Source organism: Streptomyces sp. NPDC110618 (genome assembly GCF_055657065.1).
The window spans coordinates 1-114,627 of sequence record NZ_JBVKBN010000001.1; the positions used below are offsets into that span (position 1 = coordinate 1).

General features: G+C 72.0%; 96 protein-coding genes and 1 pseudogene (1 of these 97 only partly in view). 42 read left to right on the forward strand and 55 right to left on the reverse strand.

Annotated elements, in window-relative coordinates:
* From ACZ7L7_RS00005 to ACZ7L7_RS00070, 14 genes are all read right to left on the reverse strand, one after another.
* A partial coding sequence (locus ACZ7L7_RS00005) for an ABC transporter permease (RefSeq protein WP_472074259.1) occupies nt 1–467 on the reverse strand: 467 nt, incomplete at its 3' end.
* Entirely contained in the window at nt 454–1,242 is a 789-nt protein-coding gene (locus tag ACZ7L7_RS00010; protein ID WP_093718744.1) for an ABC transporter ATP-binding protein, read from the reverse strand. The genes ACZ7L7_RS00005 and ACZ7L7_RS00010, both read right to left, overlap by 14 nt.
* 37 nt (nt 1,243–1,279) lie before the next feature.
* A complete protein-coding gene (locus ACZ7L7_RS00015; RefSeq protein ID WP_453602944.1) occupies nt 1,280–2,377 on the reverse strand; it encodes an aliphatic sulfonate ABC transporter substrate-binding protein in 1,098 nt (365 codons plus the stop codon).
* Nucleotides 2,378–2,575: 198 nt separating this feature from the next.
* Nucleotides 2,576–3,904 (reverse strand): sulfate adenylyltransferase subunit 1, encoded by a 1,329-nt coding sequence (locus tag ACZ7L7_RS00020; protein WP_453602935.1) that lies wholly within the window; start codon nt 3,902–3,904, stop codon nt 2,576–2,578.
* 2 nt (nt 3,905–3,906) lie between these two features.
* Nucleotides 3,907–4,842, reverse strand: coding sequence for a sulfate adenylyltransferase subunit CysD (gene cysD / locus ACZ7L7_RS00025; RefSeq protein WP_471592843.1), 936 nt, complete (start codon nt 4,840–4,842; stop codon nt 3,907–3,909).
* Nucleotides 4,839–5,414 carry an adenylyl-sulfate kinase gene (gene cysC / locus ACZ7L7_RS00030; protein ID WP_285513044.1) on the reverse strand — a complete coding sequence of 192 codons (576 nt, stop codon included), beginning with the start codon at nt 5,412–5,414 and terminating at the stop codon, nt 4,839–4,841. The genes cysD and cysC overlap by 4 nt, the downstream gene beginning before the upstream one ends.
* Nucleotides 5,411–6,121 (reverse strand): phosphoadenylyl-sulfate reductase, encoded by a 711-nt coding sequence (locus tag ACZ7L7_RS00035; protein ID WP_471430130.1) that lies wholly within the window; start codon nt 6,119–6,121, stop codon nt 5,411–5,413. The genes cysC and ACZ7L7_RS00035 overlap by 4 nt, the downstream gene beginning before the upstream one ends.
* Nucleotides 6,118–6,297, reverse strand: coding sequence for a hypothetical protein (locus ACZ7L7_RS00040; RefSeq protein WP_093718738.1), 180 nt, complete (start codon nt 6,295–6,297; stop codon nt 6,118–6,120). The genes ACZ7L7_RS00035 and ACZ7L7_RS00040 overlap by 4 nt, the downstream gene beginning before the upstream one ends.
* A complete protein-coding gene (locus ACZ7L7_RS00045; protein ID WP_285513042.1) occupies nt 6,294–7,991 on the reverse strand; it encodes a nitrite/sulfite reductase in 1,698 nt (565 codons plus the stop codon). Before ACZ7L7_RS00045 ends, ACZ7L7_RS00040 begins: the two co-directional genes overlap by 4 nt.
* A 130-nt stretch (nt 7,992–8,121) precedes the next feature.
* Nucleotides 8,122–8,205: a putative leader peptide gene (locus ACZ7L7_RS00050; RefSeq protein WP_310887545.1), complete on the reverse strand. Its 84-nt coding sequence runs from the start codon at nt 8,203–8,205 to the stop codon at nt 8,122–8,124.
* Between the two features lie 125 nt (nt 8,206–8,330).
* The gene (locus ACZ7L7_RS00055) at nt 8,331–8,903 is read right to left on the reverse strand and encodes a GNAT family N-acetyltransferase (protein WP_285513041.1); all 573 of its coding nucleotides are present in this window, start codon (nt 8,901–8,903) and stop codon (nt 8,331–8,333) included.
* 17 nt (nt 8,904–8,920) lie between these two features.
* On the reverse strand, nt 8,921–10,084 hold the full coding sequence (locus ACZ7L7_RS00060; RefSeq protein ID WP_471592845.1) for a hypothetical protein: 1,164 nt from the start codon (nt 10,082–10,084) through the stop codon (nt 8,921–8,923).
* Nucleotides 10,085–10,253: 169 nt separating this feature from the next.
* Nucleotides 10,254–11,549, reverse strand: coding sequence for a GAF domain-containing protein (locus tag ACZ7L7_RS00065; RefSeq protein WP_285513039.1), 1,296 nt, complete (start codon nt 11,547–11,549; stop codon nt 10,254–10,256).
* 440 nt (nt 11,550–11,989) lie between these two features.
* Entirely contained in the window at nt 11,990–13,630 is a 1,641-nt protein-coding gene (locus tag ACZ7L7_RS00070; RefSeq protein WP_472074260.1) for an acyl-CoA dehydrogenase family protein, read from the reverse strand.
* A gap of 99 nt (nt 13,631–13,729) precedes the next feature.
* On the opposite strand from ACZ7L7_RS00070, the gene ACZ7L7_RS00075 reads away from it, so the two are divergent.
* Nucleotides 13,730–14,875, forward strand: a complete 1,146-nt coding sequence (locus tag ACZ7L7_RS00075) for a YihY/virulence factor BrkB family protein (protein ID WP_285513037.1) — start codon at nt 13,730–13,732, stop codon at nt 14,873–14,875.
* Nucleotides 14,876–15,167: 292 nt separating this feature from the next.
* On the opposite strand, the gene ACZ7L7_RS00080 is transcribed toward ACZ7L7_RS00075, so the two are convergent.
* Nucleotides 15,168–16,004 (reverse strand): NmrA family NAD(P)-binding protein, encoded by an 837-nt coding sequence (locus tag ACZ7L7_RS00080; RefSeq protein WP_453602928.1) that lies wholly within the window; start codon nt 16,002–16,004, stop codon nt 15,168–15,170.
* Between the two features lie 80 nt (nt 16,005–16,084).
* Here ACZ7L7_RS00080 and ACZ7L7_RS00085 point away from each other — a divergent pair, with 80 nt between their 5' ends.
* Nucleotides 16,085–17,020 (forward strand): AraC family transcriptional regulator, encoded by a 936-nt coding sequence (locus tag ACZ7L7_RS00085; protein WP_471592848.1) that lies wholly within the window; start codon nt 16,085–16,087, stop codon nt 17,018–17,020.
* Nucleotides 17,021–17,024: 4 nt separating this feature from the next.
* Nucleotides 17,025–17,695, forward strand: a pseudogene (locus ACZ7L7_RS00090) (DUF6597 domain-containing transcriptional factor).
* Here the strand turns inward: ACZ7L7_RS00090 and ACZ7L7_RS00095 are convergent.
* Together ACZ7L7_RS00095 and ACZ7L7_RS00100 are read right to left on the reverse strand one after the other, a co-directional pair.
* Nucleotides 17,678–18,079, reverse strand: coding sequence for a VOC family protein (locus tag ACZ7L7_RS00095; protein WP_285513033.1), 402 nt, complete (start codon nt 18,077–18,079; stop codon nt 17,678–17,680). The pseudogene ACZ7L7_RS00090 and the gene ACZ7L7_RS00095 sit on opposite strands and share 18 nt — an antisense overlap.
* A gap of 158 nt (nt 18,080–18,237) precedes the next feature.
* The gene (locus ACZ7L7_RS00100) at nt 18,238–18,870 is read right to left on the reverse strand and encodes a VOC family protein (protein WP_472074261.1); all 633 of its coding nucleotides are present in this window, start codon (nt 18,868–18,870) and stop codon (nt 18,238–18,240) included.
* 61 nt (nt 18,871–18,931) lie between these two features.
* Between ACZ7L7_RS00100 and ACZ7L7_RS00105 the strand changes: the two genes are divergently transcribed.
* Nucleotides 18,932–19,534, forward strand: a complete 603-nt coding sequence (locus ACZ7L7_RS00105) for a hypothetical protein (RefSeq protein WP_472074262.1) — start codon at nt 18,932–18,934, stop codon at nt 19,532–19,534.
* 132 nt (nt 19,535–19,666) lie between these two features.
* Here the strand turns inward: ACZ7L7_RS00105 and ACZ7L7_RS00110 are convergent, their stop codons facing one another.
* Nucleotides 19,667–20,683 carry a DUF5954 family protein gene (locus ACZ7L7_RS00110; protein WP_453602921.1) on the reverse strand — a complete coding sequence of 339 codons (1,017 nt, stop codon included), beginning with the start codon at nt 20,681–20,683 and terminating at the stop codon, nt 19,667–19,669.
* Nucleotides 20,684–20,773: 90 nt separating this feature from the next.
* On the opposite strand from ACZ7L7_RS00110, the gene ACZ7L7_RS00115 reads away from it, so the two are divergent.
* Nucleotides 20,774–21,424: a ThuA domain-containing protein gene (locus ACZ7L7_RS00115; RefSeq protein WP_285513030.1), complete on the forward strand. Its 651-nt coding sequence runs from the start codon at nt 20,774–20,776 to the stop codon at nt 21,422–21,424.
* Here the strand turns inward: ACZ7L7_RS00115 and ACZ7L7_RS00120 are convergent.
* Complete coding sequence (locus tag ACZ7L7_RS00120; RefSeq protein ID WP_285513029.1) at nt 21,414–22,457, reverse strand: LacI family DNA-binding transcriptional regulator; 1,044 nt, start codon at nt 22,455–22,457, stop codon at nt 21,414–21,416. The two genes, ACZ7L7_RS00115 and ACZ7L7_RS00120, sit on opposite strands and share 11 nt — an antisense overlap.
* A 246-nt stretch (nt 22,458–22,703) precedes the next feature.
* Nucleotides 22,704–23,717, reverse strand: a complete 1,014-nt coding sequence (locus ACZ7L7_RS00125) for a hydroxyacid dehydrogenase (protein WP_285513028.1) — start codon at nt 23,715–23,717, stop codon at nt 22,704–22,706.
* Nucleotides 23,718–23,963: 246 nt separating this feature from the next.
* Between ACZ7L7_RS00125 and ACZ7L7_RS00130 the strand changes: the two genes are divergently transcribed.
* Nucleotides 23,964–25,544, forward strand: a complete 1,581-nt coding sequence (locus ACZ7L7_RS00130) for a carboxylesterase/lipase family protein (protein ID WP_472074263.1) — start codon at nt 23,964–23,966, stop codon at nt 25,542–25,544.
* 194 nt (nt 25,545–25,738) lie between these two features.
* A complete protein-coding gene (locus ACZ7L7_RS00135; protein ID WP_472074264.1) occupies nt 25,739–28,486 on the forward strand; it encodes a hypothetical protein in 2,748 nt (915 codons plus the stop codon).
* On the opposite strand, the gene mmuM is transcribed toward ACZ7L7_RS00135, so the two are convergent.
* Nucleotides 28,371–29,297 (reverse strand): homocysteine S-methyltransferase, encoded by a 927-nt coding sequence (gene mmuM / locus ACZ7L7_RS00140; RefSeq protein WP_472074265.1) that lies wholly within the window; start codon nt 29,295–29,297, stop codon nt 28,371–28,373. The two genes, ACZ7L7_RS00135 and mmuM, sit on opposite strands and share 116 nt — an antisense overlap.
* A 77-nt stretch (nt 29,298–29,374) precedes the next feature.
* Entirely contained in the window at nt 29,375–30,958 is a 1,584-nt protein-coding gene (locus ACZ7L7_RS00145) for an FAD-dependent monooxygenase (RefSeq protein ID WP_472074266.1), read from the reverse strand.
* 241 nt (nt 30,959–31,199) lie between these two features.
* Here ACZ7L7_RS00145 and ACZ7L7_RS00150 point away from each other — a divergent pair, with 241 nt between their 5' ends.
* A complete protein-coding gene (locus tag ACZ7L7_RS00150; protein ID WP_472074267.1) occupies nt 31,200–32,675 on the forward strand; it encodes an RICIN domain-containing protein in 1,476 nt (491 codons plus the stop codon).
* Between the two features lie 10 nt (nt 32,676–32,685).
* On the opposite strand, the gene ACZ7L7_RS00155 is transcribed toward ACZ7L7_RS00150, so the two are convergent.
* Complete coding sequence (locus ACZ7L7_RS00155) at nt 32,686–34,347, reverse strand: rhamnogalacturonan lyase B N-terminal domain-containing protein (protein WP_472074268.1); 1,662 nt, start codon at nt 34,345–34,347, stop codon at nt 32,686–32,688.
* A gap of 201 nt (nt 34,348–34,548) precedes the next feature.
* On the opposite strand from ACZ7L7_RS00155, the gene ACZ7L7_RS00160 reads away from it, so the two are divergent.
* The 3 genes from ACZ7L7_RS00160 (at nt 34,549) to ACZ7L7_RS00170 (ending at nt 38,165) form a co-directional block, all read left to right on the forward strand.
* Nucleotides 34,549–35,595, forward strand: a complete 1,047-nt coding sequence (locus tag ACZ7L7_RS00160; RefSeq protein ID WP_472074269.1) for a rhamnogalacturonan acetylesterase — start codon at nt 34,549–34,551, stop codon at nt 35,593–35,595.
* A 65-nt stretch (nt 35,596–35,660) separates the two neighbouring features.
* Nucleotides 35,661–37,352 carry a DUF2264 domain-containing protein gene (locus ACZ7L7_RS00165; RefSeq protein WP_472074270.1) on the forward strand — a complete coding sequence of 564 codons (1,692 nt, stop codon included), beginning with the start codon at nt 35,661–35,663 and terminating at the stop codon, nt 37,350–37,352.
* A gap of 51 nt (nt 37,353–37,403) precedes the next feature.
* Nucleotides 37,404–38,165, forward strand: a complete 762-nt coding sequence (locus tag ACZ7L7_RS00170; RefSeq protein ID WP_471592856.1) for an isocitrate lyase/PEP mutase family protein — start codon at nt 37,404–37,406, stop codon at nt 38,163–38,165.
* Here ACZ7L7_RS00170 and ACZ7L7_RS00175 read toward each other — a convergent pair.
* From ACZ7L7_RS00175 to ACZ7L7_RS00215, 9 genes are all read right to left on the reverse strand, one after another.
* Complete coding sequence (locus ACZ7L7_RS00175; protein ID WP_285513018.1) at nt 38,145–38,735, reverse strand: TetR/AcrR family transcriptional regulator; 591 nt, start codon at nt 38,733–38,735, stop codon at nt 38,145–38,147. The two genes, ACZ7L7_RS00170 and ACZ7L7_RS00175, sit on opposite strands and share 21 nt — an antisense overlap.
* A 139-nt stretch (nt 38,736–38,874) precedes the next feature.
* Nucleotides 38,875–40,188, reverse strand: coding sequence for a jacalin-like lectin (locus ACZ7L7_RS00180; RefSeq protein WP_472074551.1), 1,314 nt, complete (start codon nt 40,186–40,188; stop codon nt 38,875–38,877).
* A 94-nt stretch (nt 40,189–40,282) separates the two neighbouring features.
* Entirely contained in the window at nt 40,283–43,144 is a 2,862-nt protein-coding gene (locus ACZ7L7_RS00185; protein ID WP_472074271.1) for a glycoside hydrolase family 2 TIM barrel-domain containing protein, read from the reverse strand.
* 12 nt (nt 43,145–43,156) lie between these two features.
* On the reverse strand, nt 43,157–43,993 hold the full coding sequence (locus ACZ7L7_RS00190; RefSeq protein ID WP_093718708.1) for a carbohydrate ABC transporter permease: 837 nt from the start codon (nt 43,991–43,993) through the stop codon (nt 43,157–43,159).
* Nucleotides 43,990–44,955 carry a carbohydrate ABC transporter permease gene (locus ACZ7L7_RS00195; protein ID WP_093718707.1) on the reverse strand — a complete coding sequence of 322 codons (966 nt, stop codon included), beginning with the start codon at nt 44,953–44,955 and terminating at the stop codon, nt 43,990–43,992. Before ACZ7L7_RS00195 ends, ACZ7L7_RS00190 begins: the two co-directional genes overlap by 4 nt.
* A 24-nt stretch (nt 44,956–44,979) precedes the next feature.
* Complete coding sequence (locus tag ACZ7L7_RS00200) at nt 44,980–46,245, reverse strand: ABC transporter substrate-binding protein (RefSeq protein ID WP_472074272.1); 1,266 nt, start codon at nt 46,243–46,245, stop codon at nt 44,980–44,982.
* A 181-nt stretch (nt 46,246–46,426) separates the two neighbouring features.
* Entirely contained in the window at nt 46,427–48,256 is a 1,830-nt protein-coding gene (locus ACZ7L7_RS00205; protein ID WP_472074273.1) for a glycoside hydrolase, read from the reverse strand.
* Between the two features lie 11 nt (nt 48,257–48,267).
* Nucleotides 48,268–49,497, reverse strand: a complete 1,230-nt coding sequence (locus tag ACZ7L7_RS00210; protein WP_285513012.1) for an ROK family transcriptional regulator — start codon at nt 49,495–49,497, stop codon at nt 48,268–48,270.
* A gap of 93 nt (nt 49,498–49,590) precedes the next feature.
* The gene (locus tag ACZ7L7_RS00215; protein ID WP_453602891.1) at nt 49,591–50,841 is read right to left on the reverse strand and encodes a D-arabinono-1,4-lactone oxidase; all 1,251 of its coding nucleotides are present in this window, start codon (nt 50,839–50,841) and stop codon (nt 49,591–49,593) included.
* 140 nt (nt 50,842–50,981) lie between these two features.
* Between ACZ7L7_RS00215 and ACZ7L7_RS00220 the strand changes: the two genes are divergently transcribed.
* The 5 genes from ACZ7L7_RS00220 (at nt 50,982) to ACZ7L7_RS00240 (ending at nt 57,287) form a co-directional block, all read left to right on the forward strand.
* Nucleotides 50,982–52,301 (forward strand): radical SAM protein, encoded by a 1,320-nt coding sequence (locus tag ACZ7L7_RS00220; RefSeq protein WP_285513010.1) that lies wholly within the window; start codon nt 50,982–50,984, stop codon nt 52,299–52,301.
* Between the two features lie 216 nt (nt 52,302–52,517).
* Nucleotides 52,518–54,017, forward strand: a complete 1,500-nt coding sequence (locus tag ACZ7L7_RS00225; protein WP_285513009.1) for a cellulose-binding domain-containing protein — start codon at nt 52,518–52,520, stop codon at nt 54,015–54,017.
* 227 nt (nt 54,018–54,244) lie between these two features.
* Complete coding sequence (gene rsgA / locus ACZ7L7_RS00230) at nt 54,245–55,336, forward strand: ribosome small subunit-dependent GTPase A (protein ID WP_285513008.1); 1,092 nt, start codon at nt 54,245–54,247, stop codon at nt 55,334–55,336.
* Between the two features lie 74 nt (nt 55,337–55,410).
* Nucleotides 55,411–56,805 (forward strand): bifunctional transcriptional activator/DNA repair enzyme AdaA, encoded by a 1,395-nt coding sequence (locus ACZ7L7_RS00235; RefSeq protein WP_471592858.1) that lies wholly within the window; start codon nt 55,411–55,413, stop codon nt 56,803–56,805.
* The gene (locus tag ACZ7L7_RS00240; RefSeq protein ID WP_453602884.1) at nt 56,802–57,287 is read left to right on the forward strand and encodes a methylated-DNA--[protein]-cysteine S-methyltransferase; all 486 of its coding nucleotides are present in this window, start codon (nt 56,802–56,804) and stop codon (nt 57,285–57,287) included. Before ACZ7L7_RS00235 ends, ACZ7L7_RS00240 begins: the two co-directional genes overlap by 4 nt.
* On the opposite strand, the gene ACZ7L7_RS00245 is transcribed toward ACZ7L7_RS00240, so the two are convergent.
* The 3 genes from ACZ7L7_RS00245 to ACZ7L7_RS00255 form a co-directional block, all read right to left on the reverse strand.
* Nucleotides 57,284–57,652 (reverse strand): PPOX class F420-dependent oxidoreductase, encoded by a 369-nt coding sequence (locus ACZ7L7_RS00245; RefSeq protein ID WP_472074274.1) that lies wholly within the window; start codon nt 57,650–57,652, stop codon nt 57,284–57,286. The genes ACZ7L7_RS00240 and ACZ7L7_RS00245 overlap by 4 nt on opposite strands.
* 61 nt (nt 57,653–57,713) lie before the next feature.
* A complete protein-coding gene (locus ACZ7L7_RS00250; protein ID WP_285513004.1) occupies nt 57,714–58,196 on the reverse strand; it encodes a DUF456 domain-containing protein in 483 nt (160 codons plus the stop codon).
* A 36-nt stretch (nt 58,197–58,232) separates the two neighbouring features.
* Nucleotides 58,233–59,216 (reverse strand): helix-turn-helix domain-containing protein, encoded by a 984-nt coding sequence (locus ACZ7L7_RS00255; RefSeq protein WP_471430166.1) that lies wholly within the window; start codon nt 59,214–59,216, stop codon nt 58,233–58,235.
* A gap of 271 nt (nt 59,217–59,487) precedes the next feature.
* Here ACZ7L7_RS00255 and ACZ7L7_RS00260 point away from each other — a divergent pair, with 271 nt between their 5' ends.
* The 3 genes from ACZ7L7_RS00260 to ACZ7L7_RS00270 all read left to right on the forward strand — a co-directional run bounded on the left by ACZ7L7_RS00260 (nt 59,488) and on the right by ACZ7L7_RS00270 (nt 66,444).
* Nucleotides 59,488–63,180, forward strand: coding sequence for a S8 family peptidase (locus ACZ7L7_RS00260; RefSeq protein WP_472074275.1), 3,693 nt, complete (start codon nt 59,488–59,490; stop codon nt 63,178–63,180).
* Between the two features lie 151 nt (nt 63,181–63,331).
* Nucleotides 63,332–64,624 carry a protein phosphatase 2C domain-containing protein gene (locus ACZ7L7_RS00265; RefSeq protein ID WP_285513001.1) on the forward strand — a complete coding sequence of 431 codons (1,293 nt, stop codon included), beginning with the start codon at nt 63,332–63,334 and terminating at the stop codon, nt 64,622–64,624.
* Between the two features lie 77 nt (nt 64,625–64,701).
* A complete protein-coding gene (locus ACZ7L7_RS00270; RefSeq protein ID WP_472074276.1) occupies nt 64,702–66,444 on the forward strand; it encodes a pyruvate dehydrogenase in 1,743 nt (580 codons plus the stop codon).
* A gap of 3 nt (nt 66,445–66,447) precedes the next feature.
* Here ACZ7L7_RS00270 and ACZ7L7_RS00275 read toward each other — a convergent pair whose 3' ends face one another.
* On the reverse strand, nt 66,448–67,821 hold the full coding sequence (locus tag ACZ7L7_RS00275; protein WP_472074277.1) for a helix-turn-helix domain-containing protein: 1,374 nt from the start codon (nt 67,819–67,821) through the stop codon (nt 66,448–66,450).
* 222 nt (nt 67,822–68,043) lie between these two features.
* Here ACZ7L7_RS00275 and ACZ7L7_RS00280 point away from each other — a divergent pair, with 222 nt between their 5' ends.
* Both ACZ7L7_RS00280 and ACZ7L7_RS00285 read left to right on the forward strand, forming a co-directional pair.
* Complete coding sequence (locus tag ACZ7L7_RS00280) at nt 68,044–68,661, forward strand: hypothetical protein (protein WP_453602873.1); 618 nt, start codon at nt 68,044–68,046, stop codon at nt 68,659–68,661.
* A gap of 183 nt (nt 68,662–68,844) precedes the next feature.
* Nucleotides 68,845–69,324 (forward strand): ATP-binding protein, encoded by a 480-nt coding sequence (locus ACZ7L7_RS00285; RefSeq protein WP_285512997.1) that lies wholly within the window; start codon nt 68,845–68,847, stop codon nt 69,322–69,324.
* A 65-nt stretch (nt 69,325–69,389) separates the two neighbouring features.
* On the opposite strand, the gene ACZ7L7_RS00290 is transcribed toward ACZ7L7_RS00285, so the two are convergent.
* Together ACZ7L7_RS00290 and ACZ7L7_RS00295 are read right to left on the reverse strand one after the other, a co-directional pair.
* Nucleotides 69,390–70,436 (reverse strand): DUF2637 domain-containing protein, encoded by a 1,047-nt coding sequence (locus ACZ7L7_RS00290; protein ID WP_093718690.1) that lies wholly within the window; start codon nt 70,434–70,436, stop codon nt 69,390–69,392.
* 306 nt (nt 70,437–70,742) lie between these two features.
* Nucleotides 70,743–71,594 (reverse strand): (2Fe-2S)-binding protein, encoded by an 852-nt coding sequence (locus ACZ7L7_RS00295; RefSeq protein ID WP_285512996.1) that lies wholly within the window; start codon nt 71,592–71,594, stop codon nt 70,743–70,745.
* A gap of 155 nt (nt 71,595–71,749) precedes the next feature.
* On the opposite strand from ACZ7L7_RS00295, the gene ACZ7L7_RS00300 reads away from it, so the two are divergent.
* Nucleotides 71,750–72,541: a GntR family transcriptional regulator gene (locus ACZ7L7_RS00300; protein ID WP_285512995.1), complete on the forward strand. Its 792-nt coding sequence runs from the start codon at nt 71,750–71,752 to the stop codon at nt 72,539–72,541.
* Nucleotides 72,542–72,708: 167 nt separating this feature from the next.
* On the opposite strand, the gene ACZ7L7_RS00305 is transcribed toward ACZ7L7_RS00300, so the two are convergent.
* Entirely contained in the window at nt 72,709–73,485 is a 777-nt protein-coding gene (locus tag ACZ7L7_RS00305; protein WP_285512994.1) for a hypothetical protein, read from the reverse strand.
* A gap of 176 nt (nt 73,486–73,661) precedes the next feature.
* Complete coding sequence (locus ACZ7L7_RS00310) at nt 73,662–75,335, reverse strand: PucR family transcriptional regulator (RefSeq protein WP_453602868.1); 1,674 nt, start codon at nt 75,333–75,335, stop codon at nt 73,662–73,664.
* Nucleotides 75,336–75,710: 375 nt separating this feature from the next.
* Between ACZ7L7_RS00310 and ACZ7L7_RS00315 the strand changes: the two genes are divergently transcribed.
* From ACZ7L7_RS00315 to ACZ7L7_RS00335, 5 genes are all read left to right on the forward strand, one after another.
* Complete coding sequence (locus tag ACZ7L7_RS00315; RefSeq protein ID WP_472074278.1) at nt 75,711–76,601, forward strand: FAD binding domain-containing protein; 891 nt, start codon at nt 75,711–75,713, stop codon at nt 76,599–76,601.
* On the forward strand, nt 76,601–77,185 hold the full coding sequence (locus tag ACZ7L7_RS00320) for a (2Fe-2S)-binding protein (RefSeq protein ID WP_261719795.1): 585 nt from the start codon (nt 76,601–76,603) through the stop codon (nt 77,183–77,185). Before ACZ7L7_RS00315 ends, ACZ7L7_RS00320 begins: the two co-directional genes overlap by 1 nt.
* 5 nt (nt 77,186–77,190) lie before the next feature.
* Entirely contained in the window at nt 77,191–79,575 is a 2,385-nt protein-coding gene (locus ACZ7L7_RS00325) for a xanthine dehydrogenase family protein molybdopterin-binding subunit (RefSeq protein WP_285512991.1), read from the forward strand.
* A gap of 287 nt (nt 79,576–79,862) precedes the next feature.
* Complete coding sequence (locus ACZ7L7_RS00330; protein WP_285512990.1) at nt 79,863–81,320, forward strand: NCS2 family permease; 1,458 nt, start codon at nt 79,863–79,865, stop codon at nt 81,318–81,320.
* Between the two features lie 47 nt (nt 81,321–81,367).
* Nucleotides 81,368–82,522 (forward strand): XdhC family protein, encoded by a 1,155-nt coding sequence (locus ACZ7L7_RS00335; RefSeq protein WP_453602865.1) that lies wholly within the window; start codon nt 81,368–81,370, stop codon nt 82,520–82,522.
* Here the strand turns inward: ACZ7L7_RS00335 and ACZ7L7_RS00340 are convergent.
* From ACZ7L7_RS00340 to ACZ7L7_RS00350, 3 genes are all read right to left on the reverse strand, one after another.
* The gene (locus tag ACZ7L7_RS00340) at nt 82,474–83,775 is read right to left on the reverse strand and encodes a lanthionine synthetase LanC family protein (RefSeq protein WP_453602863.1); all 1,302 of its coding nucleotides are present in this window, start codon (nt 83,773–83,775) and stop codon (nt 82,474–82,476) included. The two genes, ACZ7L7_RS00335 and ACZ7L7_RS00340, sit on opposite strands and share 49 nt — an antisense overlap.
* 25 nt (nt 83,776–83,800) lie before the next feature.
* Nucleotides 83,801–84,241 carry an SRPBCC family protein gene (locus tag ACZ7L7_RS00345; RefSeq protein WP_472074279.1) on the reverse strand — a complete coding sequence of 147 codons (441 nt, stop codon included), beginning with the start codon at nt 84,239–84,241 and terminating at the stop codon, nt 83,801–83,803.
* 74 nt (nt 84,242–84,315) lie between these two features.
* Nucleotides 84,316–85,068, reverse strand: a complete 753-nt coding sequence (locus tag ACZ7L7_RS00350) for a polysaccharide deacetylase family protein (protein ID WP_453602939.1) — start codon at nt 85,066–85,068, stop codon at nt 84,316–84,318.
* Nucleotides 85,069–85,256: 188 nt separating this feature from the next.
* Here ACZ7L7_RS00350 and ACZ7L7_RS00355 point away from each other — a divergent pair, with 188 nt between their 5' ends.
* Entirely contained in the window at nt 85,257–85,412 is a 156-nt protein-coding gene (locus ACZ7L7_RS00355) for a hypothetical protein (protein ID WP_453602859.1), read from the forward strand.
* 82 nt (nt 85,413–85,494) lie between these two features.
* Here ACZ7L7_RS00355 and ACZ7L7_RS00360 read toward each other — a convergent pair whose 3' ends face one another.
* A complete protein-coding gene (locus tag ACZ7L7_RS00360) occupies nt 85,495–86,625 on the reverse strand; it encodes a magnesium and cobalt transport protein CorA (protein WP_472074280.1) in 1,131 nt (376 codons plus the stop codon).
* Nucleotides 86,626–86,923: 298 nt separating this feature from the next.
* On the opposite strand from ACZ7L7_RS00360, the gene ACZ7L7_RS00365 reads away from it, so the two are divergent.
* The gene (locus ACZ7L7_RS00365; protein WP_285512983.1) at nt 86,924–88,027 is read left to right on the forward strand and encodes a winged helix DNA-binding domain-containing protein; all 1,104 of its coding nucleotides are present in this window, start codon (nt 86,924–86,926) and stop codon (nt 88,025–88,027) included.
* Between the two features lie 95 nt (nt 88,028–88,122).
* On the opposite strand, the gene ACZ7L7_RS00370 is transcribed toward ACZ7L7_RS00365, so the two are convergent.
* The 3 genes from ACZ7L7_RS00370 to ACZ7L7_RS00380 form a co-directional block, all read right to left on the reverse strand.
* Nucleotides 88,123–88,917, reverse strand: a complete 795-nt coding sequence (locus tag ACZ7L7_RS00370) for a S1 family peptidase (protein WP_285512982.1) — start codon at nt 88,915–88,917, stop codon at nt 88,123–88,125.
* A gap of 301 nt (nt 88,918–89,218) precedes the next feature.
* The gene (locus ACZ7L7_RS00375; protein WP_285512981.1) at nt 89,219–92,029 is read right to left on the reverse strand and encodes an ATP-binding protein; all 2,811 of its coding nucleotides are present in this window, start codon (nt 92,027–92,029) and stop codon (nt 89,219–89,221) included.
* A 193-nt stretch (nt 92,030–92,222) separates the two neighbouring features.
* Nucleotides 92,223–93,053 carry a response regulator transcription factor gene (locus ACZ7L7_RS00380; RefSeq protein ID WP_472074281.1) on the reverse strand — a complete coding sequence of 277 codons (831 nt, stop codon included), beginning with the start codon at nt 93,051–93,053 and terminating at the stop codon, nt 92,223–92,225.
* A gap of 115 nt (nt 93,054–93,168) precedes the next feature.
* Here ACZ7L7_RS00380 and ACZ7L7_RS00385 point away from each other — a divergent pair, with 115 nt between their 5' ends.
* From ACZ7L7_RS00385 to ACZ7L7_RS00405, 5 genes are all read left to right on the forward strand, one after another.
* On the forward strand, nt 93,169–94,836 hold the full coding sequence (locus ACZ7L7_RS00385; RefSeq protein ID WP_471430186.1) for an AMP-binding protein: 1,668 nt from the start codon (nt 93,169–93,171) through the stop codon (nt 94,834–94,836).
* Entirely contained in the window at nt 94,833–96,422 is a 1,590-nt protein-coding gene (locus ACZ7L7_RS00390; RefSeq protein WP_285512977.1) for an AMP-binding protein, read from the forward strand. The genes ACZ7L7_RS00385 and ACZ7L7_RS00390 overlap by 4 nt, the downstream gene beginning before the upstream one ends.
* 75 nt (nt 96,423–96,497) lie before the next feature.
* Entirely contained in the window at nt 96,498–97,532 is a 1,035-nt protein-coding gene (locus tag ACZ7L7_RS00395) for a LacI family DNA-binding transcriptional regulator (protein ID WP_285512976.1), read from the forward strand.
* Nucleotides 97,533–97,799: 267 nt separating this feature from the next.
* Nucleotides 97,800–98,936 (forward strand): glycoside hydrolase family 12 protein, encoded by a 1,137-nt coding sequence (locus tag ACZ7L7_RS00400; RefSeq protein ID WP_285512975.1) that lies wholly within the window; start codon nt 97,800–97,802, stop codon nt 98,934–98,936.
* Between the two features lie 109 nt (nt 98,937–99,045).
* Nucleotides 99,046–100,125 (forward strand): lytic polysaccharide monooxygenase auxiliary activity family 9 protein, encoded by a 1,080-nt coding sequence (locus ACZ7L7_RS00405; RefSeq protein ID WP_453608892.1) that lies wholly within the window; start codon nt 99,046–99,048, stop codon nt 100,123–100,125.
* A gap of 78 nt (nt 100,126–100,203) precedes the next feature.
* Here ACZ7L7_RS00405 and ACZ7L7_RS00410 read toward each other — a convergent pair whose 3' ends face one another.
* The gene (locus ACZ7L7_RS00410) at nt 100,204–100,893 is read right to left on the reverse strand and encodes a hypothetical protein (RefSeq protein ID WP_453609352.1); all 690 of its coding nucleotides are present in this window, start codon (nt 100,891–100,893) and stop codon (nt 100,204–100,206) included.
* Between the two features lie 169 nt (nt 100,894–101,062).
* On the opposite strand from ACZ7L7_RS00410, the gene gcl reads away from it, so the two are divergent.
* Nucleotides 101,063–102,847, forward strand: coding sequence for a glyoxylate carboligase (gcl, locus tag ACZ7L7_RS00415; RefSeq protein WP_472074282.1), 1,785 nt, complete (start codon nt 101,063–101,065; stop codon nt 102,845–102,847).
* 342 nt (nt 102,848–103,189) lie between these two features.
* Here the strand turns inward: gcl and ACZ7L7_RS00420 are convergent, their stop codons facing one another.
* From ACZ7L7_RS00420 to ACZ7L7_RS00435, 4 genes are all read right to left on the reverse strand, one after another.
* Nucleotides 103,190–103,435 (reverse strand): hypothetical protein, encoded by a 246-nt coding sequence (locus ACZ7L7_RS00420; protein WP_285512971.1) that lies wholly within the window; start codon nt 103,433–103,435, stop codon nt 103,190–103,192.
* A gap of 284 nt (nt 103,436–103,719) precedes the next feature.
* Complete coding sequence (locus ACZ7L7_RS00425) at nt 103,720–105,177, reverse strand: catalase (protein ID WP_472074283.1); 1,458 nt, start codon at nt 105,175–105,177, stop codon at nt 103,720–103,722.
* Nucleotides 105,178–105,353: 176 nt separating this feature from the next.
* Nucleotides 105,354–106,247 (reverse strand): 2-hydroxy-3-oxopropionate reductase, encoded by an 894-nt coding sequence (locus ACZ7L7_RS00430; RefSeq protein WP_472074284.1) that lies wholly within the window; start codon nt 106,245–106,247, stop codon nt 105,354–105,356.
* A gap of 28 nt (nt 106,248–106,275) precedes the next feature.
* Nucleotides 106,276–107,097, reverse strand: a complete 822-nt coding sequence (locus tag ACZ7L7_RS00435) for a TIM barrel protein (RefSeq protein ID WP_261719802.1) — start codon at nt 107,095–107,097, stop codon at nt 106,276–106,278.
* Between the two features lie 133 nt (nt 107,098–107,230).
* On the opposite strand from ACZ7L7_RS00435, the gene ACZ7L7_RS00440 reads away from it, so the two are divergent.
* From ACZ7L7_RS00440 to ACZ7L7_RS00470, 7 genes are all read left to right on the forward strand, one after another.
* Complete coding sequence (locus ACZ7L7_RS00440; protein ID WP_285512967.1) at nt 107,231–107,482, forward strand: thiamine-binding protein; 252 nt, start codon at nt 107,231–107,233, stop codon at nt 107,480–107,482.
* Nucleotides 107,482–107,841: a helix-turn-helix domain-containing protein gene (locus ACZ7L7_RS00445; protein ID WP_285512966.1), complete on the forward strand. Its 360-nt coding sequence runs from the start codon at nt 107,482–107,484 to the stop codon at nt 107,839–107,841. Before ACZ7L7_RS00440 ends, ACZ7L7_RS00445 begins: the two co-directional genes overlap by 1 nt.
* Before the next feature lie 154 nt (nt 107,842–107,995).
* Entirely contained in the window at nt 107,996–108,505 is a 510-nt protein-coding gene (gene uraD, locus ACZ7L7_RS00450; protein WP_285512965.1) for a 2-oxo-4-hydroxy-4-carboxy-5-ureidoimidazoline decarboxylase, read from the forward strand.
* A 4-nt stretch (nt 108,506–108,509) separates the two neighbouring features.
* Complete coding sequence (gene uraH / locus ACZ7L7_RS00455; protein ID WP_250750869.1) at nt 108,510–108,905, forward strand: hydroxyisourate hydrolase; 396 nt, start codon at nt 108,510–108,512, stop codon at nt 108,903–108,905.
* A 4-nt stretch (nt 108,906–108,909) separates the two neighbouring features.
* Nucleotides 108,910–109,833, forward strand: coding sequence for a factor-independent urate hydroxylase (gene pucL / locus ACZ7L7_RS00460; RefSeq protein ID WP_285512964.1), 924 nt, complete (start codon nt 108,910–108,912; stop codon nt 109,831–109,833).
* Between the two features lie 120 nt (nt 109,834–109,953).
* Nucleotides 109,954–111,333, forward strand: a complete 1,380-nt coding sequence (locus ACZ7L7_RS00465; RefSeq protein ID WP_285512963.1) for an 8-oxoguanine deaminase — start codon at nt 109,954–109,956, stop codon at nt 111,331–111,333.
* Nucleotides 111,334–111,545: 212 nt separating this feature from the next.
* Nucleotides 111,546–112,916, forward strand: coding sequence for a nucleobase:cation symporter-2 family protein (locus ACZ7L7_RS00470; RefSeq protein WP_285512962.1), 1,371 nt, complete (start codon nt 111,546–111,548; stop codon nt 112,914–112,916).
* On the opposite strand, the gene ACZ7L7_RS00475 is transcribed toward ACZ7L7_RS00470, so the two are convergent.
* The 3 genes from ACZ7L7_RS00475 to ACZ7L7_RS00485 form a co-directional block, all read right to left on the reverse strand.
* On the reverse strand, nt 112,897–113,484 hold the full coding sequence (locus tag ACZ7L7_RS00475; protein WP_453603575.1) for a 3'-5' exonuclease: 588 nt from the start codon (nt 113,482–113,484) through the stop codon (nt 112,897–112,899). The two genes, ACZ7L7_RS00470 and ACZ7L7_RS00475, sit on opposite strands and share 20 nt — an antisense overlap.
* A gap of 86 nt (nt 113,485–113,570) precedes the next feature.
* The gene (locus tag ACZ7L7_RS00480; RefSeq protein WP_453603573.1) at nt 113,571–113,993 is read right to left on the reverse strand and encodes an acyl-CoA thioesterase; all 423 of its coding nucleotides are present in this window, start codon (nt 113,991–113,993) and stop codon (nt 113,571–113,573) included.
* Between the two features lie 63 nt (nt 113,994–114,056).
* Nucleotides 114,057–114,627, reverse strand: the 3' portion of a protein-coding gene (locus ACZ7L7_RS00485) for a hypothetical protein (protein WP_453603571.1). It continues 62 nt past the right edge of the window; 571 of the gene's 633 nt are visible here — the last part of the coding sequence; its start codon lies beyond the right edge, outside the window; the stop codon is at nt 114,057–114,059.

A 114,627-nucleotide genomic window follows, 5' to 3' on the forward strand; every position in this document is an offset into this window, starting at 1 on the left:
GAGTCGTTCAGGCCGAGCCAGATCACCGCCGGGGGCACCCAGGCGACGGAGGGCAGGGACTGCAGGCCGGACAGGATCGGGCCGATCGCGGCGCGCACGAACTTCACCCGGGCGACGACGAGGCCGAGGGGGGTGCCGATGGCGAGGGCGAAGAGGAAGCCGAGCAGGCCGCGCGAGACGCTGGTCCAGATGTAGTCGAGGAGGGTGCCCTGGAGCCAGGCGGTGCGGACCTCGTCCCAGACCGCGCCGGGGGAGGGGAGCTTGTAGGAGGGGGCGACCTCCAGCCACACCAGCAGCTGCCACACCGCCAGCACTAGCGCGACGGCGGTGATGGGGGGCAGGACCTTGCGCACCAGCGTTTCGCGCAGGGGGGTGCGGGTGGTGGTGACGGCGTCCAGGGCGTCCAGGCCGGCTTCGAGGCCGGCGAGGTCGGCGCCGTCCTTGGCGGTGGTGTCAGTGCTGGCCATGGCGGCGGATCTCCCCACGCAGTTCTTCGGTGATCTCGACGGACAGCTCGGCGACCGCGCTGTCCTCGATACGGCGCGGGTGGGCGATGCCCACCGTCCACTCCCGGGCGATGCGCCCGGGGCGGGAGGAGAGCAGGACCACGCGCTGGGCGAGGCGGACGGCCTCGCGCACGTTGTGGGTGACGAACAGCACCGACAACCCGGTCTCGCGCCAGATGCGGGTCAGCTCGTCGTGCAGCACATCCCGCGTGATCGCATCCAGAGCGGCGAACGGCTCGTCCATCAGCAGCAGCTTGCTGTCCTGCGCCAACGCCCGCGCCAGAGCCACCCGCTGACGCATACCGCCGGACAGCTCGTGCACCCGCTTGCCGTACGCGCCGTGCAGGCGCACCAGCTCCAGCAGCTCCTCGGCACGCCCCCGCCGCTCCGCCTTGGGCACGCCGCGCAGCTTCAGGGCGAGTTCGATGTTCTTGCCCGCGGTCAGCCACGGGAACAGGGCGTGCTCCTGGAACATCAGCGCCGGACGCCCGTCCGTGCTGATGCTCCCGGCGCTCGGCCGGTCCAGGCCCGCGACCAGGTTCAGCAGGGTGGACTTGCCGCAGCCCGAAGCACCGAGAAGGGTGACGAACTCGCCCGGCGCGACATCCAGCGAGATGTCGTCGAGGACGAGCTGCTGCCCCGCGGGGCCGGCGAAGGACTTCGAGACGTGCTCGATACGCGCGGCGTGCTCCACGGACGTGTCCGTGTCGACTGCCTTGGCGAGGGCGGTTGCCATGGTCGTCACCTCCTGGGAACTCATCTGGACTGGTGGCTCACTTGACGCCGAGGCCGGCGTCGGCGGCCCCGGGTTCGCCCTCGGCGCTGAGGACCCTGTTGAGTGCGGTCAGGTCGTAGATGCCGGTCAGGTCCGGCTTCTCCAGCAGGCCCGCCGCGACCGCGTGGTCGGCCTGCGCGTCGAGCGTGGCGGCCAGCGGATCGTCGGTGAACTCGATGGAGGGCCAGGCCCGGTCGATGACATCGGCGGGCAGCGGCTTGCCGGTGTCCGCCGCCAACTGGGCGTTGGCGGACGCCTTGGCCTTGTCGGGGTGGGCGTTGATCCACCGGTTGGCCTCGACGGAGGCCCGCAGGACGGCCTCCACGGCCTTCGGGTGCTCCTTGAGGAAGGACTGCGACACGATCACATTGGTGATCACGAACTTCTTGTCCGGCCACAGGTCCGCCTCGTCCAGCAGCACCTTCGCGCCCTCGGCGACCAGCTTCGAGGCGGTCGGCTCCGGCACCCACGCCCCGTCGATCGAGCCGGACTGGTACAGGTTCGGCGTGACCTTGTTGTCGGAGCGGACCACGGACACATCGCCCTTGCCGCTCTGCGCGTCGACCTTCCAGCCCTGCTCGGCGACCCAGTTGAGGAAGGCCACGTCCTGCGTGTTGCCGAGCTGCGGAGTGGCGATCCGCTTGCCCTTGACGTCCTTCAGGGACTTGATCTTCTTGGGGTTGACCACCAGCTTCACCCCGCCGGAGGCCGACCCGGAGACGATCCGCAGGTTGGTGCCGCCCGCCTTGGTGTAGCCGTTGATGGCCGGCGAAGGGCCGATCCACCCGATGTCGACGGACCCCGAGTTCAGCGCCTCGATCTCGGACGGACCGGCGTTGAACGTCGAGAACTTGGCCGTCGTCCCGCCGAGCGCCTTCTGGAAGATCCCCTCGTGCCGCCCCACCAGCGCGGTGGCGTGGGTGAGGTTCCCGAAGTAGCCGATGCGCACCGAGTCCAGGCCGTCGACCTTCGCCGCGCCCGGGATGGCCCCCTCGCTGTTCTCCACGGCCTGGGAGCCGTAGCCGCAGGCGGCCGCGAGCGCGAGCAGCGGCAGCAGGGCCACTGCCGCGAGGGCACGGCGCAGGGCGGCGGGGATGGCAGGCACGGGGGAGGGGTTCCTCTCGGTGGCCCGGCTCGCGCGCCCTATCGAGCGCGGCCGGGGATGCGGCGGTGGTGCGGGTGCGGGATCACAGCGGACATCGCGTCGTCCGGCACATCGGGATCGAGACCGACGTCATCGACGTCATCGGCGTCATCGGCGTCGTCATCATCGGCGTCGTCATCATCGTCATCGTCAGAAGTCCCACCCGTCGTCCTCGGACTCGTCCTTGACGGGTTCCGGGGAGGCGAAGGACTCGCCGACCATGCCGGCGGTGAGCGTGGTGCCGTCGCTGGGGTCGATCAGGATGAACGAACCCGTGCGGCGGGAGTCGGCGTAGGAGTCGACCGGGAGCGGCTCGGCGGTACGGATCTTCACCCGGCCGATGTCGTTGGCGACGAGCTGTCCCGGGTGCGGGTGCAGGGACAGGTCGTCCAGCGTGAGCCGGGAGGGGATGTCCTTCACGATCGCCTTGACCGTGCGGGTGCCGTGCTTGAGCAGGACCCGGTGACCGACGGTCAGCGGGGCGTCGGCGACGTGGCAGACGGTGGCCTCGATGTCCTGGGTGGTCGGCGGCGCGTCCTTGCTGGGCACGATCAGGTCGCCGCGCGAGATGTCGATGTCGTCCTCCAGCAGGAGGGTCACCGACTGGGTGGTCCAGGCGACGTCGACCGGCTCGCCGAGCAGGTCGATGCCGGAGATCCGGGTGGAGCGGCCCGAGGGCAGCACGGTGATCTGCTCGCCGACGTGGAAGGAGCCCGCCGCGATCTGACCGGCGTAGCCGCGGTAGTCGGGGTGCTCGGCGGTCTGCGGCCGGATCACGTACTGCACGGGCAGCCGGGCGTGGCAGTGGCTCAGGTCGTGCGAGACCGGCACCGTCTCCAGGTGCTCCAGCACCGTGGGACCGCCGTACCAGTCCATGTTCGCGGACGGCTCCACCACGTTGTCACCGGCGAGCGCCGAGATCGGGATCGCGGTGATCTCCGGGACGCCCAGTTCGGTCGCGTACGCCGTGAACTCCTCGGCGATGGCGGCGAACACGGACTCCTGGTAGTCGACCAGGTCCATCTTGTTCACGGCGAGGACCACGTGCGGGACGCGCAGTAGCGCGGCCAGGGCGGCGTGGCGGCGGGTCTGCTCGACGACGCCGTTGCGGGCGTCGATGAGGATCACCGTCAGCTCGGCGGTGGAGGCGCCGGTGACCATGTTGCGGGTGTACTGCACGTGGCCCGGGGTGTCGGCGAGGATGAACCGGCGGCGCGGGGTGGCGAAGTAGCGGTAGGCGACGTCGATGGTGATGCCCTGTTCCCGTTCGGCGCGCAGGCCGTCGGTGAGCAGGGCCAGGTCGGGGGTGTCCTGGCCGCGGTTGCGGGAGGCGTGCTCGACGGCCTCCAGTTGGTCGGCGAGCACCGACTTGGAGTCGTGGAGTAGCCGTCCGACGAGTGTGGACTTGCCGTCGTCGACCGAACCGGCCGTGGCGAACCGCAGAAGGGTCGTCTCGGTGAGTTCCGTGGTGGTGCTCATGCTTAGAAGTACCCCTCGCGCTTACGGTCTTCCATCGCGGCCTCGGACAGCTTGTCGTCCGCCCGCGTCGCGCCCCGCTCGGTGAGCCGGGAGGCCGCGATCTCGGCGATGACCGCCTCCAGGGTGGTCGCGTCCGAGTCGACGGCGCCGGTGCAGGACATGTCGCCGACCGTGCGGTAGCGGACGAGCCGCTTCTCGACGGTCTCGCCCTCCTTGGGGCCGCCCCACTCGCCGGCCGTCAGCCACATGCCGCTGCGCTTGAACACCTCGCGCTCGTGCGCGAAGTAGATCTCCGGCAGCTCGATGTCCTCGCGGGCGATGTACTGCCACACGTCCAGCTCGGTCCAGTTGGACAGCGGGAAGACCCGTACGTGCTCGCCGGGCGCGTGCCGGCCGTTGTACAGGTTCCACAGCTCGGGCCGCTGCCGGCGCGGGTCCCACTGGGAGAACTCGTCCCGCAGCGAGAACACCCGCTCCTTGGCGCGCGCCTTCTCCTCGTCGCGCCGCCCGCCGCCGAAGACGGCGTCGAACCTCTCGCTCTGGATCTTCTCCGTCAGCGGCAGCGTCTGCAGCGGGTTGCGGGTGCCGTCCGGGCGCTCCTTGAGCACGCCCCGGTCGATGTAGTCCTGCACGGAGGCGACGTGCAGCCGCAGCCCGTGCTTGGCGACGGCGCGGTCGCGGTACTCGATGACCTCGGGGAAGTTGTGCCCGGTGTCCACGTGCAGCAGCGAGAAGGGGATCGCCGCCGGGGCGAACGCCTTCAGCGCCAGGTGCAGCATGACGATGGAGTCCTTGCCGCCGGAGAACAGGATCACCGGCCGCTCGAACTCGCCCGCCACCTCACGGAAGATGTGCACCGCCTCGGACTCCAGCGCGTCCAGGTGGGAGAGGGTGTACGGGGTACGCGTGCCCTCCACGGTGGAGACGGTCGTCGTCATGCCAGGCCCCTTTCGGTGAGCAGGGCGTACACGGCCGCCGCGGACTCCTGCACGGTCTGGTTCTGGGACTCGATGCGAAGGTCGGGGGAGACCGGCTCCTCGTACGGGTCGTCGACCCCCGTCAGCCCGGACAGCTCGCCCGCCGCCTGCTTGGCGTACAGGCCCTTCACGTCACGCTCGCTGCACACGTGGACCGGGGTGGCCACATGGATCTCCAGGTACGGCGCACCGCTGGCCTGGTGGCGCTTGCGCACCGCCTCACGGCTGTCGGCGTACGGCGCGATCACCGGCACCAGCGCCTTGACGCCGTTACGGGCGAGCAGGTCGGCGAGGAAGCCGATGCGCTGGACGTTGGTGTGCCGGTCCTCGCGGCTGAAGCCGAGGCCCGCGGAGATGAACTCGCGGATCTCGTCGCCGTCGAGCACCTCGACACGGTGGCCCTCCTCGCGCAGCCGGCCGGCCAGCTCGTACGCGATGGTGGTCTTGCCGGCGGACGGCAGACCCGTGAGCCAGACGGTGGCTCCGGTCGTCACGTGGTTCTCCTGATTCTCCGGAAACGGGGTCGTGGTCACAGGTGCAGCCCGCACTCGGTCTTGGCGCGGCCCGCCCAGCGGCCGGCGCGCGCGTCCTCGCCCTCCAGCACCCGCCGGGTGCAGGGGGCGCAGCCGACGGAGGCGTAGCCGTCCATCAGCAGCGGGTTGGTCAGTACGCCGTGTTCGGTGACGTAGGCGTCCACGTCCTCCTGGGTCCACTTGGCGATGGGCGAGACCTTGACCTTCTGCCGCTTCTCGTCCCAGCCGACGACCGGGGTGTTCGCCCGGGTCGGGGACTCGTCGCGGCGCAGGCCCGTCGCCCACGCCCGGTAGCCGGTGAGGCCCTCCTCCAGCGGCTGGACCTTGCGGAGCCTGCAGCACAGGTCGGGGTCGCGGTCGTGCAGCTTCGGCCCGTACTCGGCGTCCTGTTCGGCGACCGTCTGGCGCGGGGTGAGGGTGATGACGTTGACGTCCATCACCGCCTCCACCGCGTCCCGGGTGCCGATGGTCTCGGGGAAGTGGTAGCCGGTGTCGAGGAAGACGACGTCGACGCCGGGCAGCACGCGCGAGGCGAGATGCGCGACGACCGCGTCCTCCATCGAGGAGGTGACGCAGAAGCGGGAACCGAAGGTGTCGGCGGCCCACTTCAGGATCTCCAGCGCGGAGGCGTCCTCCAGCTCACGGCCCGCCCGCTCGGCGAGCGCCTTGAGATCCTCGGCGGTGCGATCTTCCTGAGCGGTCGTCATATCCCGTCTCCCCCTGCGTCGTTCGCCTGAAGACCGCGGGCCAGCAGCCCGAGGAACTTCAACTGGAAGGCCCGGTTGCACGCCGCGCACTCCCACGCGCCGTGGCCCTGTTCGCCGGGACGGAGGTCCTCGTCACCGCAGTAGGGGCAGTAGAAGGGGGCGGCCCGCTCGCTCATGAGAGGGCCTCCTCCGAGGCGCGCGCCGCCCAGGTGGCGAACCGCTCGCCGTCCTCGCGCTCGGCCTGGAACCGCTTCAGGACCCGCTCGACGTAGTCGGGCAGTTCCTCGGCCGTCACCTTCAGACCGCGCACCTTGCGGCCGAACCCGGCCTCCAGGCCCAGCGCGCCGCCGAGGTGCACCTGGTAGCCCTCGACCTGCTCGCCCCGGTCGTTGAGGACCAGCTGCCCCTTGAGACCGATGTCCGCCACCTGGATACGGGCGCAGGCGTTCGGGCAGCCGTTGATGTTGATGGTGATCGGCTCGTCGAAGTCCGGGATGCGGCGCTCCAGTTCGTCGATCAGCGAGGCGCCGCGCGCCTTGGTCTCGACGATGGCGAGCTTGCAGAACTCGATGCCGGTGCAGGCCATGGTGCCGCGCCGGAACGGGGACGGCTTGGCGGTCAGGTCCAGCGCCTCCAGGGCCTCGACCAGCGACTCGACCTGGCCCTCCTCGACATCGAGGATGATCATCTTCTGCTCGACGGTGGTCCGCACCCGGCCCGAGCCGTGCGCCTCCGCCAGCTCGGCGATCTTCGTCAGGGTGGCGCCGTCCACGCGGCCCACGCGCGGGGCGAAACCGACGTAGAAGCGGCCGTCCTTCTGCCGGTGCACACCGACGTGGTCGCGCCAGCGGGCGACGGGCTCGGCGGGGGCGGGGCCGTCGATGAGCGGACGCTTCAGGTACTCGTCCTCCAGCACCTGCCGGAACCTCTCGGCGCCCCAGTCGGCGACCAGGAACTTCAGGCGGGCGCGGGTGCGCAGCCGCCGGTAGCCGTAGTCGCGGAAGATGCCGATGACTCCGGCCCACACGTCCGGGACCTCGTCCAGCGGCACCCAGGCGCCGAGCCGCACACCGATCTTGGGGTTGGTGGACAGTCCACCGCCGACCCACAGGTCGAAGCCGGGGCCGTGCTCGGGGTGGACGACACCGACGAACGCGATGTCGTTGATCTCGTGCGCCACGTCCAGCAGCGGCGAGCCGGAGATCGCCGTCTTGAACTTGCGCGGCAGGTTGGAGAACTCCTTGCTGCCGATGTAGCGGCTGTGGATCTCGTCGATGGCGGAGGTGCCGTCGATGATCTCGTCCGCGGCGATGCCCGCGACCGGCGAGCCGATGATCACACGGGGCGTGTCACCGCACGCCTCGGTGGTGGACAGGCCCACCGCCTCCAGGCGGTTCCAGATCTCGGGCACGTCCTCGATCCGGATCCAGTGGTACTGGACGTTCTGCCGGTCGGTGATGTCCGCGGTGCCGCGCGCGAACTCCTGCGAGATCTCACCGATGACGCGCAGCTGCTGCGTGGTCAGCCGTCCGCCGTCGATGCGCACGCGGAGCATGAAGTACTCGTCGTCCAGCTCCTCCGGCTCCAGCACGGCGGTCTTGCCGCCGTCGATGCCCTGGCGGCGCTGGGTGTACAGACCCCACCAGCGCATGCGTCCGCGCAGGTCGTTGGGGTCGATGGAGTGGAAGCCGCGCTTGGAGTAGATCGTCTCAATGCGTGTCCGCACATTGAGACCGTCGTCGTCCTTCTTGAACTGTTCGTTGCCGTTCAGCGGGGTGAAGTGCCCCGCGGCCCACTGGCCCTCGCCGCGGTGACGGCTCGCCTTGCGGCGCGGGGTCGCGGCGGCAGGGTTTGCAGGGGTGGCGGCCATGGTTGGTACGTCCTTCGGGACAGGCGGGAAAGCGGCTCTGACCTGCGCGGAAGCGCGCACGGGCAGTCGTGCGCCTCATTGCGCAGGAAAGCAGGCAAAAGGGGGAGATCCGGGCGGTGCTGGAGTACTCTCAGCGCGCCGGACAGATGGCGCTGGACATGCGGCCGAGGTCGACGTGCCGCCGACTCACCAAGGCAATTCCAGTTCCAGGCATGACGGAAGCGTGTCACGGCGATCTGGACACAGTCCAGCTTCGTCCATCATGCGGACACCCCTGTCCCGTAGAGTGAGACAGGGGTGTCCTTGGTCACATAGCGGGCCGGTGCCGCATCACGCAGGTCAGGCGGGGTAGGCCCCCGGCCAGGGTCCCGGAGTGGCCACCTCCGGCTGCTCCTCGACCTTGGTGTCGAACAGCTTGAAGCCCCGGCGCTGGTAGTTGGCCATCGCGTGCTCGCCGTCCAGGCTGCAGGTGTGCAGCCACACCCGCTTCGTCGGCGCCCGCCCCGGCCAGCGCTCGGCGAGGTCCCAGGCGCGGGCGGCGCCGTAGGAGAGCAGGTGGCCGCCGATGCGGCGGCCGCGGAAGGCCGGGAGCAGCCCGAAGTACTCGATCTCCACGACCCCGTCGTCCTGCGGGTTCAGCTCCACGTACCCGGCCGGCGTGCCCCGGTCGTAGGCGACCCAGGTCTCCACTCCGGGGCGCTCCAGATGCGCCAGCCACTGGGCGTGGCTCCAGCCGAGCCGGTCGATCCAGCGGATGTCACCGCCGACGGAGGCGTACAGGAAGCGGCTGAACTCGGGGGAGGGGACCTCGGAGCGGACGATCCGCACCTCGCCGTCGGGGGCGGGGGCGGGCAGCAGGTCGGCGGGGTCCGTCTGCTCCAGGGACCAGGTGGTCACGGGAATGTTGGGCATGCCGACCAGGGAATCATCTAGTCCAAGGATCTGTCGATCGCGCTCAGCGGCAGTGCGAACAGGGTCCGCCCCGACTGCGCCCAGACCTCGCCGGTCTCCTCCCAGTAGGACAGGGAGGACGTCGCCGCGCTCCAGCAGCGCCGCGTGGCGTCGTCCCCGCAGTGCGCCACCTTCGCGCCCTTCGCGGTCTGCCGCCACAGGGTGCCGTGCTCCTCGTCCGCCTGTGCCACATACCAGCGGGAGCGGTAGGACAGGACGGCGCCGGGGCCGCCGACCTCGGAGCGGTACGCCTCGGTGGCCCTGCCCGTGTCGAGCAGGCCGGTGCGCTCCGGGTCGGAGCTGAAGTCGTAGCGCCACAGCCGGTCGCCGGAGCGGGCCACCAGGCTGTCGGGCGCGGTCGTGCGGTCCAGGGAGATACGGGTGGGGTTCGGTCCGTCCGGGCGGTACACGCCGACCGCGGGCAGGGTGAACCGGGACCCGGTCGGGCCGCTCTCGCGCTGGACGCGGCGCACGTCGTAGACATAGAGCCCGTCACCCGTGCTGACCAGGAGCTTGTCCTGGTACCAGACCATTCCGGTGACGCGTCCGCGCAGCGCGGGCCGGGCGTCGTCCTCGGTGGCGGGGGCGGCCAGGCCCACCCAGGTGTAGCGCAGCTCCTCGGGGTCGGTGGCGTCGACGAAGGCGACCCGGGAGGCGGTGCCGTCGGACCAGGCCGACAGCACGACCCGCTGCTCGCCCCAGTGGCCGTCGTCGTCGGCGTCGCCGGAGGTGGTCAGCGGGCCCGGCCGCCAGCCGCGGGTGTCGGCGGCGTCCCAGCAGTAGGCGCGGGTGGGGGCGGGCGCCACCGGGAGCGCCGCGCGCTCGACGGCCGTGCAGTCGGCGGCGCCGCGCAGGGTGTGGTCGGCGTCGGCGAGCACCGCGCGCACCCCGACGGGGCGGCCCTGCTCGTCCGTGAGCCGGTCCAGGGTCCGCTCGGGCACCAGTTCCTCGGTCAGGCGCAGGGTGTTCAGCTCGGCGCGGGAGGTGAGCGGCTTGATCGCTCCGGGGTCGTCGTCGACCGTGGCCTGGGAGGCGCTGATCATGGTGGCGGCGGCGGTGAGCGCCAGCGCGGTACCGGCCAGTACTCCGCGCAGCGCGCGGCCCCGCTTGCGCCGACGGTGTCTGCCGCGTTGCTTCTTCATGCCGTCCTCCCGAGGGCGGGCCAACTGCGCCTGATGATCCGTGCGTTGACCAGGGAGCAGGTGGGGTGGCCCAGAGGGGATGCTACGACAGTGCGGGACGGTCGGGGACGAAGACCGAGCAAATACCCAGAAGATGCCTACCTGAGCGATTCAGGCGGTACGCGCCCGGCTACTGTTGGTGCGCGCCGTGTCGCGCCCGGTCCCTGGCCACCGCGGGCGCCGTCGACTGGGGCAGCAGGTCCCGGGGGTCGCGGGGGAGCAGCACCTCGACCTCCGCGTCATCGCAGAAACGATACGGCCGATGCTGCAGCAAGGCCCCCAGGTAGCGCCGCACCCGCGACATCTCCGCCCGCACCGTCACCGTGCGGCCCGCGTCGCCGAACACCTCCTCGGCCAGCCCCGCCGCGCTGCGGCCCTCCCGGTCCAGCGCGAGCAGATACAGCAACTCGGCATGCCGGGGACTCAGTTCATGACTCCAGGAACCCGCCGCCCCCGTCACCGTCAGCGCCCCGCCGCGCGGCTGCGACAGATCCAGCACGATCCGCGTGCCCTCGCCCGGCACCGGCTCGTCGGCCGGTCTGACCAGCCAGCCGCCCGCCAGCGGCTCCACCGCGCACAGCCCGATCCCCGGCAGCCACCGGCGGCCCGCCGCGAGCGGCCTGGGCAGCGCGATCCGGCCCGTGTACGGCATCCCCGTCACTCCCGCGCACCAGCCGTCCCGGTCCACCACCAGCGCCTGCCCCGACAACCGGGACAGCACCGGCGCCGCCACCGCCCGCAGCCGCTCCAGCGACGACATGTGCAGCTCCCGCAGCCGCGCCTCGGCGAGCTTGGCCACCGAGTCCACCCAGGCCAGGGTCGCCGGATGCATCGTCTCCAGCGGCCCGCTGACGTCCACCACGCCGATCAGCCGGCCGTCGCGCGGGTCCGTGATCGGGGCCCCGGCGCACGTCCAGCTCGCGTGCGTACGCACGAAGTGCTCGGCGGCGAACACCTGCACCGGCCGCCCCACCACCGCCGGGGTGCCCACGCCGTTGGTGCCGACGACGTCCTCCCGCCAGTCGGCGCCCAGCTCGAAGCCGAGGCTGTCCGCTTTGCGCAGCACCGGCGCGCTGCCCTCCCGCCACAGCACGCGCCCCTCCTCGTCGGCGACGACCATGATGTGGTGGGCGATGTCCGCGACCGACAGCAGACCCTCGCGCAGCACCGGCAGCACATGGCGCAGCGCGCTCGTCTGCCGCCGCCGCTGCACTTCCTCGTGGGAGAGCAGACCGGTGCGGAAGTCGTGGTCGGGGTCGACCCCGCTGCGCAGCATCCGGCCCCAGGACTCCTCGATCACCGGGCGGGGCGCGACCGGTGCGCGCTGCCCGGAGAGCGTGGCGTTGCGTACCTCGCTCAGCACTCGCGCCGCGCGCGCCGCGTCGACGGCGGCCAGCTGCGTCACGTCCATCGGTGACAGGGCCACGAGTCCTTCCCCCTCGGGGTGCGTCGATTACTGACCGGATGTCTCATCCTGCTCCTCTCGGGGTGCGGAAGGGTGCACTCCGGCCAGAGGGGACAGAAAGTTGCAACCCCTTGCAACCCTGGTGGTCGGCTTCGAGCTGATTGAAACTTGAGCGAACACCGTCCCGAGCGGTGTTCGCGGCCTCGAACGGGCCTGCGAGGGGGTGGTGCCGTGTCGGCGCAGCACCACCCCCTCCCTCCGGGGGTTCGCCGGATCGCCCACCGGGGTGGGGGGTGCCTTTGTGCTGGCGGGTGCGGGTGTGTGGGGGTTGTTCGCGCAGTTCCCCGCGCCCCTCGGGGGCTTGGCCTTCGGCCTTTGCCCGTTCGCCCACCGGGGTGGGGGTTTCTGGTTTTGTGGCGGGTGCGGCTGTGTGGGGGCTTGTCGCGCAGTTCCCCGCGCCCCTAAGGGTTGGTCTGCGGCCTCGCCCGTTGCAGGAGTTCGGGCAGGTTCAGTGTCGGCGGGAGGGTGCCGAAGGTCGCGCCCCCGTCTCTTCCCAGGCGGGCGGCGCAGAAGGCGTCCGCTACCTGCGGTGGGGCGAAGCGGACCAGGAGGGAGGCCTGGAGGACCAGGGCCAGGCGTTCGGTGAGTCTTCTCGCGCGGGCTTCCACGGACTCCAGGTCCGCCAGTTCCGTCAGGACGTCCTTGATGGCCGCGTCCAGGCGGTGGTCGGCGCCCCGGGCCCGGCCGATTTCCTGGAGGTAGGCGTTCAGGGACTCCGGTTCGCGGCGCAGGGCCCGTAGGACGTCCAGGCACTGGATGTTGCCCGCGCCCTCCCACACCGAGTTCAACGGGGACTCACGGACCAGACGGGGCATGCCCGACTCCTCGACGTAGCCGTTGCCGCCGAGGCACTCGGACGCCTCCACCGTGACCGGCGTACAGCGCTTGGTCACCCAGTACTTGGCGGCCGGCACCGCGATCCGCAGCAGCGCCCGCTCCTGCTCACCCCCGTCGTCGTACGCCGCCGCCAGCCGCAGCGCGAGCGTCGTCGCCGCCTCCGACTCCAGCGCCAGGTCGGCCAGGACCGCGCGCATCAGCGGCTTGTCGGAGAGCCGCCCGCCGAACGCCTCGCGGTGGTCGCAGTGGTGGATCGCCTGCGCCACCGCCTGCCGCATCAGCCCCGCCGACCCCAGCACGCAGTCCAGCCGGGTCGCCGCCACCATCCCGATGACGGTGCGCACCCCGCGCCCCTCCTCTCCGACCCGGCGCGCCCATGTCCCGGCGAACTCGACCTCCGACGAGGCGTTGGCCCGGTTGCCGAGCTTGTCCTTCAGCCGCTGGAGCAGGAAGACATTGCGGGTGCCGTCCTCCAGGACGCGCGGGACGAGGAAGCAGGTCAGGCCGCCCGGCGCCTGCGCGAGCACCAGGAAGCCGTCCGACATCGGCGCCGAGCAGAACCACTTGTGCCCGGTCAGCTCGTACGACACCCCGTCCCCGAGCGGACGCGCCACCGTGGTGTTGGCGCGGACGTCGCTGCCGCCCTGCTTCTCCGTCATCGCCATCCCGAACAGCACCCCGGCCTTGTGCCGCGCGGGCCGCAGCTCACGGTCGTACACCTCGGACGTCAGCCGCGGCTCCCACTCCGCGGCCAGCTCCGGCTCCTGGCGCAGCGCGGGCACCGCGGCATGGGTCATGGACAGCGGGCAGCAGGTGCCGGCCTCGACCTGCGTCCACACCAGGAACCCGGCCGCCCGCCGGACATGGCCGCCGGGCCGGTCCCAGGCCGCCGTCAGACCCGCCGCCACGCCCTTGCCGAGCAGCCGGTGCCACGCCGGATGGAAGTCGACCTCGTCGACGCGGTTGCCGTACCGGTCGTGGGTGCGCAGCCGGGGCGGGTACTCGTTCGCCTGCGCCGCCCACTGCTGCAGTTGCGCGGCGCCGGCCGAGCGACCGAGCGCCGAGAGGTCCGCGCGGGCCTCGTCGAGCAGCTCCGGGGCGAGGTGCCGTTCCACCGCCTCGGTCAGCGCCCGGTCGGCGGCGTACACGTCGTAGCCGACCAGGGGCGGAGGCTGGTTCGTCACGGTGTGGGTGGTCCCGTCCATAGGTGTGAACCTACCGTTCCGTATCGGGACGGTCACGCCGCCGACGCGGCCGCCCCCCGGCGGGACGGAAGCGGCCCTGATGGCGGATACCGTTAGTCCGTGCAGCCAGCAAGTGAATCCCCTCAGCGGCCGTCCGGCCGACTCCACCGCGCGCGTGCCCTCTACCGGGACGTTTCCAAGCGCAGGACCGCCTGGCTGTTGCTCAAGGACACGGTGAACTCCTGCATCGAGTACCGGATCCTCGGGCTCGCCGCGGAGGCGGCCTTCTTCACGCTGCTGTCCGTGCCGCCGCTGCTGCTGAGCATGATCGGACTGCTCGGCTACGTCGACGACTGGACCGGCACCGACACCATCACCAGCCTGGAGGAGAACCTCCTGGAGGCGTCCCGCACGGTCCTGTCCGACAAGGGCGTCCGGCAGATCGCCCAGCCGATCCTCGACGACGTGATGAAGGGCGGCCGCCCCGACGTCATCTCCATCGGCTTCCTGTTCGCCCTGTGGTCGGGCTCGCGCGCGGTGAACGTCTTCATAGACACCATCACCGTGATGTACGGCCTCGACGGAGTCCGCGGCATCGTCAAGACCCGGCTCGTCGCCTTCGTACTCTTCCTGGTCGCCCTGGTGATCGGTTCCATCGCGCTGCCGCTGATGGTCGCGGGACCGGACGCGGTCCTCAACGTCCTGCCGTGGTCGGAGACGGTCGTCCAAGTGCTGTACTGGCCGGTCGTCATCCTGCTGTCGATCGCCTTCCTCACCACGCTGTACCACGTCTCCGTGCCGGTCCGCTCCCCGTGGATCGAGGACGTGCCGGGCGCGCTGGTCGCCCTCGGCATGTGGGTCCTCGGCAGCTTCCTGCTGCGCATCTACCTCACCAACACCGTCGAGGGCGCCACCATCTACGGCTCCCTCGCCGCCGCCGTCGCCGTCCTGCTCTGGATCGGCGTGTCCGCTTTCGCGGTGCTCGTCGGCGCCGCCGTCAACGCCGCGATCGACCGCGTCTGGCCGGCCGCCGCCACGGCCGCCGCCCGCGACGCCAACGAACGGCTGCGCGAGGCCCAGGTCGCCGAGTACGTCGCCCGCGCCGCCGCCCAGCGCGAGGCCGCGGCGGAGGACCCGGACGACCCCGACATGCCCTCGGAGTTCCCCGAACGCTGGTCCCGCTTCCTGCCCCCCGAGGACGTGACCTCCCGCCTGCGCACCCACGTGAAGAGCACGCATCCCCCGCACAAGCCGGACGACTGCTGACGGGGCGCCCGGCGACCGGTGACCCGGGGCCGACTCCGGCGCCTGCGGCGGCCCGACGAGCTGCGGCTCCCGCCCGGCTGGTCACCGGCACGGGTCGGAGGCGCCGGTTCGTCCTTCGACGGACTGCGCGGCGCCCGTCCGGGAACGCGTGCCGCGTTGCCCGGCGGGTCGTTCCGTCTTCCCGGCGGAGCCGTGTCCGCAGCGGACTGAGAAGCCCCGCGACCGGCCCGTGCTCCCGGCCCAGCCCGCAGGACCGCTCACCGCGAGCCCTCCGGGCGTCCGGCGCCGGGGCTCATGCCTTCCAGGCACCCCCCGCCGCCGCCTCGCGGGCGAAGTCGGTGAAGTCGCGGGGGCGGCGGCCCAGGACCTGCTCGACGCCGTCGGTGAGGTGGGCGTTGCGGCCGTCGAGGAGGGTTGCGAAGACCTCGACCAGGAAGTCCGCCTCCTCCCGCGGGATACCGAAGCCGGTCAGCTGCTCCGCGTACGCCCGCGCCGGCACCGGCGTGTACGTCAGCTCCGTGCCCGTGGCCGCCGCGACCTCCGCGACCGCCTCCCGGAAGGACAGCAGGCGCGGGCCGGTCAGCTCCAGGGTGCGTCCCACGTAGGCGTCCCCGGCCGACAGCACGGCCGCCACCACCTCCCCGATGTCCCGCACGTCGAGGAACGGCTCCGGCACCTCGCCCGCCGGGAACACCAGTTCCCCGCCCCCGCGCAGCCCGTCGGCGAGCGGGCCCTCGCTGAAGTTCTGGGCGAACCACGCCGCCCGGACGACCGTCCAGTCCGCGCCCGACGCCTTCAGCGCCTCCTCGGTGGGCCGCGCCTGGTCCTCGCCGCGCGCCGACAGCAGCACCAGCCGCCGTACGCCGAGCCCCACCGCCTCCCGGGCCAGCGCCCCGATGCCCTCGGCGGCGGCCGGGTCACTGATGTCGGTCGGGTACATCAGGTACGCCGCGTCGCAGCCCCGCAGGGACTCCGCCCACGTCGTCGGGTCACCCCAGTCGAAGCCCCGCGCGCGCGTCGCCTCCCGTACGCCGAGCCCCGCCGTGCGCAGGGCCTCGGCCACCCGGCTGCCGGTACGGCCCGAGGCGCCGGTCACCATCACTGTCGTGTTCCGCGTGTTCGTCGTCATGCGTCCAGTCAACGGCGGCCGGGCCCAACGCCCCATCGCCGAACGGCTCATTCCCATAAGCGCGCGTCTACCCTGGCGCCATGGACGCCCTCGCAGGTCTCCTCGACGGGCCGCGCGCACGCGGTGCCTTCATGATCCGTGCCTGCTTCGAGCCGCCCTGGTCGGTGCGCATCGAGGACCGCGCCCCGCTGACCTTGATGCTCATGGTGCGCGGCGACGCCTGGATCACCCCGGACGCCGGTGAACCGCTGCGCCTCGGCCCCGGGGACCTCGCCATCGCCCGCGGCCCCGACCCGTACACCTGCGGCGACCGCCCGGACACGGCGCCGCAGGCCGTGATCCTGCCGGGCGCCGAGTGCTCCTACCCCGACGGCCGCCCCCTCAACGGCTCCATGGACCTCGGGGTGCGCACCTGGGGCGACCGGCTCGACGGCCCGGCCGTCATGCTGATCGGCACCTACCTGTGGCAGGGCGAGGTCAGCGGACGGCTGCTGGACGCCCTGCCGCCCCTGCTCGCGCTCACCGCCGACGTGTGGGACTGCCCGCTCACGCCGTACCTGATGACGGAGATCGTCCGCGACGAACCCGGGCAGGAGGTCGTCCTGGACCGCCTGCTCGACCTGCTGGTCATCGCTGCGCTGCGGGCCTGGTTCTCCCGCCCCGAGGCGGCGGCGCCCGCCTGGTACCGGGCGATGGGCGACCCCGTCGTGGGCAGGGTGCTGCGCCTCGTGCAGGACGACCCCGCCCACCCCTGGACCGTGGCGTCCCTCGCCGCCAAGGCCGGGGTGTCCCGGGCCGCGCTCGCCCGCCGCTTCACCGAACTGGTCGGCGAGCCGGTGATGACATACCTGACCGGCTGGCGCCTCGCCCTGGCCGCCGATGCCCTCCGCGACACCCCCGACACCCTTGAGGCGATCGCCCGCCGCGTCGGCTACGGCAGCGCGTTCGCCCTGTCCAGCGCCTTCAAACGGGTGTACGGGGTGAGCCCGCAGGAACACCGGGAGAGGGGAGCGTAGGCGCGTGTACCGGGAACGGCCGTCCCGGCTCCCCGGAGCCGTCGTCTGGGCCAACACCGCCTCCGCGGGCGGCGGCCGGGTGCTGCCCGACGGCTGCATGGACCTGCTCTGGCACGACGGAGAACTGATCGTCGCGGGCGCCGACACCCGGGCCCACCTCACGCGGGACGGCGGCGCCTGGTACGGCGTGCGCTTCTTCCCCGGCGGCGCCCCCGCCTTCCTGGGCGTACCCGCGCACGAACTGCGCGACCGGCGCGTCGACCTCACCGACCTGTGGCCCGCCCGGGAGGTACGGCGCCTGCACGGCCGCATCGCGGGCGCCGCCGACGTGCCGACCGGGCTCGAAGAGGCGGTCCTGGAGCGTGCCGAGCCGCCCGATCCGCTGCTGCGACAACTCGTGGCGGCCCTGGACGCCGGACGGCCGGTCGCCGCCACCGCCGACGAACTCGGGCTCGGCGCACGGCAGTTGCACCGGCGCTCCCTGAACGCCTTCGGATACGGCCCCAAGACCCTCGCCCGCATCCTGCGCTTCGGCGCGCCCTCGAACTGGCCCGTGCCGAGGTCCCGTTCGCCGCGGCGGCGGCCCGCGCCGGGTACGCCGACCAGGCCCATCTGGCGCGCGAGGTAAAGGAGTTGGCGGGGGTGCCGCTCGGGGTGCTACTGGGCCGGGTCTAGCGGGGCAAACAGGTCGACGCCGTTGCCGTCCGGGTCGTGCACGACCGCGTACCGCTGGCCCCAGAAGGCGTCCCAGGGCTTCAACTCCCCGTGGTACCCGGCGCCGACGAGGTCGTCGTAGACCGTGTCCACCTCGGCCGGGCTGTCGCAGCGCAGAGCCAGCGCGTGCCGGGGGCTTCCGGTGGGCGGCTGCCAGCCGGGGTTGAAGGAACGGGCCGTCTCCTCGGTGTCCAGCATCAGCCGCAGCCCGCCGGGCAGCGGCGCCTCGGCGTGCGCCTCGGACTCGGCCCCCTCGGGGAACTCGAACCCGAGACGGCGGTAGAAGGTGACGGCGGCGGCCATGTCGGAGACGACGAGACCGAAGGCATCGAATCGCGGAGTCATGCGGCCACGGTAGGCAGGGGTGGGGGTGGGGGTCTTGAAAGAAACGGACATGGGCGGGCGCGGGGGCTACAGGGGGTGCGGGGGCTTGAGGGAAACGGACACGGCCGGATGCGGGCGGGTGGGGTCCGGGAGGAAGTGGACACGGGCAACGGCGGGGCTCAGCCGAAGGTCACGGGCCCGTTCGGGGAGTCCAGTGCGAACGACATGCCGACCGGGCCCTCCGCCACCGGGAAGCCGGTGCCGAGCAGGGCCAGCAGGGACCGGATCTCCTCCGGGTCCGGCGCGGTCGCGGAGACCGACAGCAGCGGCACCGTCGGCAGGCCCGAGTCCGTCGGATGCGCGGACCCGCCCCAGTCGATCAGGAAGGGCACCAGGCCGGAGGGGTGGGCGCCGGCGCCGTCGGTGAGCCGCCAGCGCAGCAGCGTGCCGTCGGGACGGCGTCGGCTCATGGGAATGACCGGCCCGGGGTCGTAACCGCGGGCGCGGGCCCGCTCGACCGCCGCGTCCAGGTCGGGCGGACTGATCGCCCAGGTGATCGTGCGCGGAGCCGGAAGGGTGTCGACGCCGAAGGGGCGCGGGGTGCCCGGGTCGGTCTGCTCCGGGTCCGGCCCGATGATCTCCAGATAGGCGCGGCCGCCCAGTCCCACCAGGTAGTTGCGCGTGCCCCGGCCCTCGTGGGCGCCGCCCGGGGCGGGGGTGACGCCGGTGCGCCGGGCGAAGTCGGCGACCGTCGCGGCCAGATCGGGGGTGGCGAGGACAAGATGGTCCAGCAGGGCTGGGATCGTGTTCATCGGGGTCGAGGCTATGCGGACCGCCCTTCCTGTGGAACAGGTGTGCGGCAGGATGAGCGGCATGATCAGACAACGGGGTGTCCTGTCCGTCCTGCTCCTGTCCGCTCTCCTGCTCACCGGCTGCGGTTCCGAGAAAGCCACGGACCCGGCCGCCGACCGGGCCGCCGACCAGTCCGAACTCGCCGCCCGCGCCTCGGCGTTGGGCATCGCGCCGGAACACGTCTACGTCACCGAGGCCCCCGGCTTCACCCTCGCCCAGCAGTCCGTGGGCGTCCTCGGCGACGACGGCTTCTCCGCGGTGTACGTCTCCCAGGAGACCGGCGCCCAGCTCCAGCTGTCGGTGGACCGCGGCACGATGACCGCCGAGACCTGCGCCGAGGGCGCGAGCGCGCCCTGCGAGAAGGACGGCGACGCCTGGTACCGGGGCCAGGAGTACGCCGTACCGAAGAAGGGCCATGTCGTACGCGTCTCGGGCGAGGCCATTTCCCGCGATGTGCTCCGGGAGGCCGCCGAGGCCGTGCACCGGCCGTCGGACGCCGAACTGGATGCCCTGCTGCCGCCCGCCGGGGAACGCGAGGGCGGCGGCAGCGGCCCGGTGGAGCGCGGCGACCTGCCGACGACCGGCGACGGGGCCCCGCTCAACGACCAGAACGCCACGGGGTGAGCGGTGGGTGACCAGGACGCCACCGGGTGAGCGATCGGTGACCGGGACGCCGCGTGGTGAACGGTCGGTGACCAGGACGCCGCGTGGTGAACGGCCGGTGAGAGAGCGAATCGGTTCCTGAAAACCGGGCCGTCACTCCTCCGCGATCCTCCCGAACTCGTCCATCGGCGGATGCAACCGCATCGGCCCGTACTCGTCGTGGTCGGAGTCCCGGACCGGCTCGGGGCCGTCCGGACCCACACGGAGCATGCGCTCGACCCGGCACAGACGGAACCGGCGGCCCGCCACGGACACCTCGTCGGCACGGCCCAGGGACCGGAACCGCTCGGCCGCCTCGGCGTACAGGGAACGCGTGGTCTCGTCGTACTGGTACAGGACCGCCCACACCTCGGACATGCCGTCGTACAGCTGGCGCCGGGCCTCGTGCGGGGACGGTGCGAGACCCCCGGCCGGCTCCCAGCCGGACGCGCCGCGCTCCACCACGCCGAACGCCGTCGGCAGCAGGACGACATCCGGGTGGGACAGCACCGCCTGCCGGGAATCGGCGCGCACCCGGTCCGGCACCCGGTCACCGGCGTACACGAAGGAGCGCAGGCCCAGCCGGATCGCCCCGGCCATCGGGCCCTCGTCGTGCCCCGGGTCCAGCACGAAACCGACGTCCGGGACGGACGGCTGACGGCGCGGACGCTCCCAGGACCGGTCCGCCGGTTCGGGATCCGTGGGCCTCGGCGGCTCCAGGTCCTCGCCGTCGCCGCGGGAGAACTCGTCGGCGCGCACCACCCGGTAGCGCACCCCGCACACCGTCACCTCGTTCACCGGCTTCTCCTCCAGCACCGCCACCGCGGCCAGCAACTCCCGCCGTACCGCCGGATCGTCCGTGCCGTCCTTCGCCGTGAACCACAGATGGGAGTTCAGGCCGTCCCGGGCCACCTGCGGCATCGGATCCACCACCGGCTTCAGCAGCCGCCACTCGGGTCCCTCGGCCGGATCCTGCACGGCGACACCGAACACCGGGCCGCGCAACGCCAGATGGGGATAGCGCAGTGAGGCGTCCACCGCGTCCGCCTCCCGCACCCAGGCGGTGGGGTCGTCACGGCGGATCAGCTCCTCCTGGAGCGCGTCGATGCGTTGCCGCCAGTCATCGGTCATGCACGCATTGTCGTGGCGGCCGCGGGCGCCCGAACCCCGAACCGACCCAACCGCCACGGGTGTTGACGTCCTGGCTCGTAGGCTCTGGGCATGCGTCCACGGCTGCTCGTCTTCACCCGTACCGCCGACTACCGGCACGACTCCATCCCGGCTGGCGTCGGTTGCCTGCGCGCGCTGGGGGAGTTCGACATCGACCACACCGAGGATCCGGACGCCCTCGCCGGGACCCTGGACGCGTACAGCGCCGTCGTCTTCCTCTCCACCAGCGGTGAGGTACTGACACCGGCCGGGCGGGAGCGCCTGGCCTCGTACATCGAGCACGGCGGCGGCTTCGCCGGGGTGCACGCCGCGGCCTGCACCGAGTACGACTGGCCCTCCTACGGGCACCTGCTCGGCGCCCGCTTCGACCGCCATCCCGAGCTACAGCCCGGACGCGTCCTCACCGAGGACACCGACCACCCCGCCACCCGCCATCTGCCGCCCGCCTGGAACTTCACGGACGAGTGGTACGACTTCCGGGCCAACCCCCGGGCAACGGTCCGGGTGCTGCTGTCCGCCGACGAGTCCTCGTACGCGGGCGGCGGCATGGGCCCGGACCACCCGCTCGCCTGGTGCCGGGAGCAGGGCTCCGGACGCGTCTTCTACACGGCACTCGGGCACACGGCCGAGGCATACGGCGACGCCCGCTTCCGCGCCCACCTCAGGGGCGGCATCGCCTGGGCGGCGGGCATCACGCCTTAGGCCGGGGCCCTGCCGTGCTCGCCCGTTCCACCAGGCGCGTCGACAACTCCGTGCGCGTGCTCTCCGGCCGGTCCCCGTCCATCATCCGCACCAGCAGGTGCAGCGCCGTCGCCGCCATCTCCGACAGCGGCTGGCGGACGGTCGTGAGCGCCGGACTGATCCAGCGGGACTCCGGCAGATCGTCGAAGCCCACGACACTCACGTCCTCCGGAACCCGCAACCCGCGCTCCGCCAGAGCCGCGTAGACCCCGTGGGCCAGCCGGTCCGAACACACGAACACCGCCGTCGGGGGCTCGGGCAGATCCAGCAGCTCCAGGGTGCGCCGGTGCGCCAGACAGTCCTCCGCACCCGCGTAACGGACATACTCCGGCCGATGCCGCACCCCGGCCGAGGCCAGCGCCGAACGGTACCCGGCCACCCGCGCGTCACCCGCCATCGTGCGCCGGCGGCCCGCCACCACGCCGATCCGCTCATGGCCCAGCGCCAGCAGGTGCTCGGTCGCCGTCACCCCGCCCCGCCAGTTCGCCGCGCCCACCGACACCACGCCCGGCGGCGGCTCCTGCTCCGGGTCGATCAGCACGAACGGGATGCGGTGCTGCTCCAGCCGGGCGTACTGGGCGGCGGTCAGATCCGGCAGGTGCAACAGCACCCCCGCGGAGCCGCGCGCGGTCAACCTCTCCTGCCAGCCCCGCTCCGGGCGGGCACCGCTCGGGCGGGGACGCGCGGCGGAGACCACTACGTCCAGGCCCGCGTCCCGCGCCGCCGACTCCACACCGTGCAGCACCGTCCCGGACCACGACGTGTCCAGCGCGTGCACGACGAGGTCGACCAGGCCCGGTGCGCGGACGGCGTCGAAGCGGGGGCGGCGCACGTATCCGAGGCGGTCCAGGGCCTCGGTGACCCGTCTGCGGGTCTCGGGCGCGACGTCCTCCCGTCCGTTGACCACCTTGGAGGCGGTCGGCACCGACACCCCGGCCTCACGGGCGACGACCGCCAGGGTCGGCCCGGCGGCCGCACTGCCCGTACGCACCATCAAGTCACCTCTGTGTGGGATGGGTCGGTCGCCTGCGGGCGCTTTCTGCCGTTGTCGAGACGGTGATCGTGCTCAGCCCTTCGGGCCTCCGCGCTCCCCCACGCTCGGCTTCGCTCGCGCGGGAGGTGCCCCCATACCGTCTCGACAACGGCGCGCCCTCCGGCTCCCTCCCGGCCGGTGGCCTGCGTTCTTGTGGACCTTGGTGGGCCTGTGCCCCTGGTTTGGGTTGTCTGGGGCCCGGGGTCTTTATGCCACTCGGGTCATGTCTGAATGGCTTACCCGGTGTTGCAAGGGGGAGTTGGTCGCTACGCGTTCCAACTCCTCTGTCACTATTTGGCCCAGTCTGTTGAGTTCGTTGCCCAGTGAGCCTGCGATGTGGGGGGTCAGGAATACGTTCGGGAGGTCGTAGAGGGGGGAGGTGGGGGGCAGGGGTTCCGGGGTTGTTACGTCCAGTACTGCTTGTAGGCGGCCTCTGATCAGTTCCTCCGTCAGGGCGTTCTGGTCGATCAGCGCCCCCCGGGACGTGTTGATCAGTACCCCTCCGTCCCGGATCAGGGACAGGCGGGGCGCGTTCAGCATGTGGTGCGTCTCGGGGAGGTCCGGGGCGTGCAGGCTCACGATGTCGCTTCGGCTCAGCAGGTCTTCCAGGGGGAGCAGTTGGGCGCCGAGTACTGCCGCCTCCTGCTCGCTCACGTACGGGTCGTGGAGCAGCACCTCGAAGTCGAACGGGCGCAGCAGTTCCAGGAGTCGGCGGCCCACCCGTGAGGCTCCGATGACGCCGACCCGGCGGCCCACGTTGCCGATGCGGGCCGTTTCGGCGGGGGAGGGCTGTGTGCGGGTGTCGCGGTAGCGGTCGCGCTGGGCGAACGCGTCCTTGCCGGTGAGCAGGATCATCGCGAGCGTGTACTCCGCCACGGGCAGCGCGTTGGCGGCGACCGCGCTGGAGACGCTGATACCGCGCTCCCACACCGCGTCGCCGACCAGCGCGCGCACCGAGCCCGCCGAGTGCAGTACCGCGCGGAGCCGGGGTGCGGCGGCCAGGGCCTCGGCGTCCAGGTGGGGGCAGCCCCAGCCGGTGATCAGTACGTCGGCCCGGGCCAGCGCGTCGGCGACCGACGGGTCGGTGAAGTCGCGGACCACCAGGGCCGGGTCCAGGTCGGCCGTGCGGCGCAGGCGGGCCATGAGGGGCGGCGGGAAGAGCTGGGGGAGGTGCACCGGATCCAGCGCGAACACGGCTCTTGGCGGCTGAGGACTTGGCATGAGTCTCCTACGCGCTTGTGCGCTGAGCGGGGCCGGGGCGAGTGGACGACGGTTGTAGAAAGCGCATTCTATTGCGGGTCCACCGTAGATCCGGTGGGAAGCGGTGGTCAATCGGTCGTGCACGCGTCCCGTCGGCCCCGGGTACCCCGAGTGGCCGAGCGGGGACGTCCTGTACCGGAATACATTCGGGCGATGTGATGCTCTGATGTGAACGGTGCGGAAGCGTGGCGAAGGGCTGGTGGGCGCATGGCGGCGAACCGGACGCAACCCGTGGTCAGCACCCCCTACGGGGCTGTGCGCGGCAGGTACGAGCAGGGCGTCGCGGTGTTCCGCGGCATCCCCTACGCGGCACCCCCCTTCGGCCCCCGCCGGTTCCGGCCGCCGCTGCCGCCGGAACCCTGGGAGGGCGTGCGCGACGCCGGTGCCTTCGGGCCCACGGCGCCGAAGCCGCCGTACTCGGAGGCCTTCGCCCAGTACCTCTCCGACCCCGTGGTGGCGGGCGACGACTGCCTCAACCTGAACGTCTGGACCCCCGAGCCGGACCCGGGGGCGCGGCTCCCCGTGATGGTGTGGCTGCACGGGGGCGCGCTGACCAGGGGCTCGTCCGCCGTGCCGGTCTACGACGGGCGGCACTTCGCCCGGGACGGGATCGTGCTGGTCTCGGTGAACTACCGGCTGGGTGTGGAGGGGTACGGACTGTTCCCCGACGTCCCCGCCAACCCGGGGCTGCGGGACCAGCTCGCCGCCCTGGAGTGGGTGCGCGAGGCGATCGGGGCCTTCGGGGGCGACCCCGACCGGATCACGCTGTTCGGGCAGTCCGCGGGGGCCATCAGCGCCGGCGCGCTGCTCGCCGCCCCGCAGGCGCAGGGCCTGGTCAGGCGGGCGATCCTGCAGAGCGGGCCGCCCGAGGTGTCCGAGCGGGACAAGGTACGCCGGATGGTGCGCCGCATGGCCACCCGGCTGAAGATCCCGGCCACCGCCGCCGCCTTCGCCGAGGTCGACCGGGAGCTGCTGCTGCGCACCCAGGCCGACGTGGGCAGACTCAGCAGTCCGGTGCTGGGCGGGCCGGCCTTCGGGATCGTCGAGGACGGTGACCTCGTGCCCCGCGACCCGCTGACCGCCCTGACCGAGGGCGGGGCCGCCCGCGGGGTCGATCTGATGGCCGGGTGGACGCGTGACGAGTACCGGCTGTGGCTGGTGCCCGGCGGGCTGGTGGAGCGGGTGGACCGGCTCGGACCGGTCGCGCTGGCCGGGGCGATGGCCCGCTGCCACTGCGGGCACGAGGTGCCCCGCGGCTACCGCGCCCTGCACCCCGAGGCCGGTACCGCCGAGATCGTCGGCCAGATGGTCACCGACCACCTGCTGCGCGTCCCCGTGCACCGCCTGGCCGACGCCCGCCCCGAGACCACGCATGTGTACGAGTTCGCCTGGCCCTCCAACCGCCCCGGCCTCGGCGCCTGCCACGCCCTGGAGCTGGGCTTCGTCTTCGGCACCGGCGAGACCCCCGAGTCCGTGAAGCTCGCCGGTGAGGGCGCCCCGCGCGAACTCTCCGGGGCGATGCACCGCGCCTGGGTCCGCTTCGCCGAGACCGGCGACCCCGGCTGGGAGCACTGGGACCCCAGCCACCCGGTCCGTGTCTTCGGCGAGGGCGACCCCCACACGGTCTACGGCCCCCGCGACCGCCAGCTGGCCCTGTGGGCCGCCGACCCCGCCTCCACGGCACCGGCGGAACCGACACCTGCCACTACCGCTTTGCCGCTACGGGGGACGGAACTCCGCTCGGTCGTACGACGACTCCGGCTGCCGGGGGCGGTACGGCGGGACTGACCGCGTGCGTGCACAAGAACTCCTTCAGGGAATGGACGACGTGGCGCCCAACCTCGCTGTCGCGCCCTCCGTCCCGCGACCGTCCGTGCCAACTGGACGCGCGGGCCGGCCGCGTGCCTGATCGGGCCGCCTAGACTCGACGGCGTCCAGTCGTGCGCGCTGGACGGCTGGACTGTGGGACTTCCGGGGGATGAGTGACGAACGGGAGCGCCGCGGAGGTCTTCCTCACGCGGTTGCGGCGGCTGGGGGAGCTGCGCAGAGCCGAGTTGGGCGACGGGCGGACCAGCCTCGCCGTACTGGCCAAGGCGGCGGGCGCGGGGTCCCGGGAGACGGTCCGGCAGTGGCTGAGCGGCAGCCGGGTGCCCCAGGACCCCGGGCAACTGCTGCGCCTGGTCGCGGCGTTACGGGAGGAGACCGTCCGCCGTCACGGTGAACTCCCTTACGAGTGGTGGCCCTTGCTCGACAGCGACGAATGGGAGCGGCTCTACGCCGACCTGGCCCGTGAGCGGAACCGCGCGACCGGCGACGCGGTCCGGAGCGAGCTGGTGACCAGGGCGCTGGAGGGGCGGTCGACGACTGAACCGGCCGATCCACCACGGCCATTCGGGGACTGGCACCCGCGCAGCCTCGGAGTGCACCCCTCGATCTCCGGGGCGCCGGGCCCCTCCGGCTTCGTCCTGCCGGAGTACGTCCCGCGCGACCACGACCGGCGCCTCAGGGGCTGTCTGGAACGGCTCGCGGCCGGTCAGGAGCCGTGCTTCGTGCTCGTACGCGGCGAGTCCTGCACCGGCAAGACGCGGACGGCGTACGAAGCGGTGCGCCACTGTCTGCCCGACTGGCGGCTGGCCTTCCCCAAGGACGCCGACAGCCTGCTGGACCTTCTGGCGGCTGACGGGCTGGGGCCGAGGACGGTGCTGTGGCTGGACGAGGGGCAGGAGCATCTGCTCGGGGAGCGCGGCGAGTCGGTGGCGGCCGGGTTGCGCCGGCTGCTGGAACGGCCGGTGCCGCTGCTGGTGCTGATGACCATGTGGCACCGGCACCACGGGATCCTGGTCGCGCGCTCCGACGATCCGGTCCGTGACCCGCACGCCCAGGCCCGCGCGCTCCTCGGCCAGGCGACCGAAGTCCTGGTCCCGGTGTCCTTCTCGGGAGAGGAGGAGCGGCGGGTTCGGGCCACCGGCGATCGTGCGGTGAGCACCGCCCTTCGGAGCAGCCGCGACGGCGCCCTCACCCAGACGCTCGCGGCGGGCCCCGCACTGGTGGGCTTCTACGAGTCCGCCGACGCCCGGCCGGACTGCTACGGCAAGGCGCTCGTCACCGCCGCGATGGACGCGCGCCGACTCGGCCATGGCCCCGAACTGCCGGACGCTCTCCTGGAGTCGGCGGCCCCGGCCTACCTCGACGAGGACCGGCGCGCCGGGGCCGGACCGGACTGGTTCGCCGGGGCGCTGCGGCACGCGCGGACCAAGGTCATGGGGGTGGTCGCCCCGCTCGGTGACCTCGCGGCGCCGAGCGGCATGGGCGCCCGGCCGGGGGTGCGCAGACTCGCCGACTACCTCGACCATCACGGCCGTACGGCCCGGTCCTACGTCTGTCCCGGCGCCGCCTTCTGGGACGCGGCGCAGCGGCACGCGGGCAGGGCCTCCGACCTGTCCCGGCTGGCACGGTCCGCGCGGGCCAGGGGGCGGTACGCCGTCGCCGACGCGCTCTTCGCCCGGGCGGCGGAGCGCGGGGACGCCTCGGCCTGGTCCGAGCGGGCCTATCTGCGCTGGGACCGCGGCTGCTTCGAGGAGGCGGCGCGATTGTGGTGGGCGGGACACGATGCCGGGGACACGTACGCGTTGCCGGAGTTCGCCTCCTCGTTGCTGGAGGGCGGTGAGGTCGCCGGGGCGCGCCGACTGGTGCCGCGTATCGAGGCGACCGGCAGTCCGAAGGCGCTGCTCTTCCTCGCGGAGTGGGGCGAACTCCTCGACGGAGAGGGGGAAGTGGAACGGCTGGCCCGGGCCGCGGCCGACCTCGGCGATGCCGAGGCGCTGACCTTCCTCGGGCGCCGCCGCATGCTGGGCGGCGACGAGGGCGAGGCGGAGCGGTTGTTCCGCCGGGCGATGTCCGGCGGGGATCCGGCCGCGGCGTTCGAACTGGCCCGGCTGCGGCTGTCCGCCGGTGATGTGCCCGGTGCCGTGGCCGCGGCCGAACGGGCGGCTGGACTCGGGGACTACTTCACGCCGGGGATCATGGCCCAGCTCATCATCGGAATGAACCCCGCCGAAGGGCGGCGCATGGCCCGGCAAGCGGCGGACATGGGTGGCGTCGGCCCCTCCCCGGCGGCACAGCTGACTCCTTGGGAGAACACGGTCAGGCAGCAGGGGCTGGCCGTGCTAGCGGACGACGCGGAGGACACCCAGGGCCCGGGGGCGGGCGAGGCGCTGCTGCGTGCGGTGGCCGAGGAAGGCGATCCGCACGTCATGGCATGGCTGGCGAGCCGGGCGATGGAGGTCGGCGACCAGGCCCGGGCCGTCGCCCTCTACGAGCGGGCGGCAGCGGGCGGCTACGCGCGTGCACTGGTGTCCCTCGCGCACTTCCATCGGAGCACCGGCAACCTCACCGAAGCGGAGAGGCTGTACCGGACGGGGATCGACGCGGGCGAGTCCTCGGCGCTGCGCGGGCTCGCGGCGATCTGGGAGGAGGCCGGGGACCCGGCACGGGCGGGGAGCCTGGTGTACCACGGGCTGGACGCCGACGGCGCACCGGCGCGGCCGTGGCTCCCCGCGACGGACCGCGACATCGCGGCCCTCGGCAGCGATGCCGTTGACGGCTGGTTCACGGTCAGGCTTGGTGAACCGCCTGACCCCGAACCACCTCCGAAATCCCCGCAACAGCCTCCGGCCCCACCCGGCAGCACCCCCCGATCAACCGCGCCCCGGCGTCCCGCCAGCTCCTGACCTGCGCCGAGGTGAACCGGGACTCCCCCCGCCAGCTGCGGGACTCGGCGTCCCAGCTCTCCCCGCTGTTCGGGTACACCACGACCGGCTTGCCGGTCACGCGTGCCGCGGTCCGGATCGCGCCGTCGACGTCCTCCGGCGCGCAGCAGTTGACGCCGACCGCGATGATCTCCTCCGCCTCGGCGGCCAGGGCGAAGGCCTCCTCCAGGGGCTGGCCCGCGCGGGTGCGGTCGCCGGTGACGGAGTACGACAGCCAGGCCGGGACGCCGAGTCCGCGTACCGCGCGCAGCAGAGCCCGTGCCTCGTCGGAGTCGGGGACCGTCTCCAGGGCGAGCACGTCGGGACCGGCGGCGGCCAGGACTTCGAGGCGGGGGCGGTGGAAGCGCTCCAGCTCGTCGACGGTGAGGCCGTAGCGGCCCCGGTACTCCGAGCCGTCGGCGAGCATCGCGCCGTACGGGCCGACGGAGGCGGCCACCCACAGGGGCCGCTCCGCCTTGGTCCGGCGGGCCGCTTCCCGGGCCGACTCCACGCTCAGCGCCAGTAGTCCGGCCGCCTGCTCGCGGCTGATGCCGCGCCGTGCGAAGCCCTCGAAGGTGGCCTGGTAGCTGGCGGTGATCGCCACGTCCGCGCCCGCCTCGAAGTAGGCGAGGTGTGCCTCGGTGATCGCCTCGGGCCGCTCGGCGAGCAGTCGTGCCGACCACAGCTCGTCGCCGAGGTCGTGCCCGGCCGACTCCAGCTGGTTGGACATCCCGCCGTCGAGGACGACGGTACCGGTGGAGAGGGCCTGGGCGAGGGGGGTGTCGCTGGTCATGTCATGACATTAGTCGAGCGGCTTCCGAGGGTGGTTCAGTATGTCCGGCCAGTGGACCGATTGTTCGACATGTGGGATCAGCCCGTCGCTTCGGCGCCCGTGATCGCCTCCAGGGCCTCGCGCACCGTCGAGTCCGTCGGTGGGCCGTCCGCCCAGCGGGCCGCCACATGGCCGTCCGGGCGGACCAGCAGCGCTCCCCGCGGGCCCAGGCCGCAGGCGTCCAGGTGGGCCGGGGTGAGTCGTTCGACCCGGAGCGGCCAGGGCGGGGTGGGCTGCCCGGCCCAGCCTTCGGGGTCCGGGGTGAGCAGGGTGAACCACTCGCCCAGCGCGTCCAGCGAGGAGCGGTTCACCGCGAGCGGGAAGTGCGGTATACGGTGGCCGGGGCGGGCGGTGGGGATGTAGTCGGTCGCCGGGTCCTCCGGCTCGGGCGGTTCCGTGCCGTCCGGGAGTACGGCGCCGGAGGTGTAGGCCACGCCGAGGACGAGCCCGAGTTGCGCGAAGTACCGCTCGGACCACGGAAGTTCGATCCGCTCCGAGGGTGCCGCCCCGGACAGGAGCTGTTCCCGGCGCCGGGCCTGGACCTGCATCGACAGCTGGGCGTTGGCGACCGCCTGGCGCAGGGTCCGCTCGGCGACGGGCCGGCGTTCGGGGCCGTAGCTGTCCAGCAGGCTCGGCGCGGCCCAGCCGCGCAGGACGCCCGCCAGTTTCCAGCAGAGGTTGTGCGCGTCGGCGATCCCGGCGTTCATGCCGAGGCCGCCGGTCACGGGGACGGCGTGGGCCGCGTCGCCCGCCAGCAGGATCCGGCCGTGCCGGAACCGTTCGGCGACGAAGGCCTTCATCTCCCAGTGCTGCACCCGGAGTATCTTCACCGCCACCTTCTCGCGGGTGTTGAAGATGCGGTTGAGGTAGCCCGGCCAGTCGTCGTGTTCCGCGGGCTCGGGGGTCGGGCCGACCCAGGCCCAGCCGCCCTCGGGGTAGAGCGGGATGAGGGAGCCGTGGGTGAGGAAGTAGACCCCGGCCGGGTGCTCGGCGCACCAGGGGTCGAGGTCGGCGTCGAAGACGAGGGTGGTGAGGTCGGCGATCCTTCCGGGGCCGGCCGTGCCGATGTCCAGCAGGCGCCGGACCGTTGAGCCCGCGCCGTCGGCGCCGATCAGGTAGCGGGCGCGGACGTGCCGGTGGACGCCGTGCTCGTGGTCCAGGATCCGGGCGACGACGGCGTCTGACTCCTCGGTGAAGTCGACGAGTTCGCAGCCGAACAGCACCGGCGAGGAGGCGCCGCCCAGCAGATGGGGTTCCAGTCGGTCCTGCGTGGTGACCACGCCGAGCACCGGGCTCTCCGGTACCGGTGTCTTGACGCCGACCCAGTCCTCCCCGGCGAAGTCGGGGCTGTCCAGGCTCTCCCGGAACCGGATCCGGCCGAACTCCCGGCTGAAGGAGGTGCTTTCGACCTTCTCGTCCAGGCCCAGCCCGCGCAGGATCTCCATCGAGCGCACATTGACCAGCCTGGACCGGGGGAACGGGGACAACTCGCGGTACTTCTCGACCAGGAGCGTGCTGACGCCCCAGCGCTCCAGCATGATGCGGGCGGTGAGCCCGACCGGTCCGCCCCCGACGACCAACACCTCGACCTCGTCGTCCACGACGACGTTCTGTTCCGTCATGAGATAGATCTCATCATTTGTTGAGTTCAGCCGCAATGCTCTTTCCCGCGCTATACAGGTCAGTTGACCTCGCGCGGGGTCGCCCCGCTCCGGTCGTCGTCGGCGTGAATCGGTCGGTCGCGCTTGCTCTCGTCGGACCCGTTGACCTCTTCCTGGCTCACCCTTACCTTACCGGCGTTCGGAATCACAGATGTTGTCCGTGATTCCGAACAACTCCCCCCATTCGAGAGGCAGTCCGCGTATGAGCCGCGAAGAACACGACCTGCCCCACCCCCCGGAGCCGACACCGCAGAGGAGAGTGCGCGAGAGGAGACGTGCGTACGCGATCCTGCTCGCCCTCTGCCTGGCGCTGGCCGGTGCCCTCGGTATCGCCGGGCCCGCGCAGGCGGCCCCCCAGACCGTCCTCAACGGCACCCGGTTCACCGACACTTCGGGAAACCCCGTGCACGCCCACGGCGGCGGAGTCATCAAGGTCGGCGCGTACTACTACTGGTTCGGCGAGAACCGCAACGCCGACAACACCTTCCGCTACGTCTCCGCCTACCGTTCCACGGACCTGAAGAACTGGGAGTTCCGCAACCACGTCCTCACCGAGGCGACGGATCCGGAGCTGGCCACCGCCAACATCGAGCGGCCCAAGGTCATGTACAACGCGGCCACCGGCAAGTTCGTGATGTGGATGCACAAGGAGAACGGCGTCGACTACGGCGAGGCGCGCGCGGCCGTCGCCGTCTCCGACACCGTGGACGGCGACTACACCTGGCAGGGCAGCTTCCGTCCGCTCGGTCACATGTCCCGTGACATCACGGTCTTCGTCGACACCGACGGCACCGGCTACATGGTCTCCGCCGCCCGCGAGAACTACGACCTGCACATCTACCGCCTGACCAGTGACTACACCGGTATCGACGCGTTGGTCGCCGACCCATGGCACGGCGGCCACCGGGAGGCACCGGCGCTGTTCAAGCGGGGCGGCGTCTACTTCATGCTCACCTCCGGCGCCACCGGCTGGAACCCCAACCAGCAGCAGTACGCCACCGCCACCTCCCTCGCCGGGCCCTGGACCGCCATGGCCAACGTCGGCGACTCCACCGCCTACGGTTCGCAGACCGCGTACGTGCTTCCCGTGCAGGGCAGTTCGGGAACCGGCTATCTCTACCTCGGCGACCGCTGGGGCAACTCCTTCGGCGGGACCGTCAACGACTCCCGCTATGTGTGGCTGCCGTTGACCTTCCCGACCGCCACGACGATGTCGATGTCCTGGACCCCGGAGGTCACCGTCGACACGGCCGCCGGGACGGTGAGCGGGACGAGCGCCACGTATCAGACCCTCATCGCCCGGCACTCCGGCAAGTGCGCCGATGTCACCAGCCAGTCGCAGTGGCAGGGGGCACAGATCAAACAGTGGGACTGCAATAGCGGGAACAACCAGAAGTACTGGTTCAAGCCGGTGGGCGGCGGCTACTACCAGCTGGTGGCGCGGCACAGTTCCCTGTGTCTGCGGGAGAACGCGAGCACGGTGACCCAGGAGGACTGCGCCGCCTCGGTGGCCGGTCAGCAGTGGTCGGTGACCACGACGGGCTCGTACGTGAACGTCGTCTCCCGCGCGAGCGGGGAGTGCCTCGACGTCAGCGGCGGGTCCACCGCCAACTCCGCCGCGGTCATCACCTACACCTGCAACGGCGGCACCAACCAGCAGTGGACACGCGGGAGTTGACACCAGGACGTCAGGCCAGCAGGTCGATCGCGTCGATCGAGGTCCCGGCGCTGAGGTAGGACGTCGTCCCCGAACCGCTCACCACATTGATCCGCAGCGTGTTGTAGGCGCCGGTGTCCGTCAGCCAGGCGGACGCCGGGACGCTGTAGGTGAAGGTGTGGTTGTTGCCCCGGTAGGAGCCGTTGGTCAGCGACCGGGTGTTCGGCTGGGTGGGCGGGGAGGGGATGGCGGAGGTCCAGGTGTCGTTGACGACGACCTGCGGGCGGCCGTTGGCGTAGGCCGTCGTCACACCGATGCGCAGGGTGTGCGCGGCGGCGGCCTGGGCGGCGGTGAGCCGGAAGTGGACGACGATCCCGCTGTTGACGTCCTTCCAGAGGTAGCAGGGGAAGGCCGAGGTCTCCGTCCCGCTGCCGATCACCACGTTCCCGGTCCAGGGGGCGGCTCGAACGTCGGAGGGGTGGGCGTACGTCATCAGATCGGCGTTCTTGAAGCCCCGGGGCGTGCCGGTCCAGTCGCCGATCCGCCAGATCGCGATCGCGTTGGAGGGGTCGTTGGAGGCGGGGATCGTGATCGTGTTCAGGGTCGTGGTGGTGCCCGCGGTGACCGTCACCGTGCTGGTGTGGACGGCGAGTTCCTCCTTGTAGACGGTCAGTGTGTACGTGCCCGGCAGCACTCCGGCGAGGGAGAAGTAGCCGTCCGAGGCGCGGGCCGGACCCCAGTACTGGGCCGCCGAGTTGGCCAGGCCCACCGTGTACGCGTACGCCGTGTTCCGGCCGGTGATGCCGACCCCGGCGACCCGGCCCCTGCCGCTCGCGCCGACGTAGCCCGCGATGCCGAGGGAGTCCGCCCAGGGAGTGGTCAGGGTGCCGGGGAAGAGCGCGGAGGAGGGGGCGCCGCCGTCGGTGAGGGCGATGACGTACGGGCCCTGGAGGCCGAAGCGCTGGGCCTCGGTCTGGTTCTGGCCGTAGTACAGGATCTCGTACAGGCCGCCGCCGTCGGCGCTCTGGTGGCGCAGCAGGGAGCGGTAGAAGGGGCCGCCGGACGCCTTCTCGTGGTTGCTGCGCACGATCCACAGGCCGACACCGCCGCTGGACCAGCCGACGTAGTCGTAGTCCGCCACGCGCAGCTTGGAGTAGTGCTTGGAGCGGGTCTGGCCGTCGGGCTTGGCGAAGACGTCGGAGGCCTCGATGGCGGTGGGGGCGTAGGTGTAGGAGTCGGGCTCGTCGTTGAGGAAGAGGCCCGCCTTCACCCGCAGGATGAAGCGGGTCGCGGAGACCGAGGTGTCGGCCTTGTTGGTCCACAGGTAGATGTTGTTCTCGCCGCTGCGGGCCGCGTAGTAGTGCCGGAGCGTGCCGTAGGTGACGGAGACCAGGATCGTCGAGCCGGACTGACCGATCGTCACGGTCGAGGAGCCGAGGCCGGATTCGATGTGCGAGTTCTTGCCGGCGTAGCCCTGGTACTCCACGCCCCGGTAGACCAGCGAGGTCAGATCGCCGTTGGACTTGCTGACCTTGAAGACCAGGTGGGCGCCGGTGTCGACGACGTAGTTCGCGCCGTCGTCGCTCCAGCCGAAGGCGGCGGCGCGGGCCGTGCCGCCGAGGGCGGCGGTGCCTGCCGCCGCGGCGGCGCCGAGGACGAAGGTACGGCGGGCGACCGGTCCGGATGCGGGCATGGGGGTGCCCCTTTCGGGAGGTGTGGGGGTTGCCGGTGGGTCCGAGGTTGACAGTTGAATCGTTTTCGTGAAAGGGCTTGCGCGCGTTTGGTGTTGGGAATCCTGTCAATCTCGGCATGGATCTAGAAAGCGCTTGCCGATGGGCGGTACGGTCCAGCGCCAGGACTGGTCATCGTGACGGACGTGACGGAGGAGCCGCGAGTGAGACGTTTCGACATCGCCGTACTGGCGGCGGTGACGCTGAGCACCGCCCTGACCGCCGTGCCCGCGCAGGCCGCGGGACCTGCCGGGGCGGCCCGGGACATCGCGCACTGCACCGCCACCGCCTGCCACTTCGACCTGCCGCCCGGCACCTACGACGTGCGGGTGCTCCTCGGCGGCCCGGCCGCCTCCAGTACCGCGATCAGCGGCGAGACCCGCCGCGCCCTGCTCCCCGAGACGGCCGCACCCGCCGGGGCACGCGTCGCCCGCTCCTTCACCGTCGACGTCCGCACCCCCGAGGGCGAACCGACCGGACCCGACGGAACGCCCGGACTGGACCTGGCGATCGGCGGCTCGGCGCCCGCGCTCGCCGGCATCCGCGTCACCCCGGCCCGGCACGCGCGGCAGATCTTCCTCGTCGGCGACTCCACCGTCTGCGACCAGCTCGGCGACCCCTACACCGGCTGGGGCCAGCAGCTCCCGCAGTACCTGCGCAAGGGAGTGTCGGTCGCCAACTACGCCGACTCCGGGGAGAGCACGGTCAGTTATCTCGCCGACCCCCGGCTGTGGGACACGGTCCGGCCGCGGATCCGGCGCGGCGACCTGGTTCTGATCCAGCTCGCGCACAACGACAAGACGACCGATGAGGCGACCTACCGCGCCAACCTGGAGACCCTGGTGACCGGGGTCCGCGAGCGGGGCGGCCGGCCGGTGCTCGTCACGCCGGTCGTGCGGCGCTGGTTCAACGCCGACGGCACCCTGAACAACGGAACCGCCCTGCTGGTCAACGGACTCGGCGTCGACCACCCGGCGGTCGTCCGCGCGGTCGCCGCCGACCGGGACGTCCCGCTCATCGACCTCACCGCACACACCAAGGCCCTCGTCGAGTCGCTCGGCGTCGAGGGCTCCAAGTCCCTGTACCTCTACAACGAGAAACGGGACAACACCCACACCTCGGTGCGCGGCGCCACCGCCTATGCCGAGATCGTCCGCGACGAACTGCTCGCCCAGGGTCTGGTGCCCCAGGGCCTGGTACGGGTGGGATGAGACCCCTGGGGCGTCCCGACCGGAACCGGGGCGCCCCAGGCCACTGCCGGAAGGAACGCCTGCTGATGGACCTGCCCCCCGACGACCGCGCGCTCAGCCCTCGCACCGGCTACAGCCGCGCCCACTGGGAGGCGGCCGCCGACGCGCTGCTGGCCGCCGTGGAGCCGTACGCCACCGCCGACCGCGCCCTCTACCACCTGCCCGGGGACCGGCAGAGCTGGTCCGGGCGGCTCTCCGACGGCCTGGAGGGGTACGCCCGTACGCTCCTGCTGGCCGCCTTCCGCCGCGACGCGACGGCACTGGAGCGCTACGCCGACGGGCTCGCCGCCGGTACGTCCGGTGTCTGGCCCGAGGTGCGGCACCGCAGCCAGCCGCTGGTGGAGGCCGCCTCCATCGCCCTGGCCCTGCGGCTGACCCGGCCGCTGCTGTGGGACCGCCTCGACGACCGGGTACGGCAGCGGGCGGCCGAGTGGCTGGGCGGCGCGCTGACCGCCGAACCGTGGCCGTGCAACTGGGAGTTGTTCCCGGTGACCGTCGGCGGCTTCCTGGAATCGGTGGGCCACGAACCGGAGGCGTCGCGCAAGGCGATCGACCGCGGCCTGGAACGCATCGAGCAGTGGTACCTCGGGGACGGCTGGTACACCGACGGCGACGGCCGCAAGTTCGACTACTACAACGGCTGGGCGATGCACCTCTACCCGGTGCTGCACGCCTGGCTCGCCGACGACGCCGGGCTGCTGGACCTCTACGGCCGCCGCCTGCACCGTCATCTGACCGACTACGAGCGCCTGTTCGCCGCCGACGGCGCCCCCATGCACCAGGGCCGCTCCCTGACGTACCGCTTCGCGACCACGGCCCCGCTGTGGCTCGGCGCCCTCACCGGCCGCACCCCGCTGCCCCCGGGCCGCACCCGCCGCCTCGCCTCCGGGGCCCTGCGCCACTTCCTGGAGCGCGGCGCCCTGGACCAACACGGTCTGCTCACCCTCGGCTGGCACGGCCCGGACCCGGCGGTGCTGCAGAACTACTCGGGCCCCGCGTCCCCGTACTGGGCGAGCAAGGGCTTCCTCGGCCTGCTGCTCCCGGCGGACCACGAGGTCTGGGCGGCACCGGAGGAACCGGCCCCGGCGGAGGGCCCGGACACGGCATACCCCGTCGGCCCGCCCAACTGGCTCCTGCAGTCCACCGCCGCCGACGGCCTGGTCCGCCTCCACAACCACGGCAGCGAGCACCCCGACTACGACCCCTACTACTCCCGGCTCGCCTACTCCACGGCGACCGGGCCGTCCCCGTCCGGCGACAACAGCGTCCTCGTCGACGGCGACCCGAGCCGCACCGCCATCGAGCCCCTGGGCACCGGCCCCGGCTGGGCCGCCTCCCGGCACACCGCGGCCCACGGCGCCCGGGTCACCGGCGCGGTGCTGGTGCGCGGCGCGGTGGAGGTCAGGGCGTATCTGGTGGCGGGGGCGGGACCCGGTACGGAGGTCCGGGTCACGGGCTGGGCGCCGCCCGCCGGTCCGCGCGCGGACCTGGCCCCGGCCGTGGGTCTGACGGACGCCCTCACGGGGACGGTGGGCGACACCCCGGCCCTCTTCGTGGCGCTGGCCCGCCTCACGGCGGAAGCGGAGCCCGAGGAACTGTCCCGGCTGGTCGACGTGATCCCGGACGACGGCGGCGGACTGCTGGTGCGCTGGGCCGGCGGAGGGGAGAGCCGGCTGCGGATCGAGGACGGCCGGGTGGAGGTGACGAGCGGCGACTGAGGCCGTGACGGTTCGGCCGGTACCGAAGCGTCCCGGCCCTACCGTGCCGTCATGACGCCTTTCGCCCGCCTCCACCGCACCGGTGCGCCGCTGCTCCTCCCCAATGCCTTCGACCACGCCTCCGCCCTGGCGCTGGCCGCCGAGGGCTTCCCGGCCGTCGCCACCACGAGCCTCGCCGTCGCGGCGGGGGCGGGACTGCCGGACGGTGCCTCGGCGACCCGGGACGACACGCTGAGGCTGGCCCTCACCCTGGGCAGCGGACCGTTCCTGCTCTCCGTCGACGCGGAGGGCGGCTTCAGCGACGCCCCGGACGAGGTGGGGGAGTTCGCCCGGCACCTGGCCGCCGTCGGAGCCGTCGGTCTGAACCTGGAGGACGGCCTCGGCCCGGTGCCGGTGCACGCGGCGAAGATCGCGGCCGTGAAGGCGGCGGCACCGGACCTGTTCGTCAACGCGCGCACCGACACGTACTGGCTCGGTGAAGGGGACGAGCGGGAGACCCTGCGCCGCCTGGACGCGTACCAACAGGCGGGCGCGGACGGCGTGTTCGTGCCCGGCCTGACCGACCCGGCGCGCATCGCGGCCCTCGTCCGCCAGGTCCAGGTCCCCCTGAACATCCTCTACTCGCCCACCGGCCCCACCCTCGCGCACCTCACCGACCTCGGCGTCCACCGCGTCAGCCTCGGCTCACTGCTCTACCGGCGGGCACTGGCCGCGGCGGTCGGGACGGCCGTCGGGATCCGCGCCGGCCGGGCCCCGCGCGGAGCGGCGCCCACGTACGCCGAGGTGCAACGGCTAGCGCGCGGTGCCTGCTGAATCGGACTTCGGCCAGTGCTCCAGCGCCACGTGCAGCGCCTCCACCGCGCGGTCCCAGGAGGCCCGTACGTCCCTGGGCGCGCCGAAGGCGCCCGCCGACTCCAGGGCGCAGTAGCCGTGGAAGGTACTGCGCAGCAGGCGGACGGCGTCCGTCAGATCGGGTTCGTCCAGGCCGTAGGCGCGGAGCATGCCGTAGGTGATCTCGGCGGTGCGGCGCAGCGCGGGGGTGTCGGCGATCAGGTCCTGGTCCACGTGGATCTGGGTCGCGGCGTAGCGGCCGGGATGTTCCAGGGCGTACTCCCGGTAGGCGTCGGCGAAGGCCTTGAGCGCGTCCTTGCCCGCCCGGCCCGCGACCGCCAGGGCGATGCGGTCGATCAGCTCCCCGCCCGCAAGCAGCGCGATCCGGGTGCGCAGGTCCTGGAGGCTGCGGACGTGGGAGTACAGGCTCGCGTCCTTGACGCCGAAGTGCCGGGCCAGCGCCGACAGGCTGACCTTCTCGAAGCCGACCTCGTCGGCCAGGTCGGCGGCGGCCGCGGTGACGCGGTCGGCGGTGAGACCCGCGCGGGCCATGGGGCGAACCTCCGGATGCTGGTGGTATTAGCCTCGAAGCTAAGGGGTCTAGGGTATCCGGGTGCTGGGAGCGCTGGTCCCGGCGCGGCGGGCGGGGCGGCTGACCGTGGCGGAGGTGCTGCGCAACGAGTGAGCGGCGTCAGTTGATCGGCGCGTACAGCACCCCCAGCTTGTCGATCTCGTCCCCGGCCCGCCCCGTGAAGCCGACGATCTGCCAGCCGGCCGGTGCGGTGAACGTCCGCGCGTTGGCCGTCGCCGTACCGGCGGACAGGGTGCGCCCGGCGTCCGTGCCGAAGGACGCCGAGAAGATCCGCGTGCGCCCGTCCTTCTGACCCTGCGTCAGCCGCACCGAGGTCAGGTGCTCGCCGGAGGCCAGGGTCAGCGAGGTCGCCGTGCCGCCCGTGCCGCCATGGGTGAGGGTCGTGCCGCCGTCGTGGGTGAGCGACACGGCGTCCAGGCGCGAGCCGCCGCGCAGGGTGAGGGTGCGGGGAGCCGGGGTGGCCGGGAGGTCGTCCGCGTCGTTGAAGGCCGTGCCGTGGGGGCCGCCGAAGAAGTCACTGGCCCGCAGGGACGGGTTGAGGGTGTAGGAGAAGCCGACGGAGTGCGGGAAGTGGTCCGAGAGGTGCTCGCCGTCGGAGCGCAGGAAGGACGCCCACTCGTTGGCGTAGCGGGTGGCGTCCAGGGAGAGCAACTCGCTGCCCCGGTAGAGGATCTTGTCCACCACCTCGCAGTCGTCGGTCGGCGCCTGCGCGTCGCAGAGCAGCGCCTCGCTGCCCGGCGCGGGTGCCGTACCGCCCCGGACCAGGTCGACCCACGGGTCGCGCAGACCGTTCTCGGTCAGTAGGGTGCGGATGTTGTCGCCCTCGCGGGTGTACCGGGTGTTGGTGTCGCCCATGACGATCACCGCGTTCCCGGCCGAGTTGGCCCGGACGAAGTCCGACAGCTGCTCGATGTTGGCGCGCCGGGCGGCGAGCGCCGCGTCGTCGGAGTCGGCGTTGGTGTGCACGTTGTACAGGTCGACGAACACGCCCTCGGCGAGCCGCACCCGGGCCAGCGAGAAGCCCTTGGGCGTCAGGCAGTTGGTGCCGGTGCAGTCGTTCCAGCGGACCCGCTGGAAGTCCTCGAAGGTGAAGTCGGACAGCGTGTTGAGACCGTCGCCGAAGCCCGCGCCGCCGCTGGTCGGGGTGCGGTACGGGTGGGTGTCGTTGGCGTACAGGGAGGCGTGGTAGTTGAAGTCCTCCTGCACGTTGACGATGTCGTACGGGCCGAGCCGCCGGCCGATCAGCGGGGTGTTGGTCTCCGGGTCGCTGTCACCGAGGCCGAGGGGCAGGCCCGCGATGTTGTAGGTGAGCACATTGAACGAGCCGGAGTCGGACGCTGCCGCCGCCGGAGCGGCGGCGAGGCCGGAGAGGGCCAGCGCGGCGGCGGTGAGGGAGCCGAGGAGCGGTCTCAAGGTGAGGGCGCTGGGGAGCCGTCTCATGGTGGGGGGTGCCTCTCTCGGTCGGGGGCGGCACCGTCGGAAGCCGACGGTGCCGCCCCGGGGTCACTTACGGTGCGGTGCTCTGCGAGAACACGAAGGAGAACTCCGCCGGTTCGGCCCGCAGGAAGTAGCGCGGCAGCGGGCCGGGCCCGCAGGACTGCGAACCGATGCCGTGCTGGCCGTGGTCGAGGTTGACCCACACCCGGTCGCCGGGGGCGAGGTCGCTCAAGTGGCGCGCGGAGTCGAGCTGTTCGGTGGTCCAGCGGCGGGCGCTGAACCAGAACTCGGGCTCGCCCTCGATACGCAGTCCGCCCAGCTCCACCCAGCGGACGTCGGCGCGGGCGCCGTTCTCCTGCGGGCGGACGTACGGGGTCTGCAGGGCGTCCACCGTGGAGTGCCAGCGGCCCAGGCGGGACGCCGACCGGGTGTCGGGGTACGCCTCTCCCGGGCCGCCCCCGAACCAGCTCACCGCGTCCGCCGCGGGGAGCGCGAACCGGATGCCGAGCCTGGGGAGCGGCACGGTCCAGTCGCCGTCGGGGGTCACCGACACCGCCAGCCGCAGCCGGTCGCCGTCGGCGGTCCACCGGTACTCCGTGTGCAGGCCGAACTCCCAGGCGGCGGGCGCCACCCGGGTGCGTACCGTGAGCGCGGCGGCGCCCGTCTCCACGGCGTCCAGCCGGTGCCGCATGCGGTGCAGGCCGAACTTCCGCCACAGCAGCCCGTACCGGATGTCCGTCTGCCACTCGGCGCCGTCGTCGTTGTCGGTGGGCGCCCGCCACACGTCCAGCCGGGGCGCGTCCACCTCGACGCCCCCGATGCGCAGCAGCGCGCCGCTGCGGGCGTCGAAGACGCCGGGGCCCAGGGCGACCGTCCCCTCGCCCGGCACGGGTGCGGCTCCCACGGCCGGCGCGGGCTTCTCCCGCTCGGTGACCGGGAGTTGGACCCACGCCACCTCGTGCCCCTTCTCCGCCCACGCGGTGTCGTCGGCCAGCACCGCCCGTACCGTCCAGCACGCCTCGCCGCCGCTGACGTCGGCGGGCGGCTCGGGCAGCTTCACATCCGTCGAGGCACCCGGCGCCAGCGGCGGCACCGGAAGCGTCCCGGAGCCGACGGTCTCGCCGTCCACCTGGTACGCCCACTCCAGCGCGAGCCCCGAGAGGTCCGCGAAGTCGTAGCGGTTGACCAGGGTCACGGTGCCGTCGGCGCCGTCGCCCCGGAAGCGGACCGGCTCGATGACCTTCTTGTACTCCACAAGCCCCGGTGACGGAGTCCGGTCCGGGAACAGCAGCCCGTCGCAGACGAAGTTGCCGTCGTGCAGCTCCTCGCCGAAGTCACCGCCGTAGGCGAAGCCCAGCTCGGGGTGGCGGATGCCGTGGTCGATCCACTCCCAGACGAAGCCGCCCTGCAGCCGGTCGTAGTGCTCGAACAGCGCCTGGTACTCGGCGAGTCCGCCCGGCCCGTTGCCCATGGCGTGCGCGTACTCGCAAAGAATGAAGGGGAGTTGACGCCTCTTGTGGGTTCCGCCGTCCAGGCCGCGCCCGATCCGCTCGACCTCCTCGTGGGAGGCGTACATCCGCGAGTACACCTCCGTGTCACGGCAGTTGATGTCGCCCTCGTAGTGCACCAGCCGCTCGGGGTCCCGGCCGCGGATCCACTCGGCCATCGCGGTCAGACCGCGCCCGGTGCCGGCCTCGTTGCCCAGCGACCACATCACCACCGAGGGGTGGTTCTTGTCCCGTTCGACCATGCGGGCCGCCCGGTCCAGCAGGGCCGGGGTCCAGCGGTCGTCGTCGACGGGGTTGTCCCGCCAGCCCTGCTCGGTGAAGCCGTGGGTCTCCAGGTCGCACTCGTCGATCACCCACAGGCCCAGCTCGTCGCACAGGTCGAGGAAGGCCGGGTGCGGCGGGTAGTGGGAGGTGCGGACCGCGTTGAGGTTGTGCCGCTTCATCAGCAGCACGTCCTCCCGCATGGTCGCCGGGTCCAGCGCGCGGCCCCGCTCCGGGTGCCACTCGTGCCGGTTGACGCCCTTGAACAGCACCGCCCGCCCGTTGACCTTGATCAGCCCGTCCTCCAGGGCGACCGTGCGGAAGCCGATCCGCAGCGGCACCCGCTCGCCCTCGGTGGCGAGGACGCCGTCGTACAGGCGCGGGGTCTCCGCCGTCCACGGCTCGACCGCGACGGCCGCCGACTCGCCGGTCGCGAGGTCGAGGCCCAGCTCCGGCACGGTCACCCGGCCCGGGACCTCCGAGTCGACCCGGAGCGTGCCCTCGCCGGTGAGGTGGTCGTAGGAGGCGTGCACGAAGAAGTCGCCGACCGCGCCCGGCGGGCGGTGCAGCAGGGTGACGTCACGGAAGATGCCGGGCAGCCACCACTGGTCCTGGTCCTCCAGGTAGGAGCCCGCCGACCACTGGTGGACCCGGACCGCCAGCACATTGCCGCGCGGCCGGAGCAGATGCCCGACCGCGAACTCGTGCGGCAGCCGGGAGCCCCTGAAGTCGCCGAGCAGGGTGCCGTTCAGCCACACCTCGGCACAGGACTCGACACCGTCGAAGCGGACCGTCGCCCCCTCGTCCGCCGGCCAGTCCTCGGGGAGGTCGAAGTGGCGGACGTGGTCGCCGGTCGGGTTCTCGGTCGGGACGTGCGGCGGGTCCACCGGGAAGGGGTACAGGTGGTTGGTGTAGACGGGGGCGCCGTGGCCCTGGAGCACCCAGTGGCCGGGCACGGTGACCTCGGCCCAGTCCCCGGTGTCGTGGCCCGGGTCGGCGAAGGAGTCGTCCTCGGCGTCGGCGGTGGGCGACAGGCGGAAGCGCCAACTGCCGTTCAGGGAGAGGGCACGGGCGTCGGAGTCGGCGTACCAGGCGCGGGGCGGCAGGGACCCGCGGCCCGGGGAGACGTCCTCGACGTGGGCGGCGGTGGTGCGGAAAGTCATCGGACTCCTAGGTCAGCCCTTGATGCCGGTCTGCGCGACGCCCTGCACCAGCCAGCGCTGCAGGAACAGGAACACGAACACCAGGGGCAGGATGGACACGGCGGTGGCCATGAAGATCAGATGGAAGTTGACGGTCTGGTTGGTCATGTACGAGGAGAGCGCCACCTGCACCGTCCACGCCTGCTGGTCCTGGCCGATGACCAGGGGCCACAGGAAGGCGTTCCAGCCGCTGATGAAGGTGATGGTGGCGATGGCCGCGAAGAAGTTCAGCGAGTTGGGCACCACGATCCGCCAGTACGCGCCCCAGTAACCGAGCCCGTCCACCCGTGCCGCCTCCTCCAGCTCCCGGGGGAACCCCAGGAAGTACTGCCGGAACAGGAAGCAGGTGAAACCGCTGAACAGCCCCGGTATGACCAGTCCGCGCAGGGTGGAGACCCAGCCCAGCGAGGAGACCAGCACAAAGCTGGGCACGAAGGTGACGGCGGTCGGCACCATCAGCGTCACCAGGACGGCGTAGAAGATCTTGTTGGCGTGCCGGTACGGGATGCGGGCCAGGCCGTACCCGGCGAGCGAGCACACCAGCAGGGTGCCGAGGGTGTGCAGGACGCCGACGACCGCGGAGTTCCACAGGGACTGCCCGAAGGGGACGGTCGGATCGTCGAACAGCTCGGTGAAGTTGCCCCATTGGATGTCGGTGGGGAAGAACTTCCAGTTCTCGCCGGTGATCTCGGCGTCCGTGGACAGGGCGTTGCGGACGATCAGATAGAAGGGGACGAGGAAGAGGAAGGCGGCGATGCCGGTGGCGAGGTACAGGCCGGTGCTGCCGGTGGTGGTGCGGCGGGTCCTCACTTGGTCTCCTCCCCTCGTCCGAAGCCCATGAGCCTGCCCTGGAGCAGGGTGACGACGCAGATCAGCAGGGTGAGGATCATGGCCCCCGCGCTGCCCGCGCCGTAGTCCTGGTTCTCGCCGAGCGCCGTGTAGTACAGCTCGACCAGGGGCGGCCTGCCCCAGGTGGTCTTGGCGAGCAGGTTGAAGAACTCGTCGAAGGCCTGGTAGGCGGCGACGAGCAGCAGCAGGATCACGGCGGTGGACGTGGCCCGCAGTTGGGGCAGGGTGACGTAACGGAAGGTCTGCCAGCCGGGTTTGGCGCCGTCGATGGCGGCGGCCTCGTACAGCTCCGGCGGGATGTTCTGCAGGGCCGCCAGGAACAGGATCATGTAGAAGCCGGACTGCAGCCACAGCCGTACGGTGACGATGACCAGCCAGTACCAGGGCGGGTTGGGGTCGGCGAGCCAGGCGATGTTCTCCACGCCGAACCAGCCGAGCACGGTGTTGGCGAGGCCGAAGCGGACGCCGCTGAAGACGGACATCTTCCAGATCAGCGAGGCGGCCACGAAGCTGACCGCGGTCGGCAGGAAGAACACCGACCGGAAGAACGCCTGCATGAACCGGATCCGGTTCACCAGCAGCGCCAGGCCCAGCGAGAGCGCCCAGGTGACGGGGACGACGAGGGCGGCGAAGACGGTGAAGGTGACCAGCGACTCGACGAACTTGTCGTTGGTCAGCATGTACGTGTAGTTGTCGAAGCCGATGAACTCACTCGGGGTGACGGTGTAGCGCGCGTCGAAGAAGGACAGGTACGCGCTCCAGCCGATCGGCACATAGACGAAGATCACGAGCCCGGTCAGGAACGGGCCGGTGAACAGCCAGAAGTTGAGGGTGCGGCCACGGACCCCGCGCCGCCGGGGGACCGGTGGGGTCCCTTCGGCGGCGGGGCTCTTGGCGACACCGCGCGCGGTGGTCGTCGACATGGCGTGGTGTTCTCTTCCGCCGGCCTATCCGAACAGCTTCTTCAGCTCGCGGTTGACCGTCCTGTCGGCCTTGTCGAGGGCCGCCTCGGCGCTGCCGCCCTTGCGTACGGCGTCGGCGACGACGCCCTCCAGGGCGACGATCATGGCCTGGGTCCAGGCCGGGTTGTCGAAGTGCCCGAACTCGTTGAAGAGCTTCACGCCCTCCGCGGCCAGCCCCGTCTTGAGCTTGTCGGCGGACTCGGCGAGCGAGGTGCGCGGCGGGATGTGGAAGCCGTAGGACAGCGCCCAGTCCTCCTGGTACTCCTTCTGGTCGATCCACAGCCACTTGACGTACTCCTTCGCCTCGTCCAGGTGCTTGGACTTGGCGTTGACGAACATCGACCAGCCGCCGTTGGTGACCGCCTGCTTGCCGCCCGAACCGGAGGACGGGAAGGGGATGATGCCGACGTCGTCGCCGAGCGCCTTCTCGATGACCGGCATCGCCCACATGCCGCACCACTGGATGGCGACCAGGCCCTGGGTGATCGCGGAGGGGTCCCACCAGTCGGCGGGCGCGTCCAGCAGGAGGTGGCCCTCCTTGAACATGGTCCGCAGCTTGCCGAGGCCGTCGGCGACCGCGTCCGTGTGGTAGGCGATCTGGTTCTTGTCGTCCAGGGTGTCGGCGCCGGTCGACCAGATCAGCGGGTTCATCACCGGGGTGACCGAGTTGCCGAGGAAGACGCCCTTGACCTTGCTGGTGGTGAGCTTGGCGGCGGCCTCCACCAACTCGTCGAGCGTGGTGGGGGGTTCGATGCCCGCGTCCGCCAGCATGGACTTGCGGTAGTAGAAGAACTGCGGGTCGTCGATCATGCGGACGCCCCAGATCTTGCCGTCGATGGTGTGCGAGGCGATGTCGGCCTGGTTGAAGTCGTCCTTGACCGGCTCGATGAGGTCCGTCAGATCGGCCACCTGACCGCTCCTTACGAGCTGTATCTGCGGGTGGAACTCGAAGACGTCGGGCGCGTTGTCGGTGAGCAGCGCGGAGAACAGCTTGCTCTCGAAGTTGGAGCCGGTGATCCACTGCGTGGTCACGTTCGCCTTGTCGTACGCCTTCGCGTACCGCTTGACGGCCTGCTCGGTGCCCGCCTCGCCGTAGGCGTGGAAGTACTGCGTCAGGCTGGTGCCCGAACCCGAGCCGCCGCCGCGGCCGTTGTTGCCGCCGCACGCGGCGAGACCGCCGGCGGCGGCCAGGCCCATGGCGGCGCGCAGAACGGTGCGGCGGTCCCAGGTGGTGTTCCTCATTGCCGACATCTGACGTCCTTGTCTCTCGTGCGGCTGCGCTTGCGGTGCGGGACGTTAACCTTCGGCTAAGGCTTCGGCAAGGGGTTGAACGAAGTCCGTTCGAAGTGTTGCGTGTTGTTCGGTATCACGGACGTGCGGGGTCGCGGGCCGCCGCACCAGCGGCCCGCAACTCCCTTTCAGGCGTGCGGCGTTACTGCCGGAACCAGGCTTGGTTGGTCCCGCCGTTGCAGGTCCACAGACCGACCCGGCTGCCGTCCGCCGTGGCCTGTCCCGCCACGTCCAGACACTGGCCCGTGGCCTCGCTGACGATCTGTCCGTTGCCGTTCAGCAGCCACCGCTGCGCGGCGTCACCGGTGAAGCCGGAGCTGACGGTCAGCCCCGAACTCCCGGCCGTCAGATAGCCGTCGGCGCTCCTCAGCGCGCCCCTGGCGTCGTACGACCACTCCTGCTCGACGGCGTCCGTACAGGCGCGGATCGTCACGTCCGGCGCGAGGCACTTCCCGGACTGCGCGCCCTGCCAGGCCCCGGTGAGGGCCGAACCGCCCTTGCCCTTCTGGTCGAGGACATAGGTGGTGATGGACCGGGCGGGCAGCGAGGCGGAGAGCGTGCCGCGCTTCACCGAGGGTTTGTCGACCCGCGCCCAGTTCTCGGTCGCCGAGGTCCGCACGGCCTGCGTGGCCCGTACCGGTGCCTTGCCGTTGAAGTGCAGGTCGAGCGAACTGGCGGTCGTGTTGTGGTTGTTGACCACCACGACCCACTTGCCGTTGTGGTCGTAGGCGCTGACCTCGACGCCCTCCGGAACCCCGGTCACGTTGTGCAGGGCGGAGCCCGGCCGGACGAACTTGCTGTACTGGCCGAGCGCGTAGTACCGCTTGGTGAAGTACAGGGTCTGGTTGCCGTTGGTCGCGTAGTCGGGGTCGTAGTAGATCAGGCCGTCGTTCCAGCCCGCGTCGTTCTTGGCGTACGGGTCGGTGCCGATCATCTCCGACAGGGCCACCCACCAGTGGAACGCGGAGTCATGGGCGACCGTGAAGTCCTTGTGCACGATCCGGGACAGGTTCAGCCCGCCGTCGATGCCCGGGTCGTACTCCTGCGCCCACCCGGTGCCGCCCTTGCCGAAGCAGCAGATCTCCGTCGACCAGGAGGCGATACCGGCCTTCTTCGCGGTCTCGTAGACCTTCGCGCGGTTGGCGTCGGAGGGGTTGTCGTAGGTGTGGTGGGCGAGTCGGTCGACGTACTGGGCCGTGCCCGGCTCCGCTATCCAGCGCGGCAGCTCGTCGTTGAACTTCACCGTGCTGGTGGACTCGTCGGCGATGATCCCGGTGCGCTGCCCGCGCGCCCGCTGCTCGGCACCGAGGGCGCGGACGATGTCGTCGCGCTGCGAGACATCGACGAGCATGCCCTCCTGGCCGCAGGAGTCGAAGCTGTTGGTGGGCTCGTTGAAGGGGCTGATGTAGTCGAACCGTTGCCCCTTGCGGGCGAAGTGGTCGGTGACATCGGCGATGTACCGGGCGAAGTCCTGCTCGTGCTCCGCCTTCAAGTACCCGCCGCAGCTCTGCCCGTTGGTCTTCCACTCGGCCGGCGCGCTGTTGACGAAGGCGATCAGGTCCTCGACACCGTACTTGGCGGCGTAGGAGAGGAAGGTGCGGCCGCCCTTGTCCCGGCTCCAGTCGTAACCGCCTTCGTCGGTGAGGAAGTCCTCCGGGGCCCGGGACGGGGTCGTCACCGCCGTACCGCCGCCGCCGATGTTGTACCGGTACGCGCTGAGGTCCAGGCCCTCCTTCGAGAAGAGCAGCTTGCCGACCCCGGCCTGCACCTTCGGGTCGAAGTTCGTCAGGTCGTTGACCCACCAGGCGCCGGACGCGCCGATGTTGTCGATGGTCTGTGCCGCGTGCGGGGACACCTCGGCCGCCATGGGGGGAGCGGCCGAAGCGGGGGGAACGCAGATGAGGGGACCGGCGACGGCCAGTGCGGCCACGGCCGTCAGAAGCGCCGGTCTGCGGGGGTGAGTCACGTGCATCCCTTCCGTCGTCATGAAGGTGGTGCGGTACGGCTCCTCTTGTGCTGCCTCTGCCCGACGGACCGCAGGGCCCCTTCCAGCGCGAACGTGGCCGCGCCCAGGCACACCGGGTCGGTGGGGATCGGGGAGAGGACGATCTCGGTGGCGGCCATGGGCCGGGGCAGCGCGTGCCGGGCGACGGCCTCGCGCACCTCGGCGACCAGCGGCTCGCCGAGCGCGGTCGCCACCCAGCTGCTGAGCACGACCACTTCGGGGTTGAACAGATTGACCAGGTCGGCGATCCCGGCGCCCAGATAGCGCACGGTGTCCCGGACCGCCTTCAGCGCCACCGGGTCGCCCGCCTCGACACCCCGGGCCAGCGCGGCGATGGTCGCCGTCTGGTCCTCCGGGTGCAGCAGCGCGGTGTCCGCGCTCAGCTCGCGCAGCGTCAGCATGATCCCGGAGGCGCCGACGTAGGCCTCCACACAGCCGTTCTTGCCGCACCGGCACAGCCGCCCGTCCAGCACGATCGTGGTGTGGCCCCACTCGCCCGCGCTGTTGCTGACCCCTCGGTGCAGCGCGCCGCCGAGGACGAGCCCGGCGCCCACGCCGGTGCCGAGGTTGACCACCACGGCGTCCCCGCGTCCGCGCGCCGCCCCGAACCACAGCTCGGCGACGGCCGAGGCGCGCAGCGGGTTGTCCAGGTACAGGGGGTAGGCGATGTGCTCGGTGAGCAGGTCGAGCAGGGGCACCTCGTGCCAGTCCCAGTTGGGCGCGTACTCGGAGGTGCCGGTGGCGCGGTCCACCTGCCCCGGCACGCTCACCCCGACGCCGAGCACCCGCGAGCCCTCGACGCCGGCCTGCGCGACGACCGAGCCGACCGCGGAGGCGACATGGGCGACCACCTGCTCGGGCAGGCTCTCGCCGGGCCGTACGTCCTCCTCGGCGCGGGCCAGCACGTTCAGCGCGAGGTCGAACAGTTCGACATGGACGTACGTCTCCGCGATGTCGACTCCGATCAACGCGCCCCCCGACGCGTTGACGGCGACCAGCCCGCGCGGGCGCCCGCCCGCGGAGTCCTCGAAGCCGACCTCGGTGATCATCCGCAGGTCCAGCAGCTCCCCGACGAGCGTGGCGACCGTGGCGAGGCTCAGCCCCGTGGCGGCAGCCAGCTCCTGCCGTGAGGTGGGGGAGGCGGCGATGATCTGGCGCAGCACCTCGTAGCGGTTCGCGGTGCGAATGTCACGTGAGGTGCGCTTCATGAGGTCGTCCCCCGTCCCTTCTCGCGGGCCGGGCCCAGGACGGCACCGGCGCGGGCGCAAGGCTATGGCCTGCGCGGGACTTTCGACAAGGGGTTAGGAAAGGGGGTGGAGAAAGTCGCGCACGAAGACGTTGGCGAAGGTGCCCTCCGGGTCCAGCGACCGCGCCAGCTCCCGGAAGTCGGCCAGCCGCGGATACCGCGATCGCAGCACCTCGCCCGGCATGGTGAACACCTTCCCCCAGTGCGGACGGGCGTCCAGCCCCTCCAGCGCCTCCTCCACCCGCCGCACTACCGGCAGCACGGCCCCCGTGTCCGCGATCCACGTGAAGTGCAGGGCCACCGTCTCACGGCCGTACGACGGGCTGAGCCACTGCTCGTCGGCGGCGACGGTACGCACCTCACAGGTCTGCAGCACGGGCGCGACCGTCGTCCGGATCGCGTCCAGGGCGCGCAGGGCGTCCATGGCGTACGGGCGGGGGAGCAGGTACTCGGACTGCAGCTCCTCGCCGCTGCTCGGGGTGAACTCGGCGCGGAAGTGCGGCAGCCGCTCGTGCCAGGGGCCGGGCACGCCGAACTGCTCGGTGCAGTTGACGGCGGGCATGCCCGGCACGGGGTGCATCTTCTCCGTGGCGGGCGCCGCCCACGGGAAGTCGGGCAGCGGCTGGTCGGTGCGCCGCTTCAGCCACACCTGCCCGAAGCCCGGCTCGGACCAGTCCGTGAACAGGCTCACGCTGTACGCGGCCCGCGCGACCGTCTCGAACTCCAGCCGCTCCAGCGGCAGCCCGGTGAAGACGTACTGCTCCACCTCGTAGGCGGGCTCCAGGTCCAGGGTGAGCGCGGTGACGACACCGAGCGCCCCGAGGGAGGTGACGGCACCGCCGAACCGGGCGTCCTCCCGTCCGATGCGCACGGTCGCCCCGTCCGCGGTGACCAGCTCCACCTCCCGCACGGGCGCGGCGAGCGGGCCGTTGGCCACCCCGGAGCCGTGCGTGCCCGTGGCCACGGACCCGGCCACCGAGATATGCGGCAGCGACGCCATGTTCGGCAGCGCCAGCCCGTGCCCGTGCACCACCCGCGCCAGCTCGGCGTACCGCACCCCGCCGCCGACCCGCACGGTGCGCGCGGCCGTGTCCACGTCGATCGGCGCGGGCAGCTCGGCCAGCGACACCAGCACACCCTCGGCCCCCGGCTCGGCGATCGCGTTGAACGAGTGCCCGCTCCCCAGCACCCGCACCCGCCGACTCCCGGCCACCAGCGCCCGCAGCGCGTCCAGCGAGTGCGGCCGGCGCAGCTCCTTGGCGGCGTAGGTGATGTTGCCGGCCCAGTTGGTGACCGTGTCCGTCATCCTCAGTCCCTCCCGAAAGAGTGCTTCCGCACCAGACCCTCTCATCCGCGGCGGGCGGCGCGGGGGGACCCGGTACGCCGGACGGGCACGCGGGGGCATACCGTGAGGAGTCGAACGCCTGAGCCGGGAGGAGACACGGGATGGGCAGCCGTACCGCGCTGGTCGAGGATCTGATGGAGCGGTTTCCGCATGTGCCGCGGGAAGCCGTCTTCAAGGAGGACCTGCTCCGCGGCGGTGTCGCCTTCGACCCGTCCGCGCTGAGCGACAACGAGTCCGGCGAGGTCAAGCCGAAGTCGTACTTCATCTTCTCCTTCGACCACGGCACCCTGCCCGAGCTCGGCGAGGCCGCGCTGCGCCGTCCGCCGGAGGAGATCATCCTCACCGGCGGCCCGTACGACCTGCGCCGGACCGTGGTGTCGGTGCGGGTCAACCCGGCGTCGCCGTACCGCGTGGCCGCCGACGAGGACGGCATGCTCGGGCTGTACCTCGACGGGAAGCGGATCTCCGATGTCGGGGTGCCGCCGATGCCGGAGTACTACCGGCACAAGCTGTCCAACGGGAAGTCCGTGATGGAGGTCGCCCCGACCATCCAGTGGGGCTATCTGATCTACCTGACCGTCTTCCGGGTCTGCCAGTACTTCGGCGCCAAGGAGGAGTGCCAGTACTGCGACATCAACCACAACTGGCGCCAGCACAAGGCGGCCGGTCGGCCCTACACCGGGGTCAAGGACGTCGACGAGGTCCTGGAGGCCCTGGAGATCATCGACCGGTACGACACCGCCAAGACGTCCACCGCGTACACCCTCACCGGTGGCGCGATCACCTCGCAGGTCGGCGGCCGGGACGAGGCCGACTTCTACGGGCGGTACGCCAAGGCCATCGAGGAGCGCTTCCCCGGCCGCTGGATCGGCAAGGTCGTCGCCCAGGCGCTGCCGCGTGACGATGTGCAGCGGTTCAAGGACTACGGCGTGCAGATCTACCACCCCAACTACGAGGTGTGGGACGAGTACCTGTTCAAGATGTACTGCCCGGGCAAGGAGCGGTACGTCGGCCGCGATGTGTGGCACAAGCGGATCCTGGACTCGGCGGAGGTGTTCGGCGCCCGCAATGTGATCCCCAACTTCGTGGCGGGCGTGGAGATGGCCGAGCCGTTCGGCTTCAAGACCGTCGACGAGGCGATCGACTCCACCACCGAGGGCCTGCGCTTCTTCATGTCGCACGGCATCACGCCCCGCTTCACCACCTGGTGCCCGGAGCCGACGACCCCGCTCGGCAAGGCCAATCCGCAGGGCGCCCCGCTGGAGTACCACATCCGGCTGCTCCAGGCGTACCGGCAGACCATGGAGGACTTCGGGCTCTCCTCGCCCCCCGGCTACGGCCCGCCCGGACCCGGCCGTGCCGTCTTCTCGGTCAGCTCCTTCATGGACAGCCTGCCCGCCACGGAGCCGACCACCGTGTGACGGATGATCAACGCCGTGTGACGGACGTTGAACAAGGGGCGCCCGGGATCCGTACCACTCCTCGGAGTCGGTGCGGTGAACGGGCGCCTGTGGTATTTGAATAGCGCGCTTGTCAGTTGTGTCGAAGACGTGAAAAGCTCGTGCCCTGCCGCGAGGTTCCCCCCAACTCCATTGCCAATATGGCGAGTTGACCTCGCTCGTGGATGCAGGAGACTCATGCCCGACCTGCCGACCCCCCAGGACGCCGCCGAGGCCGCGCTGTTCTCCGAGTGCTGGGACGCGGTGCTCTCGTACGCCGACCTGTGCACGGCCGGTTCCACCGCCGCCAACGAGCTGGCCGCGGAGGCGTTCTCGACCGGGATGCGCGACATCCGTGCCGCCGAATCGTACGGAACCCGCCACGCCGGCCGCCGCTCACCCCGACTGCCCCGGATACCCCTGCTGTTGACCGCCGTGCGCACCACGGCGGCCGACTGGGAGGTCACCGGGCGCGGCAACCGGCTCGACCCCGAACTGCGGCTGTGGCTCAACTCGGAGAAGGCCGCCCGCTACGCCGGCCCCCCGCAGACCCGCCCGCTCGCCCTGCGCGCCCTGCGCGACATGCAGCAGCCGGACGCCGAACTGCTGTGGCTGGCCGAGGTGGAGGCGCTGCCGCTGGCCGTCGCCGCCCGCCGGCTCGGCCTGGACCCGGACACCGTCGCCGACGAACTCGCCCAGGTGCGCGGCCTGTTCCGGGACCGCTGCCACCGCAACCATCTGGACGCGCCGAAGGACCCCGAGTGCCGCGGCTACGTCCGTCTCCTCGACGCGGTGACCCGCTCCCCGATCGCCGAGACCCCGGACGACCTCTCCCGGCACCTGGCCACCTGCCAGGACTGCTCCGAGGCCGCCGCCTGTCTGCGCCTGCACGGCCTCGGCCTGCCCGCCGCCCTGGCCGGCGGCGTCATCGGCTGGGGCGGACTCGCCTACCTGGAGCGCCGCCGCCGGGCCGCCGAGGTCCGGCTGGGCGCCGGGCGCCCCGACACGCCCGGTTCCGACCACGACCACGCCGATCCGGCCGCGCAGAAGGCGAAGGCGGTGCGCGGCGGGCTGCTCGTCGCGGCCGGCCTGGTCTCCCTGCTCGCCCTCGGCGTGTCGATGATGCCGTTCGGCGGCTCGGGAACGGGCCCGCAGAACAGCGCCACCGGGGACCTCGCGGACCGCCAGCCGGTCGCGGACAACCCCGGCACCTCCTTCGAACCCTCCGCGGACGACAGCACCGCCCCGGGCGACTCCCCGAAGACCTCCCCGAAGCCCTCCGCCGACCCCACCGAGCCCGCCGGGAAGAGCGCCCGGGACACCGACCCCGAACCCCAGGGCAAGTCCTCCACCACCGCCCGGCCGACAACCGCCGCACCGGCGGCCTCCTGCAAGGTCCACTACGGCCTGGACAACCAGTGGCCCGACGGCTTCCAGGCCACCGTCACCCTCACCACCGAACAGCCCCTGGACACCTGGCAGCTCGCCTGGTCCTTCCGCGACGGCCAGCACATCGGCCAGATGTGGGACGCCACCTTCGTCCAGGAGGGCTCCCGGGTCACCGCCTCCGCCGCCTCCTACAACAGGGCGGTGCCCGCGGACGGCACCGTGACCTTCGGCTTCATCGGCTCGTGGGAGGGCGGCAACCGCCCCGCGTACGACTTCGAGCTGAACGGCGAGGAGTGCCGCACGGTCTGAGCGACCGGGCCCGTAAAACCCGTTGACGCGCCGCCCCGCCACCCGGCTACAGTGGCGGCGCATCACAGCGATGCGTGAACAACGAGCGTGAGAAGGAGGTGTCGACCGATGGCTGTCATTGCGATGGGCGCTGCCCGCATCCAGGAATCCATCACGTCCACCTCCGCGGCCACCGGCTGAACCCACCCAACCTCGCCGGGGCCCGACCTCTGTGAAGGGTCACCTCGTTGACTTCCACCTCTGTCTCCACCGCGCTGGCTCCTTACGGCTGGGACGCCGACTGGGCCGACGCGTTCATCCCGTACGAGGCCGAAGGGCTGCTGCCCGGCCGGGTCGTACGGGTCGACCGCGGGCAGTGCGATGTCGTCACCGCCGACGGGCCGCTGCGCGCCGACACCGCCTTCGTCACCCCGAACGACCCGATGCGGGTCGTGTGCACCGGGGACTGGGTCGCCGTCGAACCCGGTGGCAACCCCCGCTACGTACGCGCGTATCTGCCGCGCCGTACCGCCTTCGTGCGCTCCACCTCCTCCCAGCGGTCCGAGGGGCAGATCCTCGCCGCCAACGTCGACCACGCGGTCGTCGCCGTGTCCCTCGCGGTCGAGCTCGACCTCGGGCGCATCGAACGGTTCCTGGCGCTGGCCTGGGAGTCCGGGGCGCAGCCCGTGGTCGTGCTGACCAAGGCGGACCTGGTGCCGGACCCGGTGACGCTCGCGCACCTCGTGCAGGATGTCGAGACCTCCGCCCCCGGTGTGCCGGTACTGACCGTCAGCGCCCACCTCGACGAGGGGCTGGACGTGCTCACCTCCGTCATCGGCGGCGGTACGTCCGTGCTGCTCGGCCAGTCCGGCGCGGGCAAGTCCACCCTCGCCAACGCGCTGCTCGGCGAGGACGTCATGGACGTGCAGGCCACCCGGGACGTGGACGGCAAGGGACGGCACACCACGACCACCCGGAACCTGCTGGTCATGCCGGCCGGCGGGGTCCTCATCGACACCCCGGGGCTGCGCGGGGTCGGGCTGTTCGACGCCGGGAGCGGGGTCGGACAGGTCTTCGCCGAGATCGAGGAGCTGGCCGGCCGCTGCCGGTTCCACGACTGCGCCCACACCAGCGAGCCGGGGTGCGCGGTGCTCGCCGCGGTCGACTCCGGTGAGCTGCCGGTGCGGCGGCTGGAGAGCTACCGCAAGCTGATCCGGGAGAACCAGCGCATCGTCGCCAAGACGGACGCCCGGCTGCGCGCGGAGATCCGGCGGGACTGGAAGCGCAAGGGCGCCGAGGGCAGGGCCGCCATGGAGGCCAAGCGCAACGGCTGGCGGTGACCCCCTTCGGGGGTGTCATCGCGGTGTCCGAATCCCGCCAGCGCCGGTCGCGGAGCTGACCGAGACTGGACCGTGTGAAGGACGAGGACACCAGGTACGAGGCGGTGCGCAGCCGGGACGCCCGGTTCGACGGCGTGTTCTACTTCGCCGTCGAGACCACCGGCATCTACTGCCGGCCCAGCTGCCCCGCCGTCACCCCCAAGCGCCGCAACGTGCGCTTCTTCGCGACGGCCGCCGCCGCGCAGGGCTCCGGGTTCCGGGCCTGCCGGCGGTGCCGTCCGGACGCCGCGCCCGGATCGGCCGAGTGGAACGTCCGCGCGGACGTCGTCGGCCGGGCCATGCGGCTCATCGGCGACGGCGTCGTCGACCGCGAGGGCGTGGCCGGGCTGGCGGCCCGGCTCGGCTACAGCGCCCGGCAGGTGCAGCGGCAGCTCACCGGCGAGCTGGGCGCCGGGCCGGTCGCGCTGGCCCGAGCCCAGCGGGCGCACACCGCCCGGGTGCTGCTCCAGACCACCGACCTGCCGATCACCGAGATCGCCTTCGCGGCCGGATTCGCCAGCGTCCGCCAGTTCAACGACACCGTCCGGGCCGTCTACGCCCGTACCCCCACCGAGCTGCGCCGCGCCGCGGGCCGCCCCGCCCGGCGCGCCGCCACCCCGACCGCGGGCATCCCGCTCCGGCTCGCCCACCGCGGCCCCTACCAGCACGGCGCCGTCCTCGACCTGCTCCAGACCGAGGCGGTACCCGGCGTGGAGGAGGTCAGCGGCGAGCCGGGCCGCCGCACCTACCGGCGCACCCTGCGCCTGCCGCACGGCAGCGGCATCGCCGCCGTGGACGAACGGCCGGGCGGTACGGGCGGGGGCACGCACCCCGGGGGCTGGCTGGACGCCCGGCTCCACCTCACCGACCCCCGCGACCTCACCACCGCCGTCCAGCGCCTGCGCCGCCTGTTCGACCTGGACGCCGACCCCTACGCCGTCGACGAACGGCTCGGCGCCGACCCACGGCTCGCCCCGCTGGTCGCCGCCCGGCCGGGGCTTCGGTCACCCGGCGCCGCCGACCCCGAGGAAGTCGCCGTACGGGCGCTGGTGGGGTCCGCCGAGGCCGAGCGGCTGGTCCGGGCGTACGGCAAGGCGCTGGACGCGCCCTGCGGCAGCCTCACCCACCTCTTCCCGGAACCGGCCGTGATCGCCGAGGCCGAACCGCACGGCCCCTTGGGCGCCCTGTGCGCCGCCCTCGCCGACGGCACCGTACGCCTCGACCCGGGCGCCGACCGGGACGACGCCGAGGCGGCACTGCTCGCCCTGCCCGGCATGGACGCCCGTAGCGTGGCCGTGGTGCGCACCCGTGCCCTCGCCGACCCGGACGTGGCCCCGCCCGGAGCGGCCGTCCCCGACACCTGGCGCCCCTGGCGCTCCTACGCCCTACTGCACCTGCGCGCCGCAGGAGAGTTGGAGAACCCCTCATGACCACGCTCTGGACAAGCCTGGACAGCCCCCTGGGACCGCTCCTGCTCACGGCGGACGCGGCGACGGGAGCGCTGACGTCCCTGTCCGTCCCCGGCCAGAAGGGCGGACGGACGGTCGGGGAGGACTGGCGCCGCACCCCGGCGGCCTTCCGCGAAGCCGAGCGGCAACTGGCCGCCTACTTCGCGGGCGACCTGAAGGAATTCCACCTCCCCCTCCAACCCGAGGGCACCGAATTCCGCCGCAGGGTCTGGGCTGCCCTCGACACCGTCCCCTACGGCGCCACCACCACGTACGGCGCCGTCGCCGCCCTGATCGGCGCCCCTCGGGCCGCCGTACGGGCGGTGGGCGGCGCCATCGGCGCCAACCCCCTGCTGATCCTCCGCCCCTGCCACCGGGTCATCGGTGCGAACGGCACCCTGACGGGGTACGCGGGCGGCCTGGAACGCAAGACGGCTCTGCTCACGCTCGAACGCGCGCTCTAGTCCGCCAGCCCCCAGCTGTGGACCCGGCGCGGATGGATCCGGATCACCTCCGGGCTGAAGTGCGGGCCCAGCTCGTGCGGGCCGGTCAGCAGCTCCGCCTCACCGCGGATGTCGACCCCGCGCACCTTCCACGGCCGTACGCTCACCACGTCGTCCACGACCAGGCCGACCAGCGGGTTCGCCCGGAGATTGCGCCACTTCTTGGTACGGCCCATGGCCAGGCCGCCGATCAGGATCGTGCTGTCCTCCTGGAGGAAGAAGCCGACGGGGTTGGCCTGGGGCTGGCCGTGCGGGTCGACGGTGGCCATCCGGCCGATCCGCTGCGTCCGCAGGTAGGCCAGTTCCGCCTCGCTGAATGCGGTCATACGGTCAGCCAAGCACGGCCCCGGCACCCGCACATCGGCATGTCGACCTAGGACCCCGGCCCTACCCCCACACCACCACCCCCAGCCACGCCGCCGCGATCAGCAGGCAGGTGAAGAACTCCGCCAGGACGCTGGAGCCGCCCGAGCGCATGGCCGTACGCAGGGCGGCCATGGCCTCCGCGTGGCGGCCCAGGCGATGGCGCTCCTCCAGGTAGATGCCGGCCATGAAACCGGGGATCGCGCCGATCACGGGAATCAGGAAGAAGCCGAGGACCGCGCCCGCCCCGGCGTACGCGCCCATGCGGCGGGAGGCACCGCTCGCGCGCAGCCGGCGGGGCGGCAGCGCCCAGCGGACGACCTGGGAGAGGAACAGGGCGGCCGTGGCCGCGACCAGCAGCAGCCAGGCCTCCTGGCGAGGATCCTTCAGCGCCCACCACATCACCGCGGCCCAGACCAGCCACGAGCCCGGTACGCCGGGTACGAGCACTCCGCACAGGCCGAGCAGGATGACCATGCCGACCAGCAGGAGATCCCACACTCCCATCTGACCAGAGTGCAGGAGTCCCGGGATCCTCGCAGGTCAGCGGTTACGGGCCACCCAGCCCCGCTCGTAGGCGTGCCAGCCGAGCTGGAGCCGGGTGGTCACCCCGGTCAGCTCCATGAGCCGCTTCACGCGCCGCTGCACGGTCCGCAGGCCCAGATCCAGCTGCTTGGCCACGCTCGCGTCGGTCAGCCCCGCCAGCAGCAGCGAGAGCACCTCCAGATCGGTGGCGTCCGGGCCGTCCGGCTCCTCCTCGGTCACCCCGGACTCCCCGAGCCGCAGCGGCAGCGCGTCCCGCCACACCGACTCGAACAGGCCGGAGAGCAGTTCCAGCAGGCCGCTCGCGTGCACCACCAGCGCCGCGGGCTCGGACGCGGGCGAGGTCAGCGGTACGAGGGCCAGCGTGCCGTCGGCGATCACCAGTTTCGTCGGTACCTGGTCCACCACCCGCACCTGCTCGTCGCGGCCCAGCGCCGCCGACAGCTCGGTGATCCCCTGCGGCAGCTCGAACACCGAGCGCTCCACGACCACCCGGTAGCGCACCCCGCGGTCGGCGGCCCGCTCCTCGGCGTCGTTCTCCGTCCCGGACACCACCACCGGATCGCCGGTCACCAGCGCGCACACCTCCTGCGCGGCCCCGAGCTGGATCTGCAGGAACCGCCGCGCGACCGCGTCCGCGCCGGTCACCACCTCGACCAGGTCGTGCACGGCGGCCTCCGCTGCCCCCGCCCGGTACTCCTCCGCGAGCAGCGCCGCCGCCAGCTCGGCCTTCTCCAGCTCGTGCCGCTGCTGCGTGAGCAACGCCCCGAGCGCCACCCCGGGCGGCGCCGCGACCCAGCGCCCGGGCCGGGCCGAGGACTGCGCGGCCAGTCCCTGCCGCTCCAGCAGCCGCAGGGCACGCTCGGTCTCCCGCTCCCCGAGCGCCAGCCGCCGCGCCAGATCGGCGACATCGGCCGCGCCCGCCGACACCAGCGCCCGGTAGGCCGACTCATGCCTCTCGTCCAGCCCTATCGCTGCCAGCATCACTCTCCCAGTCGGTGCGGGGACATCCACGAGCCGCTCCATGGCGGGGAACGGCCAGGGCGGTCCATGGCGGTAACGGCCACGGCGGTCCGTGGCGGGAAACGGCCACGGCGCAAAACCGCCTCGGCACATCATCGCCGTACCGCCCGCCGCTCTGCCAAGGTGACGCCACCGCAGCATCAACCACCGCCCGTCATGCCCGCATTGGGCCACTTCGGCCTGCGCGCACAGCGCGCCCGCGGGCATACGGCAGCACCGGAGGAAGGCGACCTTGGGGAGAGCGATATCGAGGACGGCCCTCGGCGCGGCGACCGCCGCCGTCCTGGCCGTCACGACAGCCGTACCCGCGCAAGCGGCCGACGACAGGCCGACGGCGCCCACCGGCAGCCGGGCCGCCGCCGGCGCCGGTTCCGTCGTCACCCTCGTCACCGGCGACCGGGTCCTGGTGACCGGGGACGGGGCCGTGGCCCTGCCCGGTGACGACGGCCGGACGCCGCTCGTGCAGACCCGCAGATCGGGCGACGACCTGTACGTGTACCCCGACAGCGCCGTCGCCGCGCTCGCCGCGGGCCGCGTCGACGAGGAACTGTTCAACGTCACCGGCCTGGTCCGCCAGGGCTACGACGACGCCCACCGCGACACCCTTCCGCTGATCGCCGTCTACGGCTCGGGCGCCGTCCCGCGCTCCGCGCCGCGCGGCGCCGAACGCGGGATCGCCCTGGACTCGATCAACGGCGTAGCCCTGGAGGCGGACAAGGACCGGGCCGCCGGATTCTGGAACGAGGTCACGAAGACCCGCGCCCCGCTGAAGAAGCTGTGGCTCGACGCCAAGGTCGAGGCCGCGCTGGACCGTTCGACCGGCCAGGTCAACGCCCCGCAGGCGTGGGCGGCCGGCTACGACGGCAAGGGCACCAAGGTCGCCGTCCTGGATACCGGCGTCGACGCCGAACACCCCGACCTCAAGGGCCGGATCACCGCCTCGAAGAACTTCACCGACTCCGAGGACGCGGGCGACCGCGACGGCCACGGCACCCACACCACCTCCACCGTCGGCGGCACCGGCGCCGCGAGCGGCGGGAAGAACAAGGGCGTCGCACCGGGCACGGACCTGCTCAACGGCAAGGTCCTCAACGACTACGGCTACGGCGAGACCTCCTGGATCATCGCCGGGATGCAGTGGGCGGTCGACGAGGGCGCCGACGTCGTCTCCATGAGCCTCGGCAACCCCGCCCGCACCGACTGCTCCGACCCGATGGCCCAGGCCGCCGAGGAGCTGGCCCGCACCAGCGAGAACACCCTCTTCGTCATTGCCGCGGGCAACACCGGACCCGGCAACAACACGGTCTCCTCGCCCGGTTGCGCCCCCGGTGTCCTCACCGTCGGCGCCGTCGACCGCGACGACTCCACCGCCGCCTTCTCCAGCCGCGGCCCGGTGTACGGCGCACACACCCTCAAGCCCGAGATCACCGCCCCCGGCGTCGGTATCTCGGCCGCCAGGGCGGGTGGCCGGGGCGTGTACGCCTACCAGTCCATGAGCGGTACGTCGATGGCGACCCCGCACGTCGCGGGCGCCGCCGCGATCCTGCGGCAACGGCACCCCGACTGGAACGCCCGGCAGCTCAAGGCGGCCCTGGTCTCCTCCGCCGACAACGGAATCCCGGGCGACGTCCGGGAAACCGGGGGTGGACGCCTGGACGTCCGGGCCGCCGTGCGGCAGACGGTGCTCGGTGCGCCCGCCGTGCAGGGCGGCAGCTTCGACTGGCCGCAGCACCGCAGTGACCGCACCGAGGTGGCGGTGCCGTACACCAACACCGGCGACAGGCCGGTGCGGTTGAAGCTGTCGGTCACCGGCGTCACCGGCAACGACGGCTCGCCTGTCCGCTCGCCGATCGCCCGCCTCGGCGAGCGCACGGTCACGGTCCCGGCGGGCGGCACGGTCGAAGTCCCGCTGAGCGTCGACCCGACGGCGGCCCTCACCCGGGCCCAGTACGGTGACATCACCGGACGCGTCCTCGCCACGGCCGACGGGATCTCCGTCTCCACGCCGTTCGCGCTGTACGTACAGCCCGAAACGGTCACCCTGCGGGTCAAACTCGTCGACCGGCTGGGCAAGCCCGCCTCCGGCGCCTCCTCGGTCGACCTGATCGGCACCGACGACGCGAGCGGGGAGCGCCGCTTCAACGAGGGGGCCACGGACCAGACGTACGCCGTCCGCCCCGGCAGCTACTTCCTCTCCTCCTTCGTCACCACCCCGCGGGACGGGGGGACGGCGGTGGACTCCCTCACCTATCTCGCCCGGCCCCAGCTGGAGATCCGCGGTGACACGACCGTCGTCCTCGACGCCCGCAAGGCGCACCGGCTGAGCATCGAGACCGACCGGCCGTCCGAAGTCCGCGGCGCCACCCTCGGGTTCGCCCGCAGCTGGGACGACACCTGGCTGCACGCGGGCACGGTCAACGGCAACCGGACCGTCGGCGGCTACTACGCCTCCGTCACCGGCACGGCCCGTGACGGGGACTTCGAGTTCACCAGCTTCTGGCGCGCCTCGGCCCCGCAGATCTCCGAACTCGCCGTCGTCGGCGGCAAGAAGCTCCACCCGACCACCGGTCACCTCGGCTCGGCCAACCTCGACGGCACCGGACAGGCCGCCCTGTTCGACGCCAAGTCCGGTACGGAGAAAGACCTTTCGGGCGCGAAGGGCAAGGTCGCGTTGGTGCACCTGCCGGACGGTGAGGGCGTCGGGGCGGTCGCGGCGCGCGCCGAGGCCGCGGGAGCCGTGGCGCTGCTGGTGTACCGGGACGCGCCGGGCCGCTGGTACCCGTCGTTCGGCTTCGCGGGCGGACCCCTGCCCGTGCTCTCCGTACCGGCCGACGAGGCCACCGCCCTGCTCGCGGCCGGTGAGGTGACCCTGCGCTGGAAGGCCACCGCCAAGAGCCCGTACGTCTACAACCTCGCCTTCCCCGAGACCGGCCAGGTCCGGTCGGAGCGTGCCTACCGGGTGCGGGACGCGCACCTGGCGTCGACCCGGGCGACGTACCGCTCGATGGCCGGCACCGGGACCGACCACGTCGACCTTGAGTCGGCGACCCGGCCGGGCGGACTGTCCGCCGCCTTCGGCCAGATCGAGACCGTGCCCGCGCCGTTCACCCGTACCGAGTACCACTCCACGGGCGGCACCGCCTGGCGGCAGGACGTCTCCAGCAGCTTCCCGTGGGGCGAGTTCCTGACCGAGCCCGCGCGCACGTACAAGAAGGGCGAGCACGGCACCGAGGAGTGGTACGGCGGGGTCGTCACGCCGGTCGCCCCGCTCGACGAGCAGGGCCGCCAGGCGCTCGCCGGTGAACGCCAGGGAGACCTGATCGGCGTCGCGCCCGCCATGTGGGGCGACAGCCAACACCAGGGAATCCAGGGGAGCTTCGGTGACATCGGCTCCATGACGCTCAAGCGGAACGGGGAGAGCGTCGGCGAAAGCCCGTACCCGTTCGGGGTGTTCGAGGTCCCGGCCGAGGAGTCCGCGTACGAACTGACTCTGAGCACGACCAAGTTCGGCCAGCCCGCACGGGTGTGGAACCGGTCCACGGCCACCACGACCACCTGGTCCTTCCGCTCCGCGCGCGACGAGGACACGTACTCGCAGGGCATCCCGCTGCTCTTCCCCCGCTACGGCCTCCCCGAGGACGGGCTGAAGACGCTCCCCGCCACGAACGGGCAGCGCCTCACCCTCGCCGCGACCGGCCACGCGGGCTACCGCCCCGGTGAGTTGACCGAGGTACGGCTCTCCTACTCGTACGACGAGGGCGAGACCTGGACCGAGGCGCGCACCGTCCGGCGCGGCGGCGCGTGGGAGGCGCTCGTGGACCACGACGGCGCGAGCGGGAAGCAGGTCACGCTGAAGGCCGAACTGACGGACGCCGAGGGCGCCTCCGTCACCCAGACCGTGCACCGCGCCTACGACGTGCGCTGACGGTCGCCAAGTCGTCGCCGGGCGGTCCTCCTGTGGGGGGTAGGGCCGCCCGGCGACTCCCATCCCGCCATAATCGCAACGCTGTTCGCACCCTCACCCGATTTCGGCTTGCCCCGTTTTCATCCGGCCCGACCGGTGGACAATTAGGGGCATGAGCCAGCAGGGGGGTAGGTCCACCGGCCGCGAGGACGACTGGTGGACACAGCTGTACGACGACTCCACCCAGGACACCGGGCCCACGGCGGCCCCGGACTCGGTGGACGACCGGTTCGAGTCCGCGTCCGGCACGCTGGGCAGGACCGTTCCGGACCTCGAACCGCGCATCCCCACACCCCGCCAGACCTCACCACCGGCCCCGGCCGGGCAAGCGCCGAAGCGTTTCGACGAGCCGCCCGTCCGCTTCGACAAGCCGCCCCTGCACACCGAACAGCCCTCCGCCCCGCCGCCGGACGACCGCCCCGCCCCGCCCCCGGCGCCCGCCACCGTCGACTACGTCGGCTCCGGCCCGCCCACCTACGACCCCGAACCCACCGCCCTGCCGCCCGCCGACCCCGAGGACCTGGACGACCTCGTCGCCGACACCGTCCTGGACGGCGCCCGCTACGGAGCCTGCACCCTGCGCGCAGCCTCCCTCCGCGGCGACTCCGCCCGCTTCCGGGGCGAACCCCGCCGCGACTGTCTGCTCACCGCCCGCTTCGGCACCGGCGACAGCGCACTGGTCCTCGTCGCCATGGCCACCGGCGCCCGCGCCACCCCCGGCGCCCACCGCGCCGCCACCGAGGCCTGCCAGTGGATCGGCCGGGCCGTCGGCCGCAGCCACGCCCGGCTCGCCGAGGACATCCGCGCCGCCCGCCGCGGCGACCTGAAGTCCGGCCTGCACCGGCTCACCGACCGCAGCCTCGGCAAACTCCGCGCCAGCGCCACCGGACAGGGCATCGACCCGGAGGAGTACGCGGCCACCCTGCGCTGCCTGCTGCTGCCCGCCGACCCCGAGTGCCGTATCCGCGTCTTCTTCGGCGTCGGCGCGGGCGGCCTGTTCCGGCTCCGGGACGGCGAGTGGCAGGACATCGAGCCGCGGGTCGTCGACGCCACCGGCGACGCGGTCGTCGGATTCGGCTCGCTGCCCGCCGAGACCCCCGAGGGCGACCGGCTCACCATGGACCTGGGCATCCCCACGCCGCCGAGCCCGTACGAACCGGCCCCCGAGCCGCCCCGGGAGCCCTTCCGGTTCCGGGCCTCGGTAGCCCGGCCGGGTGACACGCTGCTGATGTGCACCAGCGGTCTCGCCGAACCCCTGCGCGGCGAGCCGGAACTCACCGCCCACCTCACCGACCGCTGGTCGGGCCCCACCCCGCCCGGTCTCGCCGCCTTCCTCGCCGACGTCCAGGTCCGCGTCAAGGGCTACGCCGACGACCGTACGGCCGCCGCCGTCTGGGAGAGCTGACCGAGCGAACACCGCGCCGCTGTGCCTCCAATGGAACCCAGAGGGATCGAAGGCGACCGAAGGGGCACCCGGCAGTCATGGCCAAGCAGAACGTGGCGGAACAGTTCGTCGACATCCTCGTCCGGGCCGGCGTGGAGCGCCTGTACGGGGTCGTCGGCGACAGCCTCAACCCTGTCGTGGACGCCGTGCGCCGCCACCGCGGCATCGAATGGGTGCACGTCCGGCACGAGGAGACCGCCGCCTTCGCGGCCGGCGCGGAGGCGCAGATCACCGGGAAGCTGACGGCCTGCGCGGGCTCCTGCGGCCCCGGCAACCTGCACCTCATCAACGGCCTCTACGACGCCCACCGCTCCATGGCCCCGGTGCTCGCCCTCGCCTCGCACATCCCGTCCAGCGAGATCGGCCTGGGCTACTTCCAGGAGACGCACCCGGGCCGGCTGTTCCAAGAGTGCAGTCACTACTGCGAGATGATCTCCCATCCGCAGCAGATGCCGCGCCTGCTGCAGACCGCCATCCAGCACGCGATCGGCCGCTCCGGCGTCAGTGTCGTCTCCCTGCCCGGGGACATCGCCGACCAGCCCGCCCCCGCCAAGCCCGTGGAGACCGCCCTGGTCACCACCCGGCCCACGGTCCGCCCCGGCGATGCCGAGATCGACCGGCTGGTGGAGATGATCGACGCCGCCGAGAAGGTCACCCTGTTCTGCGGCAGCGGCACCAAGGGCGCGCACGCCGAAGTCATGCAGTTCGCCGAGAAGATCAAGTCGCCGGTCGGGCACGCCCTGCGGGGCAAGGAATGGATCCAGTACGACAACCCGTTCGATGTCGGCATGAGCGGGCTGCTCGGCTACGGCGCCGCCTACGAGGCCACCCACGAGTGCGATCTGCTGATCCTGCTCGGCACGGACTTCCCGTACAACGCCTTCCTGCCGGACGACGTCAAGATCGCCCAGGTCGACGTCCGGCCCGAACACCTCGGCCGCCGCTCCAAGCTGGACCTCGCGGTCTGGGGCGACGTCCGCGAGACCCTGCGCTGTGTGATCCCGCGCGTCCGCGCCAAGAACAGCAGGCGCTTCCTGGACAAGATGCTGAAGAAACACGCGGACGCGCTGGAGGGCGTGGTCAAGGCGTACACCAGGAAGGTCGAGAAGCACGTCCCGATCCACCCCGAGTACGTCGCCTCCGTCCTGGACGAACTCGCCGACGACGACGCCGTCTTCACCGTCGACACCGGCATGTGCAACGTCTGGGCCGCCCGGTACATCACCCCCAACGGCCGCCGCCGGGTGATCGGTTCCTTCTCCCACGGCTCGATGGCGAACGCCCTGCCCATGGCGATCGGCGCCCAGTTCACCGACCGTGGCCGCCAGGTCGTGTCGATGTCCGGCGACGGCGGATTCGCCATGCTGATGGGCGACTTCCTCACCCTCGTCCAGTACGACCTGCCGGTGAAGGTGATCCTCTTCAACAACTCCTCGCTCGGCATGGTCGAACTGGAGATGCTGGTCGCCGGACTGCCCTCCTACGGCACCGCCAACAAGAACCCCGACTTCGCCGCCGTCGCCCGCGCCTGCGGCGCCCACGGCATCCGCGTGGAGAAGCCCAAGCAGCTCGCGGGCGCCCTGAAGGCCGCCTTCAAGCACAAGGGCCCGGCGCTCGTCGACATCGTCACCGACCCCAACGCCCTGTCCATCCCGCCGAAGATCAGCGCCGAGATGGTCACCGGCTTCGCCCTGTCCGCCTCGAAGATCGTCCTGGACGGCGGTGTCGGCCGCATGCTCCAGATGGCCCGCTCCAACCTCCGCAACGTGCCGAGGCCCTGACGGTCAGGCGTACGGCCCCCACTCGCGGGCCTCGGTGTCGTACAGGTACCGGGGCAGGCCCTTGATGGCGGTCGTACGGAACGGGCGGCCGTCGTCGTCGACGCGGATCGTGCCGGTGCGGCCCTGGGAGGACCAGTCCAGCTCCAGGTACCAGTCACAGGCGCAGCCCTCGGTGCGGGCGGTGACGAGCAGGACCTCGGGGTCCTCGGCGGAGACCCGGTAGGGCAGGCGCATCGCCGGGATCGGCGTGCCCGCGTCGCTGCCGTCCATCGGGCGGGCGATCGGCCGGTCCTTGTCCAGGTCGACGCTGAAGAAGCGCGGGGTCAGCGCGCCGCCGCAGCCCTGGTCCATGGCGTACGCGTTGCCCTGGAGCGGCGCCGTGCGGCCGACCACCCGGACCCGCAGCGCCTCCAGGACGACCGCCGTGGACGTCCGGCCCTGCACCGAGATCCGCACGATGGTCTCCCGCCCGTGCACCGCGCCCTGCGAACCGGCCCAGGTGCGGGCGTCCTGCGCCGGCGGGGGCGGCGCCACCCGCGCCGGGGGACGGTCGATGACGTAGTCGTGCCCGCAGCCCTCCGCCCATACGTGGGAATCGGCGCTCCAGGTCAGCGGGACCCCGCTGACGGGCTTGCCCTTCTGCGTGGACTGCGCGCCCGTGGTCGGCCCGTTCTGCGGGGACGACGGTTTCGCCGAGCCGCCTTCGGACGTGGACCGGGATCCGGAGGGGGACGGCGGGGTGGTCGTCGGGGCGGGGGAGGTGCGTCGCGGGTCGGCAGGCGCGGAGGTGCCCGGTCCGGCCCCGGTACGCCGTCCGTCGTTCCCGCGTCCGTTCCCGTCGGTGTCGAGGGCGGTGAGCGTGCCCACAGTCGCGAGCAGGACGGCGGCCACGGCGGCGGCGACGGTGACCCGGCGGCGGCGGTACCAGGGGCGGGGGCCGGGGGGTGGAGCCGGGTGCGGCTGGGGGGCCGGGGTGGCGTCCTCCTCTTCCGGGGGTGCCGGTGTCGCGGCGGGTTCCTCGGGGGCAGCTGCCTCTGCCGGCTCCGCCTCTGCCGGCTCCGCCTGTGTTGGCTCCGCCTCTTGCGGCTCCGCCGACTCCTCCGGCTGCGCCCCCTTGGGCCGCTGGCGCGCCGCCACCGCCAGCAGCCACAGGCGGTGGAGCTCCATCCGCTCCTCCGCCGACGCCCCGCACAGCGCGGCGAAGCGCTCCACCGGGGCGAAGTCCTGCGGGACCGCGTCCCCGGCGCAGTAGCGGTGCAGCGTGGAGGTGTTCATCCCGAGCCGGCGCGCCAGCGAGCCGTAACTGCGGTCGGTCCGCTCCTTGAACCGGCGCAGCAGACCGGCGAACTCGGCGACCTCGTCCTGTCCCGACACCATTCCCCCGTGTCGTCCGGCCCGGGACGGCATCCCAGGCACCTCATATACCTGCACGTCAGACGGCATGGGATGGTTCCACCGCCTGGGAAGTGCCATCCCCGCTTGCGTCCGGTCCCGAAGGCCGCCGATGCTCTTGGTGTCGCACCGACGGCCGCCGGACCGACCAGCCCGCGGCGCGGTGACGACTTCTCGCACCCACACGTCACTCACCGGGGGACACCCATGCACAAGCGCACCCGAGCAGGCGCCGTAGCCGCAGTCACCGTCGCCGCCGTAGCCGCCGGCGCGGCCCTCACCGTACCGGCCGGAGCCTCTCCGCGGGTGGGCAGCGCGCCCCGCTTCCTGTCCGCCTCCGAACTCCCGCCGCACCCCTCCTCCGCCTGGACCGCGGACAAGGTCAAGCCCGGTATGCCGGACGAGCTGCGGTACTGCCTGGAGGAGCCGCTGCTCGCCTACGACATGAGCTACCGCGCCTTCCGCACCGACCTGGACACCACCGCCCGCCAGCTGACGGTCGTGGTCGGCACCAAGGCCAAGGCGAAGGCGCTGGCGGACAGCCTCAACAAGGCGTACAAGAAGTGCGCCAAGCGCGCCGACGCCCAGCCGGACCTGGAGGCGACGTACAAGTCGTACGGCTCGCTGTCCGTGGAGGAGGGCGCCCGGGTGCACGGCATGCACGTCGAGACGTCCTGGGGCGCCAACGACGTCGAGCTGCTCTCCGTCGGCCGGGACGGCCGCACGGTGACCGTCGTGCACTGGTCGCAGATGGGCGATCTGTCCCACGCCCCGCTCGCCGCGTTCAAGAAGACCACCAAGAGGGCGGTCAACAAGCTCTACTGACCAGCACCGCCGGGGGGCGCCGGGTGTGCCCTCCCGCCACGGGGGCGGGAGGGCACACCCGTTTCCCGTGGCCGAACGCCCGGTAGTTGATGATTCGACATGACTGCCGCGTGCCCGAACGGGCATGGATCCCCGTGAACGTGTTCGAGGAGGGGAACGGACATCGGCACGCGGGCGGGGGTCATGAAGAGGCAGGCACGAGGGGGCGGTCCCATCGCGATCGGGGCCTTCTCGGCGGATACGGAGGAACGGGCGGAGGACGCCGGGCGACCGGCGGCGACCTGTGGGCTCAGGCGCAGACTCGGGCGCGCCGACCTCAGCGCGGTGCCCGAGGCCCGCAAGGAGCTCAGGGAGCTGCTGCACGACTGGGGCAGGCCCGGGCGTTCGGCGATAGCGGAGCTGCTGACCAGCGAACTCGTCACCAACGCGCTCGTCCACACCGACCGGGAGGCGGTGCTGACCGCGACCGTGAGCCCGAGCGCCCTGCGGGTGGAGGTGCGGGACTTCGTGGCGCGCCGGCCGAGGCTGCGCGTACCGGACGCCGACGACGGTACGCACGGCAGGGGCCTGGTGCTGGTGGAGTCGCTGGCGGACGCGTGGGGGGTACGGCCGCACGGGGTGGGCAAGTCCGTGTGGTTCGAGCTGGACGCGGAGGCGGCATAACGACGGGAGGGGGCCGGGGCGTGCGCCCCGGCCCCCTCCCGTGATCTGTTCGCGAGGAGCGGTTTTCAGCCGAACTGCTGCTCCAGGTCCTTGAGCTTGCGCTCCAGGGAGTCAAGGCGCGGCAGGGCCATTGTGTCGTCCTCCGCGGTGAGGTCGACGGTCACGGACTCAGACCCTTTGCGTACGGGCTGAAGCGAGGGACGGGTACGGACGGGCAGCTGTTCCGGCGCCGATATGGCAGGCTCCGCGGCGGCCCGGTCCGAGCCGCGCTCGACCGCTACCTCCACCTCGACCTCCCGGCCGCCGCCGCGGCCCACGAAGCCGCGGTGGCCGCGGCTGATGGCCCGCAGCTGGGCGCGCTCCACCCGCTCGGCCTCGCGGCGCAGCCGGCGCTGCTCCTCCTTCTTGACCTTGTCCTCGCGGACCTCCTCGACGGCCTCGTCGAGGCTGCGCACGCCCTCCAGGAGCATGAGGGACCACGCCTTGTAGGTCTCGCGGGGGGCGCGCAGCCAGCGGACGATACGGATCTGCGGCAGCGGCCTGGGCACCAGGCCCTGTTCGCGCAGGGCGGCCCGGCGGGTCTGCTTCAGCGCGCGGTCGAAGAGCACCGCCGCCGACAGGGACATGCCGGCGAAGAAGTGCGGGGCGCCGTCGTGGCCGACGCCGCGCGGGGCGTGCACCCAGTTGAACCAGGCCGCGGCGAACGCGAAGGTCCACACGAGTATCCGGGAGCCGAGCGCCGCGTCGCCGTGGCTCGCCTCGCGCACCGCGAGCACGGAGCAGAACATCGCGGCACCGTCCAGGCCGAACGGGACCAGGTACTGCCAGCCGTTGGTGAGGCCGAGGTTCTGCTCGCCGAAGCCGACCAGGCCGTGGAAGGAGAGTGCCGCGGCCACCGCGGCGCAGCAGAACAGGAGCACGTAGGAGACGGTGCCGTATATGGCCTCCTTGCGCCTGCGTCGCTCCTCGCTGCGCTCCCACGAGTCGTCGGCACTCGTGTCCTTCCCCGAGGAGCGCTTTCCGCGCGCGAGCACCGCCACCGCCGCCAGCGTGCCCAGGAGCAGTACGGCGCCCGGAAGCAGCCAGTTCAGCGATATGTCGGTCAGTCTCATCTAGGGGTCCCTTGCATTGGGATAGGGCGTAACGCCCGCCATAGTGGCCCAATCCCAGCGGCCCTCAGGGGGTTTCGGGGCAAGAGGCCGCCAAGGAAGTGCGAGGGGGATACCCAGGACGGCTTTCTGCTCGAACTGCCGCTTGAGGGGCGGGAGTTGAGTTCGAATAAGACTACCCGTACGGGTGGTTCCACGGAAAGTTCCCGCGACGAGTGAGAAAATTGTGAAACCCCTGTAACCGCGCGCGCGGTCCAGGGGTCTCGATCTTACGGGGGCGCGCGGGGTGCTCGTGACCGCGCGCGGGGCTCAACTCGCCGTCGCCAGAAGCTTGGTGACGCGGTCGGAGGCGCAGGTGCGGGGGCAGCCGGCGCAGGTGTCCTCGGGGCGCAGGGTGTAGAACATGCAGCAGCTCACCCGGTCCCGGGTGGGCAGCGACTCGCCGTTCGGGCCGGTCAGCACGCGGAAGGCGGCGGAGCCGGCGTACGGCTTGGTCGAGCCGGGCAGCAGCAGCTCCAGTTCGCGGGTGGCGCGCTCGCGCTCCTGCTCGCCGAACAGACCGGCGACGTACCACAGGCTCTCGACGATCTCGTCGGTCGCCATGCCCCACAGGGCGCGGCCGCGGCGGCGCATGCGCGGGCCGAATCCGTCGAGCACGGGTTCGAGGTGTTCGGCCACGGCCGCGCGGACCTCGGCGCGCAGGGCCTCCTCGTCGGGGACCACCCGGGCGCCGGGCAGGGCGGCGGCAGGGTCGCCCGGCAGACAGGCGAAACCGGCGGTGGGGCGGACGGCGAGGTGGCCCATGGTGAAGTCGGGGGCCGTGCGGTTGTAGGAGACATGCGTCACGGGCAGGCGCGGGACGCGGCGGTGCAGGAACCAGGGGAGGGTGATCAGCAGGCAGACGGGCCAGGCGTACCGGTGCAGGCCGAAGGTGGCGGTGACGTCCGGGCGGGCGCGCTGCTCGTAGTCGCGCAGTATCTGGGCGTCGTCCCAGGCCAGGAAGGAGTCGAGGGCGGCCCCGGCGGCGAGGTCGGCGGTGTGGATCCAGCCGGGGCCGGTGGGCAGGGGGTCCGCCGGGCCCAGCTCGGTGACTCCGAGTGACGGGAGGACCTCGGTGAGCCGCGCGTACGCGTCCGATGTGGCCGAACGGGGCACAGGCATCCGGAACTCCCGAGTCGAGGTCGTTTGAGGTAAGGCTTACCTTACCCAAGATCTCCGGGATTTGAACTGCCGCCCCGTGCGCTTATGGTGCTTGACGGGCGAGTAACAACCCGCCGTAATGACCCCAAGTACCGAAACGTCCGGAGGAGGAGCCCGTGAACCAGGCTGCGCAGGGCTCCGCCGAGGCGCGGGCCGCCGAGAGCCCCGGAACACCCCGGTCGAGGGACGCCGCCCGGGTCCCGGCCCAGCACGCCGCCGACAGCCCGGACCGGGTGCGCGGCGAGCACACCCACAGCGAGACGCCCATCCCGCGGCCCCGGGCCGCCGTGCAGCGCTCCTCGGTACGCGGCCAGATCCTCGACGCCCTGCGCACGGCCCTGGTGACCGGGGAGTTGACCCCCGGCGAGGTCTACTCGGCCCCATTCCTCGGCGACCGCTTCGGCGTCTCCGCCACCCCGGTCCGTGAGGCGATGCAGCAACTGGCCCTGGAGGGCGCGGTGGAGGTCGTGCCCAACCGCGGCTTCCGGGTGGTCAAGCGCGGCGCCCGCGAGCTGGCCGAGCTGGCCGAGGTACGGTCGCTGATCGAGACCCCGGTCATCCTGCGCCTGGCCCGTACCGTGGCCCCCGAGCGCTGGGCGGACCTGCGCCCCCTGGCGGACGCGACGGTACGCGCGGCCGCGCTCGGCTGCCGGGCGACCTACGCCGAAACGGACCGCGCCTTCCACACCGCGATCCTCTCCCTCTCGGGCAACGAACAACTGGTCCACGTGGCCGAGGACCTGCACCGCCGCTCCCAGTGGCCGCTCTACGGCACACCCCCGGCCCTGGTCCGGGCCGAACTCCTCGCCGACGCGTCCGAACACACGGCCCTGCTGGACGCCCTGGCCGCCCGCGACCTGGACGCGGTGCGGGTGCTGGTGGGGGAGCACTTCGCGGGGGCGTCCTGACGCTGCTGAGGCCGCTCGGATGCCGCGCGGATCGCGCCCGGATGCCGTGCGTATGCCGTGGGCGGCCCCCGTCGCGGCGGGGTGACTGACGGTTCTGGGCGCTCGGGGTCGGCGCGGGCGCAGGCTTCTCGGCGTGTCCGTGGCCCGCATCCGCCAGTCACGTCACCTCAAGCCGTGGCCGCCCCCGGCGTCGGTGTCCCCGGGGTCGACAAGTGGCGGGCCAGCCAGGTCGGTACGCCGCCCAGGAGGCGGAACAGGCGCCGGGCCTCCTCGCGCAGACGGGACGCCTCCGGTTCCGGCTCGGTGTCGGCCAGCGAGGCCAGCGCCGGGGCCGTGCCGACCAGGTAGCCCAACTCCTCGCGGATCCGCAGGGATTCGGCGAAGCCGTGCCGGGCCTCCGCCAACTCGCCCTCCCGCAGCGCCAGTCCGGCCAGGTGGCGCCAGGTGAAGGAGAGGAGCAGCGGGTCGGCGTGAGCCGTCGCCGCCGCGTGGGCGCGGCGGTAGGCCGCCCGCGCCGCCTGCGGAGAGCGGGCCACGTTCTCCGCCAGCAGGCCCCGCCGGTAGTCCAGCAGTGCCCGTCCCGGCGCCCCCGGAGGGATCAGCGCCGCCGCCCGGCCCAGCGCCGCCCGCGCCTCGTCGGCCCGGTCGCGGACCGTGTGCAGCGTGGCGGCGTACGCAAGTTGCCCTCGTTCACAAGCGGCCGCCCCGCGCTCCTCGTCGGTGTGCGCCACCGCCTCCGCCGTACGCAGCGCGTCCTCCGCGTCCTGCCAGCCCTGCTCGGTGTACAGGCACCGCTCGACCAGCAGCGCGGCCCGTTGCAGGGCCGCCGCCGGGGTGTCGGGCCGCAGCAGGGCGGCCGCGTCGTCCCAGCATCCGCGCGAGCGCAGCCGCCATACCGCGGTCTGGAGTGGATCGTCACCGGCGGTCGTTCCGTTACCAGACATGGCGGTATGCGCCACGTTGCCCTCCCCGAGCACGCCATTGAGCTTTGGTGGTGGCGGCATTTCAGCATCTGCGGACCGTGCGGGCCAAGAGGGTAGGTGAAAGATTTCACAAAGTCGTGGGATCTTGGCCCGGTCCGAGGACGCCGCCACGACGGTCCGGGGCCGCCGCCGAGACCTCAACTCATGCGCAGCGCCAGGAAGAAATCAAGCTTGTCCTCAAGTCGGGACAGGTCCCGGCTCGTCAACTGCTCGATTCGCCCGACCCGGTAGCGCAGCGTGTTGACGTGCAGGTGCAGCCGGGTCGCGCAGCGCGTCCAGGAGCCGTCGCAGTCCAGGAACGCCTCCAGCGTCGGGATCAACTCCGCGCGGTGGCGCCGGTCGTAGTCGCGCAGCGGGTCCAGCAGCCGCGCGGTGAAGGCGCGCCGCACGTCGTCGGGGACGAACGGCAGCAGCAGCACGTGCGAGGCCAGCTCCTGGTGCCCGGCCGCGCAGACCCGGCCGGGGCGCGCCGCGGCCACCCGGCGGGCGTGCCGTGCCTCCTCCAGCGCCCCGCGCAGCCCCTCCGCCGAGTGGACGGCGGCGCTGACGCCGAGCGTGACCCGGCCGTCGTCGTCGAGCCCGGCCGACAGCGGGTCGCGCACGGACTCCAGCAGCAGGTCGGCGAGGATGCCCTCCTCCGAGCCGTCGTGCTCGGCGGACACCGCGGGCAGCGGGACCAGCGCGATCGCCTCGTCGCCGGTGTGCGCCACGGCGATCCGGTCCGAGGGCTCCGGGCCGGTGGTCAGCGGGTCGACCAGGATCTCCTCCAGCAGCGACTGGGCCACCGGACCGCCCTCCACCTCGCCGCCCTCCCACTCGACCCTGGCCACCACGACCTGCCAGTGCGGGGCCGCGCCCAGCCCCGGCAGCAGCACCGGGGCCGCGACCCGCAGGCGGGCGGCGATCTCGGCGGGCGCCGCGCCCGTCTGGACCAGCTCCAGCACCTCCTGGGCGAGCCTGCGCCGCACCGTGCGGGCGGCGTCCCGGCGGTCCCGCTCGACCGCGATCAGCTGGGTGACGCCCTGGAGCAGGTCCAGCCGCTCCTCCGGCCAGTCCCCGGCGTCCGCCTCCACCGCCAGCAGCCAGTCCGACAGCACCGTCTCGCGCACGTCCCGCGAGGCCTGCGGGGCGCGCCCGGTGCTGCGGATCGGGAACAGGGAGTACGGCGTCGAGCCGAGCGTCACCCGGTGCGGGCCGCGCCGCCCGGTGCGGGCCGCGGCCAGGTGCTCGGCGGCGAGCTTGGCGCACAGGTCGGCCCCGAGCACCGGGCCGCCCACCTTCGGCCCCGCGATCAGCCGCCCGGTGGGGGAGAGCACCCACGCCCGCAGGTCCAGGTCCGAGCCCAGCAGGTCCAGCACCACGTCCGGGCCGCCGCCCGCCGGGCCGGACGTCATCATCCGGCGGTGCCGGTCCACGACCGCCGCGAGGTCCCCGGCGCGCTCGCCGGAGACCTGCCGCACGACATGCTCGGTGATGGTGGCGAAGGCGACCGACTCGTGCACCGCGAACAGCGGCAGCCGGTGCTTGGCGCAGGCCGCCACCAGGTCCTCCGGGACCGGACCCAGCTCGGCCTCACCGGCGGCGAGGGCGGCCACCCCGGCCTGCGCCAGGATCCGTACGAACGGCTCGGAGTCCGCGGCGTCCCGGCGCCAGGCCAGACCCGTCAGCACCAGCTCGCCGCCCGCCAGATAGCGGCTGGGGTCGCGCAGGTCCGTGGTCATCACGCCCCGGACGGTGCGGTCCAGCTCGTCCTCGCCGCCGAGCAGCTTCAGGCCCAGCGCGTCGGTGTCCAGCAGTGCGCGCAGCCGCATTCTCGTCGCCGCCGTTCCTTGTCTCGAAATCTACGATGGATCCAGGTATGGGTGAGGCCCCGGCCCGTCCGGCGGGCCGGTGAGCAGGGCTCGCCGCCCCGAGGGGCGCGTTTCGGCTGTGTCCCAGGTCACGTGGCGTGCGTCGCACGTTTCCACAGCAAAACCAGGAGGTTACTGAGGCCCTCCGTTTATATGAATCTACAAGATGACCGACCTGGCCAGCCAACTCCTTCATGGTTTCCGTGACTGACCCCGGCGGAGTACAGCGCTGTGTACTGACCTCACTCCGCGTAAACAGCACATGAACGAGCCGCGCCCGCCGCACACGGATTGGCTCAATCTGTACGACCCACGAGACGAAGAAGAGAGCCGGTCATGGACTTCCTTCGCCCCGCCAGCTGGGAGGAGGCGCTCGCCGCTAAGGCCGAGCACCCCACCGCTGTGCCGATTGCGGGTGGCACCGATGTGATGGTCGAGATCAACTTCGACCACCGCCGGCCCGAGTACCTCCTCGACCTGAACCGTGTCGGAGACCTCTACGAATGGGAGGTCGGCGAGGAGAGTGTGCGGCTCGGTGCCTCCGTTCCGTACACGCAGATCATGGAGCACCTGCGCACCGAACTGCCGGGTCTCGCCCTCGCCTCGCACACCGTCGCCTCGCCGCAGATCCGCAACCGCGGCGGCGTCGGCGGCAACCTCGGCACCGCCTCCCCGGCCGGCGACGCCCACCCCGCCCTGCTGGCGGCCGGCGCCGAGGTCGAGGTGGAGTCGGTGCGCGGCAGCCGCCGCATCCCGATCGACGAGTTCTACACCGGCGTCAAGCGCAACGCGCTCGCGCCCGACGAGCTGATCCGCGCCGTCCACATCAAGAAGGCGGACGGACCCCAGCAGTACTCCAAGGTCGGCACCCGCAACGCCATGGTCATCGCGGTGTGCGCCTTCGGCCTCGCCCTGCACCCCGAGACCCGGACCGTCCGTACCGGCATCGGCTCGGCGGCGCCGACCCCCGTCCGGGCCAAGGCCGCCGAGGAATTCCTGAACGCCGCGCTGGAGGAGGGCGGCTTCTGGGACAACGGCAAGATCATCACCCCCTCGGTCGCCAAGCAGTTCGCCGAGCTGTGCTCCGCCGCCTGCAACCCGATCGACGACGTCCGGGGCACCGCGAGCTACCGGCGCCACGCGGTCGGCGTCATGGCCCGCCGCACCCTGACCTGGACCTGGGAGTCGTACCGCGGCACCGCCGCCCGCACGGAGGGAGTCGCCTGATGCGCGTCAACTTCACTGTCAACGGACGTCCGCAGGAAGCCGACGACGTGTGGGAGGGCGAGTCCCTGCTGTACGTGCTGCGCGAGCGGCTCGGCCTGCCGGGCTCGAAGAACGCCTGCGAGCAGGGCGAGTGCGGCTCCTGCACGGTCCGCCTGGACGGCGTGCCGGTGTGCGCCTGTCTGGTCGCCGCCGGACAGGTCGAGGGCCGCGAGGTCGTCACCGTCGAAGGCCTCGCCGACTACGCCAAGCAGCGCGCCGAGCACGGCGGTTGCGCCTCCGGCGCCTGCGGCACCTCGGTCGACGAGGCCCAGCGCTGGCAGGCCAAGGGCCAGGACTCGCAGACCGGCGAGGGCACCGAACTCTCCCCGATCCAGCAGGCGTTCATCGACGCCGGCGCCGTTCAGTGCGGCTTCTGCACCCCCGGACTGCTGGTCGCCGCCGACGAGATGCTGGAGCGCAACCCCAACCCCAGCGACGCGGACATCCGCGAAGCCCTCTCGGGCAACCTGTGCCGCTGCACCGGCTACGAGAAGATCATGGACGCGGTCCGCCTCGCGGCCGCCCGGCAGGGAGAGGCGGTCTGACCCCGATGCCCACCAACGGCGCTCCCACCAAGCTCACCCAGGGCTACCGCACCAAGGGCGGCATCGGCGAGTCCACGCTCCGCCCCGACGGCACCCTGAAGGTCACCGGAGAGTTCGCGTACTCCTCCGACATGTGGCACGAGGACATGCTCTGGGGCCAGATCCTGCGCTCCACGGTCGCCCACGCCGAGATCGTGTCCATCGACACGAGCGAGGCCCTCGCCATGCCCGGCGTCTACGCCGTCATGACCTACGACGACCTGCCGACCGACGTGAAGAACTACGGCCTGGAGATCCAGGACACCCCCGTCCTCGCGCACGGCAAGGTACGCCACCACGGCGAGCCGGTCGCCATCGTCGCCGCCGACCACCCGGAGACCGCGCGCCGCGCCGCCGCCAAGATCAAGGTCGACTACCGCGAACTGCCCGTCATCACCGACGAGAAGTCCGCGACCGCCCCCGACGCGATCCTCGTCCACGAGAACCGCGACGACCACCACTCCGGGCACGTCCCGCACCCCAACATCGTCCACCGCCAGCCCATCGTCCGCGGCAACGTGGCGGAGGCGCGCAAGCGGGCCGACGTCATCGTCGAGGGCGAGTACACCTTCGGCATGCAGGACCAGGCCTTCCTCGGCCCCGAGTCCGGCCTCGCGGTGCCCGAGGAGGACGGCGGCGTCCACCTCTACATCGCCACCCAGTGGCTCCACTCCGACCTGCGCCAGATCGCACCCGTCCTCGGCCTGCCCGAGGAGAAGGTGCGCATGACCCTGGCGGGCGTCGGCGGCGCCTTCGGCGGGCGCGAGGACCTGTCCATGCAGATCCACGCCTGCCTGCTGGCCCTGCGCACCGGCAAGCCCGTCAAGATCGTCTACAACCGGTTCGAGTCCTTCTTCGGCCACGTCCACCGCCACCCGGCGAAGCTGTACTACGAGCACGGCGCCACCAAGGACGGCAAGATCACGCACATGAAGTGCCGGATCGTCCTGGACGGCGGCGCCTACGCCTCCGCCTCCCCGGCCGTCGTCGGCAACGCCTCCTCCCTCTCGGTCGGCCCGTACGTCATCGACGACGTCGACATCGAAGCCATCGCCCTCTACACCAACAACCCGCCCTGCGGCGCCATGCGCGGCTTCGGCGCGGTCCAGGCGTGCTTCGCCTACGAGGCGCAGATGGACAAGCTGGCCAAGAAGCTGGGGATGGACCCGGTGGAGTTCCGGCAGCTCAACGCCATGGAACAGGGCACCATCATGCCGACCGGGCAGCCCGTCGACTCCCCGGCGCCGGTCGCCGAACTGCTGCGCCGCGTCAAGGCGATGCCGCTGCCGCCGGAGCGCCAGTGGGAGTCCAGCGAGGGCGCCGACGTACGGCAGCTGCCGGGCGGTCTGTCCAACACCACCCACGGCGAGGGCGTCGTCCGCGGGATCGGCTACGCCGTCGGCATCAAGAACGTCGGCTTCTCCGAGGGCTTCGACGACTACTCCACCGCCAAGGTGCGCATGGAGGTCATCGGCGGCGAGCCCGTCGCCACCGTGCACACCGCGATGGCGGAGGTCGGCCAGGGCGGCGTCACCGTCCACGCGCAGATCGCCCGCACCGAGCTGGGCGTCACCCAGGTGACCATCCACCCGGCCGACACCCAGGTCGGCAGCGCCGGCTCCACCTCCGCCTCGCGCCAGACGTACGTCACCGGCGGCGCCGTGAAGAACGCCTGCGAGCTGGTCCGGGAGAAGGTCCTGGAGATCGGGCGCCGCAAGTTCGGCTCCTACCACCCCGCCTGGGCCACCGCCGAACTCCTGCTGGAGGGCGGCAAGATCGTCACCGACGGCGGCGAAGTCCTCGCCGACCTCGCGGACGTCCTGGAGGGCGAGGCCGTGGAGGTCGAGGAGGAGTGGCGGCACCGGCCGACCGAGCCCTTCGACCTGCGCACCGGCCAGGGCAACGGGCACGTCCAGTACTCCTTCGCCGCGCACCGCGCGGTCGTGGAGGTGGACACCGAGCTGGGCCTGGTCAAGGTCATCGAGCTGGCCTGCGCCCAGGACGTCGGCAAGGCCCTCAACCCGCTGTCCGTCCTCGGCCAGATCCAGGGCGGCACACTGCAGGGCATGGGCGTCGCGGTGATGGAGGAGATCGTCGTCGATCCCAAGACCGCGAAGGTCCGCAACCCGTCCTTCACGGACTACCTCCTCCCCACGATCCTCGACACGCCGATCATCCCCGTCGACGTGCTCGAACTCGCCGACGACCACGCCCCGTACGGGCTGCGCGGCATCGGCGAGGCCCCCACCCTCTCCTCGACCCCGGCCGTCCTCGCGGCGATCCGCAACGCGACGGGCCTGGAGCTGAACCGGACCCCGGTACGCCCGGAACACCTGACGGGTACCGCGTAAATCCGAGTCCCGCCGTTGCGGGCAGTCGTGCCTCCCCCAGTGCCTCAAGGGCCTGGGGGGCCCAGCGGCACGGGTGGGCGCAACGGCACCCCGGCGCCGGGCAACAGCACATCCACGGCCACGCCCGGCGCCGGGCAACACCTCACCGAGCGGCCACCCCGGCCCAGGGTGAAGCAAGTTCCACGTTCGTCTCGGGCCGTCCCCCGGGTCGGGCACCTTCCCAAATCCCGCACCACCCGCCGAGAGGCAACCGCGGGTGCCCCTATGAACCTTGGGAGTAGGCCCACATGACCCAGCAGTCCACAGAGCCGCAGACCGTCGCCGAAGACGCGGGAGAAGGAACCCGCGTCCCGGCCGGACGGGGCTGGCTCGACCGGTACTTCCACATCTCCCACCGGGGATCCACCGTCGCGAGAGAAGTCCGCGGTGGCGTCACGACCTTCATGGCGATGGCGTACATCCTCCTGCTCAACCCCCTGATCCTGTCCGGCAAGGACGTGGCGGGGGACACCCTCGCGCAGAAGGCCCTGATCACCGCGACGGCGTTCGCGGCGGCCTTCACCACGCTGCTGATGGGCTTCTTCGGCAAGGTGCCGCTCGCCCTCGCCGCCGGCCTCTCCGTCTCCGGTGTGCTCGCCTCGCAGGTCGCCCCGCAGATGACCTGGCCGCAGGCCATGGGCATGTGCGTGATGTACGGCGTGGTCATCATGCTGCTGGTCGTCACCGGCCTGCGCGAGATGATCATGAATGCGATCCCGCTGGCCCTCAAGCACGCCATCACCATGGGCATCGGCCTGTTCGTCGCCCTGATCGGCTTCTACAAGGCCGGGTTCGTGCACCAGGGCCAGGCGACCCCGGTCACCCTGGGCCCCGCGGGCGAACTGGCCGGCTGGCCGGTGCTGCTGTTCGCGGTGACCCTGCTGGCGATCTTCATGCTCCAGGCCCGCGGGGTGCCGGGCGCCATCCTGATCGGCATCGTCGGCGGCACCGTGCTCGCCGTCGCGCTGAACGCGATGAACGTCATCGACCCCAAGCAGTGGGCGAGCGGCGCTCCAGAACTGCACGGCAGCGCTGTCTCCATGCCGGACTTCTCGCTCTTCGGCGACGTCGAGTTCGGCGGCTGGGGCGAGGTCGGCGCGATGACGGTCGGCATGATCGTGTTCACGCTGGTGCTCGCCGGGTTCTTCGACGCGATGGCCACCATCATCGGCGTCGGCACCGAGGCCAAGCTCGCCGACGACAAGGGCCGGATGCCGGGCCTGTCCAAGGCGCTCTTCATCGACGGCGCGGGTGGGGCCGTCGGCGGGGTCGCCGGTGCCTCCGGCCAGACCGTGTTCGTCGAGTCGGCGACCGGAGTCGGCGAGGGCGCCCGTACCGGACTGTCCTCGGTGGTCACCGGCCTGTTCTTCGCGGCCTGCCTGTTCTTCACCCCGCTGACGGCGATCGTGCCCGGCGAGGTGGCCGCGGCGGCCCTGGTCGTCATCGGCGCCATGATGATGATGAACGCCCGGCACGTGGACTGGGGCGACCGCGCCACCGCGATCCCGGTCTTCCTGACCGTCGTCATCATGCCGTTCACCTACTCCATCACCGCGGGCGTCGCGGCCGGCGTCATCTCGTACGTCGCCATCAAGACCGCGCAGGGCAGGGTCCGGGAGATCGGGGCCTTCATGTGGGCCCTGACCGCGATCTTCCTGGTGTTCTTCGCCCTCAACCCGATCGAGAGCTGGCTGGGCGTGCACTAGCCGCCGAAGGCTGCGCCCTCCCTCAACTGCCGTAAGGAGACCGAGACATGCTGGACATCGCCGAGGAGCTGCACCGGTGGGTCGAGCAGGGCCGTGACTTCGCCGTGGCGACCGTGGTCGCGGTCGGCGGCAGCGCGCCCCGCCAGCCCGGCGCCGCGCTCGCCGTCGACACCGACGGCACGGCGATCGGCTCGGTCTCCGGCGGTTGTGTGGAGGGCGCGGTGTACGAGCTGTGCCAACAGGCCCTGGCGGACGGCGAAACCGTCCTGGAGCGGTTCGGCTACAGCGACGAGGACGCCTTCGCGGTCGGTCTGACCTGCGGCGGCATCATCGACATCCTGATCACTCCGGTACGGGCCGCCGATCCGGCCCGCCCGGTGATCACGGCGGCGCTGGAGGCCGCGGCGGCGGGCCGCCCGGCGGCGCTGGCCCGCGTGGTCGCCGGCCCCGCGGACCTGATGGGCCGGGCCCTGCTGATCGGCACCGAACCCGGCTCGTACGACGGCGGCTTTGGCGCCCACCCCGAACTGGACCGCACGATCGCCGCCGAGGCGGGCGCCTTCCTGGACGCCGGGCGCACCGGCACCCTGGAGATCGGAGAGCAGGGCTCTCGGTGCGGAGCACCGCTCACGGTGCTGGTGGAGTCCTCGGTGCCGCCGCCGCGGATGATCGTCTTCGGCGCGATCGACTTCGCCTCGGCGCTGGTGCGGATCGGCAAGTTCCTCGGCTACCACGTGACGGTGTGCGACGCGCGCCCCGTCTTCGCGACCAAGTCCCGCTTCCCGGAGGCCGACGAGATCGTCGTCGACTGGCCGCACCGCTACCTGGAGCGCACCGAGGTCGACGCCCGGACCGTCCTGTGCGTCCTCACCCATGACGCCAAGTTCGACGTCCCGCTGCTGCAGCTGGCCCTGCGGCTCCCGGTCGCCTACGTCGGCGCGATGGGCTCCCGCCGCACCCACCTGGACCGCAACAAGCGCCTGCGCGAGGTGGGCGTCACCGACCTGGAACTGGCCCGCCTGCGCTCCCCGATCGGCCTCGACCTGGGCGCCCGCACCCCCGAGGAGACGGCCCTGTCCATCGCCTCGGAGATCGTCGCCAACCGCCGCGGCGGCACGGGTGTCTCCCTGACGGGCGCCCACACCCCGATCCATCACGAACCGACGTCGGTCCCGGCGGGGCGGATCGGGTCGGTGGCCTGAGCGACGGGCGGCTGATCGGGCCAGGCGACGGCGTAGTCCGGGGCGGCGCCCCGGCTGATCCGTACCCAGCGCAGCAGTTCGCGCGCGATGCCCCCGTTGCCCATCGCCCAGCCGGTCTCCGCCTCCAGCTTGCTCGGCGTGGCCCGGTGCTCCACGTTGCGCCATCGGGCGCCGGTGGCATCGCGGGTGGCACGGGCGGCGAGGTCCGCGACGAGGACACCGGCGAAGTCCGGGGAGTCCTGCTGCTCGGCGATCCGGTCGCAGGCCAGGGCCAGGACGCCCGCGGTGCCGCAGCAGCGGCCGTTGTTGTCCCAGAAGCCGGGGTACAGCCGTGCGGGCAGCCCCGAGTGGACGACGGTGTGCAGGCAGCGGTCCGCCAACGCCGACCAGGAGGCGTCGCCGAGCACGTCCCGCAACAGCCGGAACACCTGGGCGTCACCCGCCGGGCCGTGGCACCAGCCGTAGTTGTGGCGCGCGGTCCGCTCCCCGCCGTGCCGCGGGTCGGAGTGCGGGACCAGGAAGCCGTCCGGGCCTGCCTCGTTACGGGCGACGACGTCCGCGGCGCCCGCCAGTGCCAGGTCGACGAGGTCCGCGCGGCCGGCGGCGGCACCGATCGCGGCGAGCGCGGGCACGATTCCCAGGGTGCCGTGCGAGATGTGGTGCATCCGCCCCTCCACACCGGGCCGGTGGGCCCACCGCACCCCGGCCCCGGTCGGCTCCGCCGCCTCCGCGTACGGCTCCACCGCCCGTACGGCCAGATCCAGGTCGCCGAGCGCCAGCGCGCCCAGGCCGATCCCGGCGTTGCCGCCCATCAGCTCGAACAGCTCGCCCCAGCGCGTCCCGTCGAACCGGGAGCGCACCAGCGCCATGGCCCGGTCGGCGGCTCCCCCGCTCGCAGGGTCGCCGAGCGCGTCGTGGACGGCGCGGAGCGCGAGCGCCATGCCGGTGAGGCCGAAGTACAGGGAGCTGTCCGGTGTTTCCGGCACGGCGGCGGCCAGACCGCGGGCGGCGCGCAGGGCGGCGTCCGCGTAGGTGTCGTCACCGAAGTGCCGCCATCCCTCCAGCAGCGCGGGCACGATTCCGGCGGTGCCGTTGTAGAACATCGGGTCGGTCGCGGCGCGGGACGGCCGTACCGGCCAGCCGAGCCCGCCGTCCCCGACGTCCCGCGCCTGGGCGACCAGCCACCGCAGCGCGTCCGCCGCGAGCGCCTCGACCTCGTCAACCGCCGGTCGGGTCACGTCACTTGCGATCATGACGCCCCAGTCTGGCAGCCCGGCCTCAGGACATCCGCAGCAACCGGTTCACCGCCCGCCCGAACACATAACGCGCCGCCGTCCGCACCGGCGCGTCGAAGAACCCGGGCAGGAAGCGGACCCGCAGGTCCTCGCCCCACAGGACGCGGGCGCGGCCGCCGGGCCCGTAGCGCACCTCGATCTCCGCCCAGCCCAGGACCACCCGGCCGCGCTTCTCCAGGCGGCACAGGCCGGGGGTGTCCTTGGTGGGCGGGCGCCAGGTGGTGATCTCCATACGGTCGTCGAAGGCCAGCGGGCCCAGGCCGGAGCGTGCGACGACGACCGTGCCCTCCCGGGTCGGGCCGGAGGTCTCGACGGTGACCCGGGTCAGGGGGACGACCTGTCCGTGGCGGGGCCAGTCGGTGAGGCGGCGCCAGGCCTCGTCGAGGGAGAGCGGGACGGTACGCGCGAACTGAAAGTAGACCACTGACCGATCCTATGGAATCCGGCCATTTCAATGTCTTCCTCGTATACGGCTCGCGGGCACGGGGCGATCGGCCTCTAGCGGTACACCTCGCCGGGCTCCGCCTTGCCCGGGGCGAGCAGTTGGGGCACCGTCACGAAGGTGTACCCCTGCTTCTTCAGGGCCTTGATGATGCCGGGGACCGCGGGCACCGTGCCGCGGTAGATGTCGTGCAGCAGGATGATGCCGTCCCGGTCCGCCTGGTCCAGCACGCGCTCCTTGATCAGCTCGGAGTCGGTGGTCTTGTAGTCCTTCGCCGTGACGCTCCACAGCACCTCGGACATCCCCAGCTCGCGGCAGACCTCGTGCACGGTGTCGTTGGTACGACCCTGCGGCGGGCGCATCAGCGTGGGGCGGCGCCCGGTCAGGCGCTCTATCTCCTTGTTCGGGCGCTCCAGTTCCTCGCGTATCTCGTCCTTGCCCAGGTCGGTGAGGATCTTGTGGTCCCAGGTGTGGCTGGCCAGCTCGTGGCCCTCGTCGGCCATCCGCTTCACCAGCTCCGGGTACTTCTCGATGTGCCGCTTGCCGAGGAGGAAGAAGGTCGCCGGGACCTGTTCCTCCTTGAGTATGTCCAGCAGCCGCGGCGAGTTCTCGCTCGGCCCCGCGTCGAAGGTCAGCGCTATGCACTTGGCCTCACGGCAGTCGACGGTCCCGACCCGGGCCTGGACATCGGCCGAGGCGTTGTCGCGCACCGAGGCCGGGGAGGTCGTCTCCAGTTTCGTGCACCCCGTCAGCGCCATCGCCGCCGACAGGATCGCGGCGGCGAGGAACGCGGTCCCCGTTTTCTTCATCTTCTTGGTCGCAGAAGGCATGCCGAGACTATACATAGGGTGTATACACGCTATGTATAGTCCGCCGGGTGTGCCCGGAGGGGGGTAAAGGGGCAGGTCAGCGGCTTGTCAGTGTCTCCCGTACGGCCCGGCCCGCCGCCCGGTGCTCCGCCGCCCGCTCCGGGTCCGTCCCGTCCAGGACGCACGCGATGCCCTCGTTCAAGTCCCGCTACGCGATGCTCGGCTTCAGCGACGAGGCCGCCCTCGACGAGGGCACGATGTGGCCCACCCGCTTCGCCCTCACCCACCTCACCCCGGCCGACGAGACCCGGATCGCGGGGCTGGTGTCCAAGGCCGTGAGCTGAGGCCCGAGTTGATCCGGCCCGCGGCAACCGCGGGCCGGATCCGCGCGTCCGGCGCAGCTTCCAGTGCGCGTGAGCCCAGGGTTCAGAGCCAGTCCCGTCGCTTGAAGACCGCGTACAGACTCGTGCACACCACCCCCATCAGGAGCAGGGCGAAGGGGTAGCCGAACAGCCAGTGCAGTTCCGGCATGTGCTCGAAGTTCATGCCGTAGATCGTGCCGACCAGGGTGGGCGCGAACAGGATTGCCGCCCACGACGAGATGCGCTTGATCTCCTCGTTCTGTTCGAAGCCCGCCTCGGCCAACGCGCGCATCTCCGCGTTCTGTTGCTGGGTGACCAGGGTGGCGTTGACGGTGAGGATCTCGGTCAGGGCCTGGCGGAAGGAGTCGACGCGTTCGCTGGTGTGCGTGACGTGGTCGGCGACGTCGCGGAGGTAGCGCTGGAGCTCCTCGTCCGTGCCGTACTTGGCGAAGCCCGCCATCAGGCCGTGCAGCATGCCGACCAGGGGGCGGGTGGCGCGCTGGAACTCGACCATTTCGCGGGAGAGTTCGTAGATACGGCGGGACACCTCGGGGTCGCCGCTGAAGACCTCCGTCTCGATCTCGTCGATGTCGTTCTGGACGCCCTCGACGACCGGCGCGTAGCCGTCGACCACCGCGTCGAGGATCGCGTACAGCACCGCCTCTGGGCCCAGCCGCAGCAGCTCCGGCGTCTCCTCCATGCGGCGGCGCACCGCCGACAGGTCGGGTGCCGCGCCGTGCCGGACCGTGATCACGAAGTCGGGGCCGACGAACACGTGCAGTTCGGCGAAGTCGACCTGTTCCGGGGCGTCCAGGTAGCGGGCCGCGCGAAGCACGACGAAGAGGGTGTCGCCGTACCGTTCCAGCTTCGGGCGCTGGTGGGCCTCCAGCGCGTCCTCGACCGCCAGCGGATGCAGGTCGAACTCCGCGGCCAGCGACTTCAGTTCGGCGGCCGGAGGACGGGCCAGGCCGATCCAGGCCATGCCGGACGGCTGTTCGCGCAGGGCGCGGTAGGTCTCGGCGAGCGTGGCGGGGGAGGAGGCGCGCACCCCGTCCCGGTACAGCACCGCTTGCACGATGCTCGGCGGTTCCGGCTCGGCGGGCGGCGGGTCGTCGTCGGGACGCGCGGGACGCGGTACGCCGGCGGGGGCGGTCAGGGCGCGGCGCCAGACGGACTTCCGGTTGCTCTTCGCCATCGTGCTGCCTCTCGGCCGATGCCGGGTGATCTCGCGTCAGGCTATACGGGGCTCTCGGGGGCGGGGTGGGGTGATGCTCGCCGCGCCCGACGGCCCTCGGCGGTCGGTCTGGGGCGTGGCGCGCCGGGCATGTGCGCGGCACGCCACGGCCTGTCGCCGTGAGGCTCGCCGACGGTCGCGCCGATTCCGGAGGCCGGACGGAGACCGAGGTTCGCCGCCCACGTACACCGAACCCCGCGGACGCGGTTCGCTCGATCGCGGACCGTATCTGTCCGCAATCGGCGCTAGCGTGCGGAGCATGACGAAGACGACCGCCCAAGGCCCCGTTCTCGGCACCCGCGCCCTCAACCGAGCCACCCTCGACCGGCAACTGCTGCTGCGCCGCACCCCGATGTCCGCGCGGGCGGCCGTGGAGCACCTGGTCGGGCTTCAGGCGCAGGAGGTCAAGCCGCCGTACTACGCGCTCGCCGCCCGCCTCGACGGCTTCACGCCGGAGGAGCTGGCCGGGACGCTGGAGCGGCGCGAGACCGTGCGGATCGTCACCATGAGGTCCACCATTCATCTGCACACCGCCGACGACAGCCTCGGTCTGCGTCCCCTCGTGCAGCCCGCCCGGGACCGGGAGATCGGTATCTTCCGCAAGGGCCTCGTCGGCGTCGACCTGGACCGGCTCGCCGCCCTCGCCCGCGACCTGGTCGAGGAGGAGCCGCGCACCATGAAGCAGTTGCGCGAGCACCTGGGCGCCGAGTGGCCGGACGCCGATCCGCAGGCCCTGGGGATCGCCGCCCGCTGCAAGCTGCCGCTGGTGCAGATCACCCCGCGCGGGGTGTGGGGCAAGAGCGGCCAGGTGTGTCTCACCACCGCCGAGCACTGGCTGGGGCGGGACACCGAGCCCGCCGCGGACCTCGACGCCACCGTGCTGCGCTACCTCGCGGCCTTCGGCCCGGCCTCGGTGAAGGACTTCCAGACCTGGTGCGGGCTCACCCGGACCCGCCCCGCCTTCGAGCGGCTCCGCCCCGACCTGGTCACCTTCCGCGACGAGAACGGCGTCGAGCTCTTCGACCTCCCCGACGCCCCGCGCCCGGACCCCGGGACCCCGGCGCCGCCCCGCTTCCTGCCCGAGTTCGACAACCTCCTGCTCTCGCACGCGGACCGCACCCGCGTGGTGCCGCCCGCGAACAAGGGCCGCACCTGGCAGGTGAACACCGTCTTCTGCCCGCTCCTCGTCGACGGCTTCCTCGCGGGCGTCTGGCTGATCAGCGACGGCTCCCTGGTCGTCGAGCCCTTCCAGGACCTCACCAAGGCCCAGCGCGCCGAGGTCGTCGCGGAGGGGGAGTACATGCTCAAGGTCATGCACCCGGAGACGTCGTACGACATCCGGTTCGGGAAGGTGCTGCCCTGACGGCGGACATGGATCGGGGGCGTTGCGGGCCGCTCGTGGAGGCCCGCAACGCCCCCGGGTTTGTCACCTGAGGGATACTCAGGAGTCTTCGCAGGTCAGGAGTTGACCTGCGCCGTGACCAGGCTGGAGAACGTGGTCAGCCGGGTGTAGACGCCCGGGTAGCCGGCCGCCGCGCAGCCCTCTCCCCAGGAAGTGATCCCTGCCAGGACGCCCCCGACAAGCAGGGGACCGCCGCTGTCGCCCTGGCAGGTGTCAACGCCGCCGGAGGTGTATCCGGCGCAGACCATGTCGGACGCGATGTAGTCCGAGCCGTAGGAATTCGCACAGCTGGAGCTGGAGACGATCGGCACCGTCGCCGTGCGCAGCTGGTTGGAGGAGCTGCCGCCCGAGCGGGTCGTGCCCCAGCCGAGGATGCGGGCGGTGGTGCCCGCCGCGTACACGCCGGTCTGGGTCGAGGAGACGTACGGCGCCGGGGTGTACGGCATCGACGTCGACAGGGTCAGTACGGCCACGTCGTCGCCGTTGGTGGCGTCGGTGTAGCTCGGGTGGATCCAGATCCTGCTCACCCGGCTGACGGTGCCGTTGGTGCCGTTGCGGTAGGTGCGGCCGCCCACCACCCGGACGGTGCTCGTGGTCTCGCCGACCATGCAGTGCGCCGCGGTGACGACCTTCGTCGGGGAGACGAGGGTGCCGCCGCAGAACTGGTTCTGCCCGGAGTCGGTGATCTGCATCATGAACGGGTACGCGGTCGTCGTGGTCGTCGAGCCGCCCACGATGGGCTGCGGAGCCGCGACGGCGGCGGGGGCGGGACCGATCAGCGCGGTGGCCGCGGCGGCGGCGCCTGCCGCGAGCACGGTCGCGGTCTTCCTGGCACGGGTGAGCCCGAACATGAGTCTCCTGGGGAATTGCCGGTGGGGGGTCGCACGGGAAGTGGGGGGTCTTGCACGGGGGTCGCGGGACCGACCCCCGTATGCCCGGCGAGCGGCACGAGGCATACGCTAGAACCGGACCGGATCCCTTCCCAAGAGGGGAACCCCCTAAGGGAGTTGGGCAGGGAAAACCCTCGGTCGGCCCGGCCAAACCCCCGGTGCCGGTGAATCCGCGGTTCCGTGCTTGCCGAACGGCCGGTGAGCCGGCCCGCCGAGCTGACGGCGCCTCAGCTGGCGGGACAGCCGGTAAGCCGACGGCGCCTCAGGTGGCCGGACGGCCCGCCGCCAGTCTGACGATGTCGACGCGCGAACGGATCCCGAGCTTGCGGTAGACCCGGGTCAGCGTCGCCTCCACCGTCTTGACGCTGATGAACAGCCGCGCCGCTATCTCGCGGTTGGTCGCGCCCTCCATGACCAGCGCCGCGACCTGACGCTCCATCGCGGCCAGCGAGTCCAGCGCGTCCAGGGTCGCGGCCGGGGCCTCGGCGCGGACCGGTTCGACCGGGGGCGCGGTGGCCGCCGCCTCCACCTGGTCCAGCCACGGCAGCGCCCGGCACCGCCGGAACAGCCGGGCCGCCTCGTCGTACGAGGTGGGCCCCGGCCGGTGCGTCCGCAGGGCCGCCAGCGCGAACGCCGCGCGCGCCTCCTCCAGGCCGTAGCCCAGCTTGGCCAAACGGTCCTGCACGGACGTCAACCGGTCGAGCGCGGGCTCGCGTTCACCGCGCGCCGCGCGCACCAGCGCCTCGGCGCGGTCCAGTACCGCCAGCACCGACTCCCGGCCCAGGCGCAGCGCGCGGGCCCGTGCCGTGTCGATGACGTCCTGCGCCTCCTCCAGCGCCCCGATCCGCACCAGGGCCTCGGCGAGATCGCCGTGCCAGCGCCCGCGCGCCGGGTCGGTGATGCCGAGCCCCTGCTCCAGCTCGCGCACCCGGCGCAGCGAGGTCACCGCGGCGGGCGCGTCCCCGGCCACCAGCTGGGCGTGCCCGAGCGCGGCCAGCGCACGCGACTCGTACATCTGGTCGCCGTCCTGCTCGGCGTGGTCCAGCGCCTCCCGGGCCAGCGCCAGCGCCCGGTCCAGCGAACCGCCCGCCGCCTCGGAGAACGAGGTCAGCACCGCGGAGGCCACCTCGCCGATCCCGGTGTCCCGGGCCAGCCGCAGGCTCTCCCGGGACAGGTCCAGGGCGCGGGCGCAGTGGCCGGTGCGCAGCTCGGTCTCGGCGAGCCCGCGCAGGAAGTGGACCTCGCTCTCCACCGAGCCGCGCCGCCGCACCTCGCGCAGCAGCCCCGTCACGGTGGCCCGCGCCTCGGCGAGCTGGTCGCTCATCATCAGCCAGCGGAACCGCGCGTACCCGGCGCCGTTGTGGTGCCAGGCCACCCGCGGGTCCTGCGGCTCGCGCAGCGCCCGCTTGATGGTCTCGGGCGCGTCCGGGTGGCCCATCAGGGTCTCGATCTGCGCCTGGAAGGCGAGCGCCATCAGCTCGGTGTACCGGTCGCCGCCGCGCGCCGCGAGCTGCGCCGAGTACGCCGTCTCCTCGCGGGCCGGGTCGAAGTCGCCGTCCACCAGCAGCGCCCGCCAGCCCAGCTGGTAGTGGATGCGGGCCAGCAGTTTCGGGTCGTCGCCCGCGTCGGCGAGGGCCTGCGGGAAGACCGCGTCCACCTCGGACATGGCGTGGCCCGCGGTCTCGATCACCACGATCCAGGCTCGCACCCGTTCTGCGGGCACCGTCGACCCGGCCAGCACCTCGCGGGCGATGTCCCGGGCGAGGTCCAGCTCACCGGCGGTGATGGCGTCCTCGGCGGCCTGCAGCAGCACCGCGTGCGGGCCGTCCTCGGCCGGGGTGTGCCGGGCGGCGAGTCTGCCCAGGGAGGCGGCGACCGAGGGCGCGCCCCGGTCCCGGGCCAGGGCGGCGGCCTCCGCGAGTGAGGCGGCCACCTCCGGATCGGTGCCGGTGGTGGCCAGTGCCAGGTGCCGGGCGCGTTCGATGGGGTCGGAGGCCGCCTTGGACAGCGCGGCGTGCGCGGCCCGCCGCTCCTGCGCGGACGCCTCCGCGTACAGCGCGGCCGAGATCAGCGGATGCGCGAACCGTACGGCCGGATCCTCCGAGTCGGTGGCCAGCAGTCCGAGCGCCGCCGCGTGCGCGGTCTCCGCCTCGGCGTCGGTACGTCCCGCCGCGCTCAGTGTGGCCAGGGTGGGCCGGGCGCCGGCGCTGGCCACGAGGAGGGTGTGGCGGGCGTCCGGGGAGAGCATCTCCAGTCGGCTGAGGACCAGCGCGCGCAGCGAGGTCGGCACCGGCAGCGGTTCGCCGGGCCGGGGCGGGGTGGGGTTCTCGGCGAGCGCGCGGCCGAGCTCCAGGGCGAAGAGCGGGTTGCCGCCGCTGGTGCGGTGGATCTCGCGGACGGTGGTGCGGGGCAGACCGGAGTAGCCGCGGTGGTCGAGCAGGTCGGCGACTTGCGTGCGGGAGAGCGGGCCGAGCCGGAGGGCGAGGGTGTCCGGCGGGGAGGCGCGCAGATGGCGGTCGTACTCCTCGTCCTCGGTGCGGGCCGCGCACAGCATCCGCACCGGGGTGTCGCCGAGACGGCGGGCGGCGAAGCCGAGGAGTTCGGCACTGGCCGGATCCAGCCACTGCAGGTCGTCGGCGACGACCAGGACGGGGCCCTCGGCGGCCAGGGCGCGCAGGGCGGAGAGGACGGCGAGGCGCAGGGCGAGACCGTCGCGCTGGAGCGTGGACTCGCCGCGGCCGGTGAGCGCGGATTCCAGGGCGGTGCGCTGGGCGGCGGGCAGCTTCTCGCACACCTCGTCCAGGACCAGGCCGAGGAGGTCGGCGAGGGCGAGGAAGGGAAGGTGGGATTCGGACTCGGTGGCGGAGCAGCGCAACACGGTCCGGACCGCGGTGCCGTATTCGGCGGCCAATGCCCGCAGAACGGTCGACTTTCCAATTCCGGCGGGCCCGTGGAGCAGGACACTGCCGCCCCGGGACAGCTGATCGCGCGCGGCGGCGAACGGCTCGTCCCTGCCGATGACCAGGTCGGAGCGGGATCTGGCAGGCTCCCTGAAGTCCCGTGGCACGGTCACCGCTCCCCTCCGTGTGGCGTGTCCTGGCCAATATTAGGCAATGGTTCTTTGAATTCCGGAGGGCCGGACGAGTGAGCCAAATTACAGACGCCGGGCATGGCAATTGCGGCGCGCCACGGGTGCGGGGAACTGCGCGACCAGCCACAACGGCGTCGCACTCGCCGAGCAACGCCAACAGGCACCCCACGGGGCGCTACGGCAGCACCCCCGCCCGCCGCGCGGCGACCACGGCCTCGCCCCGGGTGTGCGCCCCCAGCTTCCGCATGGCCGACCGCAAATACCCCTTCACCGTCTCCACCCGCACCCCCAGCCGCTCGGCAGCCGCCGCATTGGTGGCCCCGGCGGCCACACAGGCCAGCACATCCACTTCCCGGGGCGCCAGGGACACCGACACCGCCCGCCCCTCACCGGTGAGGAGACCGCACACCGACTCCAGCTCGTCCCGAAGCCCCGGGTCCGAGACCCGCGGCACCAGCGCCCGCAGCGCCGCGTGAGCCTCCCGCACCTGCTCCCAGGCGGCACCCTCAACAGCTCCCGGCGAGGGATCCGGCCGCGCCACGTCCAGCAGCTCCCGCGCCGCCTCCCGCACCACCAGCGCCTGCTCCACGTCCCGCGCCGCGGCCACGGCGGCGGACAGCGTGCGGTCACCGAGCGGCTGGGCGGTGCGCAGGGCGCCGTACAAGACACCCCGGACCCGGCGCCGTACCACCACCGGCACCGCGAGGACCGAGCGCAGCCCCTCCGCCTCCACGGCGGAGTCGTACTCGTGGCTGATCTGCCGGGAGGAGGAATAGTCGGTGACCGCGCACGGCCGGGCCAGGGCGACCGCCCGCCCGCCGAGACCGGTGCCCGCGGTGACCGCGAGACGGCTCAGGGAGCGCGTGGCGGTGCCGTTGAGCTCGCTGATCAGCATGAGCGGGCGCGCGTTCTCCACCAGACCGCCGAACGCGACCGGCAGCCCGGTCGTGCGCCGCAGCCGCACCAGCGCGGCCCGGATCTCCGCCGAGGCGCCCTCTGCCGTCACCTGCCTGCCCTTCCCGTCCGGCGCGTCACCCCCATTCGGGGGTAGTGAGACCTGCATCACGGATTACACGATGGCAGGGAGCCGCCGGGCAATGGTCCGGAACCAAGGAGGACACATGACGGCCACCGAGGACTTCCGCAGGGCACGGGACTTCCTGCTGGAGCACCGCGAGGACTACGCCACGGCCTACGAGGGGTTCCAGTGGCCCCGGCCCGAGCGCTTCAACTGGGCGCTGGACTGGTTCGACGTGATCGCCGAGGGCAACGACCGCACCGCCCTGCACATCGTCGAGGAGGACGGCAGCGAGCGGCGGCTGACCTTCGCCGAGCTGTCGGAGCGCTCCGACCGGGTCGCGAACTGGCTGCGCGAGCGGGGAGTGGAGGCCGAGCACCGGATCCTGGTGATGCTCGGCAACCAGATCGAGCTGTGGGAGACCGCGCTGGCCGCGATGAAGCTGCGCGCGGTGGTCATCCCGGCCACCCCGCTGCTCGGGCCCGCCGATCTGCGCGACCGGGTGGAGCGCGGACGGGTGCGGCAGGTGATCGTGCGGGCCGAGGACACCGGGAAGTTCGACGAGGTGCCTGGCGACTACACGCGCGTCGCGGTCGGCGGCGCCCCCGAGGGCTGGCTGCCGTACGAGGACGCCTACACGGCACCCCCCGGCTTCACCCCGGACGGGCCGACCCGCTCCGACGACCCGCTGATGCTCTACTTCACCTCCGGCACCACCGCCCGCCCCAAGCTGGTCGAGCACACCCACCTGTCGTACCCGGTCGGGCATCTCGCCACCATGTACTGGATCGGTCTGAAACCCGGCGACGTGCACCTGAACATCTCCTCGCCGGGCTGGGCCAAGCACGCCTGGTCGAACCTGTTCGCGCCGTGGAACGCCGAGGCGACCGTCTTCCTGCACAACTACACGCGCTTCGACGCGGCCCGGCTGATGGCCGAAATGGACCGCGCCGGCGTCACCACGTTCTGCGCCCCGCCGACGGTGTGGCGCATGCTCATCCAGGCCGACCTCTCCGCGCTGCGCACCCCGCCGCGCGAGGCCGTGGCGGCGGGCGAGCCGCTCAACCCCGAGGTCATCGAACAGGTGCGGCGGGCCTGGGGGGTGACCATCCGGGACGGCTTCGGGCAGACCGAGACCGCCGTGCAGGTCTCCAACAGTCCCGGCCAGCCGCTGAAGACCGGCTCCATGGGACGCCCCAGCCCCGGCTACCGCGTAGAACTGCTGGACCCGGTCTCCGGGGCGCCGGGCGCGAGCGAGGGCGAGATCGCGCTGGACCTCTCCGCCCGCCCGGTCGGCCTGATGACCGGCTACCACGGCGACGCCGACCGTACGGCGGAGGCGATGGCGGGCGGCTACTACCGCACCGGCGACGTCGCCTCCCGTGACGAGGACGGCTACCTCACCTACGTGGGCCGCAGCGACGACGTCTTCAAGGCCTCCGACTACAAGATCAGCCCCTTCGAGCTGGAGAGCGCCCTGCTGGAGCACGAGGCGGTCGCCGAGGCGGCGGTCGTGCCCGCACCGGACGAGCTGCGGCTCGCCGTGCCCAAGGCGTACATCGTGCTGGCCGAGGGCTGGGAGCCGGGCCCGGACACCGCGAAGGTGCTCTTCGAGCACTCCCGCGAAGTCCTCGCCCCCTACAAGCGGGTGCGCAGGCTGGAGTTCGCGCCGCTGCCCAAGACCGTCTCCGGCAAGATCCGCCGGATCGAACTGCGTGAGGCCACGGCGGCCGGCTCGGACGCCGAGTACCGCGAGGAGGACTTCCGGTGACCGCACTGTCGTACGCGCACGGAACCGGCGACACCCCGCTCCTCGGCGACACCATCGGCGACAACCTCGCCCGCACGGCCGCCACTTGGCCCGACCGGGAGGCCCTGGTCGACGTGCCCTCCGGGCGGCGCTGGACCTACGCGCGACTCCTGGCCGACGTGGACGAGCTGGCGTACGCGCTGCTCGCTGCCGGGGTCTCCAAGGGCGACCGGGTCGGGATCTGGGCGGTCAACTGCGCCGAGTGGGTGCTCGTGCAGTACGCCACCGCGCGGATCGGCGCCATCATGGTGAACATCAACCCGGCGTACCGCACCCACGAGGTCGAGTACGTCCTCAAACAGGCCGGGATCTCCCTGCTGTTCGCCTCGCTCGGGCACAAGACCAGTGACTACCGGGCCATGGTGGACGAGGTCCGCCCCAACTGCCCCGCCCTGCGCGAGGCGGTGTTCTTCGACGACCCGAGCTGGGACGCGCTGCTCGCCCGCGCCGTCCCGGCCGAGCTGCCCGACGACCTGTCCTGCGACGACCCGGTCAACATCCAGTACACCTCGGGCACCACCGGCTTCCCCAAGGGCGCCACGCTCTCCCACCACAACATCCTCAACAACGGCTATTTCGTGGGGGAGTTGATCGCCTACAGCGAGCAGGACCGGGTGTGCCTGCCGGTGCCCTTCTACCACTGCTTCGGCATGGTGATGGGAAACCTCGCGGCCACCTCGCACGGCGCCTGCATCGTCATCCCGGCCCCGTCCTTCGAGCCCCGCGCCACCCTGGAGGCGGTCCAACGCGAGCGCTGCACCTCGCTGTACGGCGTGCCCACCATGTTCATCGCCGAGCTGAACCTGCCCGACTTCGCCGACTACGACCTCTCCTCGCTGCGCACCGGCATCATGGCGGGCTCGCCCTGCCCGGTGGAGGTGATGAAGCGGGTGGTCAGCGAGATGAACATGGCCGAGGTGTCCATCTGCTACGGCATGACGGAGACCTCGCCGGTCTCCACCCAGACCCGGCGCGACGACGATCTCGAACACCGCACCGGCACCGTCGGCCGCGTCCTGCCGCACATCGAGGTGAAGATCGTCGACCCGGTCACCGGGGTCACCCAACCGCGCGGCACGGCGGGGGAGTTGTGCACGCGCGGGTACAGCGTGATGCTCGGCTACTGGGACGAGCCGGAGAAGACCGCCGAGTCCGTCGACCCCGCCCGCTGGATGCACACCGGCGACCTGGCGGTGATGCGCGAGGACGGGTACGTCGAGATCGTCGGCCGGATCAAGGACATGATCATCCGGGGCGGCGAGAACATCTACCCGCGCGAGATCGAGGAGTTCCTGTACGCCCACCCGAAGATCGCCGACGTGCAGGTCGTCGGCGTCCCGCACGAGCGGTACGGCGAGGAGGTGCTCGCCTGCGTCATCCCGCGCGACGGCGCCGACCCGCTCACCCTGGAGGAACTGCGCGCCTTCTGCGACGGCAGGCTCGCCCACTACAAGATCCCCAGCCGCCTCCAACTCCTCGACGCCTTCCCGATGACGGTCTCGGGCAAGGTGCGCAAGGTGGAGCTGCGGTCACGCTACGGGGGCTGACCCGCCGAGGGCGTCCGGTCCGGGGGAACACGGGGCGAGCTCTCCCCGTATGATCGGACGCCCTTGGGGGTGAAGATGGCGAAACGGCGGCCCGGTCCGGCGCCCACGCTGGAGCAGGTGGCGGCGCTCGCCGGGGTCGGCAGGGGCACCGTCTCCCGCGTCATCAACAACGAGCCGGGCGTGAGGGATTCGACCCGCCGCGCCGTCCGGAAGGCGGTGGCCGAACTCGGTTACGTGCCCAACCTGGCGGCCCGCACCCTCGCCGGACGGCGCGCGGACGCCGTGGCGCTGGTGATGACCGAGCGGGACTGGCGGCTGTTCGGCGAACCGTTCTTCTCGGAGACCGTCACCGCCGTCTCCGACGCCCTCAGCGACACCGACGTCCAACTGCTGCTCACCCTTGTGCGCACCGACGCCGAGCGGCAGCGGTTCGTGGAGTACGCGCGCGGCGGCCGGGTCGACGGGGTGCTGCTGATGTCGGTGCGCGCCGACGACCGGCTGCCGGACATGCTCGCCGACGCCGGCCTGCCCACCGTGCTGCTGGGCCGCCGCTCCGGCGACGAGCGGGTCACCCATGTCGACGCGGACAACGTGGGCGGCGCCCGGGAGGCCGTGCAGCACCTGGTGCGCGGCGGGCGGCGCGCGATCGCCGCTATCACCGGGCCGCTCGACATGTACGTCGCCCGGTGCCGGCTGCGCGGCTACCAGCAGGCGCTCGCCGAGGCGGGGCTGCCGGAGGAGCCGTCGCTGACCGTCGAGGGGGACTTCTCCGAGGCGAGCGGGCGGCGCGCGATGACCGAACTCCTGCTGCGGCAGCCGTCGTTGGACGCCGTGTTCGCCGCCTCCGACACCATGGCCGCCGGGGCGCTGGCCGTGCTGCGCGCGGCGGGGCGCCGGGTGCCCGAGGACGTGGCGGTCATCGGCTTCGACGACTTCCAGCTCGCCCAGCACACCGACCCGCCGCTGACCACCGTCCGCCAGCCGCTGGAGGAACTCGGCCGCACGATGGTCCGGCTGCTGCTGGACGAACTCACCGACGGCGAGCAGCCGGAGGTCGCCTGGCGCCATGTGGTGCTGCGGACGCGGTTGGTGGTGCGGGCGTCCGCCTGAGGCGGGGGCTTGCGCGTTCAAGATCGGGAGCGCTCCCAACTCTCGTTGTCCACAAGGGTGTTGACGATCAAGTTGTGACCTGGGGCTTCGAAAACACTTCGACGGATTGACGCGCACAGGGTTGTCAGGGACATGTGGCGCTCCTACAGTCGCCACCGAAACCGGTGGGGTGGGAGCGCTCCCATACGTGGGCAAGTGGGAGCGCTCCCGATGACCCCAGCAGTACTTCCCCCTGTCGAATCCGGTTCCCGCAGAGAGGCCCCCCGCATGCGATCCTCACCGCACCGCCTCCGCCCCGCCCGCGCGCTGCTCGGCGCCCTGCTCACCGCCCTCGCCACGCTCGCGGCACTCGTCGCCGCCGTGCCCCCGGCCCAGGCCGACACCCTGATCTGCGAGCAGTACGGGACGACGGTGATCCAGGGACGCTACGTCGTCCAGAACAACCGCTGGGGCACCAGCGCCCAGCAGTGCGTCACCGCCACCGACAACGGTTTCCGGGTCACCCAGGCCGACGGCTCGGTCCCCACCAACGGCGCCCCCAAGTCGTACCCGTCCGTCTTCAACGGCTGCCACTACACCAACTGTTCCCCCGGCACCACCCTCCCCGCGCAGGTCAGCGCCATCTCCAGCGCCCCCAGCTCCATCTCCTACGGCTTCGTCTCCGACGCCGTGTACAACGCCTCGTACGACATCTGGCTGGACCCGACGCCGCGCACCGACGGGGTGAACCGGACCGAGATCATGATCTGGTTCAACCGGGTCGGGCCGATCCAGCCGATCGGCTCGCAGGTCGGCACCGCCACCGTCGGCGGACGCGGCTGGGAGGTGTGGACCGGGTCCAACGGCTCCAACGACGTGATCTCCTTCGTCGCGCCCTCCGCGATCGGCAGCTGGAGCTTCGATGTCATGGACTTCGTCGACCAGGCCGTCGCGCGCGGACTCGCCCAGCCCGGCTGGTACCTGACGAGCATTCAGGCCGGGTTCGAGCCGTGGCAGAACGGCGCCGGGCTCGCGGTGAACTCCTTCTCCGCGACGGTGAACACCGACGGCACGGACCCGGGCGGCCCCGGTGACCCGGACCCGTCGGCCGGCTGCGAGGTGGCCTACGAGCCGACCGTCTGGCAGGGCGGCTTCACCGCCAACGTGACGGTCCGCAACACCGGTTCGACCGCCCTGGACGGCTGGCAGCTCGGCTTCACCCTGCCCTCCGGGCAGCGGATCACCGGCTCCTGGAACGCGAACCTGTCCGGCGCGAGCGGTGCCGTCGTCGCGAGCCCCGTCGCGCACAACACCCGGATCGCCGCGGGCGGCACCCAGAACTTCGGCTTCCAGGGCACCTACGGCGGCTCCTTCGCCGAGCCGACCGCCTTCACCCTGAACGGCAGCGCCTGCACCGTCGCCTGATTCGCGCGGCACCCGCCCCCACACTCCTCCGCCGGTCCGGCGCGCAGCCGGCCCCGGACCGGCGGGGGTTCCACAGCGGACAGTTCGACGACCGACAGGAGAACCCCACATGGCACGACGCAGAAACCGCCTGCTCTCCTGGGCGGCGGTCCTGGCCACGCTGCTGAGCGGACTGGGCCTGGCCCTGCTCGGGCAGGGCAACGCCCAGGCGCACGGCGTGGCGATGATGCCCGGATCGCGGACCTACCTCTGCTATCTGGACGCCAAGACCGCGAACGGCGCCCTCGACCCGTCCAACCCCGCCTGCAAGGCCGCGCTCGCCGAGAGCGGGGCGACCGCGCTGTACAACTGGTTCGCCGTGCTCGACTCCAACGCGGCGGGCCGGGGCGCCGGTTACGTACCCGATGGCAAGCTGTGCAGCGCGGGGGACAAGTCACCGTACAACTTCACCGGTTACAACGCCGCCCGCTCCGACTGGCCCCGCACCCATCTGACCTCGGGTGCCACGATCCGGGTCAAGTACAGCAACTGGGCCGCGCACCCGGGTGACTTCCGGGTCTATGTCTCCAAGCCCGGCTACTCGCCCTCCACCGAACTGGGCTGGAACGACCTGGAGTTGGTCCAGACGGTGACCAACCCGCCGCAGTCCGGCTCGGTGGGCAGCGAGTCCGGCCACTACTACTGGGACCTGCAACTGCCCTCGGGCCGCTCCGGGGACGCGGTGCTGTTCATCCAGTGGGTGCGCTCGGACAGCCCGGAGAACTTCTTCTCCTGCTCCGACATCGTCTTCGACGGCGGTAACGGCGAGGTGACCGGTATCGGCGACGACGGCGGCGACCCGGACCCGACGCCCACCCCGGACCCGACCGACCCGCACACCGGGGAGTGCATGGCCGTGTACTCGGTCACCAGCTCCTGGAACGGCGGTTTCCAGGGTTCCGTCGAGGTGATGAACCACGGCACCACGGCCCGCAGCGGCTGGGCGGTGCGCTGGCAGCCGGGCACCGGCACGACCATCAACAGCGTCTGGAACGGCAGGCTGAGTGCGGGCACGGACGGCACGGTGACCGTCCGCAACGCCGACTACAACGCCACGATTCCCGCCGACGGCAGCGTGACCTTCGGCTTCACCGCCACCTCGACCGGCAACAACTTCCCGGTCGGCACGATCGGCTGTGTCAATCCCTAGCCCCAGCGGATGACGCAGCTCCGGGCCGCGCCGACCCCCCGTGGAGAGGGGGTCGGCGCGGTCGTGTGTGCGCCGGGGTCAGTCCGCCGTGGCGTCCAGGGCGTCCGCGTGGCTGTTGACCGGCTGGGGCGTGCCCGTGAGGTCCAGGACGAAGAGCGGGACGCCCAGGGCGTCGGCGCGGGCGCGGGCCTCCGGGGAGAAGCCGGCGAGGGAGAAGTAGGCGCAGAGGGCCGACTCCGTCATGGCCGTCAGCCACAGGCACTCCACGTCCCGTGCGGCGGCCGGGCGCACGGTCGGGTCGACCTGGGCCAGCAGACCGCGGGCGGCCAGGCCGATGCCTGAGGGTGGGCGCTGGTCGGCGCGGCGGATGTCGCGGTACCCGAGCCAGCGCAGGTACAGGGCGGCCGCGGTGACCGCGTCGCGCGCCGTGCGGATGGTGACCGGCTGGAAGACACGGCGGCGACGGGGCGGGGAGGCCGGCGGCTCGGCGCCGTCCGGTTCTGACCGCGCGCCCGCCACGGGAATACGGACCACCGTCCCGCACGGGCAGCCCAGCTCCGGGTGCGGCCACTGGCCCCGGCGCCCGCAGGCGGCGCAGGACACCGTCACCCACTCCTCCGCCCACGCCCGGTGGACCACGGCGGTGGGTGTCCCGGAGCGGTCCAGCGGCGGGGTGACGGGGGCGCCGCAGGCGCACGGGTACGACGGCGCCGCGTACTGATGCTCACGTCCGCAGGCCGGGCAGCACACCGCCACGCTCTCGGGCATGCCCCCATGGTTCCGCAGGTGTCCCCCGCTTGTCCGTCTCTTGACTGCCTTCGTGCCGCCGCCTACATTGCTTCCAAATAGTAGAAACTAATTTCCGCTATACGGAAGAGCTCAACCGACGGGGCGCGACGGGAGTGCGAATCCGACAGCCGAAGCAGGAGTACTCGACATGGCTCGAATGACCGCTGCCCGCGCGGCAGTTGAGATCCTCAAGCGCGAGGGCGTCAGCAACGCGTTCGGCGTGCCCGGCGCGGCGATCAACCCCTTCTACGCCGCGCTCAAGGCGTCCGGCGGCATCCAGCACACCCTCGCCCGGCACGTCGAGGGCGCCTCGCACATGGCCGAGGGCTACACCCGCACCCACCCGGGCAACATCGGCGTGTGCATCGGCACCTCGGGCCCGGCCGGCACCGACATGATCACCGGCCTGTACTCCGCGACCGGCGACTCCATCCCGATCCTGTGCATCACCGGCCAGGCACCGACCGCCGTGATCCACAAAGAGGACTTCCAGGCCGTCGACATCGCCTCGATCGCCAAGCCGGTCACCAAGATGGCCGTGACCGTCCTGGAGGCCGCCCAGGTCCCCGGCGTCTTCCAGCAGGCCTTCCACCTGATGCGCTCCGGCCGCCCCGGCCCGGTCCTGATCGACCTGCCGATCGACATCCAGCTCACCGAGATCGAGTTCGACCCGGAGACGTACGAGCCGCTCCCGGTCTACAAGCCCGCCGCGACCCGCGCCCAGATCGAGAAGGCGATCGGCATGCTGAACGCCGCCGAGCGCCCGCTGATCGTCGCGGGCGGCGGCATCATCAACGCCGACGCCGCCGAACTGCTCGTGGAGTTCGCCGAGTTGACCGGTACCCCGGTCGTTCCCACCCTCATGGGCTGGGGCCTGTTGCCCGACGACCACGAACTGAACGCCGGCATGGTGGGCCTGCAGACCTCGCACCGCTACGGCAACGCGACCTTCCTGGAGTCCGACTTCGTCCTGGGCATCGGCAACCGCTGGGCCAACCGCCACACCGGCAAGCTGGACGTCTACACGGCGGGCCGGACGTTCGTCCACGTCGACATCGAACCCACCCAGATCGGCAAGATCTTCGCCCCCGACTACGGCATCGCCTCCGACGCCAAGGCGGCCCTGGAACTCTTCGTCGAGGTCGCCAAGGAGCTGAAGGGCGCCGGGAAGCTCCCCGACCGCTCCGCCTGGGCGGCGTCCGCGCAGGAGCGCAAGGCGCGCCTCCAGCGCCGTACGCACTTCGACAACGTCCCCATCAAGCCGCAGCGCGTCTACGAGGAGATGAACAAGGCCTTCGGCCCCGAGACCCGGTACGTCTCCACCATCGGCCTCTCGCAGATCGCCGGCGCCCAGATGCTGCACGTCTACCGGCCCCGGCACTGGATCAACTGCGGCCAGGCGGGCCCCCTCGGCTGGACCGTCCCGGCCGCGCTCGGCGTCGCCAAGGCCGACCCGGAGGCGCAGGTCGTCGCCCTGTCCGGGGACTACGACTTCCAGTTCATGATCGAGGAGCTGGCGGTCGGCGCGCAGCACAGGATCCCGTACGTCCATGTCCTGGTGAACAACTCCTACCTGGGCCTGATCCGCCAGGCGCAGCGGGCCTTCGACATCGACTTCCAGGTCAAGCTGGAGTTCGAGAACATCAACTCGCCCGAGCTGGGCGTCTACGGCGTGGACCACGTCAAGGTCGCCGAGGGCCTCGGCTGCAAGGCGATCCGGGTGACCGACCCGGCCGAACTCGGCGCCGCCTTCGAGGAGGCCAAGAAGCTCGCCGCGCAGTTCCAGGTGCCGGTCGTCGTGGAGGCGATCCTGGAGCGCGTCACCAACATCTCGATGTCGACGACCAACGACATCAGCAATGTCGTGGAGTTCGAGGAACTGGCGACGGAACCGGCGCACGCGCCGACGGCGGTCAGGACGCTGAAGGTCTGATCCGGTAGACACCGACGCGACACTCAGGGGCAGCTCATCCGGGGGGGTGAGCTGCCCCTCTTCGTCGTGCGCGGGGCCCGGCTCCGCAGCCGTGGCCCCCGGTTCGGCCCGAGACCCGCCGCACACCCCCGTCCGGCGGGTCTCGGGTCGCCCCCGTTGTGCTCCGCCCGGCCCCGGACACCCCTGACCGGGTGGGCCTCCTGGGGCCCGCCGCCCCCGTGCCGGCGGGCCCCTGATGAGGAGAATGTGCCCGCGCCCGGGGGCGGTTGAAGCCCCCGGGCGCGGGTTCAGAGGTTGATTTGAGGATTGCGTAGACGGCGTACGGACGGCGGTGTACGCGGGTCAGGGGCCGGGGGACCCGTGGTGCTCCGAGAGACCCGGCCAGTCGTCGGGGCCGCCGCCCTGCCATTCGATCAGGTCGCTCTCCGCGACGTCGGTGACGTACAGGTCGGCCAGTCGCAGGAACTCGGCCACGTCGTCGGCGTGCGTGGCGACGCCCAGGGTCTCGTCCCCCGCGGTGACCCGGCGGGAGCCGTCCAGGGCAGGGGAGTGGACCACGATGTGCGGATGCCGCGTCGGTTGTGCCATGTCTCCAGGCTCCTGCGCACGGCACCCGCGCGCACCCCGGGCACACAAGGGAGCAGCGCCGGACACGGGACCGTCCGTGTCCGGCGCTGCTCGGTGTTTCGGGACCGCGGCGGCGACGACGGAGCCGGAGGCACCCCTCCCTCTGGTCGAGAGCGGTGTCCGTTCCTTCACCACCGCACTGGCTCGCCTGCCGCCGCGGTCCTCACCCTGTCCCGCGCCCGTCCGCCGGTCGACCACCCCTCATCCGGGTCTCACGGCTGCTACGGACGCGGTCAGGGAGCCTCTCAGTCCTCGCGCAGGGCGCGGACCGCCTCCTCCACGCGCTTGCCGTACTCCGGGTCGGCGGCGTGGAAGTGGGCCAGGATCTTCTCGATCACGTCGTCGCGGGAGACCTGGGACAGGCTTCCGGCGATGTTGGCGACCAGCCGGGACTTCTCCTCGGCCGACATCAGCCGGTACAGCTCGCCGGCCTGGTAGAAGTCGTCGTCCTTGGTGTGCTGCGGGGCCTCGTGCGTGCCGGTCCAGCCGGACACGGCGAGCGGGGCGGACAGCGGGCGGCCGGTCTCGACGGGGCCGTCGTAGGAGTTCGGCTCGTAGTTCTTGGCGTACCGGCCCTGGGAGTTGGACGCCATGAAGCCGTCCCGGCCGTAGTTCTGCGCGGTGGTCGCCCTCGGGGCGTTCACCGCGAGCTGGGTGTGGTTGACGCCCAGGCGGTAGCGGTGCGCGTCGGCGTAGGCGAACAGGCGGCCCTGGAGCATCTTGTCGGGGGAGGGGCCGATGCCGGGGACGAAGTTGTTCGGGGAGAACGCGGCCTGCTCGACCTCGGCGAAGACGTTGTCCGGGTTGCGGTCCAGCACCAGCCGGCCCACGCGCTGGAGCGGGTAGTCCTTGTGCGGCCACACCTTGGTCAGGTCGAAGGGGTTGAAGCGGTAGTCCGCCGCCTCGGCCGCCGGCATCACCTGCACGTACAGCGTCCAGGACGGGTGCACGCCCCGCTCGATGGCCTGGAGCAGGTCCGTCTGGTGCGAGGCCGGGTCCTTGCCCGCGACCTCGGCGGCCTGCTCACTGCTCAGGCAGCGGATGCCCTGGTTGGTCTTGAAGTGGTACTTGACGAAGAAGGCCTCTCCGTCGGCGTTGGTCCACTGGTAGGTGTGCGAGCCGTAGCCGTTCATGTGCCGGTACGAGGCCGGGATGCCGCGGTCGCCCATCAGCCAGGTCACCTGGTGCGTGGCCTCGGGGGCGTGGGCCCAGAAGTCCCAGACGTTGTCCGGCTCCTGACGGCCCGTGAAGGGGTCGCGCTTCTGCGAGTGGATGAAGTCGGGGAACTTGATCGGGTCCTTGATGAAGAACACCGGGGTGTTGTTCCCGACGAGGTCGTAATTGCCCTCCGCCGTATAGAACTTGACCGCGAAGCCGCGCGGGTCGCGGACCGCGTCCGCGCCGCCGAGGCTGTCGGCCACGGTGGAGAAGCGCACGAACACCTCGGTGCGCTTGCCGACGGTGTTCAGGAAGTCGGCGTGGGTGAAGCCGGTGACGTCGTCGGTCACCTCGAAGTGGCCGTAGGCGCCGCTGCCGCGGGCGTGCACCACGCGCTCCGGGATGCGCTCACGGTTGAACCGGGCGAGCTTCTCCAGGAGGTGCTGGTCCTGGAGCAGGAGCGGGCCGCCGACGCCGGCGGAGGCGGAGTTCTGGTTGTCGGCGACCGGGGCGCCGGACTCGGTCGTGAGCACGCGCTTCGACATCGGGGACCTTCCATGCGGGAGTCAGCGGAAAACTCTTTCCGCTTGATGGAGCCTAGGTTTGGGGCAATCCGAACGTCAACAGTTTGTTGAAGTGGATTCCGGGCGACGCCACCGCCTGGGCGCGACAGGACAGGTGTCAGCGGCGACGCCGCCCGGAGGCTTGGGAGTTGCGGCCGTCAGGCCTGCGCGCCGGAGAGGCGCTCGACCGCGCGCAGCAGCGCGGAGTGGTCGAGGCCGCCGTCGCCCTGGGCGCGCAGCGAGGCGACGAGCTGGGCGACCACGGCACCGACGGGCAGCGCGGCGCCGACGTTGCGGGCGGCGTCGGTCACGATGCCCATGTCCTTGTGGTGCAGGTCGATCCGGAAGCCCGGCTTGAAGTCGCGCTGGAGGAAGTTGTCCTTCTTGCGCGTCAGTACGGTCGAGCCCGCCAGGCCGCCGTTGAGCACGTCGAGCGCGGCCTTCAGGTCCACGCCGGACTTCTCCAGGAAGACCACGGCCTCGGCGCACGCCTGGATGTTGACGGCGACGATCAGCTGGTTGGCGGCCTTCACGGTCTGGCCGGAGCCGTGCGGACCGCAGAGCACGATGGTCTTGCCGAGCGCCTGGAAGATCGGCAGCGCCTCGTCGAAGTCGGCCTGCTCACCGCCGACCATGATCGACAGTACGGCCTCTATGGCACCTGCCTCACCGCCGGACACGGGAGCGTCCAGGACGCGGACGCCCTTGTCCTTGGCGGCCTTCGCCAGGTCGACGGAGGTCTGCGGGGTGATCGAGGACATGTCGATCAGCAGCGTGCCGGGGCGGGCGTTGGCCAGGATGCCGTCGGGGCCGTAGGCGATGGCCTCGACCTGCGGGGAGGCCGGAACCATGGTGATGACGACGTCGGCGTCCTTGACGGCCTCGGCGATCGAGGAGGCCGCCGCGCCGCCGGCCTTGGCCAGCCGGTCCAGCTTCTCCTGCTCCAGCGTGAAGCCGGTGACGTCGTAACCCGCCTTGATCAGGTTCTCGGACATGGGGGAGCCCATGATGCCGAGACCGATCCAGGCGATCTTGGGAAGGGTGCTGCTCATGAGGGTGTGTGCCTTTCGGTAGGGGCGGTCAGCGGCGCAGCCAGTCGAAGGACTCGGCGCTCGGGCGGTCGCCCGGCTTGTACTCAAGTCCGACCCAGCCGTCGTAACCCGCCTTCGCGAGCTGGTCGAGGAGGTCTTCGAGGGGCAGCGCACCGGTGCCCGGGGCGCCCCGGCCGGGGTTGTCGGCGATCTGGACGTGCCCGGTCCTCGCCGCGTACTGCTCGATCACCGCCGGGAGGTCCTCGCCGTTCATGGACAGGTGGTAGAGGTCCATCAGGAAGCGGGCGTTGTCCAGCCCGGTGGCCTGGTTGACCTTGTCCACGATGCCCACCGCGGCGGCCGCGCTGACCAGCGGGTACAGCGGCGACTCCGGCTTGTTCAGCGCCTCGATCAGCAGTACCGCGCCGATCCGGTCGGCGGCGCGCGCGGCCAGGACCAGGTTCTCCAGTGCCAGCGCGTCCTGCTCGGCCGGGTCCACGCCCTCGACGCGGTTGCCGTACAGGGCGTTGAGCGCCTTGCAGCCCAGCGACTCGGCGAGGTCGGCGGCCACATCGATGTTCGCGCGGAACCGCTCCGACTCCTCGCCCGGCAGCGACAGGGCGCCGCGGTCGGGGCCGGGGAGCTGCCCGGCGTAGAAGTTCAGACCCGTGAGCTGGACCCCGGCGTCCTCGACGGCCTTCCTCAGGGCGTCCAGCTCGGACCGCTCGGGGGTGGGGGTGTCGATCCAGGGCCACCACAGCTCGACCGCGGTGAAGCCGGCCGCCGCGGCGGCCGCGGGGCGCTCCAGGAGCGGGAGTTCCGTGAAGAGGATCGACAGGTTGACGTTGAAGCGCTGCTCTGCGAATCCCATCGCCGGCGCTCCCTTCCGTGTCGAGATTCCGTATTGCGGAAGTTAATTTCTGCGTACTGGAAGATTGCAGGCCGGTGTCCGGGCTTGTCAAGAGGGCTCGGCTTAACGGGCCGGGGCGCGTTAGGTTGAGCGCGTGCGACTGAGAGTGGAATTCACGACCGAGCCCTTCGACCTCGACGAGGCGCCCGCGCACGCGGTCGTCGCCCGCCGGGTGATCGAGTCGGCCGAGCTGGACGCGGTGGACGTCGGCCCGTTCGGGAACACGGCGGAGGGCAGCGCCGACGCCGTGCTCACGGCCGTGGATGCGCTGCTGCGGCAGACCCTGGAGTCCGGCGCCACCCGGGTCTCCCTCCAGGTCAACGTGGTCGACGAGGAGGGTGAGTGATGAACGACGAGCCCTTCATCACGGCCGTGAAACCGCTGGTCGACGCCATGGGCGGGGAGATGCTCCCGCCGGACGAGGCGGGCCCGGACGACGTCGTGCTCTCCTGGGAGGGCGCCGACGTGGTCGCCGTACGGCTGCCGCAGCTCGCGGACTCCCTGGACCACATCCTGGCCGCCATGGAGCGCAAGAAGGGCAAGCCGCTCGCCGACCTCGACCGCAAGGCCAAGCAGGAGGTCGTACGGATACTTGAGGCGCGCGGCGCCTTCTCCGTACGGCACGGCGTGGAGACCGTGGCCGGCGCCCTCGGCGTCAGCCGGTTCACCGTCTACAACTACCTGAACCGCGAGAAGGAGAGCTGACCCGACTGCCTGGACCGGGGAAGGAGGGCTGAGCCGCACTCGGGGGCCGCCGCCGGGTTTTGTCACCCGGAATTTTCAACAAAGTGTTGACTGGGGTGTCGCGCAGGGCGTTAGCTATCGGCAGCCCGTTCAGCACAAGGCCACGGAGGCTCCCGTGACGTCCACATCCACGCCGGGCCTGATCCGGTTCAACGCCCTGGAGCAGCAAGAGGCCCTCGCCGAACTGCACGAGGCGTGCACCTCCCGGACCTGGGCCGAGCGGCTGCTCGCCGCCCGCCCGTACGCCTCCCCCGAGGACCTCTACGCCGCCAGCGACGCCGCCATGGCCGACCTGACCGCGGCGGACCTCCAGGAGGCGATGGCCGGTCACCCGCCGATCGGCCGCCCCAAGCCCGGCGACCCCACCTCGGCCCGCGAGCAGCGCGGCATGGCCGGCGCCTCCGAGGAGCTCAAGGCCGAGATGCTCGAACTCAACCTGGCCTACCAGGAGAAGTTCGGCCATGTCTTCCTCATCTGCGCCACCGGGCGCACCGGGGAGCAGATGCGCGACGCGGTCAAGGAACGGATCGGCAACTCGCCGGAGCAGGAACGCGAGATCGTCCGCACCGAGCTGGGCAAGATCAATCGCATCCGACTGGCCCGGCTCGTCGAAGAGGAAGCCTGACCCCATGAGCACCAGCACCACCGCCTCCGTGTCCACACACATCCTGGACACCTCCGTCGGCCGCCCCGCCGAGGGCGTCGCCGTCCAGCTCGCCGCCCGCGCCGGGCGCGACGCCGACTGGCAGGCGCTCGGCGGCTCCGCCACCGACGCGGACGGCCGGTGCAAGGACCTCCCCGCCCTGCCGGAGGGGACCACCCACGTACGGCTCGACTTCGCCGTGGAGCCGTACTTCGAGAAGAAGCAAGCCGATGCGCAGCAGGACGCCCCCGCGAATCGGGACAGCGGAAGCGCGGTGTTCTTCCCGGAGGTGGCGATCACGTTCGCCGTCGTCCCGGGCGAGCACTACCACGTACCGCTGCTGCTCAACCCGTTCGGCTACTCCGTATACCGAGGGAGCTAGCTAGATGCCCACCATTCTGGGACAGAACCAGTACGGCAAGGCCGAGAACCGAGTCGTCAAGATCACGCGGGACGGCGCCACCCACCACATCAAGGACCTCAATGTGTCCGTCGCCCTCAGCGGCGACATGGACGAGGTCCACTACTCCGGCTCCAACGCCCACGTCCTGCCGACCGACACCACCAAGAACACGGTGTACGCGTTCGCCAAGGAGTACGGCATCGAGTCCGCCGAGCAGTTCGGCATCCACCTCGCCCGCCACTTCGTCACCAGCCAGGAGCCGATCCACCAGGCCCGTATCCGCATCGAGGAGTACGCCTGGGAGCGGATTGAGACCTCCGACGCCAACTCCAAGTTCATCGGCGCCGACGAGGTCAAGCACTCCTTCGTCCGCAAGGGCCAGGAGACCCGCCTCACCCAGATCACCTTCGACGGTGAGAAGTGGGAGGTGATCTCGGGCCTGAAGGACCTGGTCGTGATGAACTCGACCAACTCCGAGTTCTGGGGCTACGTCAAGGACAAGTACACCACCCTCAAGGAGGCGTACGACCGCATCCTGGCGACCCAGGTGGCGAGCCGCTGGCGGTTCAACTGGACCGACGACGAGCAGAAGATGCCCAACTGGGAGAAGTCCTACGAGCAGGTCAGGAAGCACATGCTCCAGGCCTTCGCCGAGACCTACTCGCTCTCCCTGCAGCAGACGCTGTACCAGATGGGCGCGCGCATCATCAACAACCGCAGCGAGATCGACGAGGTCCGCTTCTCGCTCCCGAACAAGCACCACTTCCTGGTGGACCTGGAGCCGTTCGGGCTGAAGAACGACAACGAGGTCTACTTCGCCGCCGACCGCCCCTACGGCCTGATCGAGGCCACCGTCCTGCGGGACGGCTGCGAGGCGCGGATCCCGGTGGATCTGACCAACCTGTAGGCAGTTGTAGCCCTCAACTCCATCTCGGCACCCGCGGCCGGGTCGTACGGAACCCGGCCGCGGCACTCAAATCTCCAGGGTCCTGCCGTGCCCTCTCCACAAAAGCGCAAAGGACGAACCATGGCAGCAGACCAGCGCATCGTCATCGAGAACTGTGCGATCGCCACCGTCGACGCCCACGACACCGAATACGCCTCCGGTCACGTCGTCATCAACGGCAACCGCATCGAGTCGCTCGGTGCCGGCCGGGCCCCCGAGGGCCTGGAGAACGTCGTACGGCGCGTCGACGCCACCGGCCACCTCGTGACCCCCGGTCTGGTCAACACCCACCACCACTTCTACCAGTGGATCACCCGGGGCCTGGCCACCGACCACAACCTCTTCAACTGGCTGGTCGCCCTCTACCCGACCTGGGCCCGCATCGACGAGGAGATGACCTACTCGGCGGCCCAGGGCTCGCTCGCCATGATGGCCCGCGGCGGCGTCACCACCGCCATGGACCACCACTACGTCTTCCCGCACGGCTCCGGCGACCTGTCCGGCTCCATTATCCGCGCCGCCCGCGAAATGGGCGTCCGCTTCACCCTCGCCCGCGGCTCGATGGACCGCAGCGAGAAGGACGGCGGACTGCCCCCGGACTTCGCCGTGGAGACCCTGGAGGGCGCCCTCGCCGCCACCGAGGCCACCGTCGAGGAGCACCACGACGCCTCCTTCGACGCCATGACCCAGGTCGCCGTCGCCCCCTGCTCGCCCTTCTCCGTCTCCACCGAACTGCTCAAGCAGGGAGCCGAGTTGGCCCGCCGCCTCGGGGTGCGGCTGCACACCCACGGCTCGGAGACCGTGGAGGAGGAGAAGTTCTGCCACGAACTGTTCGGCATGGGCCCGACCGACTACTTCGAGTCCACCGGCTGGCTCGGTGAGGACGTGTGGATGGCGCACTGCGTCCACATGAACGACTCCGACATCGCCGCCTTCGCCCGTACGAAGACCGGCGTCGCCCACTGCCCCTCCTCCAACGCCCGCCTCGCCGCCGGTATCGCCCGCGTGCCCGACATGCTCGCAGCCGGAGTCCCCGTCGGCCTGGGCGTGGACGGCACCGCCTCCAACGAGTCCGGCGAACTCCACACCGAACTGCGCAACGCCCTCCTCATCAACCGCCTCGGCGCCCACCGCGAGGCCGCCCTCAACGCCCGCCAGGCGCTGCGCCTCGGCACCCAAGGCGGCGCCCAGGTCCTCGGCCGCGCCGCCGAGATCGGCTCGCTGGAGCCCGGCAAGCTCGCCGACCTGGTGCTGTGGAAGATGGACACCCTCGCCCACGCCTCCATCGCCGACCCGGTCACCGCGCTGGTCTTCGGGGCGGCCGCCCCGGTCACCGCGTCCTTCGTGAACGGCCGGCAGATCGTGGCCGACAACCGGCTGCTCACCGTCGACGAGGACGCCGTCGCCCGCTCCACGCGGGAGCAGGCGCAGCGGCTGGCACGGATCGCCGCGCAGGGATGAGCAGATGAAGACCCCCGGCTGAGAGGGACGGCTCTCGGCCGGTGGCCGTGGACCCCAGCGGGGTCCATGGCGGCCGTGTCCGGGGCGCGCATGGACGTGCGCGCCCCGGAACGGTCACCGTCCCCTCTGTACCGGTCCCGCACGACCGCGCACCACCTCCTTGAAACCCACGTCAGAGCCGACGTGCTGTCAACCGACCGGAGGAGCCGCCCGTGTCCGCCCACCCCGTCGACGAGAAACTCCCCGCCTTCAAAATGGCGACCACCGGCCTGCAGCACGTGGCCGCCATGTACGCGGGCGTCGTCGCCCCGCCCCTGATCGTCGGCGCGGCCATCGGCCTTTCCGGCACCGAACTGACCTTCCTCACCGGCGCCTGCCTCTTCACGGCGGGCCTCGCGACCTTCCTCCAGACCCTCGGCATCTGGAAGATCGGTGCCCGGCTCCCCTTCGTCAACGGCGTCACTTTCGCCGGTGTCGCCCCCATGACCGCCGTCGTCGCCGCCACGGACGACAAGTCCGACGCGCTGCCGATCATCTTCGGGGCGGTCATCGTCGCCGGACTGCTGGGCTTCATAGCGGCGCCGTTCTTCAGCAAGATGGTCCGCTTCTTCCCGCCCGTGGTCACCGGCACGGTCATCACGCTCATCGGCGTCTCCCTGCTCCCCGTCGCCTTCGGCTGGGCGCAGGGCCCCAACCCCGCGGCGAGCGACTACGGTTCGAGCACCTACCTCACCCTGGCCGCGGTGACGCTGCTGCTGGTCCTGCTGCTGCGCCGGTTCACCCGCGGCTTCGTCAAGCAGATCGCCGTCCTGCTCGGCCTGGTCGGCGGCACCCTGATCGCCATCCCGTTCGGCGTCACCGACTTCGGGCCGGTCACGGACGCGGCCGTGGTCGGCTTCCCGACGCCGTTCCACTTCGGCGCTCCGCAGTTCCAGATCGCCGCGATCGTCTCGATGTGCGTGGTGATGGTGGTGTCGATGACCGAGTCGACCGCCGACATGCTGGCGCTGGGCGAGATCGTCGACCGGCCCGCCGACGAGAAGACCATCGCCGCCGGACTGCGCGCGGACACGCTCGGCTCGGCCCTCAGCCCCGTCTTCAACGGCTTCATGTGCAGCGCCTTCGCCCAGAACATCGGCCTGGTCGCGATGACGAGGATCCGCAGCCGCTACGTCGTCGCCGCGGGCGGCGGCTTCCTGGTGCTGATGGGCCTGTGCCCGATGGCCGCCTCGCTGATCGCGGTCGTGCCGCGCCCGGTGCTGGGCGGCGCGGGCGTGGTCCTGTTCGGCTCGGTCGCGGCGAGCGGCATCCAGACCCTGGTCCGCGCCGGCCTTGAGAAGGACAACAACGTCCTCATCGTCGCCGTCTCCCTCGCGATCGGCATCATCCCGATCTCCGCGCCGGAGTTCTACCACGCCTTCCCGGAGACCGCCCGGATCGTCCTGGACTCGGGTATCTCCACCGGCTGTGTCGTGGCGGTCGTCCTGAACCTGGTCTTCAACCACCTCGGCAAGCGGAGCGACGCGCAGGACGTGACGCACCCCATGGAGGCGGGGGAGGAACTCAGCCCGGCCACGCCATGAGGTTCGCGAACAGCTCCGCCTGCTCGATCGCGTCGTCCAGGGCGTGGTGCGTGTGCCGGCGCCGCGACAGCAGCTCGCGCGGCATGGTGCCCTTGGCGACGGCCCGCAGCGGCAGGCGTGCCTTGGTGGCGTAGAGGGTCTTCATGTCCAGGCACCCCGAGTGCCCGAAGGGACTCGAACCGGCGAACCGGATCAAGTACCAGTACAGAAAGGTCCAGTCGTACGAGGCCGGGTACCCGCACATCACGGGCTGCGCGCCCTCGGACACCTCCCGCACCCACCGGCTGAACTGCGTCATCGCGAGCGCCGGATCGTAGCCCTCTGCGCCGAGGCGCTCCCGGTCGAGACCGCTGACCGCGAGCGCCTCCGGCACGAAGTCGTCGCTGATGGGCTTCAGTTCCCGGTAGAAGGTCCGCGCCTGCGGGTCGGCCGCCACGAACCCGTCCGCGTCCTGCGTCCCGGCGACCGCCGCGCCGATGCTGAGCATGGAGTACGGCCCCGGGATCGGGCCGTCGGCCTCGATGTCCACGGAGATGTACAGGCTGGGTTTTACACGTCGTGGCGCCATGGGCGGTCAGCCTCGCAGGTGAACGAGGCGGACCGCACACGGTTTTCCGGGGCCCGCACATGGCTTTCCGGGGCCCCTCATACGGGTCAGAGCCCGAACAGGGCCGGTTCGGCGGCCAGTTCCTTGAAGTAGGCGCGCGGGTCGGGGAGCAGTTTGCGGGCCGTGAGGTCCAGCAGACCGCCGACCGCCGTGATCTCCGCCGCCAGCGTGCCGTCCGTCTTGCGGATGGTCTGCTCGATACGGAAGGTCTTGCCCTCGCCCCAGAGGAAAGAGCAGGTCACGTCGACCTCGTCTCCGGCGAGCAGCTCACGCCGGTAGCGGACGGTCGTTTCCAGGGCGACCGGTCCGACCCCCTTGGCCTGCAGCGCGGACTGGGTGATCCCGGCCGCGTGGAGCAGGGACCAGCGGGCGTGCTCCGCGTACTGCAGGTACACGGCCTGGTTGAGGTGTCCCTGCACATCCGTCTCGTAGCCACGGACGGTCACCGGAACGGAAAACGGCTCGCTCACGACTTCCCTTTCGCCTGCCTTGCTGCTCGGGCCTCTCGACCACCTGATCCTGACACGTGGCCTCTACATCCGTCTGGGCGAGGCCAGCAGATAGCGCTCGCGGGTCCGGGGCTCGGTGTGCTCGCTGACCTGCCAGCCCGCCTTCTCCAGCGTCACCGAGCAGCCGCGCAGGCCCTCGGCGCCCGCCCCGTGCACCGCCACCGCCTCCGGCTGCGGGGTCGCGCGCACCCGGTAGCCGCTGCCGTCCGTACCGGCGGGTGGATGCCCGGCCGCCTCCAGGGCCAGCGCCGCCGCCTGCACCAGATGCGTGCGCTCCCAGCCGCACGGCCGGTCCGTGGCGCCGTCCGCGTTGGTCATCCGGCGCAGCTCCAGCAGGCCCTCCCAGGCACTGCGCACCTCACGTATGCGGGCCGGACCGGCCGGGGGTGGCTCCTCCTCGCCGCCGATGCGCGCCGTGAACACCCCGGCCGTCGTGGCGGCGGGCTCGGGCGCGGCCGGAGGCTCCTCGCCCGCCGACTCCCGTACGCGATGGCCCGCCGGCGTCAGGAAGTGGGCGTGCGGCGGACGCGGATGACGGAACGCGAGCCCGCGTTTGACCAGCGCGGCGAGCTGCGCCTCCGTACCGCTCAGCCGC

Coding starts and splice junctions, on each gene's coding strand:
- ACZ7L7_RS00010 (WP_093718744.1), bottom strand. CDS start 1,242: ATGGCAACCGCCCTCGCCAAGGCAGTCGACACGGACACGTCCGTGGAG.
- ACZ7L7_RS00020 (WP_453602935.1), bottom strand. CDS start 3,904: ATGAGCACCACCACGGAACTCACCGAGACGACCCTTCTGCGGTTCGCC.
- cysD (WP_471592843.1), bottom strand. CDS start 4,842: ATGACGACGACCGTCTCCACCGTGGAGGGCACGCGTACCCCGTACACC.
- ACZ7L7_RS00035 (WP_471430130.1), bottom strand. CDS start 6,121: ATGACGACCGCTCAGGAAGATCGCACCGCCGAGGATCTCAAGGCGCTC.
- ACZ7L7_RS00040 (WP_093718738.1), bottom strand. CDS start 6,297: ATGAGCGAGCGGGCCGCCCCCTTCTACTGCCCCTACTGCGGTGACGAG.
- ACZ7L7_RS00045 (WP_285513042.1), bottom strand. CDS start 7,991: ATGGCCGCCACCCCTGCAAACCCTGCCGCCGCGACCCCGCGCCGCAAG.
- ACZ7L7_RS00050 (WP_310887545.1), bottom strand. CDS start 8,205: ATGCCTGGAACTGGAATTGCCTTGGTGAGTCGGCGGCACGTCGACCTC.
- ACZ7L7_RS00055 (WP_285513041.1), bottom strand. CDS start 8,903: ATGCCCAACATTCCCGTGACCACCTGGTCCCTGGAGCAGACGGACCCC.
- ACZ7L7_RS00060 (WP_471592845.1), bottom strand. CDS start 10,084: ATGAAGAAGCAACGCGGCAGACACCGTCGGCGCAAGCGGGGCCGCGCG.
- ACZ7L7_RS00070 (WP_472074260.1), bottom strand. CDS start 13,630: ATGGACGGGACCACCCACACCGTGACGAACCAGCCTCCGCCCCTGGTC.
- ACZ7L7_RS00080 (WP_453602928.1), bottom strand. CDS start 16,004: ATGACGACGAACACGCGGAACACGACAGTGATGGTGACCGGCGCCTCG.
- ACZ7L7_RS00085 (WP_471592848.1), top strand. CDS start 16,085: ATGGACGCCCTCGCAGGTCTCCTCGACGGGCCGCGCGCACGCGGTGCC.
- ACZ7L7_RS00095 (WP_285513033.1), bottom strand. CDS start 18,079: ATGACTCCGCGATTCGATGCCTTCGGTCTCGTCGTCTCCGACATGGCC.
- ACZ7L7_RS00100 (WP_472074261.1), bottom strand. CDS start 18,870: ATGAACACGATCCCAGCCCTGCTGGACCATCTTGTCCTCGCCACCCCC.
- ACZ7L7_RS00105 (WP_472074262.1), top strand. CDS start 18,932: ATGATCAGACAACGGGGTGTCCTGTCCGTCCTGCTCCTGTCCGCTCTC.
- ACZ7L7_RS00110 (WP_453602921.1), bottom strand. CDS start 20,683: ATGACCGATGACTGGCGGCAACGCATCGACGCGCTCCAGGAGGAGCTG.
- ACZ7L7_RS00115 (WP_285513030.1), top strand. CDS start 20,774: ATGCGTCCACGGCTGCTCGTCTTCACCCGTACCGCCGACTACCGGCAC.
- ACZ7L7_RS00120 (WP_285513029.1), bottom strand. CDS start 22,457: ATGGTGCGTACGGGCAGTGCGGCCGCCGGGCCGACCCTGGCGGTCGTC.
- ACZ7L7_RS00125 (WP_285513028.1), bottom strand. CDS start 23,717: ATGCCAAGTCCTCAGCCGCCAAGAGCCGTGTTCGCGCTGGATCCGGTG.
- ACZ7L7_RS00130 (WP_472074263.1), top strand. CDS start 23,964: ATGGCGGCGAACCGGACGCAACCCGTGGTCAGCACCCCCTACGGGGCT.
- mmuM (WP_472074265.1), bottom strand. CDS start 29,297: ATGACCAGCGACACCCCCCTCGCCCAGGCCCTCTCCACCGGTACCGTC.
- ACZ7L7_RS00145 (WP_472074266.1), bottom strand. CDS start 30,958: ATGACGGAACAGAACGTCGTCGTGGACGACGAGGTCGAGGTGTTGGTC.
- ACZ7L7_RS00150 (WP_472074267.1), top strand. CDS start 31,200: ATGAGCCGCGAAGAACACGACCTGCCCCACCCCCCGGAGCCGACACCG.
- ACZ7L7_RS00155 (WP_472074268.1), bottom strand. CDS start 34,347: ATGCCCGCATCCGGACCGGTCGCCCGCCGTACCTTCGTCCTCGGCGCC.
- ACZ7L7_RS00165 (WP_472074270.1), top strand. CDS start 35,661: ATGGACCTGCCCCCCGACGACCGCGCGCTCAGCCCTCGCACCGGCTAC.
- ACZ7L7_RS00170 (WP_471592856.1), top strand. CDS start 37,404: ATGACGCCTTTCGCCCGCCTCCACCGCACCGGTGCGCCGCTGCTCCTC.
- ACZ7L7_RS00175 (WP_285513018.1), bottom strand. CDS start 38,735: ATGGCCCGCGCGGGTCTCACCGCCGACCGCGTCACCGCGGCCGCCGCC.
- ACZ7L7_RS00185 (WP_472074271.1), bottom strand. CDS start 43,144: ATGACTTTCCGCACCACCGCCGCCCACGTCGAGGACGTCTCCCCGGGC.
- ACZ7L7_RS00195 (WP_093718707.1), bottom strand. CDS start 44,955: ATGTCGACGACCACCGCGCGCGGTGTCGCCAAGAGCCCCGCCGCCGAA.
- ACZ7L7_RS00200 (WP_472074272.1), bottom strand. CDS start 46,245: ATGTCGGCAATGAGGAACACCACCTGGGACCGCCGCACCGTTCTGCGC.
- ACZ7L7_RS00205 (WP_472074273.1), bottom strand. CDS start 48,256: ATGCACGTGACTCACCCCCGCAGACCGGCGCTTCTGACGGCCGTGGCC.
- ACZ7L7_RS00210 (WP_285513012.1), bottom strand. CDS start 49,497: ATGAAGCGCACCTCACGTGACATTCGCACCGCGAACCGCTACGAGGTG.
- ACZ7L7_RS00215 (WP_453602891.1), bottom strand. CDS start 50,841: ATGACGGACACGGTCACCAACTGGGCCGGCAACATCACCTACGCCGCC.
- ACZ7L7_RS00220 (WP_285513010.1), top strand. CDS start 50,982: ATGGGCAGCCGTACCGCGCTGGTCGAGGATCTGATGGAGCGGTTTCCG.
- ACZ7L7_RS00225 (WP_285513009.1), top strand. CDS start 52,518: ATGCCCGACCTGCCGACCCCCCAGGACGCCGCCGAGGCCGCGCTGTTC.
- ACZ7L7_RS00240 (WP_453602884.1), top strand. CDS start 56,802: ATGACCACGCTCTGGACAAGCCTGGACAGCCCCCTGGGACCGCTCCTG.
- ACZ7L7_RS00245 (WP_472074274.1), bottom strand. CDS start 57,652: ATGACCGCATTCAGCGAGGCGGAACTGGCCTACCTGCGGACGCAGCGG.
- ACZ7L7_RS00250 (WP_285513004.1), bottom strand. CDS start 58,196: ATGGGAGTGTGGGATCTCCTGCTGGTCGGCATGGTCATCCTGCTCGGC.
- ACZ7L7_RS00255 (WP_471430166.1), bottom strand. CDS start 59,216: ATGCTGGCAGCGATAGGGCTGGACGAGAGGCATGAGTCGGCCTACCGG.
- ACZ7L7_RS00265 (WP_285513001.1), top strand. CDS start 63,332: ATGAGCCAGCAGGGGGGTAGGTCCACCGGCCGCGAGGACGACTGGTGG.
- ACZ7L7_RS00270 (WP_472074276.1), top strand. CDS start 64,702: ATGGCCAAGCAGAACGTGGCGGAACAGTTCGTCGACATCCTCGTCCGG.
- ACZ7L7_RS00275 (WP_472074277.1), bottom strand. CDS start 67,821: ATGGTGTCGGGACAGGACGAGGTCGCCGAGTTCGCCGGTCTGCTGCGC.
- ACZ7L7_RS00280 (WP_453602873.1), top strand. CDS start 68,044: ATGCACAAGCGCACCCGAGCAGGCGCCGTAGCCGCAGTCACCGTCGCC.
- ACZ7L7_RS00285 (WP_285512997.1), top strand. CDS start 68,845: ATGAAGAGGCAGGCACGAGGGGGCGGTCCCATCGCGATCGGGGCCTTC.
- ACZ7L7_RS00290 (WP_093718690.1), bottom strand. CDS start 70,436: ATGAGACTGACCGACATATCGCTGAACTGGCTGCTTCCGGGCGCCGTA.
- ACZ7L7_RS00295 (WP_285512996.1), bottom strand. CDS start 71,594: ATGCCTGTGCCCCGTTCGGCCACATCGGACGCGTACGCGCGGCTCACC.
- ACZ7L7_RS00305 (WP_285512994.1), bottom strand. CDS start 73,485: ATGTCTGGTAACGGAACGACCGCCGGTGACGATCCACTCCAGACCGCG.
- ACZ7L7_RS00310 (WP_453602868.1), bottom strand. CDS start 75,335: ATGCGGCTGCGCGCACTGCTGGACACCGACGCGCTGGGCCTGAAGCTG.
- ACZ7L7_RS00315 (WP_472074278.1), top strand. CDS start 75,711: ATGGACTTCCTTCGCCCCGCCAGCTGGGAGGAGGCGCTCGCCGCTAAG.
- ACZ7L7_RS00320 (WP_261719795.1), top strand. CDS start 76,601: ATGCGCGTCAACTTCACTGTCAACGGACGTCCGCAGGAAGCCGACGAC.
- ACZ7L7_RS00325 (WP_285512991.1), top strand. CDS start 77,191: ATGCCCACCAACGGCGCTCCCACCAAGCTCACCCAGGGCTACCGCACC.
- ACZ7L7_RS00330 (WP_285512990.1), top strand. CDS start 79,863: ATGACCCAGCAGTCCACAGAGCCGCAGACCGTCGCCGAAGACGCGGGA.
- ACZ7L7_RS00335 (WP_453602865.1), top strand. CDS start 81,368: ATGCTGGACATCGCCGAGGAGCTGCACCGGTGGGTCGAGCAGGGCCGT.
- ACZ7L7_RS00340 (WP_453602863.1), bottom strand. CDS start 83,775: ATGATCGCAAGTGACGTGACCCGACCGGCGGTTGACGAGGTCGAGGCG.
- ACZ7L7_RS00350 (WP_453602939.1), bottom strand. CDS start 85,068: ATGAAGAAAACGGGGACCGCGTTCCTCGCCGCCGCGATCCTGTCGGCG.
- ACZ7L7_RS00355 (WP_453602859.1), top strand. CDS start 85,257: ATGCCCTCGTTCAAGTCCCGCTACGCGATGCTCGGCTTCAGCGACGAG.
- ACZ7L7_RS00360 (WP_472074280.1), bottom strand. CDS start 86,625: ATGGCGAAGAGCAACCGGAAGTCCGTCTGGCGCCGCGCCCTGACCGCC.
- ACZ7L7_RS00365 (WP_285512983.1), top strand. CDS start 86,924: ATGACGAAGACGACCGCCCAAGGCCCCGTTCTCGGCACCCGCGCCCTC.
- ACZ7L7_RS00370 (WP_285512982.1), bottom strand. CDS start 88,917: ATGTTCGGGCTCACCCGTGCCAGGAAGACCGCGACCGTGCTCGCGGCA.
- ACZ7L7_RS00385 (WP_471430186.1), top strand. CDS start 93,169: ATGACGGCCACCGAGGACTTCCGCAGGGCACGGGACTTCCTGCTGGAG.
- ACZ7L7_RS00395 (WP_285512976.1), top strand. CDS start 96,498: ATGGCGAAACGGCGGCCCGGTCCGGCGCCCACGCTGGAGCAGGTGGCG.
- ACZ7L7_RS00400 (WP_285512975.1), top strand. CDS start 97,800: ATGCGATCCTCACCGCACCGCCTCCGCCCCGCCCGCGCGCTGCTCGGC.
- ACZ7L7_RS00405 (WP_453608892.1), top strand. CDS start 99,046: ATGGCACGACGCAGAAACCGCCTGCTCTCCTGGGCGGCGGTCCTGGCC.
- ACZ7L7_RS00410 (WP_453609352.1), bottom strand. CDS start 100,893: ATGCCCGAGAGCGTGGCGGTGTGCTGCCCGGCCTGCGGACGTGAGCAT.
- gcl (WP_472074282.1), top strand. CDS start 101,063: ATGGCTCGAATGACCGCTGCCCGCGCGGCAGTTGAGATCCTCAAGCGC.
- ACZ7L7_RS00420 (WP_285512971.1), bottom strand. CDS start 103,435: ATGGCACAACCGACGCGGCATCCGCACATCGTGGTCCACTCCCCTGCC.
- ACZ7L7_RS00425 (WP_472074283.1), bottom strand. CDS start 105,177: ATGTCGAAGCGCGTGCTCACGACCGAGTCCGGCGCCCCGGTCGCCGAC.
- ACZ7L7_RS00430 (WP_472074284.1), bottom strand. CDS start 106,247: ATGAGCAGCACCCTTCCCAAGATCGCCTGGATCGGTCTCGGCATCATG.
- ACZ7L7_RS00435 (WP_261719802.1), bottom strand. CDS start 107,097: ATGGGATTCGCAGAGCAGCGCTTCAACGTCAACCTGTCGATCCTCTTC.
- ACZ7L7_RS00445 (WP_285512966.1), top strand. CDS start 107,482: ATGAACGACGAGCCCTTCATCACGGCCGTGAAACCGCTGGTCGACGCC.
- uraH (WP_250750869.1), top strand. CDS start 108,510: ATGAGCACCAGCACCACCGCCTCCGTGTCCACACACATCCTGGACACC.
- pucL (WP_285512964.1), top strand. CDS start 108,910: ATGCCCACCATTCTGGGACAGAACCAGTACGGCAAGGCCGAGAACCGA.
- ACZ7L7_RS00465 (WP_285512963.1), top strand. CDS start 109,954: ATGGCAGCAGACCAGCGCATCGTCATCGAGAACTGTGCGATCGCCACC.
- ACZ7L7_RS00475 (WP_453603575.1), bottom strand. CDS start 113,484: ATGGCGCCACGACGTGTAAAACCCAGCCTGTACATCTCCGTGGACATC.